This is a genomic window from Tenacibaculum agarivorans (assembly GCF_001936575.1).
Classification (GTDB): domain Bacteria; phylum Bacteroidota; class Bacteroidia; order Flavobacteriales; family Flavobacteriaceae; genus Polaribacter; species Polaribacter agarivorans.
On record NZ_MSMP01000010.1, the window covers coordinates 115,343 to 199,682 of the forward strand.

Sequence of the window (84,340 nt, forward strand, 5' to 3'; positions counted from 1 at the left end):
AACCTTTCCAGCATCTTTTCCGTATCTAGGAATAAGAAATAAACCATTATTTTTAAATGGCATGTATGGTTTGTCCTCTTTATTCATTGAACTTCCTGACATGTCAGTTGTCATCCATAAGTTTCCAGATAAATCAAATGCCAAGTTATCAGGACATGAGAAACCATTTTCTTCTCCACCTGCAATATATGTAGATGCTTTAAAAGTTAAGGCATCGAAAGCACCATTACTTTCTTCTATTTTCATGATGGAACCGTGAAAGTCATTTTTTTCTTTATTATTTGTAAGAGTAACAAGAATATTACCTGTTACAGGGTCTATTTCAATGTCTTCTGGCCTGTTTAATTCAGTAGCTCCTAATAATTTTGAAACTTCTCTAGCTCGAATTAAGACTTCAGTTTGATCTTTAAATTTTTCTTTTAGAATAGGTTGGTTTTCCCAATCTAGTGGCAACCATTTACCGTTGATAGTGTCTGCAACATAAAGAGTTCCTTCTTTTAAAGAACCTGGTTTAGATGAAATAAATTTATATAAGTGTTCATTATTTTTATCATCCCCTGTATAGGCTACAACACGTTTGTCTTTAAGTTCAAATAAAGTACAACATTCATGTGCAAATCTTCCTAGTGCAATATGTTTTTGAGCAGCCCCCGTTTTAGGATCTATTTCTACTACCCAGCCATAATGTTCAGGAGGATAATTGTAGAACTGTTCCCAACCATACCAGCCTGTTCTATGTTTTTCTTTATTATTTTCCTCATATTCAATTTCTCCAAAAAAACCGTCATAATTTTCCTCACAAGTGATGAAGGTATTCCAAGGAGTAATTCCACCAGAACAGTTGGCTAATGTACCTTTTACTGTTGTAGCTCCTTTGATAGGAGAATCCCAGTTTAACTGTATTGGTGTTTGAGCGGTGATACGTCTATTTAATGGATCATTTTTTACAATTTCCCATTTCCCATTTGTTTCTTTTATTCTAACTATAGTTCCTCCAACGGCATACATTTCTTTATCTACTTGCTCTACAGTTCTATGCTTCGACGGATTTTCATAAGCTCTATAGTCAAAATCAGATACAAAAAGTGGATTTATATATTCATGATTAACCCATAGTAAACCATCTTTAGGATTATTTTTATCTAATGGAATAAAACACGTAAAATCATTATTAAAACCAAAAGTATCTGAATTAGAAATAGGATCTCCCCATTTAATTATTGTATGATACTCTAAACCTTCGGTTAATAGTAAATCATCTTTATCAGATGGGGCTAAATTTTTTAAAACAACTTCTTTAAGTTTAGTAAGATAAACTTCTGCAAGTGCTTCAGGTTTAGAAGGTGTTGTTGTATTACCACAACTTGATAAAAGGGGAGGAGCGACTACTACCCCTATTCCTGCTTTGCCTAAAAATGAAATAAATTTTCTTCTATCGTATCCCAAAATGAAACTGTTTTAATATGGTTGATTTTTTAACTAATGAACTTACTTAAGTTAATGATTAAAAAATCGTCTTAAATTAATCTTTAATTACCACGCAAATGTATGGATAATACTTTTATTGCAACTAAGTTGCGATTTAGTTTAACAAAATTTAAGGTTCAGTAAAACTAGAGGAATTAATTGAAAAAATAAATACTCCTAATATTAAAAATAATAAAGGAGTATTTATATAAAGTTAGTTGATTTATGGTGTGGAAATTCTGTACTATATTTTATTGTAAAGCTCCAATAAATATTGTTGCAGCGATTCCAAAACCAGCTCCAGAAACAAAAATGTTCCATGTTGAGTGGTTTCCTTTTAGAATTTTTGAATATACAAATAATAATGCAGTAAAAATTGCAACAATAAATAGTTGACCTACTTCTATACCTAAATTAAAAGCAAATAAAGGTTTAATTATATTACTATTAAACATCATTACTTTAAAATTTGAAGCAAACGCTAATCCATGTATTAAACCAAAAACTAAAGCAATTAAATATTTCACATTTTTATTAGAAAATCTTCCTTCTTTTTGATAGTTCTTTATATTACTAATAGCAGTAATCATGATGGTAAAAGGAATAAGAAGGTCTATGATCTTTGGATTATCTGGGATAAACCCTAATGCACTAATTACTAATGTTACACTGTGTCCTATAGTAAAAGCTGTAATGATTATAAGAATCTGTTTCCATTGATTAAGTTTAAAAGCAGCACATAGTGTCATTACAAACAATAAATGATCATAAGCATTAATATCTACAATATGATGCCAACCATTAGTAAAGAAAGTAGTAAAATTATCCATAGTAATAAATATTAAAAAGTATATGAGAAAGAATTATCAACTTTAGTGCTTTCAACATATTTTGAAGCAAAGAATGGCTTAAAGCGTAACTCGATTCTATTAGATTGTAAGTAACCAAAAGCACTAAAAAGCAGCGTATTCTTTATGTTTATTTTATCTCCTTTTTTAAGTACTAAATCACTTTTGGAAAATTTTATGGTCAATACATTATAGGATTCTTGAACTTCAGAGGTTTCGTAATTAAAAGGTATTTTTCTATTATTAACTTTAATTTCATAAAACTCTTTAAAATAGTTTTCAATTACAGATTTATCTTTTTGAGTTAAATTAGACACGTTCATATCTCTACCAATATCAATTAGAAAATCATCGATAAACACTTTACATTCTACCCTGATATTTTTTTCTTTAGAGTTATACTCTATAAGAGAAGCGGTAACCTTTAAAGGATGTGTAAATGATGAAAAGCTTAAGAATAGTATAGATAGTAAGCAAAATGTATAAAGTTTGCGTTTCAATTGAATTACTTGCATGGTATATTTTGCGCTAATTTTGTTACTTTATTTTTTAGAATCTTAGAGTTTGTGTCTTCTGGATTATAAGCAATAGAAACTTCTTTAGAATTTAGGTTGAGTATAGTTTGTTTAACACCTTTTACTTTGGCTAATCCACCTTCAATTACTTTTTGACAGTTTTTACAGCCGGCTTTTGGTATACTCATTACGAACACAGAATCTTTTTCAGAAACATTTAAAACTCTCTTTTCAGGCCCGATTCTGTTACAAGAAGCTATTATTAATATGATTGAAGTTATAACTAGTATTTTTTCCATGATTTTATATCATTACAATTACTAAACAATTATTTAAATTCGGTTTTACTAAACTGCGTTTTGATGCAGTTTAGATTATATTATGGGGCATTACTGCGATTTAAATACTCTTACTATTAATTTCCCTTCTCTATTAAAGCCCCAATATGTAAAAACAATAGATTGTCCATCTGATCTTTTAACCTCGAATCTATCTCCCTCTTTTAATTTCCCATTAAGTACATCAAATTCAAATTCATCTTTAACTTCTGGTGGTAATTTAGCACCTTGAATATCTTCTCCTTCGTATTCGTAAATTAATTGAATAGGTGTAGGATGTTTAGCCCGAGATGAAGCCATTGTTTTAAATCGGGTTGATTGATCATCTGTTAATCCAGCTTTGGTTTCAGGACTCATCTGTAGTCTGGGATCAAATGGAACCAAAGCAATACCTACTTCCCTCAATTTTTTAAATGCAGTATCAAATTCTTCTCCACCATATGGATTCGCATAGTTGATTCTCATAAATGGATATTTAGTCTTAAGCTCTAACATCAATGGCACACATCGCTCAAGACAAGGGAAATTGTTGATAGTAAGTATTAATGTGTCTTCGTTTACATCAATTCTTCCTTCACTAGCTAATTTTTCAAGTAGAGGTTTCAATTGCTCTTCAGCGTGTCCCTTCTCTGGATTAGATTCTCGTTCATATGCTTGTCCTCCTATTGTGGCTACTGCCCTTGTGTGAGAGGGAAACCCAAAATCTCTTTGACTAGAAGGTTTTGTAGGCAAGGTTACTCCGGTTAATCCAAATCCAGCATCATTGTAGGGTAATCCAAATTGTTTGGCTCTAAAATTGACTTGTTCGAACACACGAGCAATAGTCCAACTTCCATGATCATTTGCATACTGTACCACTTCTCTAATTATTGGTTTAAAACCTTCTCCATAATTATTAAACATATTTTCTAAAGTACGGACAAATCCATCTACATTTTTTTCTGGTTCAGCTAATGAAAATCTTAATGAAGTTGAATTCCAGTCAATTTTTTTTTGAATTACTTGATTTTGAGTAACTGGCGAGGAGTTATTAATACCGTTTGAAAGGAGGGGACTACTTCTGTAAATCTCTTGCAGTTTCCTTTGAGAAACAGCTTCAGATCGATTATCCACTAACTGAAAGGTAGGAACACCTCCATTCAAATTCTGAGAGTTAGTAGCAGAAACTGATTGATTTTTAGTCTCTTGCGTCATGTTAGCGTGAGTATTCATAAAATTTCTTTTGTGTTTTATTTTATTGCCCATAACAAATATATAAAAAACAATGTTAACGCTACTATGTTGCGTTAACATGAAAAGTAAGTATGAAAGGGCATTTATATAAAGGGAATTAAAATCTTTTGCTTTAAATTAAAAAGGTCGGAATACTACATCCCGACCTTTTTAAAATTAAATTATCTTTTTAGAGATCAAAACGATCTAAATTCATCACTTTAGTCCAAGCTTTTACAAAATCATTTACAAATTTTTCTTGTCCATCATCAGCACCATATACTTCACAAATAGCTCTTAATTCTGTATTAGATCCGAAGATTAGGTCAGCTCTAGTTCCTGTAAATTTTTGAACTCCAGTAGCACGATCAGTACCTATAAATTCTTTATCGTCGCTTGAAGTAGCTTTCCAAGTAGTAGAAAAATCTAAGATATTAGTAAAAAAATCATTAGTTAAGCTTCCAATATTTTCAGTGAATACACCATGGTGAGATCCATTGAAATTGCCACCTAATACACGTAATCCACCCACTAAAACAGTCATTTCAGGAATAGACAATGTTAATAGGTTTGCTCTATCAACTAATACATCTTCATCAGCAACATTTTTAAGCTTAGGACTTATATAATTTCTAAATCCATCTGCTAAAGGTTCTAAATGGCTAAATGATTCTATATCTGTCTGTTCTTGAGTAGCATCACCTCTTCCTTGAGAAAAAGGAACTGAAATATCATAGCCCGCATTTTTTGCTGCAGTTTCTATCCCAATATTACCCGCTAATACAATTAAATCAGCCATAGAGATAGTACCATTGAATTCTTTTTGAATACCTTCTAGTGTATTTAAAACTTTGTGTAATTCAGTTGGGTTATTTACTTCCCAATTTCTTTGAGGCTCTAAACGAATTCTTGCCCCATTAGCACCACCGCGCTTATCTGAACCTCTGTATGTAGAAGCAGAAGCCCATGCTGTTTTTACCAATTCAGAAACAGATAAACCTGAAGCTAAAATTAATTTCTTTAAGTTGTCTATATCATCACCGCTCAATGTATAGTTTACTTTTGGTATTGGGTCTTGCCAAATTAATTCTTCAGAAGGAACTTCAGGACCTAAATAACGATCTATTGGCCCCATATCTCTGTGTGTTAGTTTAAACCAAGCACGAGCAAAAGCATCTTCAAAAGCTGCGTGATCTTTATGAAAACGTTCAGAAATTTCTCTGTAAACAGGATCTATTTTTAGAGCCATATCAGCAGTGGTCATCATTAAAGCTTGTTTTCCGTTAGGATCTCCTGCTTTAGGAGCCATTCTTGCATTAGAAGCTGCTGTAGGTGTCCACTGATGAGCGCCAGCAGGACTCTTAGTTAATTCCCATTCATAATTTAATAAAACATCAAAGTAGTCATGGTCCCACTGTGTTGGATTTGGCGTCCATGCGCCTTCAATACCACTTGTAATAGCATCATCTAACACTCCAGTTCCATAACTGTTTTTCCATCCCAAGCTCATTTGTTCTATTGGAGCACCATGTGGTTCTGCACCGACATATTTATCAGGATCAGCAGCACCATGCGCTTTTCCAAAAGTATGTCCACCAGCAACTAAGGAAACTGTTTCTTCATCATTCATTGCCATACGGGCAAAGGTGATTTTTATGTCATGTGCAGATTTTAGCGGATCAGGATTACCGTTAGGTCCTTCAGGATTTACATAAATTAATCCCATATGTACAGCACCTAAATGTCCTTCTAATTCTCCATCGCTAGTATCATAGCGTTCATCATTACCTAGCCATTGGTTTTCACTTCCCCAGTAAATATCTTGTTCTGGCTCCCAAACATCTTCTCTTCCTCCGGCAAATCCAAAAGTTTTGAAACCCATAGATTCTAATGCACAGTTCCCTGCTAATATCATTAAATCAGCCCATGAAATTTTGTTGCCATATTTCTTTTTTACAGGCCATAGTAACAAACGAGCCTTATCTAAATTTCCATTATCGGGCCAACTGTTTAAAGGTGCAAAACGATGTGTTCCAGATCCAGCACCACCTCTTCCATCACCAACACGATAAGTTCCAGCACTATGCCAAGCCATACGAATCATAAATCCTCCATAGTGTCCATAATCAGCAGGCCACCAGTCTTGTGAATCTGTCATTAAATCAATTACATCTTGTTTTAAAGCAGCAAAATCTAAACTATTAAAAGCTTCAGCATAATTAAAATCATTACCCATAGGGTCATTCTTTACTGCATTTTGACGTAATATGTTTAGTTTTAATTCATTTGGCCACCAATCTCTATTGGTAGTTCCGCCACCAGCTGGTTTTTGTTGTGCACTGTGAAAAGGACATTTAGTAATATCTCCTGTGTGTTTGTTACTTTCGTTCATTATGATAGAATTTTAAGTTTGTTCTTGCTCAAAACTACGACAAAACCTTGGATTGTTTTTATCTATATATTTTATATTTAAATAGTTTTTAATTATTTGATTGATTTATTTGTTTGTTTTGTAGTGTTTTATAAAGATACGATAAAAGCGTTTTGGTTAGTATTGAAATTTCTTATGATGAGATAGGATTTTCTTGTAGAATTTCATTTGTTCTGGGGAGATTACACAGTACTTTTGCATTTGTTTTTGAAAAACAATGTAAATATTAATTCAATTTAAAAAATTAAAAAATGGCGACATTAGTTGGAAAAAAATTCCCAGACTTAAACGTTGATGCAATGAACGAAATGGGAGACACGTTCAAATTAAACGTTTTAGAAGAGGCAGTAAACAATAAGAAGAAGGTAGTTTTATTTTGGTACCCAAAAGACTTTACTTTCGTATGTCCAACAGAATTACACGCTTTTCAAGCTGCATTACCTGAGTTTGAAAAAAGAAATACAATTGTAATTGGAGCTTCTTGTGATACTCCTGAAGTACACTTTGCTTGGTTAAACCAATCTAAAGATAATGGAGGTATTGAAGGTGTTACTTATCCGTTATTAGCTGACAGTAACCGTAATTTATCTTCTATATTAGGTATTTTAGATATTACTAATGAAGTATATGATGAAGCTACAGGTACTGTACAAGTAGAAGGAGATAACGTAACCTATAGAGCTACTTATATTATTGATGAAGAAGGTACAGTAGTACACGAAGGTGTAAACCATATGCCAATTGGTAGAAATGTAAATGAATATTTACGTTTGATTGATGCGTATACTCACGTACAAGAAAAAGGTGAAGTTTGTCCGGCTAACTGGGAAGAAGGAAAAGCAGCTATGCAACCAAATGCAAAAGCTACTGCTGAATACTTAGCTGTAAACTAATATTATAACAATATATCAAAGGAGAGTTTCAGATTTCCTGAACTCTCTTTTTTTAAAGAATACAAAAATGGTACAAGAATTAAATAGCGATAATTTAACGAATATCGTTTCAGAAAATAAAACTGTAGTAGTACAATACTCTGCAACTTGGTGTGGTAATTGTAGAATTATGAAACCAAAATTTAAAAAATTAGCAAACGAGAATGAAAATGTTTCTTTTGTAATTGCTGATGCTGAGAAATTTCCTGAAAGTAGACAATTAGCTACAGTTGATAACTTACCTACATTTGCAACTTTTGTTGACGGTAAATTCGTAAATCAAGTTCAAACAAATAAGTTTGAGGTGTTGAAAGAATTAGTAGAAGAAGTAATATAATTATGAAGTTACCAGTAATTAAACATTTGACTTCGTTTATCGAAGAAAATGATCAGGATTATGTTATTGAAACAATTGAAACTTTAGAAGCCCTAACTGAAGTTCCATCATTAAAAGATGAAGAATTAGATGTAATTGGAGAGTTAATCTCTAACATGTATGGAGCTTTAGAGGTGGATAAAATGCTAAAGGAAGGAACTCCAAAAAAAGAAGCCTTAAATAACTTTATGCAACGAGTTTTAGGCTCTATAGATAAATAAAAATCCTAAGTTTTAGCTTAGGATTTTTTTTGATTAATATCTTACAGTTCTATTTGTAATATTTTCGTCATATTTTTTGGCAAACTTTTTCAGTTTTTCTGTGTCAATATTTCCGTCTAAATCAAGAACTTTATTTTTTAATAAGGTTTTGATTACATATTTCCAACCTCTGGCTCTTAATCTACTAGACTCAATTTTAATTTCATCTCTAGAGAAAAATAACTTTTTAAAGTCGTCTTCAATATAACTGTTAGTTCCATTCCTGTCATGAATGAAATCAGCAATTTCCTCTTCATCTTCAAGAGAATATAAGGTGATTTCACTTCCTAAAGATCGTTTTTCATACTTTAGTATTTCTTTTCCATCAACTAAAACTTTTCCTTTTTTAAGTTTCACTTTTTGAGAATATCCATAAGAGGATATAACAATTGCAATAACTAATAATAGTAGATTCTTGTTCATAAATATAATTTTTAAAAGCTACTAATATAGTTTTTTTATGAGAAAAAAATGTATTTTCAAAAAATGAAAATAAAATGTATGAAAACGACTATTCTTAACCTCACGCTATTTTTTACAACTTTACTTATTTATGCGCAAAGACCAGTAGCGGTGAGATCTATTCCTCAAGCCTTGGAAGAGATAGAAAAAGGAAATAAAATTTCATTATCCTTACTGGATGATAAAGCAACTCAATTTCCAGAAGATTTTTTTAAAATCCCTAAAGAAAACATAGTAGCACTAATTATAGATGGTTGTGGTTATACTTCAATTCCAGACAAATTAGCTGACTACAATGAAATAAGTTATTTCAGATATTCTTGGTTTCGCTTCACAGAAGCACCAATTTCTACGATTCCTAAAGTTGTGTTTAAACTAAAAAAATTACAGGCATTAGTATTTGAATCAAAAATAGAAGGAGAGATTTCAGAAGAAATAGGAGAACTTAAAGATTTAAAATTACTGGAATTATATCGAACAAAATTAAAAGAGTTTCCTAAAGCAATTTTAAGGTTAGAAAACCTAAAAGTACTAAACCTTTCTTGTGCAGAGTTTGATGAAATTCCAGAGGAAATATATAAATTGAAAGGATTAACAAAGTTAACATTTGATGGTGGTGCTTGTGGAGCAACTCCTATCAATAAAATTCCAGAATCTATAGGAAAGTTATCTGAACTCAAATCGATTAATTTTGGATATGTAAAAGGAGGATTAGGTTATTTACCAAAATCATTTTTTAATCTTAAAAAGCTAGAATATTTTGGATGTTATGGTTGTGGATTAAAAGCGTTTCCACCACAATTAGGACAGCTGAAAGCACTGAAAAGTATACAATTGACCAATATGGATAGCTTTGGTTTGCTACCAGAAAATTTGTTTACTTTACCAAAAATGAAAAGTTTTACGCTTTTAATTTCTGGAGGAAAAGCAAGTAAAGCTTTAGTAGATCAAAAGAAAAAATTAAATACTTGGGGAACAAAACTAGATAAATACGAAATTGAAATTGAACACTGGGAGTACTAGTATTCTATTATTTTCTTATGCAGTATAATAGAATAACAACCATCTCATAGTTTAACTTAAGATGGTTGTTTTTTATAAGTATTAATATTTTTCAAGAACGATTAGGTTTGAATCATAATGTAAATAAAGTTTTCCATTCTTAATATTATATTTATCTACTTTATAAATTTGAAATAACAATCCCCATTCAGGTTCAGCTATTAAAGTAGTTGTAATGTAGAAAGTAATGGTATTATTGTCACCTAAAGTATAATTACCACCTAAAGAATTAGTGACTGATTTTCCTGACACTTCTCCCTTACCATCCTCATCAGGTAATGTAAGTTTAATATTAATATCACCATTATTGATATTCGACCAAGTATTTTCTTCAGTTTTAGTTATTTTTTTGCCATCAATAATATAGTGGATTACTTTCCAATTGCCTTCAAGGTCTGAACTGTCTGAGAGACCATTATCTTCATTGTTAGAACAACTAGTTATTCCTGTGAAAAAAAGGCATAAGATTAAAAACGTAGTTAGCTTTATAAGCTTTTTCATAATTTTAAATTTAATTTATATTCTATAAGATGCTTAAGTATAAAATTGGTTGCATAATTTTTAGGGATTTTCCTACTGATAAAAATTGTTATAAGTATTTCATTAAATAACTAGGATATACCATCTACTTGTAGAATTAGTTTTTTTCTAGAACTATTGAAGTGGTATCGTAATATAAATAAAGCTTTTCTTCTTTTATTTCATAACGATTTATTTTATATGTTTTAAATAAATCAGTCCATTCTGGTTCTGTTATTTCTGTTGTGAAAATAGAGAAAGCTATCGTATTGTTTTTCCCTAAAGTGTAATCTCCAGTTAAAGAATTAGTAACTGATTTCCCTACAACTTTTCCTTTATGATGTCCATTTATAGGTGCAAGTTCTAGAGTAATATCTCCATTATTGTAATCTGGCCAAGTAGGTTTATCATTTTTAGTAATTGTATTACCGTCAACAATATAATGAACGACTGTCCATTTACCTTCAAGTTTTGAACTGTCTGAAATAATATTGTCTTTATCATCAGAACAACTCATCATTCCTGTTAAAAAAAGGCACAAGGTTAAAAACATAGTTAGCTTGATAAGCTTTTTCATAATTTTTAGATTTAATGTATATTACATAGATGGTGATATTTAAAAAAGGTTGCGTTATTAGTGTTATAGTTTGCAAGTTTTTTTTAGTGCAGAAAGTTGATTGAGTCCCATAAACAAAACAATTAAAGCTATAAATCCTATAAGACGATTACCAATTGTTGAAATTTGAAAAGGGGTGAAAATTAGAATAATACCACTTCCTAAAACCCAAAGAAAGTCTTGTAGTATAATCCATTGAACTGCAATTTTTCTTTGTTTTTTAATTTCATAGACAATTGTTCCTGTGAAATAAAGTAAAACAACGCCGATAACCCAAAATACAGTAGTGTTTTTTAGATTGAATAATGTAGCTATTTTAACATGAGCAACTGTTAAAATAATTCCTGACAAACCAGAGAAAATAGCATTTGCCAAAAGAGATTTTTGAAGAGTATTCATGATGTAAAATTTTGATTTACACAAAATTTGTTCATTTACCTCATTTTTCTCTTAACAAATGGTAAGAAATGAATTAACTTATATTTTTTCGAAGTCTACTTAAGGATTCAGGAGTTACTCCAATCATTGAAGCAATATAATGAAGAGGGACATTTTTGAATAAATCAGGAGATTCTTTTAGTAATATTTCATAACGTTCTAAGGCTGTTGTATGCAATTGAGCAAACATACTTTTTTCTAATAAAGCAAAAGAGTGTGCTAGTAATAGATTATCAAACTCTAACCATTTGATTTCTTGTTTACACAATGCAAAGTGTCTGTCTCTTGATATAGTTTGCAGTGTGCAGTCTGTAATAGCTTGTATATTCCAAAAGTTACTAGTTTGAAAAACAAAGCTAGCTACCGAAGTAATAAATTTTCCTGAAGCCCCAATCCAAAGTGTAATTTCTTTACCATCAACTATATTATACATTCGTAAATAGCCCGATTCAATAAAAGCCATTTTTTTACATATTGAATCTGATTTTAAAAAATATTCTCCTTTCTTTAAAGTGGTAGGCTCAAATTCATTTGTAATTTTATCCAGTACTTCATTGGTTACACTAATAGTAGTTGTAATACAATCCTTAAGTGATTTCATTATATGTTTTATTAGCCAGGTAAATCAATTCGATAAAGATTTTTACCATGTAATTCAATAATTTTATTTTCTATGTATTGAAGTATATCTGGGCAATCATGTTTATAATCTTCACAAGAAATTACTTTTTGTTTATCATTTAATTTGATAGTAATTTTTAAATTACTGGTACATGAATTTTCGCAAGCGTAATTTTCTTTTAAGTGCCATATATTACTTTGTTCTAATTTCAGTATAAATTCCTTTAATTGATATTGTGAGATTTGTTGTTCGGACTTTTTATGATATTTGAGTAAAGTCCTATCATTTTCTTTATAGGGAGTGTTAGATTTTTCTGGTAAGAAATATACCGTAGTGTCTTTCAATATAAAGGAGTCATAGTGAAATGCTCCACGTTCTACAGTAATTTCAAGAAACTTTTGTTGTTTTACCGCTTTATCATTTTTTGGTAAGCAACTTATATAACTACAAGAAACTACTATTAAAAACAGAAGCATCTTTTTCATTGTTAGTGATGTGTAAGTTGGGTAATAATTTCTTTATGTTGTGGAAATACTTCAATTAGTTCTTTACGTGTTGGTAAAACAAAATCACTAAAATCAAAACCAGGAGCTACTGTACAACCTGTAAATGCAAAAGAGTCTTTTTGTATTACTTCAGCTGCAAACCAATATTGTGCTGGAACTACAAACTGAGGAACTTCATCATTTAAAATATCATTTCCAATGCGTATGAAACTGTATTCTCCTTCAGGAGAAATCATGTGTAATTTCAGTGTTGTACCTAAATAAAAATGCCAAGTTTCATCTTGATTGATCTTATGAAAAGCAGAAAAACTTTCTGAGGTTAACAAAAAATAAATGCTGGTAGAGTAATTTCTATCTCCAGTAAAATAATTAGGTAAATTTTTATTTTCAATTTTACCTTCACTTCTATAAGTTTCTTTAAAATATCCTCCCTCAGGGTGTTTTTGTAAATCGAATTTTTCAATTAATTGTTGAAGATCCATATGTAATTTAGAACAATTTAGATAGATAATACTAAGATTGTATTAGTATTTGTTTTGCTTTTAATTTATAGTCTAAATATAGTGCTTTATTTATTGCTGACATGTCAATGAAATTACCAACATATATCATTTCTAAAACAGTAATGTTACAGGTTTGCATTCTAGGATATTCTTCACCTTTATCAATACAGTTTACTTCAAAATTTCCTTTAGCGTGCAATACCATTTCTCCATCTATTACGTTTTGATAAATAAAATTAAAGTTCAATATAGCACTGTTATCATCTAATAATTTCACAGACATTTCAAAAGGTCTGTCAGATACTTTGTACTTGTCATTACTTATCGTGTAGAAATGTTGTTCAAAAGCATGAACTCCTATGAGTTGAATACGAGGACTTAACCATTCAAATTTATCTTCACATAATAATTCTCTAACTAATGAAAAATCGGTGTTCTGACTTTCAAATAAGTAGAAGAATCTATGAATCATAGCCTTGATTCTATATATTCTAGCTTGTTGCTCACGTATCATTTTTAAGAGGGTATTTTCACTATGTTTATTAACGTATGTTAATATGTCCAATATAGTAAAAATAAAAATGTTGTAGCGTGAAAAATAGAATTTTGTTTGTTTATTGTTTCATTTCTTTGATTGCTAATAACCCAATAAAAGTGAGTAGACCATTAAGAATAAGAATAAAAAAACCAAAATCAAAACCTAATTCTGTTTTACTATAGTCACTAATAAAATAGGTAAGTACTGGGGCTAGAATACACACCAATGGAACTAATTTATCTTTAATTTTTAATTTGGTAAATAGGCCAAAAGCATAAAGTCCTAATAACGGGCCATATGTATACCCCGCAAATTTAAATATTTTGGAAATTACACTTTCGTCAGCAATAAAATATTTAAAAATAAGAATAGTAAGGACTAATATAACAGAGAAAGTAATATGAATTTTTTTTCTGATTTTTTCTTGCTCTTGTTCGTCTTTCTTCTTGTCAATTTCTAAAATATCAATACTAAAAGATGTAGTTAAAGAGGTTAGTGCACTATCAGCACTAGAGTAAGCAGCAGCAATTAAACCTAATAGAAAGAATAGGGAAGTGGCTAAACCTAATTCGCCGCTCATAGCCAGTGTAGGAAAAAGTTGATCTTTGTGTGCATCAATTCCATTTTGATGTGCGAAATCAGTTAATAAAACACCTAATGCTAAAAAGAAGAAATTTACAATAACCAAAACAATAGTAAACCAAAACATATTCTTTTGTGCGTCCTTTAAACTTCTGCATGTAAGATTCTTTTGCATCATATCTTGATCTAATCCTGTCATAACTATAGCTATAAACGCTCCAGAAAAAAATTGTTTCCAAAAGTAATTTCCAGTTTTAATATCGTCAAAGAAAAAAGTTTTAGCTAATTTGTTTTCCGAAATATAGCTAAGTAAACTATCAATTTGCAAAGCATCTTTAATGGAAATGATACAAACTCCAACAGCAATTAACATAAATAAAGTTTGCAATGTGTCTGTCCAAACAATAGTTTTTATCCCCCCTTTAAATGTATATAACCAAATCAGTAGAATAGTAATGGTAACGGTAATCCAAAAAGGAATTCCATAAGCATCAAATAATATTAACTGTAATACATTAGCAACTAAAAATAAGCGAAAAGAAGCTCCAATAGTCCTAGATAATAAAAAGAAAGAAGCTCCTGTTTTATATGAACGTCGACCAAAACGATCATCTAAATAGGTGTAAATTGAAGTCAGATTTAACTTGTAATATAGAGGGAGTAAAATCAAACCAATTACAGCATAACCAATTACATATCCTAAAACCATTTGCATGTAAGACATTTGCTGATTTTCCACCCAACCAGGCACAGAAATAAAAGTGACACCTGATAGTGATGCGCCTATCATACCAAAAGCGACTAAATACCAAGGAGATGAATTATTCGCTTTAAAAAAGGTTTGATTGTTAGCAGATTTTCCTGTGATATAGGCTATACAAACAAGAGTAGCAAAGTAAGCAATAATTAAAATGGCTATATGTAAAGGCTGCATTAATTTTATTTTATATGAATTGCTAATATAGGAATAAAAGAAAAGTGCCGATAGTCATATAGCTACCGACACTTCACATAAAATAATCCCCAATTAAATTTGTTAATCTATATGTAATACTGTTTTATTTGTTTGCTTACGAACTTTCTTTAAATTTTTCATAAAGTCGTCTTCAGCTCTAAATCCTATGGGCATGACCAAAACAGACCTTAAGTTTTTAGCATGTAGATCTAAAAGTTCATCATATTGTTCAGGAATAAAACCTTCCATAGGGCAAGCATCTATTTTTTCGACAGCACAAACCGTCAGTAAATTTCCTAAAGCAATGTATGCCTGATTTTTATTCCATTGGAATAATTCTTCCTGAGTTTTCTGTTCAAAACTTCCCATAAGCATATTTTTAAAAGGCTCTAATATCTCATCAGGTGTGTTTCTAATATCTTTTACTAAACGAAAATAATTTTCAACATCTTTTACTGTATGTTCTTTAGGAACACATATAACCAATACATGAGAGGCTTGTGCTACTTGTTGTTGATTCCATGAATGTTCAACAAGTTTTTTTTGTAATTCTTTATTTTTGATTACTACAAGAGAAACAGGTTGTAACCCATATGATGTAGCGGTTAAGTTAAAAGCTTCAGTAACAACTTTAATCTGTTCTTCTGATAGCTGTTTGTTTTCATCAAATTTTTTTACAGCATAACGCCATTGTAAACTTTCTAGAGTAGTACTCATTTATTTTTAGATTTAAGTTGTTAAGCAAAATTAATACTAAGTTTCCCAGGTAAACAAGAAGTTACCATCGAAAAAAATTATATCAATTATGGAAATAATTATGATATATGTTCATCAATGATTTTTAAGAATGTAGCAGGTTCTGGTCGTACTCTATAATTATCAGTTAAATCTGCATAGATAATTTTGTTTGTTTTGTCCGTAATAATTACCGTTGGTAAAACTACATCAGATTCGTAACCCAAAACTTGAAATCCCATAGGCAAACCATTCTTGTGTAAAAGTTGGAGCTTATCTGCATTTTTATTTTCAATATCTACTAAAAAATGAAACGGAACGTTGTGTTTTTTTGCCAAACTCTCTGTAAAATGATGAGGTTGAGAGCTTATTAAAAAAACTTCAGTATTTCTTTTGGTCAGTTCTTTGTATTCATTGGCAATTTCTTTAATCTGAGCCATACATAATGGACACCAATTACCTCTATAAAATAATAGAACTTTAAAATCACTTTGATAATCAGTTATAGATGTTTCTTCTTTATCTGAAGTGTCAAAAATTAATTCTGGAAGAGTTTTTCCAACTTGTATGATGTGAGTGTTTCTTTTTTCAAATTTGGAATACCAAAATAAGTACGTTAACCAACCTAAAACTAAAATAGCAGAAGCGATAATAGTTGTAATATCTTTAGTGTACAACGCAAAAAAGAACCCTATAAACATAGGTGTAGTGTACCCTATTAAATTAGGACTAGTTCTAGCTACAGGTTTAATAAAAAGCAAACTGAAAAATAAAACAATAGGAATAGAAGAAAGTAGTAAGCTAATAGTTTTATTATTCAACTGAAATAAAATTAAAGTTCTAATTAAAATAATTAAAGCAACGGTAGGTAATAACGTTACAAAAGTAGATTTCAACAAATTTTTCATACTATTTTTGGTCGATAAAAAGAAAGAACATTACAAAAAGTATTTTTTATATTTTTACAATCTAGAAAAAGAAAATAACGTTATGAAAGAGCAACTACTGCATTATGTATGGCAATACAAACTATTTAATACAACTAAATTAACTACTGTTTCAGGAGAACGAATTAGAATTTTACAATCAGGTGTATATAATAGAAATTCGGGGCCAGATTTTTTGAATGCTAAAATAGAACTAGAAAATTTATTATGGTTTGGACATGTAGAAATCCATATTAAATCGTCTGATTGGTATGCACATCATCATGAAAACGATACAAATTATGATGCTGTCGTTTTACACGTTGTTTATGAGCATGATGTAGAAGTGTTTACTTCTGGAAATAGAAAACATTATACTGTAGCATTAAAAGAACTTATTGATCAGGATATTCTAATTGGTTACGAGAAATTATTTGCAAAAGAGAAGCAATGGATACCTTGTGAAAGAGAAATGTTAAGTGTTGGTAATTTTACGCTGAAAAATTGGTTAGAACGCTTATATTTTGAAAGACTAGAACATAAATCCAAATTTATTACTGATCTTTTAAAGACTTCAAATTTTGATTTTGAAGCTGTTCTTTTTAAGCTACTGGCTAAAAATTTTGGATTAAAAGTTAATGGAGAAGCGTTTTTAAAGTTAGCTGAATCCATAGATTTTTCAATATTAAGAAAAGTAAGATTTGATGCACATAGTTTAGCTGCATTATTATTTGGTCAAGCAGGTTTTTTAGATGAAGATTTAGAAGAAAACTATTATTTAAAATTAAGAGATGAATACAAGTATATAAAGCATAAGTATCAACTAAAGACGTTACCGAAACAACAGTTTCAATTTTTTAGAATGCGGCCTAATAATTTTCCGACCATACGGCTAGCACAATTAGTAGCGTTGTATCATAAAACTAGTAGTTTGTTTTCAGAACTTATGCATATTGGGAAATTGGAGGATTATTACAAGATTTTTTCTATCGAAGTTAATAATTTTTGGAAAAAGCATTACACTTTTGATAAAGTCTCTAAACAAACATCAAAGCAACTAACTAAACCATTTATAGATTTACTATTAATTAACACAATTATTCCGTTAAAATTTGTGTATATGAAACAAATAAATCAATACGATGAAGAGGAATTATTAAGCTTAATTCGAAGTATTAATGCAGAGAAGAATACTATTATATCTAAATTTATGGATATGGGTATAGCTGTAAATAGTGCGTTAGAAAGTCAATCATTATTACAATTGCACAATAATTACTGTATAACTAAGAGTTGTTTATCATGTGCTATTGGCAATTTCTTGATAAGAGGTAAAGAATAATTTACAATTACTTAAAAATCATTATTTTATTATATGTTACATTTATAAAATGTTTTAATTCTAAATACAAGTTGTAAATACAATTAAATTGAGCTTAAATACTAAAGAATACTACAATAGAGATTTATCGTGGTTGAGATTTAACCATAGGGTACTTCAAGAAGCAAAAGATTCAAGAAATCCATTATATGAAAGAATAAAATTCTTAGCTATTTTCTCTTCTAATTTAGATGAGTTTTTTAAGGTTAGAGTATCGGACATTAGACAAATTAAAGAGATAGATAAATCACTTAGAAAGAGATTGATATCTAAGCCTAATAAGCTTTTAAAGCAAATAAAAAAAGAAGTTGATATACAACAGGGAGAATTTGGAGATATATTTAGAAATCAAATCATTCCTGAATTAAAAGAAAATAATATTATTCTTATTGATGATAAAAACCTTACTCAAAGTCAACAAGAATATTGTGTAACATTTTATGAAGAGCTGATAGCTAATAAACAAATAGAAGTTAAAGAAGAACTTTTTGTAGAAAATGAGAAGCTATATCTGTATGCATTAAAAGATAAACGTAGTCTATGGGTTAAGATAAATAGAATACCTCGATTTGTTGTGCTACCTAAAGAAAAAGAACAATCTCATATCATTTTTATTGATGACATCATAAGATTTAATCTGTTGAAAAACTTTAATGTCGATTTTTATGCGGTTAAAGTATCTAGAGATGCAGAGTTGTACATAGAAAATGAATTCTCAGGAAATTTATTAGAAAAAATAAAGGAAGCATTACCTAATAGAAATACTGGGCAAGTGACTCGAATTCTGGTTAATGAAAGTATTCCTAATTCATACTTAAAACAATTAAAAGTTGATTTAGATGTAAATGAAACAGACATTATAAAAGGAGGGAAGTATCATAATTTTAAAGACTTTTTTGCATTTCCAAATCCAACGTCTAATGAAGCGTTAAGTTTTACAAATTTACCACCTTTAAAAATTACAGAATTAGAAAGCTATAATTCTTTATTTGATGCTGTTTTAGAAAAAGATCGATTGTTTTCTTACCCTTATGAATCATTTGATAGCTTTTTGAGATTTATTGAAGAAGCTTCAGAAGATCAATTTGTAACTACCATTAAAATGACATTATATAGAATGTCAAGCGATTCAAAAGTAGCAGAAGCATTAATAAAAGCTGTTGAAAAGAATATAGATGTAACCATATTTATTGAAACAAAAGCTCGATTTGATGAGGAGAATAATATAAAATGGGGACAAATTTTACAAGAAAAAGGAGTAAAAGTGCATTACAGTTATCCTGGAATAAAGGTGCATTCTAAAATTTTATACGTAAAACGTGTAAAAAATAATCAAGAGCAAGAGTTTAGTTATATAGGTACAGGTAATTTCAATGAAAAAACAGCTAAAATTTATACGGATTTTGGCTTGTTAACTTCAAAAAAGAAAATTACAAATGATATATCAAATGTGTTTGCTGTATTAGAAGGAAATTTAATAATTCCAAAAACAAAAAAGTTATTAGTTTCTCCATTTAATACGAGAAGTGGCTTTACAGAGCTAATTCAAAATGAAATTGATGCAGCAGAAGAAGGAAAAGAAGCAAATATTATTCTGAAGATGAATAGCTTGCAAGATGAGAAACTTATCAAACTTCTATATAAAGCAAGTAACAAAGGGGTGAAAATAAAAATTATCTGTAGAGGTATTTGTTGTTTAGTACCTGGGATAAAATTACAAAGTGAAAATATTGAAGTTATTAGTATTGTAGATCGATTTTTAGAGCATGCTAGAGTATTTATTTTTTCTAATAAAGAGAAAGAAAAAGTGTTTATAGGATCTGCAGATTTTATGACTAGAAATTTAGATCATAGAATTGAAGTGGTTACTCCAATAACTGATGTAGATATAAAGTTAAAAATTAAAGAAATTATTAATCTACAATGGTCTGATCAAACTAAAGCAAGAATTATAGATCAAGATCAAAATAATATTTATGTTAGAACTGAAGAAAATTACGAAAATAGTTCACAGCATAAAATTTATGAGTTTTTAAAAGCATATAATAATTGATCAATGTTAACTTTTCTAATATTTATTCTAAGTTAATAACCGTTCTAAATCCTTTATGATTAGAAGATGAATCTAAACTATTTCCCATTCTTGAAGAAATTCGATAGCTAGCACAATAACTCACATTACATAAAAAAGAGCCCCCTTTAATAACTTTCTCATTTCTTGTATTTATGGGATTATTAGGTCCCATTGGATTTATTATATTTTTATCTTTAATTTTTTGATAATACTTTGGATCATACCAATCTGATGTCCACTCCCATACATTACCACTGGTATCGTATAAACCATTACTGTTAGGTGGATAACTAGCCACTGGAGAAGTATATACGTAACCATCTGATTTATTGTTTTTTTGAGGGAAAACACCAGTGTAAGTGTTTGCAAAATTAGCAACATTTATGATGTCATTTCCCCAATAGCATATAGAGGTTGTATTTCCTCTTGCTGCATATTCCCATTGTGCTTCTGTAGGTAAGTCCCTTTTAGCCCATTTACAATAAGCTATGGCATCTTCATAAGCAATATGTACAACAGGATGATTTTCTTTGCCAATTATATCACTTTTAGGACCATTAGGGTGTTTCCAGTTAGCTCCTTTTTTCCATAACCACCATTGAGAGAAGTCGTATAAATTCTTCACACCATTTGGACGCTCTTTAAAGACTAAGGAACCTGGTTGGAGTAAGGAATCATGAGGTTTTTGAGTCCCAGGAGGTAATTGTTTTTTAATTTCTTCCCAGTCTACTGGTCGCTCAGCAAGAGTAATATACCCTGTTTCATTTATGAATTTTTGGAATTGCTTATTAGTAACTTCCGTAATATCTATTAAAAAACTTTTTAGAGTTACTGTGTGACGCGGTTTTTCATGGTGCATAGCTGCATCATCTTCATCTAAAGCTCCTTGTTGAAATTTGCCTCCTTTAATAAGTACCATACCTTCTGGAATTTTAAGAACAGTCTTATTTTCTATATCGTTTTGTTGAGATTTGGTGTTTTTTTTACAACTAAAAATACCCAATATAAAAAGTGAAAGTATAAATGAATAGAAATGTTTTCTCATAATTTTATGTGATGGTAAGTAATATCTTAAAAGATAAAAGTAGTAAATAGGTCGTTTAAAAAAGCATTCTAAAGCTTTTTTAAACGACCGTATCTAAATTTTTTCGATTAAGAATTTGAAAGTTATTTTTTTAATAATTGTTTTATCGTTCTTTTACCATCTGTAATAATCTCTGCAAAATATTTTCCTTTGTCAAGTTGTAAATCATAAATATTAACGTTATCACTTTCTTTAAAAGTATTAGAGTATACCTTTTGACCTAAAATATTGTATAAGGTTATGTTTATAATTTTATACGTATTTTGAAACTTAAATTCTATGGTATTTTCAAATGGATTTGGAAAAATAGTAATTAAATTATTCTGTATTGTTTCAATATCAGTGACAATACTTTCTTCAGTGCTATTTTCTACTATTGATCTAGAAGAGATATTTTCACAAGCAGTGATAACTACATCATCTAAATACACTCGATCTCCATTCCCAGAAGCATCAGCTCTAAAACGAATTCTGGTGTCAGAAGAAAAAGGACCTGTAACAGTTACTTGATCATTGTAACGCGTGTCATTGTCAAATTCATCTGTAAAATTCCACTCTTCTACAGTAGTAAAACTAGCACCACCGTCTGTAGAAATTTGTAACCAAAAATCCTCATTGGCATTATCCATACTCACACAGTAATAAGAAAAAGCAACAGTAATAGATTCATAGTTACTGGCATTAATAGCATTTGTTGTAGTTACAGAAGTATCTGTATTGTCTCGTAATCGAATGCAGTAATTTCCTGAGTTTGCATAAGGAGCGTCACTAATATTTCTACGTGAATCGGATCCACCATTATTCCAAATTCCCCATCCGGTTTCAAAGTCTTCTGAATTGACAGTCAAAGTAGTACAATTATTATTTCCACCACCACTACTATCTGTTTCAATAATTTCAGGTAAGTCAACAGTTTGTCCGTTGCTTCTAAAAGTAGGCAAAGGAGCAGATATATCTATTAGATAGTTACGAAGATCTGTACTTAAATCATTAGCAACAGTAAGTATACTATTATCGGGAGATCCTTCTAATAAATTCGTATTTTCAGAAATATCATTATCTAAATCATACAGTTCATATGATTCATTTTCATAGAAATACGTAAGTTTATACTGACCTTTACGTATTATAGAAGCAGGTCTTTGCTCTCTTTGAGCATTTATAGCATATCCAGGAAAATGCCAGAAAATACTCTCTCTGTTTAAACTTGTGTCAGTTCCATTTAGTATAGGCCATAAACTTTCGCCATCAATATCGTAGTTTGAAGGTAAGGTAGCTCCTGCCATATCTGCAAAAGTGGGGTACATATCAAAAGCTTGGATAGGTGTGTTATTTACTGCTCCCATGTTGGCAAGTAATCCTTGGGACCAAAGAAAACAGGTAGCTCTTATTCCTCCTTCTTTATACTCTCCTTTCATTCCAGTCAATGGTTGGTTATCTTCAGGACCATTAGCCCCACCATTATCTGATGTAAAGTAAACTAAGGTATTAGCAGATAGCATATGACCAGGATTCCTTGGATCTGGTGTAGTATTTAAATAGTTTATAATTCTACCAATTGCTTGATCCATTCCTTCTAAAATTGCTGCTTGTCCTACATTATCATGTCCCATTTGACTAGTGGGTTTAGCAGCGTACTTGGCATATAAATCGGCTCGAGCATTAGCTTGTCCCCATGGGCTATGAATAGCATAGTTACTAAAATGCATAAAGAAAGGACTATTACTATTAGTATTCATAAAATCAAAAGCAGCCTCAACCATAGCGTCTGTAACATGTTTAGGGGTACCGTCTAAAGAAGTATCTCCTGCTAATTCTAAAGATTCATTAGCTGTGTAAGGATCTGCATATGCGTCAAGTTCTATACCAATTCTTGCGCCGAATCTCCAAATACCATTATTTCTTTGAACAGCGAAATAACTACCAGGTGTTCCGGAAAAATTACCACCATAATTATAGTCAAAACCTTGATCAGTAGGATCATTTCCAGTAATACTTCCACCAACATGATATTTTCCAAAATGTGCAGTTGTGTAACCAGCTGTTTTTAAAGTTTCAGCGATGGTTATAGAATTGCTGGGAATTTCATCTTCTCCATTGGTAAGTATGCCTTGATTTGGAGCTACTAACAAAGTAGTATCACCGCCTCCATTTAAATCTCCAACAGCGAAAACATTATTAGTTGTCCGAGAGGCCCATTGCCCACTTAGTATAGCGGCTCTAGTGGGAGCACAATTAGCACCATTTACATAAGCATTAGGGAAAGCAATTCCTTCATTAGCTAATAACGCAATATTAGGCGTTTCATAAAAATCACTAGGATTATTCATAGAAGTCTCGTTAGATGACGTTTGAGACCATCCCATATCATCTGCAATAATAAAAATGATATTAGGAGACGGAGTTTGTTGTGAATAAATTTTAGTTAAACAAGTGATTGCGAAAATGTATAGTATCAATTTCTTCATAAGATATAGTTTTAATAATTTTAAACATGAAGAAAACTCAAATAAACCAAGGTGTTTATATAATAAAAAATGAAAGTATAGCAAAACGGATTATTTGCTATTCTAGTGTAGGGATAAATTAAAGCTATAAAAAAAAATAGGTATCAGATTTTTAGATCGATTAATGGTTTTGATATTATGTTAAATGATAATTATAGTTTCGATAAATAGTTTGTTTTTAAAAGATGAATTTACAGACGGTTTAATAGTGGTTGCGAATTAATTTAATTGTATTTAACATTAAAAATTAAGTAGCCATGAAAAACTATATTTAGTTATACTATTTCTTGTCTTACACTTTATAAATTTCAATGATCAATTAAAAAAAGATCGTAAATTTTAACTTACAATTACCTGATCATACTAAGGCTAGATTTATAGATCAAGATCAAAATAATATTTATGTTGGGGCAGAAGAAAATTATGAAATTAGTTCACAGTATAAAATTTGTGAGTATTTAAAAAGTAGAAACTAAAATAGTTTCATTACTAGCGAAAATAGATTAAATAATATTTTTACAATAACTTAAAAAAGATAATATTAGTTATAATTATATATTTGTAATTAAAATCAAATAAAATGAGAAAAATATTTATTGCTGTTGTTTCAATTTCTTTGTTAGTAATTGGATGTAAAACTGAGAATGGAACTTCAAAAAATACTACAGTTGAAACAAATAATGATACTGAAACACAAAACACTTCATCTGATACTGATGATAATAGTGGGGATGCTATTTGTTTATTAGACAAGCTTTCTGTTAGAGAAACACCATCATCAAAAGGAACTTGGGTAACTTCTATGAGTTTAGGAGAAAAAGTATACTGCACAGGCGAAGTTCATGTAGATTCTGTTTCTAAAAAAGAGTATTACAAAGTAAAGTTAATAGATGGAAAAGAAGGTTGGTCTAGATCTCCATTTTTAGCTGTAAATGGTAAAGTAGGAGTAATTACCAAAGATGCTAGTATTTATAAAAGACCTGATTTATTAACTAAAACAGATAATAAATATAGTCCTATGGATATTATTGCAGTAATGTCAACTCAAGATGACTGGGTACAAGTAAAAGGAAAAAGAGCAACAGGGAAGTATATTGAAGAGGTTTGGATAAAGTCTAATAATATCTCAGATAAATCTGTAGATATTGCAACAGCAAAGTTTGCTAGTATTGCTATGACTAAAGGATCTATGACGGATAGAATTAAAGAACTACAAGAAATTGTAGGTAATCAAGACTTTTCAGAATCTAGTTTCATTGATTTAATCAAAGATAAAATTAGAGACTATGAGGCAAAGAATGTTCCAGTAGATGTACAAGATGTAAAAGTTGATGAATAGATAGAAATAATCTAATTTATACAACTTTATAAATAAATAAAAATCCCAATGAGAAATCATCGGGATTTTTTATCTTATTAAGATCACACTTTTTTTAGTATAAACTTTTATATTTTACAGGATTAGATTCGTGCATAATATCATAAATCTTTTCAAAAATATCTTCTGCAGAAGGTTTAGAGAAATAATCTCCATCAGTACCATAAGCAGGTCTATGCGCTTTAGAAGTTAATGTGTGTGGTTTGCTGTCTAAATGTACATACGCATTTTGCTTCTCAACAATTTCTTGTAGTAAATAAGCAGAAGCACCTCCAGGTACATCTTCATCAACAATTAACAAACGATTAGTTTTTGCAACAGATTTTATAGTATCTTGATTTAAATCAAATGGTAGTAAACTTTGTACATCAACAATTTCTACACTAATATTTACTTGAGCTAAATCACTTGCTGCTTCTTCAACTAATCTTAAAGTAGAACCATAAGAAACAACAGTAATATCTGTACCTTCTCTTATAACTTCTATTTCCCCAATAGGAGTTTTAAAATCTCCTAAGTTGTTAGGGCGCTCTTCTTTTAGTCTATAACCGTTTAAACATTCAATTACTAAAGCAGGATCATCACCTTCTAATAAAGTATTATAAAAACCTGCAGCTTTGGTCATATTTCTAGGTACCAATACATGTATACCTCTTATGTTATTAATAATTCCTCCCATAGGAGAACCAGCATGCCAAATACCTTCTAATCGATGTCCTCTGGTACGAATAATTAAAGGAGCAATTTGTTTACCAAAAGTTCTATAACGTACTGTTGCTAAATCATCACTCATAATTTGTAATGCATACAATAAATAATCTAAATATTGTATTTCAGCAATAGGACGTAAACCTCTTAGAGCTAAACCAATTCCTTGTCCTAAAATAGTAGCTTCTCTAATACCAGTATCAGAAACACGAAGCTCACCAAATTTTTCTTGAAGTCCTTCTAACCCTTGATTTACATCACCAATATATCCTGAATCTTCACCAAAAACTAAAACTTCAGGGTGTTTTTGTAAAATAGCTTCAAAATTATCACGCATTATAATACGTGCATCCACTATATTTTTTTCACTATCGTAACTAGGTTTTACTTCTTTTACTTTTACAGCTGCTTTATCTGTTTCACTTAATAGATGTGTAGAGTATTTTTCATAAGCATCACCTATACGTTCTTTAATGAAATTTTGCAGTGCTATTTTTTCAGGGGAATTTTCATCACGAAGTAATCGCAAACTTTTTCGACAAGCAACTAAAATATCTTTACGGATAGGTTCTACTATGCTTGTAAGATCATTTTTGTATTTCGTTATGAATGTACCATTTTGGCTTTTAGCAGCTACTTGATCTAAAATTGTTGCTGCTGCATTTAGCTCTGATTTTATTTCATTAAGAAAATTATTCCAAGCATTACGTTTAGCGGTACTAACTTCCTTTTTAATTTGCTTATCTATAACTTTTAACTCTTCCTCACTTTCAACAAAACGTAATACATTTCCTGTTTCGTCATTTAATTCGAACTCAAGTATCCATTGTCTCATTTTAGTGATACAATCAAAGTCTTGTTCCCATTGTAATCTTTCTTTAGACTTATATCTTTCGTGAGATCCAGAAGTAGAATGTCCTTGAGGTTGCGTTAATTCTTTTACATGTATTAATACAGGGATGTGTTGTTCTCTTGCAATTTGAGAAGCTTTATTGTATACATCAACAAGCTGAACATAATCCCATCCATTAACAACAAAGATTTCATAACCATTAGCTTCATTATCTCTTTGAAATCCTTTTAAAATTTCTGAGATACTTTCTTTGGTCGTTTGATGTTTTGCATGTACTGAAATACCATATTCATCATCCCAAACACTCATTACCATAGGTACTTGAAGTACACCAGCAGCATTTATGGTCTCAAAGAATATTCCCTCACTTGTACTAGCATTACCAATAGTTCCCCAAGCAACTTCATTCCCTTTATTTGAAAAATTTGTGAAATGATCTAAATTTTCATTGTTTCTGTAAATTTTAGAAGCTTGAGCTAATCCTAATAAACGAGGCATTTGTCCTGCAGTAGGAGAAATATCAGATGAAGAATTTTTTTGTGCTGTTAAGTTTTTCCAATTCCCATTTTCATCAATAGAGTGTGTTGCGAAGTGTCCACCCATTTGTCTTCCTGCAGACATTGGTTCTTGTACAATATCAGTATGCGCATATAAACCTGCAAAAAATTGTTGGGCAGTTAACTCTCCAATAGCCATCATAAAAGTTTGGTCTCTGTAGTATCCAGATCTAAAATCTCCATTTTTAAAGGCTTTAGCCATAGCTAACTGAGGAACCTCTTTACCATCACCAAAAATTCCAAATTTTGCTTTCCCAGTTAGAACTTCTCGCCTTCCAAGTAAACTACATTCTCGACTTAATTTTGCTATTTTGTAATCGTTTAAAACTTCTTCTTTAAAATCTTTGAATGATATTTCCTTTGAATTTGAAATTTCTACTTTAACGCTCATATATAATTAGTTGGAATTACTGCAAAGATAGTTTTTTAAAATGAAATTAAAAAATCGGCTTTTTTTTGAGTTAAATTATGAAAAATTCAAAATAATAGATGTTTTAGTGATATATCTATAATATTCCTCTGCGCAAAAAATTATAAATTCTATCCAAACTTGTAGTTACAATAAAACGAATTTTGTTTGGATATGCAGGTTTAGTGATTTCAAAACCTTGATTTGTATATATAGGGAAGTATAATTCAAAAATATTAGGGACAAAGTTTAAACGAATACCATTTTCATAGAAAAATCGGGGGTATTGATTTTTACTTTTTAACATAGCAGCATCATTATATATTTCAACCCATTTCCACATACTGATACTTGTGTTGGCTGCTAAAATTGCTTGATTTGCAAAAGGAGATTCATTAGGGAAGAATGATTTAAAACCTGCATCTGAAATAATAAATTGTTGGCTAAATAATCCTGAGTTTTCTGATCTACCAAACAAGTTTTGTTCAAATAAATAATCTGGACTTCTATTTAAACCAAAGCTGAAAAAATCACCTTCTGAATTATTCCAGAGAAAGAATCCTCCGAATAAACGAAGGTTAAAACTACGTTGTTGGTCAAAGAATTTTAAGTAACGAATATCAGTAGAGAACTTACTAAAATTGTCTCCAAATTCTGCATTTATTGCATATTGAAATCTTCTAATTACATCTGGTTTACTAAAAATATATCTGAAGTTTAACACACTATATCTATCGTCTTCTACTTCAATATCTTCAGGATTAATCTCTCTATCTACATAAATAACTCTTGTAGTCAATGATTTGGTACCTACATCTCTTAACGTATTTCTTCTGAACTGAATATTTACAAAAGGGACAAATGTATTATAGCTTAACTCTGGAGCATAATGGAAGTTACTTCCACTAACTCCGTAGCGTATTTTATAAATTTTAGACTTCTCGAAAAAATGATCATACCCAAAAGAAAAAGATCCTGTTAAATTTTCACTTCTAAAAGCATAGTTTGGAGTTAAGCTAAAATCAAAATTATGACGAATAACTGCTCTATTGTTAAAATTGACTCCTAAGATCATACCATCGTAAAGATTAAACCTTACATTCGGATTAAAGAATACTTGATTGTAATTGGGATCTTCAATATCGGTTAGAAAACGAAACTGAATAGGTTTACTTACAATAGCATTACTAGGTTTCTTATAATTATTTAGAGAGTTGTATTCAGGATAAATTTGTTCATAGTTTAAAGCTAATTTATCATATTCGCCATTTTTAATGGCTATAGTTTTAATGCTATCAACTCCAGTTACCCATTTTTTTAATTGTATTCTTTTATTATTTATTGCATATAGTGAAACAGGAGCAGCAATTTTTCTTTTATTTTTTATGGTAACTAATAGTGAGTCTTTTGTTTTATTAGGTTTTACTTTTTTGATTTTGTAGTCAATTTTTTCAGTTGTATTGATATAATCTCCAAAAAACCAACTTAAATCTTTAACCGTATTATGTTCAATAATCTTCTTAAATACATCAGAATTGGTGATTTTTAATCTATGGTTTTTATAGTAATCTTGGAATGATTTTTTTAGTACATCTTCACCAATGAAATCTTTTAAATATTTAAAACCTAGCCCAGCTTTATAAGGACTAACTACTTTTCTATTGAAATTTGATAAAGAATCTGCTCTTGTCGTTAAGGCTTGGTCAAAAAATCTACGAGCACTAAATTGATAGAAAAAGGCATATTTATCGTTTTGCTTCAGTTTAGCAAAATTATAATCCTTAAATCCCCAAATTTTAGAGAATCGTCCAAATACAGTGATGTCAGGATAGTAAGTATTGATATACTCCATCATCAAAAAAGTTTGGATACCATCACATAACCAGTAATCTTTACGTTTGTTTAGTAATAATACATCATCAATATATTTTTCGGTTAATGCTTTAAAAAAACGAACTTCCCACTTGAAGTTTTCAGGATAAGGCCTTAACCAATTTGGAATACCATAAATGTCTCGTAATGAGTTTTTATTTACAGTATTTCCATCAACTAAAATTTCAGTATGTGGGTGTGAGCCTGTAAAATTTTCTATAAAATCAATTTGTTTATTTACAATTGAATTTGCAGTTTTTAATTCTATTCTTTTGTCAAAAAGATCTGTTTTTATTTGGGAGTTTTTAGTTTTAAATATGGTGAATTTTTCTCTTTTGCTAATGCTTAGAATAATATCTTTTTTTCTTTTTCCAACTAAGTAATAACTTTTGTAATCTTCTTTTTGTGTTTGATATTGATATAAATTACTTTCTAAATATAGTTTTTCGGGAATAGTAATTTCTAGTACATAATTAGCAATGTTTTCATAAAGATCATCCATGTTTAAGTTACTCATAAGTTGCCATTCTGTATTAAAAACAGCAGGAGTGAGGTACCAAAAACGTAAATGATATCCATCTTTGGTTCTTCCATATCCAGTATATCTAGCTTTAGGAATTTTTACGGTGTAGCTCGCTTTTATTTCTATACTATCTTTAGGAAGTAAAGCTTTGTTTAATTGAATTTCAATAATATCATCATGATTTTTTACTTCTTGGTAATCAACTTCTTTGTTATTGGTTAGAAGTGAAGTTATTTTTGAGAATCCTCTATCACTTTTTTTAGAAAAGTAAAAATCTTTTTTATAATCTTTAATCAATCTTTTACCTAAAGGAGTTTCTTTGTCTTTAAAACTATTACCCCAATTGTGAAGATATATTTCTTGTAGTGTTTTTTGAGAGGTATTATGATATATTATACTTTGCTCAATATGAATTGTATGTGAAATAGTATCTAAACTTGCTTTTATTTTTATAGCGTTTTCTTGTGCTAATATTACATAAGAAACTAGTAAAATGAATAGGTATGTGGACTTTTTTAAAATCAAATAATAAGGGATAAAAAATAAAAACTCGCTGTTTAAACAACGAGTTCAATATAGAGTTTATTTTGTTAAAGCAAAGCCCAAAAAGTGTTAATTACACATTATAATTAGAAGTTTGGTTTTAACTGATATTTAGCATAGAATTTATTAAAGTGTTCAACTGCCTCTTCAGCTGTATCAACTACTCTAAATAATTTTAAATCACCAGGACTGATATTACCTTCTTCAAGAAGCGTGTTTTGAATCCAGTCTAATAATCCACTCCAGAATTTTTTTCCAACTAAAACAATAGGAAAGCGTCCAATTTTATGTGTTTGGATTAAAGTAATGGCTTCAAAAAGTTCATCCATAGTACCAAAACCTCCAGGCATCACTACAAAACCTTGAGAATATTTTACAAACATTACCTTACGAACAAAAAAGTAATCAAAGTCTAAACTTTTTCCAGGATCAATCCATGGGTTATCATGTTGTTCAAAAGGAAGTTCAATATTTAAACCTACAGAAGTTCCTTTCCCTCTATTTGCTCCTTTATTACCAGCTTCCATAATTCCAGGTCCACCACCAGTAATTACTCCGAACCCACTTTGTGTAAGTTGAAAAGCTACTTCCTCAGCTAATTTGTAGTATTTATGATCGGGTTTAGTTCTTGCTGATCCAAATATAGATACACAAGGTCCTATACGGCTTAATCTTTCATAACCATCTACAAACTCAGACATAATTTTAAATATAGCCCAAGAATCATTGGTTTTTATTTCATTCCATGTTTTTTGTTGTAGTTTTTCACGGATTTTTCTATCGTCGTTTGTCATTTTTCTTCTTTTTTTAGGACTTGCTAATTTAGTGCTTTTTTTAGATTAAAAGTTATTATAGAAACAAATAAAGAAGAAACCGCAGTTTCTTCTTTATGTTTAAAAGAAAAATTTTCCCCTTCATATTTTACTTTTCATATTAATTTCCCCGAAAAACGAAATAAAGAATCTAACTTTATGTTCATACTTTTGTAATTTGTTACCTTATTAATTGAAGAAAAATAAAAAATCGCCTAAAAATTACTTTCTAGGCGATCCCATAAATATTATCTAAATATAGATATAAAAAGTTTACTTAATTTATTAATAATAGCATTCTTTAATCTTTCCATATTTACCAGTATCCTCATCCCATCCATAACGATAGAAACAATTACATCCAGGATGTGTGTTAGTGTCACATTCACGAGTGAATTCCGCAGGTAAACTTCCTCCAAAAACGTTTTGTTGTTCATTTTTGTTTAATGTTTTTCCTAAACTTAAAATTGATTTTTTCATAATAATCTGAAATTTTAAAATAATTAATTAGCTCCTTGAACATTTTAAGACACTCATAGTTTATGTCTATTTTTAGCTAAAAATTATAGTGTAATTACTTTATAGTGCAGAAAATGAACAGTTGTTACCCTCTTTTCTTATAAAAAAATAATGTAATTAGAAATAAGCTTATAAAAGCTACTAAATAGGGTAAATATTTTGTGTTAGAAAAAGTAGGAGAGGTGTCTCCAATTAGAATGAAAGAAGCCCAGTAATAAGGTGATTTTTCAGATAAGGAATGTGTTTTTAAGTATTCACGTTTTGCAATACTTATAGCTTCGGTTTTAGATACTCCTTTATTTAAGTATTTATAAAATTCCTGCATTAAATAAGTTGTAGAGCTATCATTTACATTCCATAAAGAAGAGATAACTGAGTTCGCACCAGAGTAGAAAAAACCTCTAGCCATATTTAAAATCCCTTCTCCTTTTTTAAGTTCTCCTAAATTAGTTTCACAAGCACTTAATACCACCAAGTCAGCATTTGTTTTATGGGTATATAATTCATGAAGCTTCAATGTGTCTTTAGCAAAATAAACTTCAGGTGTATTCGAAGATTTAGCATGAGTAGCTAAGTGGATAATTTTATAATTGTTACTATGGTTTAAAAAGTTGTATTTGGTAGCGTTTTTATTTGTAAAAAGATCAGCTTTTAAGTTAGAATTTATTTGATTTAGTTCTTGTTCTGAAGAAGTTAAAGACTGTAAGTTCTTATTAGAAAAGTGTATTGGAGCAAAAGCGATAAGTTCTTTAGAAATTTTTCGCTTAATATTTTGATTAAAATTAAGAAACGAAGCTGAGTATGCATAACTAATGTTATGATCTTCTACCAAATATCCTAAACTATCAGATTTAATATTGAGAGATTCAAAAGGAATGTTTTGTAAAATGCCCTCAGTAATAATTATCAAATCTTTGTTTTTGATGAGAGTTCTAATCTCATCAGTCGGAAATAAATAATGATATAATTTATTAGAGGTTTTAGAAAACTGTTGTAATTCCTTTTTTTGTGTTAAAGGTTTGCTGATAAGTTTTTTATAATTATTTAAGGTTTTAGTAAACTCAGGAGTTAAATCTATTTTAAAAGAATAACTATTTTGATTGGAAATTAATAAACCAATAAGAGTATTTGTGTGTTCAACATCCATATGATATGATGTAATAATGGCGTGTTGATCCAATTCTTTTTTGGTTTCTTGGAGTGTTATAGCCTCAATATTATTTTTCTTTAAAAAAGAATTAGGGTATAATTTTTTTATAGAATCTTGGAATTTCTCATAGGAAACTTTTAGTGAAAATAGTTCGTTTTTAAGTTTATTAGAGTTGATGTTTGTTTTGTTCTCTAGTTCATGAATTTTTTTTCTGAAGTCAATATCATTTTTAACAATATGCTTAGGAAGGTTTAGAGTTTCGTTGTTTTTTTTAATGCTTTGTGTTAGTAAAAAAGCTTTATTATTTTCAGAATATCTAAAGATAGCATCATCATCATTTAAGTAATAAGCTGCTAAAATTCCTACACTAAAAATCTCAGAGATTTCTTCTCTCCATAAAAATTGAGTGTTGATTTCTATATTTGATTTTAATACTACAGAAATATATCTATTAGCAAAATCAATGTTTTTTAGAATTTCTTGTAAAAAATCAATGTTTTTTGTTTGGTTGTATGCATTCAATAAAATTCTACTTTTTAATTGTAAAGCGCTAATTGTAGATCGTTTATCCCTTGAATTTATAATTTGATATTCATCAAGATCTTGTAAAGTTTGATTTTTGTGTAATTTTAAATTTAAAGCTATTGATTTGTCTACATGTTCTAATGCCTTTTCAAATTTCTTTTTAACATTAAAATAGCGAGCAATATTTCTGTGTGTCTCTTTTTGGTTGATTTTGTTTATAGAATCATAAGAGAGACTTTGTCTTAAAAAATAGAGACAACTATCATTTTTTTTATTTAAATACAACTCACCGATATTTAGAAAAGTATAACTTAATGTAATTGAGTCATTTTTGGCTAATGCTTTTTTGAGGTTCTTTTTATAATAATATCTAGCTTTATTAAAGTTGTATTGATGTTTTAGTGCGTATAGATTAGCTAGTCCGTTATTAACAGCGTATACAAATGAACTATGAATCTTTTCAGGATTTTGTTTAATTATACTATCTCCCTTTTTTAAGTATTTTAAACCAAGGGTTGTTGCATAGTCAGAATCCATTTTATTACAATTATCGGATAGTCTACAATATTGAGCAACAATAGCAACTTTAGGTGCAACTTTCTCAAGAATAGGTAACCCTTTTAGGTAGTAATCTATGGATTTGTAAAAATCTCCTTTTCTGAAATAACATTCACCTGTTTGACAATACGATTGTGCAATTTTTAAAGGAAATACATTTGTATTTATTGCTTTTTCATAATAGGCGATAGAGGTGTTATAATCTCCGTTTTCGTAATAAAAACGTCCTAAATTGTATAAAGCATTGGTGTATTTATTATTAAATATTTCTAGATTATTAAGTATGTTAACTTCCTGTATTCCGTATTTGATTGCTAAATCATATCTTTTTTTATGTTTATATAAGTAGAAAGAAAAATTATGCGCAACTTCAGCATATATTGAATCTTTTTTAGGAAATAGAGAAAGTATACTGTCAATTTTTTGCTCGTTGAAATTGATAGTTTTTCCAGATGCAACAATTTGTTTATAAGAATATTGAGAACTAGCTCCCATAGAATAGAGAGCTAGTATAAAAATAGTGAATCGTTTTAAAATTTTAGTCTCTAATATCTCCAAGGTACATTAAATCTCTTATAGTTTCACAGTTTTGAACACTTGATGCAGCTAATAAACCTGAGGCTCTAGCAAAGTCATCTAATTGATCATCATAAACTACTACTAATCCAGGTTTACCTTCTACAGGGTCATTAATTCCAGCCCCATCGGTTCGTGGAATCACTATTAGATTTCTAAACTCAACTGTTTCAGCATCTACATTTGAATTACAAGCTTCAATTGAACCAATTGTTACACCAAGTATGGATGCTACTGTATTTCTTCTACTTCGTTTTTCTGCAGACGTTAAACCTTGAGGGTATAGTAGTACTACATAAGAAGAAGTGTAATAATTAATCTTAGTCTTTGTTTTTGTTTTTTGGTTTAAAATTTTAGAAGATTTATCTGTTTCAACTATTAGTTCTTCTTCTACAATTTCTTCATTTTTTTCACAACTAATTGTACACGTAAATACAAGTAGCATTATCAAAAAAAGTTTTTTCATTTATTAAATAATTTAAAGTTTTTTTAGATACTTATTGATATACTAGGTTTTTTAATCATAGGTATCTTTGAATAAAACACAATTGTTTAAATATTAAAAATTAGCTCCCATATAAAAGAGAGCTAATATAAAAATCGGTTAAGAATTAGTTTCTAATATCTCCAAGATACATTAAAGCTCTTATAGTTTCACAAGTTTGAACATTAGAAGCAGCTAATAATCCAGATGATCTTGCAAGACTATCTAAATCTTCTAAATTTATAGTTACTACATAAGGAGGAACGTCACCTTCTACAGGATCATTAACTCCAGCACCATCAGTTCGATTAAATACGATTAGATTTCTAAATTCTACAGTCTCAGCATCAACATTTGCATGACAAAACTCTATTGAAGTAATAGTTACGCCTAATCGACTAGCTAATAAGTTTCTTCTATTTTGTCTTTCAATAGCTGTTAAACCCTCAGGATATAATAAAACTACATGAGTAGAATACTCATTGTTGGTAGTTCTTTTTGTTTTTTGTTTAAGATTTAAGAGTTTAGGTGTCTCTTTAGCTTCAATTTTTATTTCTTCTTCAATTACAACTTCTTCATTTTTTTCGCAACCAATTGTGAATACTAGTGCTAATAACACTAGTAAAAATAATTTTTTCATTTTGTATAATTTTATGTTCCCCTATTAAGTATGTAAAACTTAAAAATGTTACCCACGCAAAAGTATAAAAATTTTATTTTTGCTTAAGAATTAGATAAAATGGATAGTAGCTTTTACTTAAATGCTCTTGAAAAAGGAGATTCTAAAGTAATTTCAAGAATTTACAAAATTAATTTTTCTCAAGTCAAACGATTTATTCTTCAGAATAAAGGAGGGATGGAAGATGCAGAAGATATTTTTCAAAAAGCATTGCTTCAAATAGCTGTTCGTCATAGAAAAGAAGGAATTGTAATTAAGAGTAGTTTTGACGCCTATTTATTTACAGTTTGTAAAAATTTATGGAGAAGAGAATTAAATAATCGTAAAACAAGGGTAACAAATAACGAAATAGTAGAACAGGTAAGTGAAGCTAGAGATAATGCTAGTGCAATTATAGAACAAAAAAGACACGAATTGTTTTTAGAAAAACTGAATGAAATATCAGATAATTGTAAAAATATCTTATCAATGTTTTTTGCTAAAATTTCTTATGCAGAAATAGTTGAGAGTACAGAATATAATTCTGAAACAGTTGTAAGGCAACGTGTTTTTAAATGTAAGAAGAAGCTTACAGAGCTTATAAAAAAAGATGAAAGATATAATTCATTACGAGAATTATGAATATAGAAGACGATATTTTAATTGAACAATTTTTGAGAGATCAACTTTCTGAAGAAGAAAAACAGTTTTTTTTAGAGAGGATTGATACAGATGATAATTTCAAAAAGCATTTTATATTTGAAAAGCAACTTTTTGAGTCTTTAAACGAAGATTCGTGGAGTACAGTTGAGAATACTAATGCATCAGAAATTGAAGAATACAAAACAATTTTTGAGAGTGAAGAAATCAAAGCGTTGAAAGAAGTAATAAAACAAGCTTCTAAGAAGAAAGATAAAACGAGTAAAATAAGGATTATTACGTTAATTTCAGGATTGGCTGCTGCTGTACTAATACTAATAACATTAAACGTTTTTCAAAATTCACCAGTAGATGTAGATACCATATACAATAATAACATTGAATTACAGAAACTACCTTCATTTATTACTAGGGGAGGAGAAACAGACACCTTACTAATTAAAGCAGAAAATTTATTTAAAGAGAAAAAATATAAAGAAGTTATTACTCTTTTAGATGAAGTTCTTAGTAAAGAAAAAGAGAACAGTAATGTATATTTATATAAGGCTATTGCTCACATTGAACTAAACGAGTTTGATGCAGCTGAATCTGTATTAGATACCTTAATAAAAAGTGAATTAATAGATGCAGAAAAAGGATATTGGTATAAAAGTTTACTATACCTAAAATCTAAGAAAATAAAAGAAGCAAAAGAGGAATTAAAAAAAACTGTAGATAATACTTTCTATAATCATAAAAAGGCAAAAAAAATATTAAAAGAATTATAGGTTAATGTGTTAATAATAGTGGTGGAATAAAAAACGCCATCTGAAATACAAACGACGTAAAAATTAATAGAAGTCATAGTGCTAAGCTAACTTAGGTAAGACTTATGGAAATTTATAATTTTTACAATAGGTTATAACTCCTTTTTTAAAAACTTAGCAGTATAACTTGATTTATGTTTCGCAACTTTTTCAGGAGTTCCAGTAACTAAAATTTGTCCACCTCCTTTACCACCTTCCATTCCTACATCTATTATGTGGTCGGCAAGTTTTATAACATCAAGGTTATGTTCAATAATTAATACTGTATTCCCTTTATCAGCTAACTTGTTTAAAACCTCCATTAATACTCTAATATCTTCAAAATGTAATCCTGTTGTAGGTTCATCTAGAATATAAAAAGTGTTTCCTGTATCTCTTTTGGAAAGCTCAGAAGCTAATTTAATGCGTTGGGCTTCACCTCCAGACAGGGTTGTGGATTGTTGTCCAAGTGTAATATATCCTAGTCCAACATCTTGTATTGTTTTAAGCTTTCTATATATTTTAGGAATGTGCTCAAAGAAATCTACCGCTTGATTAATGGTCATTTCTAAAACATCAGAAATTGATTTTCCTTTATAACGGATTTCTAAAGTTTCTCTATTGAATCTCTTTCCCTGACAGGTTTCACACTCTACATGTACATCAGGTAAAAAGTTCATTTCAATTACTCTAACACCACCACCTTGACAAGTTTCACAGCGTCCCCCTTTTACATTAAAACTAAAACGTCCGGGTTTATAACCACGTATAGATGCTTCAGGAGTTTTAGAAAATAAACTTCTAATTTCTCCAAAAACACCTGTATATGTAGCAGGGTTAGAACGTGGAGTTCTACCAATTGGAGATTGATCTATATCAATTACCTTATCAATGTGTTCTAAGCCCTTAATACTTTTATATGGCATAGGTTCTTTTACACCACGATAAATATGAGCATTTAAAATGGGGTACAAGGTTTCATTGATTAGAGTAGATTTTCCACTACCAGAAACACCAGTAACACAAATCATTTTTCCTAAAGGAAATTCAACAGTAACATTTTTCAAATTATTACCTGTTGCCCCAGATAATTTTATAGAGTTACCATTTCCCTTTCTTCTCTGTTTTGGAACTTCAATGGTTTTTCTTTTGGATAAATAATCCGCTGTAAGAGTAGCGTGTTGTTTTAAATCGTCAAAAGTTCCTCGACTTACAATTTCACCACCATGTCTTCCAGCACCTGGACCAATATCTAAAACATAATCTGCATTTTTAATCATATCCTCATCGTGTTCAACAACAAGAACAGAGTTCCCAACATCTCTTAGTTTTAATAAAGAATCTATCAACTTTTGATTATCTCTTTGATGCAAACCAATACTAGGTTCGTCTAAAATGTACAAAACACCAACTAACTGAGAACCAATTTGAGTAGCTAAGCGTATACGTTGCGCTTCACCTCCAGATAATGATTTAGAAGTTCTGTCTAAGGTTAAATAATCCAATCCAACATCTAATAAAAACTGAATTCTAGTTCTAATTTCTTTGATGATCTCAGAAGCAATTTGAAGCTGTTTTGTATTTAATTTACTTTCAATATCTGAAAACCAAGAAGCCAATTCTTTTACATCCATTTGTGCAAGATCACTAATGTTCTTGTCTGCAACTTTAAAATGTAAAGCTTCTTTCTTAAGTCGTTTACCTTCACAATGAGAGCATTTGATTTCATCCATGAAACCTTTAGCCCATCTTTTAATCGAAGTACTATCAGAATTTTTATATTGATTAGTAATAAATGAAATAATACCTTCAAAATCAATTTCATAATTTCTGGTAACACCAGCAGTTTTAGATTGAATTTTAAAAGTCTCTTTACCTCCATTTAAAATTACATCAAGAGCTTCTTTAGGAATGGAGTCAATAGGATCAGTTAATTTAAACTTATAGCGTTCTGCTATGGTCTGTAATTGTTTAAAAATCCAACTATTTTTTTGTTCTCCCAGTGGTATAATTCCTCCATTTTTTATAGATACTTTTCCGTCTGGAATTACTTTTTTTAAGTTAACTTCATTAGTAATACCTAAACCGTTACAATGTTCACAAGCTCCTTTAGGAGAATTAAAAGAAAAAGTATTTGGTTCAGGGTTTGGATAGGCTATTCCTGTTGTAGGGCACATCAGTTCTCTACTAAAATACCTTGGTTTTACATCATCAACATCAATAACCATTAAAATATTATCACCAGTATATAAAGCCGTTTTTATCGTTTCTTCTAAGCGTTTTTCAGCTTCAGAATTTACAACTAATCGATCAATAACTACTTCAATATCGTGCGTTTTATATCGATCTAGTTTCATGCCTTTTTCAATTTCCCTAATTTCACCATCAACACGAACTCTAACAAATCCTTGTTTAGATATTTGTTCAAATAATTCTCGATAGTGACCTTTTCTAGATTTAATTAAGGGAGCAAGAATAGCTACTCGTTTATCAGAAAAATCTTTTAAAATAAGTTCCTTTATTTGCTCATCTGAATAGCTAATCATTTTCTCACCAGTATTGTAAGAATAGGCATCAGATGCTCTGGAAAATAAAAGGCGTAAGAAATCATAAATTTCAGTAATTGTTCCTACAGTTGAGCGTGGACTTTTGTTGGTCGTTTTTTGCTCTATGGAAATAACAGGAGATAAACCATCAATTTTATCAACATCTGGTCGTTCTAATCCTCCTAAGAATTGTCGTGCATATGCAGAAAACGTTTCAATATATCTACGTTGTCCTTCCGCATAAATAGTATCAAAAGCTAATGAAGATTTACCACTTCCACTTAGTCCAGTAATGACTACTAGTTTTTCGCGAGGAATTTTTACATCTATATTTTTAAGATTATGAGCTCTAGCTCCATAAACTTCAATGAATTCTTGTTCTTTCAAAGTATCTATTTTGCAAAAGAACAAAATTATTAAATAGAATCCATTAATCAACATCTATAATGAATTTGTATTTTAGCTAAAAAGTAATTATGAAAATAATTATAATTTTAAGTCTACTAATAACTTTTAATTTTTATGCACAAATACCAGCTCATATCAAAAGTGAACTTACTTCTGAGCATGTACCTGTTTTAGCAACAAAATTTAGTATGATTCCTCCTAAAGGATTTCAAATGGAGCCCTTAGTTTCTGGGTTCGTAAAAGAAAGTAGAGATGTAGCTTATATAGAAATGCTAACAGTTCATAATTCGTTTAAAAAAAGAATTTCAGTTAAAAATTTTGAGCAATTTGGAGAGAATGTAAAAATAGATCGTTTTAAATTCAATACAAAAGATGCGATATGGGTTAGTTATGAAAGTGAAGAATATCCTGGCATTAAAAAACAAAAGAAAATTTTATATGTAGATTTTGATGAAAAGACGCTTTTAACTATTGTTGGAGATTATAGGATCTCAATAAAAGATGAAGTTGAGAAAGAGATCCAAAAAAGTATGTTATCAGTTGTATTTACACCTCAAAAGAAAATTGTTTTTTCTGATAGAGTAGGAGGAAACGTTGATGTGGAGAAGTTTGGTTTAAAGAGGTCAGGATATTGGGCGAATAAACTAACATATAAAGGAGATGGTAAAGAGAAAAAATTATCTTCTACTAAGATTCATGTAACAATTAAGCATGATTATATTGATAGTAGTAATCTAACTCAATATAAAAAAATAGATAAAAGAGTTTTTAGTTTATCTTATAGTAATAGTAAAGTAAAATCAGATACTCCTGTTGATATTAATCCTATACAGATTGATGGTTTAGAAGGGTATGAGTTGGAATATTATAAGAGAGATAAAAAAGGGAATATCATCCAAGTTTGTAGTACCGCAATAGTTTTTAGAGGGGATACTTATTATGCTTTACAAGCTAACTACAGATCTGATATTTTAACTAAGAAAGAAGTACAATATTATAAAAATACGTTTAAGGAATTATTTAATACTTTTAAGCGCAAATAATAAATTCAAAATAGAAATGGTAAAATCAATCAGGCATTTTTTTGAGCGTTATGGTTTTGATGTATCCTCTAGGTTCGCAGACCGATTAGGAATGAGAGTGGTAAATGTTCGATTATTTTTCATTTACTTTTCGTTTGTCACTGTTGGTTTATCATTTGGTTTATACTTAGTTTTTGCTTTTTTGTTGAAATTAAAAGATAAAATTTATACCAAAAGAACTTCAGTTTTTGACTTATGATAAAGTTGATTTTTAGATCACGTTTACATAAAGCACTCTTCTTAACAACACTAATTTTTTTATTAGGTTTGTTAGGATACTTATTACTATTTGATTACTCGTTTATAGATGCGTTATATATGACAGTAATCACGATAGCTACTGTTGGTTTTGGAGAAGTGCATCCTTTTTCATCAGAAGAAAAAGTATTTACAATCTTTTTAATTATTTCTAGTTTATTTACTTTCGGATACGCGGTATCTTCTTTTTCAGAATATTTGATAAGTGGTGAGTTATTTGAACAACTTAAAATTAAAAAAGTGCAAAAAAAAATAGAACAATTACAAGGACATACTATTGTTTGTGGTTACGGAAGAAATGGAAAACAAGCATTAACAAAACTCACAGATTTTAGAAGAGATGTGGTAATTATAGAAAAAGATAAAGAGCTAATTCAACATTTAGACGGGAATAGAATTTTAAATATCGAAGGAGATGCTACAACAGATGAAATACTGTTAAAGGCAGGAATACAAAAAGCAGAAAACTTAATTACAGCTTTACCTTCAGATGCAGATAATTTGTTTGTAGTGTTAACTGCCCGTCAATTAAATAAAGAGTGCAGAATTATTAGTAGAGCTTCACAAGAGAGTTCTTATAGTAAATTAAAAATTGCTGGAGCAGATAATGTAATTATGCCAGATAAATTAGGAGGTGCACATATGGCTTCTTTAGTGGTAACACCTGATGTGATAGAGTTTGTAGACCGATTAACTATAGAAGGAGATACAACTGCTAATTTAGAAGAAGTAGCTATTGATAGTTTACCTGAAGAGTATATTAACAAAACTATTTTAGATCTTGATCTCAGAAAAAAAACAGGTTGTACAGTAATTGGTTTTAAAACAAATGAAAAAGAATATATTATAAATCCTGAAGCTTCTTTACAACTTACCGCAGGTGGTAATTTAATAGTATTAGGAAGACCTGAACAAATAATGAAATTAAGGGAATTGTTTTAAACTATTTTATAAGAAAAATACAAAAAAAGATATGCAAATAATTAAGAGAAAACTAACTTTAAAAATAGTTTTAACTCGAAAAACTTGTTAAAATTTTAGTTTTTTATGATATTGCGCCCCACTAATTCAACTAAATTATTATATATACATGATGAATAAAAGACTACTAGCGTTACTATTTACTATAGTACCAATGCTAACTTTTGCCCAAGAAAAAGGTTTGGATCAAAAGATAGATGAAGCCTTCAAACCAATTTCTGATTTTTTTAATGCTGTAATTTTCTTTTCTCCAATAGGTGACACACCTTTTGTTTTAATATTATTAGTATTCAGTGCCGCATTTTTTACTATTTATTTCGGATTTCCAAATATTAGACATTTCTTAACTGCAATTAATGTAGTTAGAGGGAAATACGATGATGTTGATAAAGCAGTAGTGGAAGAAGCATATGGAGATGTTACTCCAGGTGGAGATGCTATTGAAACAATTAGAGATGAAAGTAAAGAAGGAGAGGTAACTCACTTCCAAGCATTAGCAACAGCGGTATCAGGTACTGTAGGTAACGGAAATATAGCAGGAGTTGCCTTAGCAATTGCTTTAGGAGGTCCAGGTGCAACATTTTGGATGATTGTTTGTGGTCTTTTAGGAATGTCTACAAAGTTTGTTGAATGTACACTAGGAGTACAATATCGTGATGTAGATGAAGAAGGGACTGTATATGGAGGACCAATGTATTACCTATCTAAAGGTTTAAAAGACAAAGGTTTTGAAATGTTAGGTAAAATAACAGCAGTGTTGTTTGCTATATTCTGTATTGGAGGATCTTTTGGTGGAGGAAATGCAGCACAATCAAACCAAGCAACTATAGTAATTAAAGAATTATTAGGATTAGATAGCACAGGAGCTGGGGCGATTATAGGAGTTGTATTAGCTGTTTTAGTAGGTATAATAATTATTGGAGGGATTAAGCGTATAGCAACTGTAACAGAGAAGGTAGTGCCATTTATGGCAGTACTTTATATCTTAGCATGTCTCTATATTATTCTTAGTAACGTTTCTTTAGTTGATGACGCATTTGGACTTATTTTTAGTCAAGCTTTTAATCCAAAAGCCATTGGTGTTGGTGGAGTAATAGGTGTCTTATTGGTAGGATTCCAAAGAGCAGCGTTTTCAAACGAAGCAGGAGCTGGTTCGGCTTCAATAGCACACTCAGCTGTAAAAACTAAGTATTCTGCATCTGAAGGTTTAGTAGCTTTATTAGAGCCGTTTATTGATACAGTTGTGATCTGTACTATGACTGCTTTAGTAATAATTATTTTTAACACTGGAGGTGTTTTTCAATATGGTGGAGACGGAACAGGGGCTGTTTTAATTGATGGAGTAGCTTATGAAGGAGCTGGAATCACAGCTAGAGCTTTTGCACAATATATTCCTTATTCAAATGTATTCTTAACTATTGCAGTAGTATTATTCGCTGTTTCTACAATGATTTCTTGGTCTTACTATGGATTACAATCATGGAAATTCTTATTTGGTAGAGGTAAAAAAGCAGATTTAACGTATAAATTGTTATTCTTAACATTTGTAATTATTGGAGCAGCTGCTAGTATGGGATCTATTTGGGCATTTTCAGATGCAATGATTTTTGCAATGGTATTCCCTAATATGGTAGGTTTGTATTTCTTAATGCCTGTAGTTAAGAAGCAGTTGAAAAGATATTTAGATGCTATTAAAGGGTAATTCCTAGATTAATAATAAAAAATGAAATATTTCAAATCCCATTTCTGGTATACAAAAAGCCAACGAAATGGGATTTTTGTTTTAATAGCTGTCATTATAATTCTACAAGTTATTTATTACTATATAAATACTAGGCCTAATATAGAACTTGATTTAGAAACCAAAGAGGTAATAGCATTTCAGTCAGAGATAGATAGCTTAAAATCGCTAGAAAAAACAAAGAAAACAAAATTGTTTCCTTTTAACCCTAATTTTATCACAGACTATAAAGGATATAAACTAGGATTATCAACAGAAGAAATTGATAGATTACATAAATTTAGAAGTCATAATAAGTATGTGAATTCTGCTAAGGAGTTTCAAAAAGTCACTAAGGTATCAGATAGTCTATTAAAAATTATTTCACCATATTTTAAGTTTCCTGATTGGGTTAAAAAGAAAAAGCAAATAAAATCTGCTAATTTTGATAGTGTTTTTTCATTAAAATCTGAAAAAAGAGAGGCATCAACCACAGATATTAATATGGCTACCCGAGAAGATTTTATGGTAGTAAATGGTGTTGGAGAAGTAATTTCTAATAGAATTATTAAGTACCGTTCTAAATTAAAAGGATTTACATTTGAGAATCAACTTCAAGAGGTGTGGGGGATAGATGAAGTAATGGTTGAAAACATTCTAGAAATCTTTTCAATTCAAAGTAAACCTAAAATAGATAAAATTAACGTTAATACCGCAAATTTTAAGCAAATACTACACCTTCCTTATATTGATTATGAGCTTTGTAAGAAAATTTTTGATTACAGAGATGAAGTTGCTGAGCTTCAAAGTATAAAAGAATTAAGAAATATTAAAGAATTCCCTCAAAACAAATACGATAGAATAATCTTATATTTGAAGGCAGAATAAACAAACAAAACAAACAACTTAAATTAAAACAAAATTACAGTATGTATTTTACTGAAGAACACGAATCATTTCGTAAAAGTTTTAGAGACTTTTTACAAAAAGAAGTAGTTCCTTATATTGAGAAATGGGAGGAAACCGGTACAATTGATCGATTTATTTGGGAAAAGTTTGGAGAGATGGGATATTTTGGTCTATACCAACCAGAAGAATATGGCGGATTAGATTTAGATTTATTTTACACCGTAATTTTTCTTGAAGAGCTACAAAGAATAAATTCTGGAGGTTTTGCTGCTGCAATGTGGGCACATGCATATCTAGCTATGACTCACTTAAAAAAAGAAGGTGATCATAGAATAAAAACAGAATATTTAACACCAAGTATAGAAGGTAAAAAGATAGGATGTCTATGTATTACGGAACCTTTTGGAGGAAGCGACGTTGCAGGTATGAGAACCACTGCAGTTAAAGATGGAGATAACTATGTGTTAAATGGGTCAAAAACATTTATTACAAATGGAGTGTATTCTGATTATTTAATAGTAGCAGCTAAAACAAATCCTGAAGATAAATATAACGGAATGAGCATTTTTGTTGTAGACAGAGATGTTAAAGGAGTTTCTGCAACAAAATTAAATAAGTTAGGATGGAGAGCCTCTGATACTGGAGAAATAGCTTTTGATAATGTGATAATTCCTAAAGAAAACTTAATGGGAGAAGAGGGAAAAGGTTTCTCTTACATCATGCAACATTTTGCTTTAGAAAGATTAATCATGGGAGTTAATGCGCATGCAAGAGCAGAATATGCCCAGGAATATGTTGTTGATTATATGAAAGAAAGAGATGCTTTCGGGAAAAAGATAAGTGAATTCCAGGCATTAAGGCACAAAGTTGCTGAAATCGCTTCTAAAGTGGATATGTGTAAAGAATATAACTATTCAATTACTAATAAATTGAACAATGGAACATATGCTGTTAAAGAAGCTAGTATGAGTAAATTATTATCAACTAAAATAGCTGATGAAGTAATTTATGATGCTTTACAATTGTTAGGAGGATATGGTTATATGGAAGATTATCCTTTAGCCAGAATGTTTAGAGATAGTAGATTAGGTCCGATAGGAGGTGGTACCTCTGAAATCTTAAAAGAGATTATCGCAAAAATGGTTATCGATAAAAAAGAATATAAGCCAGCTACGTAAATACCATTTTGCGAAAATGCGTTTTTCGCATCGCCAAAATGGTTATCGATAAAAAAGCACAAAATAATATTAATCTACTATTTAGATAATATAATTGAAAAGAGGATACTTTTAAGTATTCTCTTTTTTTTTGCTTCTAATTTTGAGTTTAACTCTTTTTGAGGTATGAAATTATAGGAATAGTTTAATTTATTAACACGAAATCGATTTCGTTTCTATATCGATTTCGTTATGTGGATTTCATTAAATAAATTGAAAAAAACAAATAAACCAAATCAAAATGAAAACCCTTTTTAAATTTTTGATAATCATATTGTTTATCAATTATTCTTGCTCAGATACAGAAGCAAGAGTAAATTCAAATGAAGCCCAAACTTCAATATTAAATGAAGATGATCAAAAACTTGTTGTAGCAAGGCAAGGTTTAAAACCAATAGGAACAGGTGTAATGATGCAAGCCTTTTATTGGGATGTTCCAGCAGGAGGAACCTGGTGGGGAAAAGTAGAAAGTAAAGTACAAAGTTGGAGTAATGCAGGAATAGATGCTATTTGGCTACCTCCAGTGTCAAAAGCGCAGAACGGAGCCTTCTCAATGGGATACGACCCTTTTGATTATTATGATTTTGGGCAATACGATCAAATGGGGAGTGTAGAAACTCGTTTTGGATCAAAAACGGAGCTTCAAAGCTTGATTAGTGAAGCGCACAATGCTAGATTAAGTATAATAGCAGATATTGTAATTAATCATAATAGTGGAGGAGAGTTAGAAGATAATCCCTATACAGGAACACCTTATTACACAGATTTTAATCCTAAATCAGGGAAGTTTTTTAGAAGTAATAGCGATTTCCATCCAAATGCTAATTGCAATAGCGATTCAGGTGTTTTTGGAGGATTTCCAGATTTGAGCCATTGTCAGCCTTATGTTCAAGATTGGTTATGGAAAAGAGAAGAATCTGTGGCTAAATATTATAAAAATGTAATGGGATTCGATGGTTGGAGATTCGATTATGTAAAAGGATTTGAACCTTGGGTAGTTAGAGCATGGAAAAACGCTGTAGGAGGGTTTTCAGTAGGAGAATATTGGGATGGAAATGCAGGAACATTAGATTGGTGGTCTGGAGCTGCTGAGGTATCAGCTTTTGATTTTGCTTGTTATTACAGAATGAGAGACGCCTTTGAAGGGAATAATTTAAATAGGTTAAATGATGATATGCTTTGGAAGAGAAATTCTACTAAAGCTGTAACATTTGTAGCAAACCATGATACAGACGAAATAATCAACAATAAAATGTTAGCTTATGCTTACATATTGACTCATGAAGGTTACCCAACAATTTTTTATAGAGATTATGAAGAATGGCTTAGTAAAGAAAGGTTAAATAATTTAATTTGGATCCATAATAATCTAGCAGGAGGAAGTACATCTATTTTATATACAGATACTGATGAATACGTAGCAAGAAGAAATGGATATGGTAACGTAGGGTTAATCGTGTATATAAATAATTCTAATTCATGGAAAGAGCGATGGATTGAAACAAATTGGTCAAATACTAGAATAAAAGATTACACAGGACATTCTAATTGGCAACCTGTAACTCAAGGAGGGAAATGGGTAAAAATCCAAGTTCCACCTAAAAGTTATTCTGTTTGGGCACCAAAATAAATAACTGATTAGTTGTTATATGTAATTAAATATGTATCTTTGCAATCCTTAAAAATAAGAATTTAAATTTAGAGTCAGTTAATTAACTGATTATTAATATAAAATATTAAGATACGTATGAGAGGAGGTGCAAAAACATGTTAATTATTCCAGTTAAAGAAGGTGAAAATATAGATAGAGCTTTAAAACGTTATAAGCGTAAATTTGATCGTACTAAAACAATGAGAACTTTACGTGCACGTAAGCAATATACTAAACCATCTGTAGCAAAAAGAGCACAGAAAATAAAAGCATCTTACATCCAAAGATTAAGAACGCAAGAAGAAGTAGGTTAAGCCAAACTTTTCTTAGTGAAATATTAAAGAGCCCATACAAATTTTGTATGGGTTTTTTATTTTTCTATATTAGATTTTGATTAATGAAGAATTGACTATATGTATATTAAACACTTCCTGGATTATCTTTCGTTAGAGAAAAAATATTCAAAGCATACAGTATTGGCCTATAAAACAGATTTAATAGCTTTTAAAGACTTTTGTGCTGTTGAGTTTGATCAAGAAGAAATTGAGAATATACATTATAATCAAATTAGATCTTGGATCGTATGTTTAGTAAATCAAAATATCTCTAATCGATCAATAAATAGAAAAATTAGTAGTCTAAAAACATTCTATAAATATCTACAAAAAATAGATGTAATTAAAATTAACCCACTTTCAAAACATAAATCCCTTAAAACTCAAAAAAAGATAGAAGTTCCTTTTTCTTCTGATGAAGTAGAAGAGGTTTTAAATAAAATATCAGATAATGATTTTCTATCTGTGAGAAATAAGTTGGTTGTGGAGTTGTTTTATTCTACAGGTATGAGAAGGGCAGAATTGATTAATATCAAATTATTAGATGTAAATATTGAGACAAAGGCAATTAAAGTTTTAGGGAAAAGAAATAAAGAAAGATTAGTTCCTTTATTACCTTCAGTTGTTAAAACAATCCAAGTGTACTTATCGATAAGAGAAACGATAAATAGTTCAAATGATTACCTTTTTATAACAGAAAAGGGAAATAAAATTTATGAAACACTTGTGTATAGAGTAATAAATCGTTATTTTAGTGAAGTCTCGACAAAAATAAAAAAGAGTCCGCATATTCTAAGGCATACTTTTGCTACACAATTGCTTAATCAAGGAGCGGACTTAAATTCGGTTAAAGAATTACTAGGACATTCAAGTTTAGCCTCAACCCAAGTTTATACTCACAATAACTTGGAACAATTAAAACAAGTGTTTAACAAAGCTCATCCTAGGAGCAAATAAAAACATTGAAAATTATGAAGGTATTCACACAATCTGTAAATTTTAAAGTAGACGGAGATTTAGTCAAGTACATTGAAAAAAAAGTAGGTGGATTAGATAAATTCCATGACAGAATTGTAGATGCAGAAGTTTTTCTGAAGGTTCAAAAAACGAGTGATAAGGAGAATAAAATCACCGAAATAAAAATTAATATACCAGGTAACGAGTTAATTGTCAAAAAGATGACAAAGACTTTTGAAGAAGGGGTAAGTGTAGGGGTAGAATCGTTAAAAAGGCAATTAAAGAAATCTAAAGAGAAAACAAGAACATCATTAGTTTCATAATAATGTAAAAAAAACCTAAAAAGTTTTATAAATTCAAAATTAGTTTTTACATTTGCAGTCCGTTAGAAATAACGGATTGTTTTTTTATAACAAAAGCCGATATAGCTCAGCTGGCTAGAGCAGCTGATTTGTAATCAGCAGGTCGTGGGTTCGAGTCCCTCTATCGGCTCAAAAGAAACAAAAGTTCATTAAAATATTTTTAAGATTTAAAGGGGAGATTCCAGAGCGGCCAAATGGGACGGACTGTAACTCCGTTGTCTTTCGACTTCGCAGGTTCGAATCCTGCTCTCCCCACAAAATCTTAATCAATATTGCGGGAGTAGCTCAGTTGGTAGAGCGTCAGCCTTCCAAGCTGAATGTCGCCGGTTCGAACCCGGTCTCCCGCTCTAAAAACCATTTACGAGTTACAAAGAAAAAGAGTATCGTAAATCTTAATCGGCAATCGTAAATGAAAAGCCGGTGTAGCTCAGCTGGTAGAGCGCATCCTTGGTAGGGATGAGGTCACGGGTTCAAGTCCCGTCATTGGCTCAAAAATAAATAATAGAGATTACGATAACACTAAATATATTTAACTAAGAATTAAAATTAATAATCATGGCAAAAGGAACTTACGATCGTTCGAAACCGCACTTAAACGTAGGTACAATCGGTCACGTAGATCACGGTAAAACTACATTAACTGCTGCTATTACTAAAGTATTAGCTGATGCAGGATTTTCTGAACAAAGAGCTTTTGATCAAATCGATAATGCTCCAGAAGAGAAAGAAAGAGGTATTACAATTAACTCTTCTCACGTAGAATATGCAACAGCAAACCGTCACTATGCACACGTTGACTGTCCAGGTCACGCCGATTATGTAAAGAACATGGTAACTGGTGCTGCTCAAATGGATGGTGCTATCTTAGTAGTTGCTGCTACTGATGGTCCAATGCCTCAAACTCGTGAGCACATCTTATTAGGACGTCAGGTAGGTATTCCAAGAATTGTAGTATTCATGAATAAAGTGGATATGGTTGATGATGAGGAATTGCTAGAATTAGTAGAAATGGAAGTAAGAGAATTATTATCTTTCTATGAGTATGATGGAGATAATGGTCCTGTTGTTATGGGTTCTGCTTTAGGAGCTTTAAATGGAGAGCAAAAGTGGGTTGATACAGTTTTAGAATTAATGGAAGCTGTTGATACTTGGATTGAAGAGCCACCAAGAGATACTGAAAAAGATTTCTTAATGCCTATTGAAGATGTATTCTCAATTACAGGTCGTGGTACTGTTGCAACTGGTCGTATCGAAACTGGTATCATCAACTCTGGAGATCCTGTAGATATTATTGGTATGGGTGCTGAGAAGTTAGCTTCTACAGTAACTGGTATCGAAATGTTCCGTCAAATTTTAGATAGAGGAGAAGCAGGAGATAACGCTGGTATCTTATTAAGAGGTATTGCAAAAGAAGATATTAAAAGAGGAATGGTAATCTGTAAGCCAGGTTCTGTAACTCCACACGCTAAGTTTAAAGCTGAGGTATATATCTTAAAGAAAGAAGAAGGTGGTCGTCACACTCCTTTCCACAATAACTACCGTCCACAATTCTACGTGCGTACAACTGACGTAACTGGTAATATTAACTTACCTGATGGAGTAGAAATGGTAATGCCAGGTGATAACTTAACTATTACAGTTGATTTAATTCAGCCTATCGCATTAAATACAGGTCTTCAGTTCGCTATCCGTGAAGGAGGTAGAACAGTTGGAGCTGGTCAGGTAACTGAAATTTTAGACTAATAAGAAGTTAGTATATAAAAACAATAAAGGTGTCCCAAACCTTGGGATACCTTTATAAATAAACGGGTTTAGCTCAGTTGGTAGAGCACTGGTCTCCAAAACCAGGTGTCGGGAGTTCGAGCCTCTCAACCCGTGCAAATTTTACAAGTAATGAATAACTTTATACAATACATTAAAGACTCTTTTGAAGAATTGAGTACTAATATGACTTGGATTTCTCGTGAAGAAGCTCAAAAGTCAACTGTTGTAGTAGCGGTTTTTACAATCGTTTTTGCTATTGCAGTTGCTGCTATAGATAAAGTTTTTCAAACAAGTTTAGATAAATTTTTCAATTTATTTTAGAAGATGGCTGACTCAGTAATGAAATGGTATGTCGTGAGAGCGATAGGAGGTCAAGAGAATAAAGTAAAGTCTTATATTGAAACTGAGATCGCCAGACACGGTTTATCTGATTATGTAAGTCAAGTAATTGTACCTACTGAGAAAGTTGTTCAGATAAGAAACGGTAAGAAAATAAATAGAGAAAGAGTTTATTTTCCAGGTTACATAATGGTCGAAGCTAATTTAGCTGGTGAGGTTCCTCACGTAATAAAAGCAGTTACTGGTGTAATTGGTTTTTTAGGTGAAACAAAAGGAGGTGATCCAGTTCCTATGCGTAAATCAGAGGTTAATAGAATGTTAGGTAAAGTTGATGAACTATCTGTTAATGAAGAAAACGTAGCTATACCTTATGTAGTAGGAGAAACTGTAAAAGTAGTAGATGGACCTTTTAATGGATTTGATGGAATAGTAGAGAAGGTTAATGAAGAGAAACGTAAGCTTGAAGTAATGGTGAAAATTTTCGGAAGGAAAACTCCATTAGAATTAAGCTACATGCAAGTAGAGAAAATATAACTGTTACACATATATTTTGGATGTATTAGAGCTTCCACAATAATACATTATTAAATCTTAAACAATGGCAAAAGAAGTAAGTAAATTAGTTAAACTACAAGTTAGGGGAGGTGCTGCGAATCCATCGCCACCAGTTGGACCCGCTTTAGGTGCTGCCGGAGTTAACATCATGGAGTTCTGTAAGCAATTTAATGCTCGTACACAGGACAAACAAGGTAAAGTTTTACCTGTAGTGATTACAGTATATACTGATAAATCATTTGAATTTGTTGTTAAAACTCCACCAGCTGCAGTACAATTACTAGAAGCGGCCAAAATTAAGAAAGGTTCAGGAGAGCCTAATAGAAACAAAGTAGCAAAAGTATCTTGGGATCAAATTAGAACTATTGCAGAAGACAAGATGGTTGATATGAATGCCTTCAAAGTTGAGTCTGCAATGAGAATGATCGCTGGTACTGCACGCTCTATGGGATTAACAGTAACAGGTGATGCACCTGAATAAACTTTAAAAAGATATTTAGAAATGGCAATTACTAGAAAGCAAAAAGAAGCTCGTGCTAAGATAGATAGCTCTAAAGTTTATGACTTAAAGGATGCATCAGCATTAGTAAAAGAGATCACAAACGTAAAGTTTGACGCATCTGTTGATCTAGCGGTACGCTTAGGAGTAGATCCTCGTAAAGCTAATCAAATGGTACGTGGAGTTGTAACTTTACCTCACGGGACAGGAAAAGATGTAAAAGTATTAGCGTTAGTTACTCCAGATAAAGAGGCTGAAGCAAAAGAAGCTGGAGCAGATTATGTAGGTTTAGATGAATACTTACAGAAAATTAAAGGAGGATGGACAGACGTTGATGTTATTATAACTATGCCTAGTGTTATGGGTAAATTAGGGCCTTTAGGGCGTATTTTAGGACCTAGAGGGTTAATGCCTAACCCAAAGACTGGTACAGTTACTATGGATGTTGCAAAAGCAGTAAAAGAAGTAAAAGCTGGTAAGATTGACTTTAAAGTTGATAAAACTGGTATTGTGCATGCTGCTATCGGAAAAGTATCATTTGATGCTGATAAAATTTTCGAAAATGCAAATGAACTAGTTCAAACACTTATTAAATTAAAGCCAACAGCAGCAAAAGGAACTTATATTAAGAGTATTTTTATGTCTTCAACTATGAGTCCTAGTGTTCCTGTAGATGTAAAGTCTGTATCGTAGGCAGTTAAAATGTATCAATTATGACTAGAGAGGAAAAATCACAAGTAATACAAGATTTAACAGCGCAATTAGCAGATACTAACACTATTTATCTTGCAGATATTTCAGGTTTAGACGCAATAACTACATCTAACCTACGTAGGGCTTGTTTTAAAGCTGACGTTAAATTGGCTGTTGTGAAGAACACATTGTTAGAGAAAGCAATGGAAGCTTCAGATAAAGACTTTGGTGAGTTACCAGAAGTTTTAAAAGGTAATACTTCATTAATGATTGCAGAAGCTAGTAATGCACCTGCAAAAGTAATTAAGGAGTTTAGAAAGAAGTCGGATAAGCCTCTTCTTAAAGGAGCTTATGTTGAAGAAGCAATTTATGTTGGAGATGATCAACTAGATGCTCTTGTTAACATCAAGTCTCGTGAAGAACTTATTGGAGACATCATTACATTATTACAATCGCCTGCTAAGAATGTTGTTTCAGCATTACAATCAGGAGGTAGTAAGTTATCTGGTATCTTAAAGACGTTATCAGAGAAATAATTAAGCGCACTAATAAACAATAATAAAGAATTAAAACAATTAAAATGGCAGATTTAAAAGAATTCGCAGAACAATTAGTTAACTTGACTGTAAAAGAAGTTAATGAATTAGCAGATATTTTAAAAGAAGAATATGGTATAGAGCCTGCAGCAGCAGCTGTAGCAGTAGCAGGACCAGCTGGAGGAGCTGGAGGAGATGCTGGTGAAGAGAAAACTGAGTTTGACGTTATCTTAAAAGCAGCAGGAGGTTCTAAATTAGCTGTAGTTAAATTAGTTAAAGAATTAACTGGTTTAGGATTAAAAGAAGCTAAAGGTATCGTAGATAGCGCTCCAGCACCAGTTAAAGAAGGTGTATCTAAAGATGAGGCTGAAGGTCTTAAGAAGTCTTTAGAAGAAGCAGGAGCTGAAGTAGAGTTAAAGTAAGCTTACTCCCCACAATAAAGTGGGATAACAAAATTCAGGTTTAGGTGCTAGGACATTAAGTTCTAGCCCTAAACCATTTTGTGTATATATTTGTTCTTTTACATCACAACTTAATAACTTGTGTTTATTTTTTGACTTTTTTCTATTGATTATTAAATAGTTATTTTTTAAATTAAGTCAGAAAACTAGAAAAAAAACTTTATTAGTTTTAATAAGATATTTTTAATTCAAAAATAGTTACTCTTTTGGCAACGACAAAAACTACTAAAAGAATCAACTTCGCATCATCTAAAATAGGAACTGACTATCCAGATTTCTTAGATATTCAGATAAAATCTTTTCAAGATTTTTTCCAATTACAAACGAAAGCAGAAGAGCGAGGTGAAGAAGGTTTATATAAAACCTTCATGGATAACTTCCCAATCACAGATACAAGAAATCAATTCGTATTAGAATTTTTAGATTACTTTGTTGACCCTCCAAGATATAGCATTCAAGAATGTATTGAAAGAGGATTAACATACAGTGTTCCCCTAAAAGCAAGGTTAAAGTTATACTGTACAGACCCTGAACATGAAGATTTTGAAACCATTGTTCAAGATGTGTACTTAGGAACTATTCCTTACATGAGTGGATCGGGAACATTTATTATTAATGGAGCAGAGAGAGTTGTTGTATCTCAATTACACCGTTCACCTGGTGTTTTCTTCGGTCAGTCTTTCCATGCCAATGGTACAAAGTTATATTCAGCAAGAGTAATTCCTTTTAAAGGATCTTGGATAGAGTTTGCTACTGATATTAATCAGGTAATGTATGCCTATATTGATAGAAAGAAAAAGTTACCTGTTACAACTTTATTTAGAGCAATCGGTTACGAAAGAGATAAAGATATTCTTGAAATTTTCGATTTAGCTGAGGAAATAAAAGTATCTAAAGCAGGACTAAAAAAGGTATTAGGAAGAAAATTAGCTGCAAGGGTATTAAAAACATGGCATGAAGATTTCGTAGATGAAGATACTGGAGAAGTAGTATCTATAGAGCGTAACGAAATTATTTTTGATCGTGATACAATCTTAGAGAAAGAACACGTAGATGAAATTATAGAGGCAGGTGCTAAAACTATCTTACTGCATAAGGAAGATAACCACATGGCCGATTACGCTATAATTCATAATACATTACAAAAAGATCCAACTAACTCAGAAAAAGAGGCAGTTGAACATATATATCGTCAATTACGTAATGCTGAACCGCCAGATGAGGAAACAGCAAGAGGTATAATTGATAAGTTATTCTTTTCTGAACAAAGATATAATTTAGGAGAAGTAGGTCGTTTTAGAATGAACACTAAACTTCAATTAAATGAGGATATAGATCAGAAAGTATTAACAAAGAATGATATCATTACTATTGTTAAGTATTTAATTGAGTTAATCAATTCAAAAGCTGAAGTAGATGATATTGATCACTTATCTAACCGTCGTGTACGTACAGTAGGTGAGCAATTAGCAGGACAGTTTGGTGTCGGTTTAGCACGTATGGCACGTACTATTCGTGAGCGTATGAACGTTCGTGATAATGAAGTGTTTACTCCGATAGACTTAATTAATGCGAAGACATTATCTTCGGTAATTAATTCTTTCTTTGGAACCAATCAGTTATCTCAATTTATGGATCAAACTAATCCATTAGCAGAGATTACACACAAGCGTCGTTTATCTGCTTTAGGTCCTGGAGGTTTATCTAGAGAAAGAGCTGGTTTCGAGGTTCGTGACGTTCACTATACACACTATGGTCGTTTATGTCCTATTGAAACACCAGAAGGTCCAAACATTGGTCTTATTTCTTCTTTGGCAGTATATGCTAAAGTAAACCCAATGGGATTCATTGAAACTCCATATAAGAAAGTAACAGAAGGTAAAGTCTTAGCAGAAGATCCAATTTATTTGAGCGCAGAAGAAGAAGAAGGAATGAAGTTCGCTCAATCAAATATAGAGGTTAGAGAAGATGGTGCCATAGATAGAGATAAAGTAATTGCAAGAGAAGAGGGAGATTTCCCAGTAGTAACTCCTGAAGTTGTAAACTACATGGACGTTGCTCCTAACCAGATTGCTTCTATTTCTGCATCATTAATTCCTTTCTTGGAGCATGATGATGCAAACCGTGCTTTAATGGGATCAAACATGATGCGTCAGGCAGTACCATTATTAAGACCTGATTCACCTATTGTTGGAACTGGTTTAGAGCGTAGAGTAGCAAAAGATTCTAGAATATTAATCAATGCTGAAGGAGCTGGTGTAGTTGAGTATGTAGATGCAAACACAATTACCATAAAGTATGACAGAACTGATGATGAAAGATTGGTAAGTTTTGATACTGACGAAAAATCGTATGATTTAATTAAGTTTAGAAAAACAAACCAAGGAACAAATATCAACCTTAAGCCAATTGTTAGAAGAGGAGACAGGGTAGAAGAAGGACAAGTTCTTTGTGAAGGTTATGCAACTCAACAAGGTGAGTTAGCTTTAGGTAGAAATATGAAAGTAGCCTTCATGCCTTGGAAAGGATATAACTTTGAGGATGCGATTGTGATATCTGAAAAAGTAGTTCGTGAAGATATCTTTACATCAATTCATATTGATGAATATTCTCTAGATGTTCGTGATACAAAATTAGGAGCAGAAGAGCTAACAAATGACATTCCTAACGTTTCTGAAGAGGCAACTAAAGACCTTGACGAAAACGGAATGATTCGTATTGGAGCAGAAGTTAAGCCTGGTGATATTTTAATAGGAAAGATTACACCAAAAGGAGAATCTGATCCAACACCTGAAGAAAAATTATTAAGAGCAATCTTTGGAGATAAAGCAGGTGATGTAAAAGATGCATCATTAAAAGCTTCACCATCTTTAAAAGGTGTAGTTATTGATAAAAAACTATTCAAGAGAGCTGTTAAAGATAAGAACAAGAGAGCTAGAGATAAAGAAGCTGTAGCTACTTTAGAAGCATCTTTTGTTTCAAAATTTGAAGATTTAAAAGATCGTTTAATTGAAAAATTATTCAATCTAATAAGCGGAAAAACTTCTCAAGGAATTTATAATGATTTAGGAGAAGAAGTTTTACCAAAAGGTAAGAAGTTTACTCAAAAAATGTTAAACTCAGTAGATGATTTTACACATTTAAATGGAACTTGGACAACAGACAAAGACCTTAATCAGTTAGTTGGTGAATTAATTCACAATTACAAAATTAAAGTAAACGATTTACAAGGAGTTTTAAGACGTGAGAAGTTTACAATTTCTGTAGGAGATGAGTTACCAGCAGGTATTTTAAAATTAGCTAAAATTTACATTGCAAAGAAACGTAAATTGAAAGTTGGAGATAAAATGGCAGGACGTCACGGTAATAAAGGTATTGTTGCTAGAATTGTACGTCAAGAGGATATGCCATTCTTAGAAGATGGAACACCTGTAGATATTGTATTAAATCCATTAGGGGTACCATCTCGTATGAATATTGGTCAGATTTATGAGACTGTTCTTGGATGGGCAGGTCTAAAATTAGGCCAAAAATTTGCAACACCTATTTTTGATGGAGCGTCTTTAAATGAGATTAATGCACTTACAGATGAAGCTGGAATACCTAGATTTGGTCATACTTATCTATATGATGGTGGAACAGGTGAGCGTTTTGATCAACCAGCTACTGTTGGAGTAATTTATATGATTAAGTTAGGACACATGATTGAAGATAAAATGCATGCCCGTTCTATTGGACCTTACTCATTAATTACTCAGCAACCATTAGGAGGTAAAGCTCAGTTTGGAGGTCAGCGTTTTGGAGAAATGGAGGTTTGGGCTCTTGAGGCGTATGGAGCATCTAGTATTTTACGTGAGATACTTACAGTAAAATCTGATGATGTATTAGGTAGAGCTAAAGCTTATGAGAGTATAGTTAAAGGTGAAACTATGCCAGAACCTGGATTACCAGAATCATTTAACGTATTAATGCACGAACTTAAAGGTTTAGGATTAGACGTTAAATTAGAAGAATAATAATTAATCAAACTTGTTATTTCTTAATAGAGTAACAAGTTTGATTCAGTGTTTACATTTATATTTTTTAATAGCGCTTAGCTATTAGCTTTAAGCAGTAAAGCAAATAGCCAAAAGCTTAAAGCATTTTGCAAAGCAAAATAATATTATGGCAAGAAAAAACGAAAAATACACTGTTAAGAAATTTAACAAAATTTCAATTGGTTTAGCATCTCCTGAGTCTATTTTAGAAGCATCTAAAGGAGAAGTTTTAAAACCAGAAACAATAAACTACCGTACGCATAAACCCGAAAGAGATGGGCTTTTCTGTGAAAGAATCTTTGGTCCTGTAAAAGATTATGAATGTGCTTGTGGTAAATATAAAAGAATCCGATATAAAGGGATTGTTTGTGATCGATGTGGTGTTGAGGTAACTGAAAAGAAAGTTCGTAGAGATAGAGTAGGTCACATTAATTTAGTAGTACCAGTAGCTCATATTTGGTACTTCAGATCTTTACCTAACAAGATGGGATATTTATTAGGATTACCATCTAAGAAGTTAGATATGATCATATACTATGAGCGTTATGTAGTAATCCAACCTGGTATTGCTAAAAATGCTGAAGGTGAACCATTACAAAAATTAGATTTCTTAACAGAGGAAGAATATTTAGATATTGCAGATTCTTTACCTCAAGACAATCAATATTTAGAAGATTCAGATCCTAATAAGTTTATCGCTAAAATGGGGGCTGAGTGTTTAATTGAATTATTAGCTCGTATCGATTTAGATGAGTTATCTTACCAATTAAGACATAAAGCTAATACTGAAACTTCAAAGCAACGTAAAAATGAAGCATTAAAGCGTTTAAATGTTGTAGAAGCATTCAGAGAGTCTCAAAAGAATAGAGAGAACAAACCAGAGTGGATGATCATGAAAGTGGTTCCAGTAATTCCACCAGAATTACGTCCACTAGTTCCATTAGATGGAGGTCGTTTTGCAACATCTGATTTAAATGATTTATATCGTCGTGTAATTATCCGTAACAACCGTTTAAAAAGATTAATGGAGATCAAAGCTCCTGAAGTAATCTTACGTAATGAGAAACGTATGTTACAAGAATCAGTAGATTCATTATTCGATAATACACGTAAAGCTTCAGCGGTAAAAACAGAATCTAACAGACCATTAAAGTCTTTATCTGATAGTTTAAAAGGTAAACAAGGACGTTTCCGTCAAAACTTATTAGGTAAGCGTGTTGATTATTCTGCACGTTCTGTAATTGTTGTTGGACCTGAATTAAAATTATATGAATGTGGATTGCCAAAAGATATGGCGGCTGAGTTATACAAACCTTTTGTAATTCGTAAACTAATCGAAAGAGGTATTGTAAAAACAGTAAAATCTGCAAAGAAAATTATAGATAGAAAAGAGCCTGTGGTTTGGGATATTCTTGAAAATGTAATTAAAGGACATCCAGTATTACTAAACCGTGCTCCTACGTTACACCGTCTAGGAATTCAAGCATTCCAACCTAAATTAATTGAAGGTAAAGCGATTCGTTTACACCCATTAGTATGTACGGCATTTAACGCCGATTTTGATGGAGATCAAATGGCGGTTCATTTACCTTTAGGACCAGAAGCTATCTTAGAAGCGCAATTATTAATGTTAGCTTCTCATAATATTTTAAACCCTGCAAATGGTGCACCAATTACAGTACCATCTCAGGATATGGTATTAGGATTATACTACATGACTAAAGAGCGTAAGTCTACTCCAGAATTAGAAATAAAAGGAGAAGGATTAACTTTCTATTCTCCGGAAGAAGTTACTATCGCTTACAATGAGAAGAAAGTAGACTTAAATGCTGGAATCAAAGTACGTACTAAAGATTTTAATGAAGAAGGTGAACTAACTACTCAAATTATAGAAACTACTGTAGGTAGAGTCTTATTTAATGAAGTAGTTCCTGAAGCAGCAGGTTATATCAATGAGGTATTAACTAAAAAATCGTTAAGAGGAATTATTGGAGGTATCTTAAAAGTAACAAGTATTCCTGCTGTTGGTGAATTCCTTGATCAGATTAAGAATATGGGATATAAATTTGCCTTCCAAGGTGGTTTATCATTCTCATTAGGAGATATTATTATTCCTGAAGAAAAGCACACCATGATTGCTGAAGCTAACAAAGAAGTGGATGGAATCATCATGAACTATAACATGGGTATGCTTACTCAAAAGGAACGTTATAACCAGGTAATTGATATTTGGGGTAGAACCAACAATCAATTAACTGAATTATCGATGAAGCGTTTACGTGAAGATCAACAAGGATTTAACTCAGTATTTATGATGTTAGATTCTGGAGCTCGTGGATCTAAAGAGCAGATTCGTCAGCTAACAGGTATGCGTGGATTAATGGCAAAACCTAAAAAATCTACAGCAGGTGGTGGAGAGATTATTGAAAACCCAATCTTATCTAACTTTAAGGAAGGACTTTCAATTTTAGAATACTTCATCTCTACGCACGGTGCTCGTAAAGGATTAGCAGATACGGCCTTAAAAACTGCCGATGCAGGTTACTTAACTCGTCGTTTAGTTGATGTATCACAAGACGTAATTGTTAACGAAGAAGACTGTGGAACATTAAGAGGTTTAGAAATTACTCCATTAAAGAAGAATGATGAGATTGTTGAATCTTTAGCAGATAGAATTGAAGGTAGAGTTTCTTTACATGAAGTATATCATCCAGTAACTGATGAAGTACTTTTACAGGCAGGTGAATTAATCACTGAAAAGTCAGCTAAAAATGTTCAATCAGCAGGAATAGATAGAGTAGAAGTTCGTTCTCCATTAACATGTGAATCTAAACAAGGTATTTGTGCACAATGTTATGGTAAGAGTTTATCTACTGCTAAGAAAGTTCAAAAAGGAGAAGCGGTTGGTGTAATAGCAGCGCAATCTATTGGAGAACCAGGTACACAGTTAACGTTACGTACATTCCACGTTGGAGGGGTAGCAGGAAACATTTCTGAAGATAATAAGCTAATCGCTAAATTTGAAGGTAATGTTAAAATAGAAGACTTACGTACTGTTAAAGGTAAAGATAATGCTGGAGAAGAAATTGATATTGTAATTTCTCGTACAGCTGAAATCAAAATTTTAGATAAAAAGACAGGAATTACGTTAAGTACAAATAATATTCCTTACGGTTCTATCATCTTTGATAAAGATAGAAAAGCAATCAAAAAAGGAGAAGCTGTATGTCAATGGGATCCATTTAATGGAGTTATTGTTTCTGAATTTGGAGGAAAAGTGAAGTTTGATAACTTAGAGCAAGGTATTAACTACTCTGTAGAAGTTGACGAACAAACAGGATTCCAAGAAAAGGTAATTACTGATTCTAAGAACAAAAAGATTATTCCTTCATTGATCATCGAGGATGCTGATGGAAATGCTTTACGTTCATACAGTTTACCAGTAGGTGCACACTTAATGGTTGAGAATGGAGAAATAGTAGAAGAAGGTAAAACATTAGTTAAAATACCTCGTAAATCAGGTAAAGCTGGAGATATCACAGGAGGTCTTCCTCGTGTAACAGAATTATTTGAAGCACGTAATCCTTCAAATCCTGCTGTTGTAGCTGAAATTGATGGAGTTGTAGCCTTTGGTAAAATTAAGCGTGGTAACCGTGAAATTATTGTAGAATCTAAAACTGGTGAGATTAAGAAATACTTAGTGAAGTTATCGAACCAAATTTTAGTTCAAGAAAATGATTTCATTAAAGCAGGAATGCCATTATCAGATGGTGCTACTACACCAGCAGATATTTTAAGAATTAAAGGCCCTTCAGCAGTACAAGAATATCTTGTAAATGAAATCCAAGATGTATACCGTTTACAAGGGGTGAAAATTAACGATAAGCACTTTGAGGTTGTAGTACGTCAAATGATGCGTAAAGTTAGAATTATTGATTCTGGAGATACATTATTCTTAGAAAATCAGTTAATACACAAAAACGACTTTATACAAGATAATGATAAGATTTATGGAATGAAGGTTGTTGAAGATGCTGGAGACTCAGATAATCTAAAACCAGGACAATTAGTAACTGCTAGAGATTTAAGAGATGAAAATTCAATTTTACGTAGAGCAGATAAAAATTTAGTAGTAGCAAGAGATGCACAACCTGCTACAGGGGAGCAAGTATTACAAGGTATTACTAGAGCGTCGTTACAAACTAAATCATTTATCTCTGCAGCTTCGTTCCAGGAAACAACCAAAGTGTTAAATGAAGCAGCTGTAAGTGGTAAAATAGATAATCTAGAAGGTCTAAAAGAAAATGTAATTGTTGGTAAACGTATACCTGCCGGTACAGGTATTAGAAGTTATGAACAAATCATTGTTGGACCTAAGGATGAAATCCAAAAAAGTTTATAATTAATAGCATAAAAAAGACCTCTCAATTAAGAGGTCTTTTTTTAAATAATAGGATATGGAAGAAAAAAATAATGATCCGCAAATAAACATTGAATTAGATCAAGATATAGCTGAAGGAACATATAGTAATCTAGCTATTATTAATCATTCAGTATCAGAGTTCATTGTAGACTTTATTAATATTATGCCAGGAGTGCCTAAAGCAAAGGTGAAATCAAGAATAATTTTGACACCGCAACATGCAAAAAGGTTAACTAAAGCATTGTTAGAAAATGTTAGAAAGTTTGAGCAAGCGCATGGTGAAATAAAAGAATATGAACACCCACCAATACCCATGAATTTTGGAGGTACCACGGGAGAAGCATAACAAATAGTAAATCGAGATTTTAAAAAAAGTCTCGATTTTTTCATTTTATTCAATATTATAATCTAAAAGTATATTTTTTTTTAAATTATGATTTAAAAAATTATATTTGCACCTAATGATTGAATAAATTACATTTATTTTATCCATTCCAGGCTAATAGTTATTACAACTATACTACTACGTGTAAAATAATTTGATTATTGAGTCCGTATCCCCAAACAAAGGAGATCAATAAAATTTATGTAAAAATAGTATAATGAATACTTTTTTATGAGTGGTAATTCCTTAGTAACTGTAGAAGAATACCTTAGTAAGGTATATATAGTTGTAATGTTTATATGCTTAAGTGTACAAGCCTTTATTTTCTTAAAAAGAAATGGTCTGGTAATTGCTACTAAACTACATAAATCAAAATTATTTTTTTATAAATTAAATAGTATTACTTTTATTAAAAATACTATTACAAATAGTACATTGTGTTATATACTAGCACAACTAAATTTAAACTTGCTGCTTTTTTTAGCAAATGAGACAAGTCTTAAAGAGCGTAGGTTTAAGGAATTTATTTTAGTATAATGAAAAGAATAATGAAAGATAAAATAATAGTATTTCTTGTATTGATATTTACAGTAGTTGTGCATTCGCAACAAGATCCTCAATATACCCAATACATGTATAATACCATGAGTGTTAATCCAGCTTACGCAGGGTCTAATGGACACACAGTTATTACAGCATTAGGAAGAACTCAATGGGTTGGTTTACGAGGAGCACCAGATTCTCAAACTTTAAGTTATGATACACCATTGGGATATTCTGGAGTAGGTTTAGGAATTAATTTAACAAATGACCGTATAGGTCCATCTAATGAAATATACTTAGATGCAAATGTTTCTTATACAATTCGAACGAGTGATGAAGGAAACTTAGCTTTTGGTTTAAAGCTAGGAGGGCGTCATTTAGCGATAGATTGGAGTAAAGGAACCGCACAACAACAAGAAAGAATTTTCGAAGGTAATATAAGTAGGTTTTTGCCTACTATTGGAGCAGGAGTATATTTTTATAAATCCAACTGGTATGCTGGTATAGCAATACCAAACTTTTTAAGAACATCACATTACGATGATACCATTTCCACATCTAGCTTTGGAGATGGAGATGTAGCCAATGAACGTTTACACCTTTTTGGTATTCTTGGTTATGTTTTTGATTTAAGCGAAACATTAAAGTTCAAACCTGCTGGTTTAGTTAAAGTGGTAAATGGTGCACCACTATCTATTGATGTTTCTGCCAATTTTCTCTTTTATGAAAAATTTGCTGTAGGAGCAGCTTGGCGTTGGGATGATTCTGTTAGTGCTTTATTAGGCTTTCAAGCATCTAGAACATTAAACATTGGTTTTGCTTACGATTTAACAACTTCAAATTACAGTAACTACAATTCGGGGACATATGAATTAATGTTACGTTGGGACATATTCAGGGAGCAAATTATGAAATCTCCCAGATTCTTTTAATCTAATCTATTTCAATGAAGAGAGTATTAATTTTAATTTTATTATTTACATCAAGCCTGTCCTGTTATTCACAGCGTAGGTATGCAGCAGATCGTTACTTTAAAGAGTTTGCATATAAAAAATCTGCTGAGTTGTATAAAATTTTATACGAAAAGGGGGACGATTCTCAATTAGTCATAAGTAGACTTGGTGATTCCTACTATTATAATACTAAATCTGAAGAAGCAGAAAAATGGTACAAATTATTATTCGAAAAATATACAGAAGTACCACAAGAGTATATATTCCGTTATGCACAAACTTTAAAAAGTAACGGTAAAGTACAAGAATCAGATCAGTGGTTAGAAAAACTTCGACAACTAGATAAAGGAGATTCAAGAGCACAAGCTTTAATAAATAACCGTGATTATTTTGTGGAGTATTCCAATACACAAAAAACCTTTGTAAATATTAAAAACTTATCCATCAATACGAAGTATTCCGATTTTGGTGGTTTCATTTATGGAGATAAACTATTCTTTGCCTCTACTAAACCAGGAGACACAAAATACAGTAAAAGAATTTATAAATGGAATAACCAACCCTTTCTAAATATTTATTCTGCTGAGGAGCGTTTTAGTGATGTAAGCGAAGGTTTAGAATTAGATAATGTAATTAAGTTTCCAGACATCAATACACGTTATCATGAATCGAATGCTATTTTTACTAAGGATGGGAAAACAGTCTACTTCACTAGAGATAATTTTGACGGGCAAAAATTAAGAGGGGATAAGAAGCAAGTAACTCATTTAAAAATTTACAAAGCAAGTTTAGTTGAGGGGGTATGGGGAGAACTAAAAGAACTACCTTTCAATAGTGATTTATATTCTTGTGGTCATCCAGCATTAAGTGCAGATGAAAAAACATTATATTTTGTATCTGATATGCCGAACGGATTTGGAGCTACAGATATTTATAAAGTAGCAATACAAGATGATGGTAATTATGGAAAAGCTGAAAACCTCGGAAAAAACATAAATACAGAAGGAAGGGAAATGTTTCCTTTTGTTGATGATGAAAATACCATGTATTTTGCTTCTGATGGACATCTAGGTTTAGGAGCATTAGATATCTTCGAATCTAAAATTTCTCAAAATGAATTTACAAAACCGGTAAATGTTGGAGCACCCTTAAATGGACCATTAGATGATTTTGCCTTTGTGATCAGTGAAGATAAATCGTACGGCTATTTTTCTTCGAATAGAAAAGGAGGAAAAGGAGATGATGATATTTATAGTTTTGTGATCTATCAATGTAAAGAAGATATTACAGGTTTGGTTACAGATGCTAAAACTGGAAAGCCAATAGAAGGTGCTACAGTTCGTTTAATTGATGAAAAAGGAGAACCTATTAAACAGCAAGTAACAAAAATAGATGGTCGTTACCTTTTTGAAGACATCGATTGTGAAAACAAGTTTACTGTAGCTGCGACTAAAGAAGATTATAGAAACGATCAAAAAGCTACAGAAACACAAGATGAAGATAAAAAATCAATTGTTGCTGATCTAACCCTAGAATCTTTAATCGTAGAAAAACCTAAAGAGCAAGCTCAAATTGTAATTAATCCGATATACTTTGATTTTGATCTCTATAATATAAGAGAAGATGCGGAGTATGAACTAGAACACATAGTAACTGTTATGGAGAATCATCCTGATATGGTTATTAAGATAGAATCGCATACAGATAGTAGAGGAACAAAAGCCTATAATAGAACGCTATCAACTAACCGAGCAAAATCAACAAGAGATTATTTAGTATCAAGAGGGATAGCAGCAAATAGAATTGAAAGTGCTATCGGATACGGTGAAGATCAATTATTGAACGATTGTGATGATACCAATCGAAAAAAATGTTCAGAAGAAGAACATCAAAAAAACAGACGTTCTTATTTTTATATTGTTAAAGGTGGAAAAAGCATTTCATCAAACAATAATTAGAAAAATATAAATAACAAGAGGATTTTTCCTTAAATGTTAAAATTTAGAAAAACATTAACATATGTTAATGTTTTTTTTTATATTAGCAATGTTAGTCCTCACCAAAATCAATTCAATAAATCTATTTGATGGTAATCTTTCTTAACTATATGATAATTAAGAAGAATGCAAAAAAAACTCTAAAATATTTTAATCTGTTAAAATTTGTTAAATGAGTTTTTTATATTATATTAGTATCGAAATAAAGAATTAGATAACACTTAAAACACCCCGAACTCTATGCGTAAAAAATACTTTACAAACTGACTTCAATTCATGCTCTTTTAATAGATAAATCAATTTATATTTTTTAAGAGAATAATAGCTTAAACTAAATACCAAACTAATCTACTATCTTATTATAAATAGTATCTCAGTATTATTTATAACAAGTAATAGATATGCACATACATATACATGTAAGTTTTTAACAATAGAATTAACGTAGAAATATAAACCCCGCAATTGTAACACTTTGGCGAGCAGAAACAAAAGCAGGGCAGGAAATAATAATCAATATAATACTGACCATTATGTTTAAATGTATTAATGTCATATTATCAAGGAGTTGTAAATCCAAATTCCTTGAAAAAATGATAGTATTACTTAAATTATTTTATAAGCAATCACTATCCGATAAAAAAATAGCTCACAAATATACGAAAATTAAGGCATTTTGTGGCTTTTTAACTACTGTTTTTAAAATAATTTATCAGTTTCTTGTAAAGGAAATTAAAGAATTGCAATCCAGTTTTGTGTTAAAAACATATTTGCTTAGTTTCTTTAATAGTTGGTTTACTCATAATAGATTAAGTGTTAATAGATTGATGCTGATGATACTTATATCATTAGGGCCAATTTTTTCTCATGGTCAGGCCACAACACCTTTTAGCTGTCCAAGTGATTTTTATCAGGTTATAAATGGAGAGTTAAGGCCTTACAATCCAGCAAATGGTACTTATGGTACTGCTATAAGTATATTAGAAGTATATAATGCTGGTGGATATAATACAACAGACGATTATTTATATGCTATTATAGAAGTTGGACAACCTTTAGCAGGGCATTTAATACGTATAGATAGTAATGGTGATTTTGACGATCTAGGGGTATTAGATACAGTAGGTAGTGGTAGTTATATTGCGGGTGACGTAGATGATAGCGATAACTTATACCTACGTGACGGTCGCGGATTACGAATGATAGAAGATATTTCTACACTTCCAGTTGCTCCTTTAGCAACTGTTCCAACAGTCTTTTTAGGAAATGCATCATGGACATCCAACCCAGGGCAAATGAATCCATTAGACATCGTATTTATTAACGATGTGTTTTATGGAGTTGATGAATCTAATTTGTATAAATGGGATGTTGGACCTTTACCAGCTGCAGATGGAGTTAGAGATATTGTTTCCATTACAAATTTACCGACAACAGGTAGTCAAAATTATGGAGCAGTATATACAGATAATCAAGATAGATTATATGTCTCTAATAATGACGGAGGTCTATATCTTATAGAGAACTACACAGGACCTTCACCCAATGCAGTTTTATTATCAAGTACAGATAACGTAACTCGTAATGATGGTTTTGCTTGTGCATCAGGATCTTCTGCAATAGATCAAGATGGAGATAATGGCTTAGATCCTTTCGATTTAGATCTAGATGGAGATGGATTACGAAATATTGATGAAGCACCTTCTGATCCTTTTGAGGATTTAGATGGTGATTCTGTTTTTGCATATTTAGATGATGATGATTCTGTAGCCACTGGTGGTTCGGTTGGAAATGCTAACGGAATAGTAGAGCCATCTTTCGATACTGATGGTGATGGAATTCCCGATTTTTTTGATTTAGATAGTGATAACGATGGTATTTATGATGTTGTAGAAGCAGGTCATAATTTACCACATACTAATGGTAGAATTACAGGTCAAGAAAGTGGCTCAGGAGCTAATGGTCTTTTTGATGGTGTGGAAACTGCTCCCGAGTCAGGAATGTTAGATTATACTATAGTAAATACAACAGCAGGAACACCAGATTTCCAATCAACAGATTCAGATAATGATGGTTGTGCTGATGCTATTGAAGGTGCAGGAAGTTTTACGGATAGTGATATTACAGCGGGTCGTTTAAATGGAGGTGTAAATGGGGACGGAGTCCCTACAATAGCAGGAAGTCCTCAAAATACAGCTGCAGTAGTTACCAATTCAAGTGATAATAGTGCTTGTACTGTAGCAGATGATGGAGATGGTATTCCAGCGAGCGTAGAAGATGCAGGTCCAAACGGAGGAGACGGAAATGGAGATGGAATATTAGATTCAACTCAAGCAAATGTAACTTCAATTCCAGATGCAACAGGAACAACATATGTAACTTTAGAAGTACAAATAGCAACCACTGGTGATTGTACAGACATTAGCTCTGTAGAAATTGTTAGCGAAGCAAGTTTAGATCCGTTAGGAGATCCATCATTTAATTATCCTTTAGGGTTAGTACGATTCACGTTAACCTGTGATAATACTAATGATGATGCTGATGTCAAATTCTTTTGGCATGGATTAGATGCGGTTGCAGATGTAGATGCATATAGAAAATACGGACCAACAACACCTACTGCTGGGGATGATGCATTTGGAGTGAACACAATTAGTTTTACTCAATCTTCACAAAGCGTAGGAGCAGATTTAAATGTTTTTACTGCAGATTACAGAATACAAGATAATCAACCAGGCGATAGTTCAAATAGTGGAGGTTCTATTATTGATCCGACAGGACCAGCCATAGCTGCCAGTACAACCGGCCCAACAATCGATTTAGACGGAATTAGAGCAGGAAATAATTATGAAACTAACATACAACCTGTATACTTTAGTATATATAGTACGTCAATACAGCCTACTTTAACTACAGTTGGAAATGAAATAGTTTCCGCAACCATAGACTTTACAGGGAATGTAGATCAGTTTGAACTTATATATTTAGCCAGTCCGCAGTTTACAGATGGTGTCCCTGGAGCAGATCAAGAATATAGATTTTCTGCTCCCGCTGAAACCCATACACATACCTATAGCGGTTTCCAAATTACGGTTAGTAGAACAGGAGCAAGCTTTACCATAACAAGTACAGCAGGAGGGAACATTCCTAATGCAATATTTGAAGAATTTTTACAAGATTTTCAATATGGTAATGATAATGATGGAGTAAATAATTTTCCAACATATACAGATGGTGTACGTACCATGACGGTAACTATTACCGATACCAATACAGCTACAGCATCTGCACAAACAACATTAAGGATTTTTACTACAGGGCCAACTGTAGTAGATGAAGGAGGCACTATTGCAGGAAATAGTACAGGAACAATTACAGGAAATGTATTAACAAATGATAGTGGAACTTCTGCTATCACCGTTTCAGAAGTAGATGTATATCCAGCAGCTGTAGGAAATACGTATACTACATTATATGGTACAGTAACCATACAATCTAATGGTAGTTATGTTTATGATGTAGATGAAAACAATACTTCTGTAACTGGATTACGAGGAGGAGAAAGTTTACAAGACATCATCTCTTATACAGTAGAAGACGCTATTGGAATTACAGATTACGGAATACTAACCATAACTATTGATGGAGTAGATGAGGCTCCAGATGCAGTAGATAATGAAGATTCACTCACTGCATTTGTAGATTTTAGTGCCGAAGGAAATATAATTACAGATATAGGAACCAATGGGGTAGATGCTATCGATAGAGGGCTATCTACACTAGTTTGGGAAAATGAGTTTGTCCAAGGAGCTTTCTTTACAGGTCTTTCTAATCCAATTGGAGGCTCAAGTGTAGTAGTAGATGGTGTAACATTAAACTTTACCTCAACAGATCCGAGCGGGTTTGGATTTCCAAATGAAAATCAAACAGTTAATCTTACTGCAACAAATGGAGGACATACAGGATATTTAGGGTATGCAATTGATGGAGTTACAAACCCGTCTGATGATACAGTTTTAGTCATAGATTTTAGTGAGCCTGTATATAATTTAGGGTTTTTAGTTGTTGATATCGATTTCTCACAAGGAACGTCATGGCAAGATTTAATCCGAATAGAAGGGAACTTGAATGGAACAGATTCTAACTATAAATACGTAACTACAGGAGGAGTAGTAGATGCAGGAAACAATACGTTCTATGGAATAGGAAGTGCAGTACCTAGTGATGCTACTGGAAATGTAAATGTATTTTTTGAAGAACCAATAAATCAATTACGATTAAGTTATAATTATGGTCCTAATGCAACAGATGCAGATCAAGGAGGGCAGATTGCAGGAATTTCAGACATCTACTGGCAAGGTGGTTCAAGTAGCATTACCATTACAGAAATAGACAGTTCACCTGTAGCCGCTACCGGAAGTGCATTTACAGGTATGTATGGAACTATAACAGTATTTCCAGACGGAACTTATATATACTTACCAGATACAGCAAATCCTGTAGTACAAACATTATTAGTAGGACAAACATTAACAGATACCTTTAACTATACCCTCTCAGATGGGGTGAGTACAGATAACGCAGATCTTATTATTACTATTAACGGTTCAGATATTGATTCTGATGGAGATGGTCAATCCGATCGTGCAGATTTAGATGATGATAATGATGGAATTTTAGATGAAGTAGAATGTGGAGATCTAAATGTAACAGGGCCTATACCTATTGATATTTCTAAAATAGCAGTAATTAGTGGTAGCGCTTCTTTTGATCCAACTAATGATGATACCATAGAATTAACACCTGATGGAAATAGTCAGGCAGGAACGGCAATGTCTACGTTTCAACTAGATATGCGGGAAAGCTTTACACTAACCTACAGCTTAAACTTTGGAACTAATAATGACTCTAATTTAGGAGATGGAGATCCATTTGGAGGATCAGGATATAATGTAGGAGGGGCAGACGGTATCGCATTTGTATTGCATAACGATCCAAATGGAAGTGCTACAGTAGGACAAGCAGGTGCCGGTATTGGAGCATCAAATATTGTTAATGGATTAGCTATTGAATTTGATACCTTTGATAATGGACCTTTTGGAGCAGATGAAGGTCCAGTAGCAGGGTTACCAATGCAAGCGGGAGCTACTAGAAAATTTGATCATACCTCAATTTGGGATACAGATGCAGGAACAAATCCTTTTGGAGGCTCACCAGGAAACCCATTTGATCACATCGGAGATTTACCAGTAACACAAGTAGGTCCTGGTGGAGAAGTAGAAGATGGAGCATTTCATAAAATTGTAGTGCATTGGGATGCAACCAATCAAGTACTATCATGGGCGGTAGACGATGTATTTGTAGGTAGATTTACAGATGATATTATAACGAATAGACTAGGTGGAGGTAATTTTGCCTATGTTGGAGTTTCAGCTTCAACAGGAGGATTAAGAAATAGACACCAAATTACGGTAGATAGTTTTGTAGGAGAATTAAACTATTGCGATACAGATATGGATGGAACTCCAGATTACTTAGATCTGGATTCTGATAATGATGGCTGTCCAGATTATGTAGAAGGAGGAGGAACCTTTACGGTTGCTGCTGATGGACAAACTGCAGGAGGAACACTAACCGATGGTAATGGAGGTACAGTAACTACCAATTTAGGAAATACCATAGGGTCAGATCCAGCTACTGATTTAGGAGTGCCTACAGTAGCAGGTACCGGACAAACTGTTGGGATAGCACAAGACGGTACATTAGAATTATGTACAGATTCAGATGGAGATACAGTTCCAGATGCTGTAGATTTAGATGATGATAATGATGGTATATTAGATACAGATGAATGCAATTTTGTGACAGGAGATGAGTGGTTTGATTTTGTGATTTCATATAATCCTATAGGTTCAAACCCTGTAGCAGTAAGTGATCCAACTCAAGCTCTTGGCCCTCCAAATTATGATGGAGATGCTACAGATAATCCAGAACAATTTGTAGCACTTGGAGATGTAGGTAGTGAACTATCTATCGGGTATAGTGGTGCAGTACTAACAAATACAGGTGATGCTAGTGGAGATTTTCAGGTTACAGAACTTGGTGCAGCTGAAACATCAGAAGTACGTTTAAGACCTACAGCAGCAACTGCTGCGTTATTGACAGCATTTACTCCAGATGGAGATGGTTATTATTCTGTAGGTAACTTTACAGGTACCACTCCATTAGATATCGATGCTGTTTTCACAGGATTTGCAGCAGGTCAATTAGAATTTGATGCAATTCGATTTATAGCGATCAATAATGCTGGAGCGCCTAATATCGGACCAGATATTGATGCTGTAGAAGCTTTATCTTATAGGGTTTTAGCTCCTGTGTGTGCAGATACAGATGGAGATGGCTTAATCAATAGTTTAGATTTAGATAGTGATGGCGATGGCTGTCCAGATGCGCAAGAAGGAGATGGAGGATTTACTTCAGCAGATTTAGTAGCAGCTGGAGGAACTTTGCAGGGAGGAAACTCTGGAGGTAGTTATACAGGTCCCTCTAGTACACCAGTTACAGATAATTTAGGAAATACTGTAGGTACCACAGCTGGTGTAGACCTAGGTGTGCCAACTATAGCAACTACAGGACAAGGAGCAGGAACAAGTCAAGATGGGATACAAGAAAACTGTACAGATTCTGATGGAGATTTAGTTCCAGATATAACAGATTTAGATGATGATAATGATGGTATCTTAGATACTGATGAGTTATGTCAATACGGGCCAGATGATCTAGTAGTAGACCTTAATGTTATTTTAAATAGAAACATCGCTTTAAGTGGTGGAGGTGTTGGAACATTTGGGGTAACATCAATAACAGGCGGTTTAGAAGGATATACATTTGATGATAATTTAGGAGGCGTTACCTATTATAATATAACAGAATGGACAGGTGATCTTTCAGCATCGATTGGAAGCTTTTTCCGTTTCGGAATGGCAGCGAATGATTTAGGATTAACTTTTTATCAAGATACACAAGACGTTCGTATTGTAGGAAATGGAATGACATTATCTTATGATTTCAATAGCGGATCATTTTTTGATGCCTATCCAAATCCTGCTGATTGGAATGAAGTATTTGATTTTGATGTACAATTAACGGCAGCAAACTTTGGAACTGATGATGCTACCTTTAATAGTGTAATGAGTAATCTAACTATGATTCAAGTTAGAGCTGAAATCTGGACAGGTATCACGGCAGTAGAAACAGCACTTGTAGGGGCAGATTCAACATATTCAGGAGGAAGTCCAGTACGTTGTGATTCAAGTACAGATGATTTTGATAATGATGGCATACCTAATAATTTAGATTTAGATAGTGATGGTGATGGTTGTTCAGATGCTTTAGAAGGAGGAAGTTTAACCATTATGCCTACAGATTTAGCCACGGCTGGTGGAACCTTACAAGGAGGAAACTCAGGTGGAAGTTATACAGGAACTTCTCCTGATCCAATTACAGACAATTTAGGAAATACAGTAGGTACCACAGCAGGAGTAGACTTAGGAGTACCAACCATAGCAGGAACAGGACAAACTATTGGATTTACCTTGGATCCAACCGATTTTACTTCTTGTGGAGATGATGATAATGTAGACTCAGATATAGAAGATGCAGGACCAAATGGAGGAGATGGAAATGGGGATGGAACACCAGATAGTTCACAAACACACGTAGCGTCTATTCCAGACGGTTCAGGTAACGGTAGCTATGTAACTATTGAGGTTACAGGAGATTGTGATCAATTCTCTAGAGTAGTCATAGAGCAAGAATCAGAACAATCAATGGAAGATCTTCAATACGATTACCCATTTGGTTTGGTAGATTTTACCTTACAATGTGGTGCCGTAGGACAAGAAGCAACCATAAAATATTATTGGCACGGAATTAATTCTCTGGCTAATATAGATGCAGTTAGAAAGTTTGGTCCAAGTACATTTGGTAGTCCAATATTTGCATATACGAGTACTATTGCAGGTAGAACAGAAGCCGTAGAAACAATTAACGGAAATCCTGTATATACGACAACATATACAATAAGAGATAACGCATTAGGAGACGAGTCGACAACAGATGCAGAAATTGTAGATCCAGTAGGACCTGCTTTCTCAGTAGATAGTGATTCTGATGGTATTCCAGATACCGTAGATTTAGATGATGATAATGATGGTATTTTAGATACAGATGAAGCAGATTGTGGTACTGCAGGTAATTTATTAATTATCTATGATCATAATAATGGTACTGGAGCAACTAACGATACAAATGCTACAGTTACAGCTTCTTCTTTTGTAGCTAGTGGTAGCCAAGAAACAGTAGGAGCTGGGCTTACTTTAGAGCCAAGACAATCAGGGCAAACTTTCTTACAACTTATAGGAGTAGATCAAACTACATTTGCTGGTGCTGTTACAAATGCTGATTATGTACAATTTGATTTTACAACTAGCACAACTTCGCCAGGTGGAATCCTTAATAATTTTACACATAATATTTTAACACCGCCTATTGTACCAGCGCAACAATTTGAACACAAATTGGCAATAGTTATAGCAACACAATCAGATTTCTCAGATCGTGTTACATTAAAAGAAGACTTTATACCAGGTACTACACCTACCTTTATAATAGAACCTCTAACAAGATATATCTTAGAACCATCTACACAATATTTTGTAAGGGTGTACTTGTATGATGCACCTGTATCAGCTAGTAATACAGCATCATTTGATGATTTCGGTTTCCAAATAGACACCTGTTCTATTGCTATAGATGCAGATGGAGATGGAATACCAAATATGTTTGATTTAGATTCTGATAATGATGGTTGTCCTGATGCTTTAGAAGGAGATGGAGGATTAACATATACAAGTTTAAATTCAGATGGATCTATAAACACAGCAACAAATCCTGTAAACAACAATGGTATTCCAGTAGGACCAGGAACAGCAGGAAATGGAACAACAGGTCAAAATAGTGTAAGTGCTACAGATAATGCAGTAACAGCTGCAATTTGTGATCCATGTAATCCTGCAAATCCAGACTTTACTGATGCGGATAGTGATGGTATTGCAGATTTATGTGATGAAGATGATGATAACGACGGTATTCTAGATACTGATGAATGTGTAATTAATTTTATTACTATTCGTCCATTTGATGATTTAGGTATTCCAGATACTAGTCTTAATAATACAATAACAGATGTAGATGTGAGTACGAGATTAGGCTTACCAGCAGGTAGTGTTTTAATTTCTGCTACAGGATTAAATAGACCAGATGCCAATCCTAATTTATTTGTAGGAGATACTTTTGCAGGAACTCCATCAACATTTACAATAACAGGAACAGCAGCCTCTAGAGTTCGTGCTAGATTAGAACACGGAGGAGTAATTCAAACTGGAGGCAGAACTGATGTAGTTGAAAGTTTAGATGGAACACCATATGAATTTACAACAACATTAACAGGAGACTTTACAAACATAAGCCTACCTCCTAGATATGAAATTTTAAATATTACAGCAACCAATAGTAATAATGGTAGCAGATTCACTTGGGAATCAACAAGAGCAGGAGTAACAAACTTTAGCTTTAGTTCTAATGATACAGGAGACGATAGTGCTATCTTCCTTGCCTTATCTGTAGATCCAGATTTTGACGGTGATGGATTAGCAGATTGTTTCGATTTAGATTCTGATAATGATGGTATCTATGATGTAGTAGAAGCAAACGGAGCAGATGCAAATAATGATGGTATTGCTGATGGAATTGTAGATTCAGTAACAGGTATACCAAGTTCAGCAGGTAGCGGATTAAGCATACCAGATACAGATGCAACAGACAGAGGAAATCCATACGATTTAGATTCAGATGATGATGGATGTTCAGATTCAAATGAATATTATAATAGCGCTACTGCAGATGGTGGCGGAGGTCAGTTCGGTAATGGAACAACAGACCCAGCACCTATTAATGCTAATGGTACTGTAATTGCAGCAGTGTACTCAGGTACGGCTGCAGATACAGATAGTAACAGTGTAGCAGATTACGTGGAAGGTTCAGCAGGAGCACCATTGCCAAATCCTGATGGAGATGCTTTAGCAAACGCTTGTGATGATGATGATGATAATGATGGTAATGTAGATACTACAGACACAACAAATCCAATTACACCTCAAGCTGTAGACGATACAGGTTCAGCAACGGCAGGAGCAGTAGCTACCATTCCAATTTTAACGAATGATGATTTTACAGATAATACAGACGGTAATGGAGATCCTGATAATGGAAATCCAGCAAGTATAACAACACTTACTACAGTTCCAGGAGCTAATACTACTGCAGGTGGTATCATTGAATATGATCCTGCTACAGGAGAGTTAGATTATATTCCATTGGCAAGTGAAGGTGGAACAACAGTTACTATAGAATATGAAGTTTGTAATGATATTACAGGAGACGGTGCTACAGCCGATGATATTTGTAGCAGAGCAATAGTAAGTATCACAGTTGCTTTTGGAGATACCGATGGTGACGGAGTTTTAGATAATGCTGATATTTGTCCAGGTAGTGATGATACCTTAGATTCAGATAGTGATGGTATTCCAAATGGTTGCGATGATGATGATGATAATGATGGAATAGTAGATACAGATGAAATAGCTTGTAATACAGTTACCAGTTCAACCTTTACTTTAGGTTGGGATCCAAACCTTATTTCAGGAGCTGGAGGATCTAGTAATAGTGGTAATACTGGAGTAGAAAAAATAAACCGTTACGAAGCAAACTTAGTTGATGCTACACGTTATCAATTAAATACTTTACCAGCAACAATAGGTTCAGGATTTACAGATGAGTCAGACATTACGAACGTAGCTAATTTTGTAGACGGTCATGGATATTTCTTTGTAAGTGGAGCAGATGCTCCAGATGCTGCAACAGCAGCTACAAATGGAGATTATATAGAATTTAGTTTTACATCACTAGATAACCAAGCGAATATAATTACCGCGATCAGTTTCCATGATGTAACTACTTTTATCAATGGTACATATAGTGCTACACGAGGAGTAAATATATCTACTGATGCTATACGTCCTATTTATGCAGATTATAGTTATCAAGTGATTATTAGTGATGATAATTTTGTGACTTCTGATGTCTTAGTACCTACTACAGTTACCACAAGACAAACGAGTGGTAATTTTACCAATACAGGTCCATTTGATGCGCAACATGATGAATTTGTACCGTTACCAACAAATTATCAATTAGCACCAAGTACTAATTACAAGATAAGGTTATTATTATTTGCATCGGAAGACACTACCTCAGGAAACAGTTTCGTGACTTTAGATAATTTTGTAGTCTTCTCAGGATTGTGTTCTGATTTAGATTCAGATGGAGATAGTATTCCAAATAATTTAGATCTAGATTCAGATAATGATGGTATCTATGATGTAGTAGAAGCTAATGGAGCAGATGTAAATAATGATGGTATTGCAGATGGAGTACCAAATATAACTACAGGTATTCCAAGTTCAGCAACTACAGGTTTAACAGTTCCTAACACAGATGCAGCTTCAGATGGAGCTAACCCATATGATTTAGATTCAGATGATGACGGATGTTCAGATTCGAATGAATATTATAATGATACTAATGCTGATGGTGGTGGAGGTCAATACGGTAACGGAACAACAGATCCAGCACCAGCAAATGCAAATGGAACAGTTGTAGCGGCAACGTATCCAGCAACGGCAGCAGATACGGATAGTAATAGTATTGCAGATTATGTTGAAGGTACTGCAGGAGCACCATTACCAAATCCAGATGGAGATACCTTAGCCAATGCTTGTGATGAAGATGATGACAATGATGGTAATCCAGATACTACGGATACAACAACACCTAATTCACCAACAGCTACAGATGATTCGGCTTCTGCTACAGCAGGAGTGTCAACCATCATTCCAATTTTAACGAATGATGACTTTACAGATAATACAGATGGTAATACAGACCCTGATAATATTAATCCTGCAAGTGTAACAACTATAACTACAGTTGCTGGAGCAAATACTACAGCTGGAGGGTTAATTACATACGATCCAGCTACAGGAGAATTAGATTATACCCCTTTAGCAAGTGAAGGAGGAACAACAGTTACTATAGAATATGAAGTTTGTAATGACATCACAGGAGATGGGGCTACAGCAGATGATGTATGTAGCACAGCTATTGTAACAATAACAGTTGCAATAGGCGATTCAGATGGAGATGGAGTATTAGATAATGTAGATATCTGTCCAGGAGGAAATGACGCTGCGGATAATGATGCAGATGGTATTCCAGATTTTTGTGATTTAGATGATGATAATGATGGTATTGCAGATTTAGATGAATGTCCTTTAAATTATATAAATATTAATGCTACGCTATTAGGAATAGGAGGAGCTCCTTTTACCAATGCATCAGTTACAAATGTTGATGTAAGTGATTCATTCGGGTTCCCAGCAAATAGTGGAGCAGTTATAATTTCTGCAACTGGTTTAAACAGTGACAACGGAAGTAGATTAGTAGTAGGAGCAGGGTATGCACCGAATGATATAAGTACATTTACCATTACAGGTTCAGCTGTTCCTCGAATTAGATCAGAGGTAGAGCATGGAAGAACTTTAGGAGTTGATCAATTTGATGGACTAGAAAGTTTAGATGGAACATTATATAATCTTATAAGTACTTTAGATGCAAACTTCAGAGAGGCGAATTTCCCTCCAGTATACCAAGTCCAAAATACAACAGGAACAGCGAACACTGTTAGTTTTGTTTGGACATCAGCATCAGCAGGAGTTTCTAATCTTAGTTTATATTCAACAAACTCTGGAACGAGTAGTGTAATTAGACTTAGATTGTCATTAGACTCAGACTTTGATGGTGACGGTTTAGCGGATTGTATAGATCTAGATTCAGATAATGATGGAATTTATGATGTAGTAGAAGCGAATGGAGCAGATGTAAATAACGATGGTATAGCAGATGGAGTTGTTGCAGCAAATGGTATACCAGGTTCAGCAGGAACTGGATTAACTATACCTGACACTGATGGAACAGATAGAGGAAACCCATATGATTTAGATTCAGATGATGATGGATGTTCAGATTCAAATGAATATTATAATGATACAAATGCAGATGGTGGCGGAGGTCAATATGCTAGCGGAACCACAGATCCGGCTCCAATTAATGCTAATGGTACTGTAATAGCAGCAACATACCCAGCTACGGCATCAGATACAGATAGTAATAGTGTAGCAGATTATGTAGAAGGTACGGCAGGAGCACCATTACCAAATCCAGATGGAGATACCTTAGCGAATGCTTGTGATGAAGATGATGATAACGATGGTAATCCAGATACCACAGATACTACAAACCCAATTACACCAGTTGCGGTTGATGATACAGCTTCAGCTACAGCTGAGGTATTAACTACCATTCCGATTTTAACGAATGATGATTTTACAGATAATACAGATGGTAATACAGATCCAGATAATGTAAATCCTGCGAGTGTAACTACTATTACTACAGTAGCAGGAGCAAATACAACAGCTCAAGGTTCGATTTTATATAATGCTGATACGGGTGAATTAAATTACATACCGTTATCAAGTGAAGGTGGAACAACAGTTACTATAGAATATGAAGTTTGTAACGATATTACAGGTGATGGGGCTACAGCGGATGATGTATGTAGTACAGCAATCGTAACAATTACAGTAGCAGTTGGAGATTATGATGGAGACGGAGTATTAGATAATGTAGATATTTGTCCAGGGGGAGATGATAGTGCAGATGTGGATGGTGATGGAATACCAGATTTTTGTGATCAAGATGATGACAACGATGGTATTTTAGATACAGTTGAAGATACTTGTGATACTTTAGAGGCTTTATTACCAGCCCCAAGTAATAATATTGCGGTTTGGGAGCATCAGAATGACCCAGTAGATTATGCGGTTCCAGTAAATATTGGTACTGCCTATGTAAGTTCTGCAGGTTCACAAATATTAGGTTCTGGTTTAACAGATATTGTAACTGCAGCAGAAAGAGGTTTTGGTTACATCACATTTAGTGGAGTAGATCAACCAGATTTAGCATCTGCAAAGACAGATAATGATTATTTAGAATATAGTTTTGTTGGAGGTTCTGATAGATGGGTGCTTAGTAGATTATTTGCATTCGATACACCTACAGTGCCAGTTACCAATGGTGAACCAGCGTTTAATGGTTATGATATCACAGTTGAGGTATCAACAGATAATTTTGCGACTTCAACAGAAATCTTTACAGATACAGACAACCCTAGAGATGGAACAGTAGGGCACGCAGGAGCAAATTATTTTAGTGCATCATTAAATACAATACCAAACCCGGTATTTGTAGAGCCAGGCGTTTTCTATAAAGTACGTGTGTATTTCTATGCTAACGATGCTTTAAATTCAGGACAAGCAACTTGGGATAACTTTACTTTAGCAGGTCGTTTATGCTTAGACGATAATGATTTTGATAATGATGGTATAGTAAACAGTCTAGATTTAGATTCTGATAATGATGGTATTTATGATGTTGTTGAAGCAGATGGTACAGATGTAAACAATGATGGTATAGCTGATGGAGTACCGAATACAACAACTGGTATTCCAGGTTCAGCAGTTGCAGGATTGACGGTGCCTAATACTGATGGGGCTACTGATGGAGGAAACCCATACGATTTGGATTCAGATGATGACGGTTGTTCAGATTCAAATGAATACTACAATGATACAAATGCAGATGGTGGCGGTGGTCAGTATGGTAATGGAACTACAGATCCAGCACCAACGAATACAAACGGAACAGTAATCGCAGCACCATACTCGGCTACAGCAGCTGATACTGATAGTAACAATGTTGCAGATTATGTTGAAGGTACAGCAGGAGCTCCATTACCAAACCCAGATGGAGATACCTTAGCTAACGCTTGTGATGAAGATGATGATAACGATGGTAATCCAGATACCACAGATACTACTAATCCAACAACACCAGTTGCTGTAGATGATTCAGCTTCTGCAACTGCGGGAGTATTAGCTACAGTTCCAATTTTAACAAATGATGATTTTACAGATAATACGGATGGTAATAGCGATCCAGATAATATAGATCCTGCAAGTGTTACTACAATTACCACAGTATTAGGAGCAAATACAACAGCAGGAGGAACAATTACTTACGACCCAAGTACGGGTGAATTGAACTATGTACCACTACTAAGTGAAGGAGGAACTACTGTAACTATAGAATATGAAGTTTGTAATGATATTACAGGTAATGGTGCTACAGCTGATGATGTATGTGATACAGCAATTGCAACTATCACAGTAGCATTTGGTGATTCTGATGGAGATGGAGTTCTAGATAATGTAGATATCTGTCCAGAAGGAGATGATAATGCAGATGCAGATGGTGATGGTGTACCAGACTTTTGTGATCAAGATGATGATAATGATGGTATAGCTGATAGTGAAGAATGTCCAACAGAATATGTAGATACTTCAGGAACAGGAGCATTAATGCCAGGTAGTGCTGATGTTACTTTTAATAGTTATATAGGAGGTGTGGCATTAGATTCTGATGTTACGTTAACAAACTTTACTTATGTCGGAGGAGCTACTGATACGGAGATATTTGGACAAACTAACGGTTATTTACGTTTCCAAAATCCAAGTGGTTTCAATATTGGAGAAGGAATTTCAGTGGATGCGAATTTATCGAGTCCAGAAATTGTTACCCTAGAAGCTAATACAGCAAATATAGATCCTACAGCGATTAACCAGAGTGATACGTTTACATTTGAAGCCATTGGAGCTTCAGGTGCATTTGCTTGGGTAATAGAAAACAATTCAAATGGAATTATTACTACCAGTGGTAGTACAATTACTATTACAGGAGCTGCTTCATCTGGTATTGGTGGATTGACACCATTTGTGGATTTTAGAATTACTACAAATGAGCCAGTCTCAAGTATAAGAATGACACATGTTTCGAATACGAGTAATGTAACAAGTGTAAATACCAGTAGAGTAGCAATATTTGTATGTAGAGATACAGACAATGATGGTATAGCGAATAGTTTAGATATAGATTCTGATAATGATGGTATCTATGATGTTGTTGAAGCAAACGGAACAGATGTTAATAATGATGGTATTGCTGATGGAGTACCTAATAGTATTACAGGTATCCCAAGTTCAGCAGGAACTGGATTGACAGTACCGAATACTGATGGAACTGCGGATGGAGGTAATCCATACGATTTGGATTCAGATGATGACGGTTGTTCAGATTCAAACGAATATTATGATGATGCTAATGCTGATGGTGGTGGAGGTCAGTATGGTAATGGAACTACAGATCCAGCACCTACGAATACAAACGGAACAGTAATTGCTGCACCATACTCGGCTACAGCAGCTGATACTGATAGTAACAGTGTTGCAGATTATGTTGAAGGGACAGCAGGAGCTCCATTACCAAATCCTGATGGAGATACCTTAGCAAATGCTTGTGATGAAGATGATGATAATGATGGTAATCCTGACACAACGGATACTACAAATCCAACAACGCCAGTAGCAGTTGATGATACAATTCCAGGAACACAACCTGTAGGTACACCTGTCACATTTAATGTTTTAGCTAATGATGACTTCACTGATAATACAGATGGTAATGGAGACCCTGATAATGTAGATCCAGCTAGTGTTACTACAATTACTACAGTAGTTGGAGCCAATACTACAGCAACAGGTACAATAAATTATAACCCAGCAACAGGAGAAATAGAGTATACACCTGCACCACTTGAAGATGGTGTAGTGACCATAGAGTATGAAGTATGTAATGATATTACAGGAGATGGAGCTACTGCAGATGATGTTTGTGCAACAGCTATAGTTACATTAACAGTAGAAGGTACAGATACCGATGATGACGGTATTCCAGATGTAACAGATGTTGATGACGATAACGATGGTATCGCAGATGTAGATGAGAACAGCTTATTAGATGGTGGAGGAAACCCAGTAGATCCAAGTGCAGATGCAGACGGTGATGGTATTCCAAACTATTTAGATACTGATGCACCAGATGGAAGTGGAACGTTACCAGATGGAAACAGTGAT

The 84,340-nt window shown here is 32.3% G+C and carries 59 protein-coding genes and 5 tRNA genes (1 of these 64 only partly in view); 37 read left to right on the forward strand and 27 right to left on the reverse strand.

The window, feature by feature from the left end; genetic code table 11:
• The 6 genes from BVC87_RS09540 to katG form a co-directional block, all read right to left on the reverse strand.
• Positions 1-1,446 carry the 5' portion of a PhoX family protein gene (locus tag BVC87_RS09540; RefSeq protein WP_075342144.1) on the reverse strand. 234 nt of this gene lie to the left of the window's left edge, so the window shows 1,446 of its 1,680 coding nt (coding positions 1-1,446); it begins with the start codon at positions 1,444-1,446; its stop codon lies beyond the left edge, outside the window.
• Between the two features lie 272 nt (positions 1,447-1,718).
• Positions 1,719-2,297, reverse strand: a complete 579-nt coding sequence (locus BVC87_RS09545) for a HupE/UreJ family protein (protein ID WP_075342145.1) — start codon at positions 2,295-2,297, stop codon at positions 1,719-1,721.
• Between the two features lie 11 nt (positions 2,298-2,308).
• On the reverse strand, positions 2,309-2,830 hold the full coding sequence (locus BVC87_RS09550; protein ID WP_075342146.1) for a DUF6702 family protein: 522 nt from the start codon (positions 2,828-2,830) through the stop codon (positions 2,309-2,311).
• Positions 2,821-3,129, reverse strand: coding sequence for a cation transporter (locus BVC87_RS09555; protein WP_075342147.1), 309 nt, complete (start codon positions 3,127-3,129; stop codon positions 2,821-2,823). The genes BVC87_RS09550 and BVC87_RS09555 overlap by 10 nt, the downstream gene beginning before the upstream one ends.
• A gap of 90 nt (positions 3,130-3,219) precedes the next feature.
• On the reverse strand, positions 3,220-4,380 hold the full coding sequence (locus BVC87_RS09560) for a hypothetical protein (RefSeq protein ID WP_075342148.1): 1,161 nt from the start codon (positions 4,378-4,380) through the stop codon (positions 3,220-3,222).
• Between the two features lie 190 nt (positions 4,381-4,570).
• Positions 4,571-6,772 carry a catalase/peroxidase HPI gene (katG, locus tag BVC87_RS09565; protein WP_075342149.1) on the reverse strand — a complete coding sequence of 734 codons (2,202 nt, stop codon included), beginning with the start codon at positions 6,770-6,772 and terminating at the stop codon, positions 4,571-4,573.
• A gap of 290 nt (positions 6,773-7,062) precedes the next feature.
• Between katG and BVC87_RS09570 the strand changes: the two genes are divergently transcribed.
• From BVC87_RS09570 to BVC87_RS09580, 3 genes are all read left to right on the forward strand, one after another.
• On the forward strand, positions 7,063-7,704 hold the full coding sequence (locus BVC87_RS09570) for a peroxiredoxin (RefSeq protein WP_075342150.1): 642 nt from the start codon (positions 7,063-7,065) through the stop codon (positions 7,702-7,704).
• 67 nt (positions 7,705-7,771) lie between these two features.
• On the forward strand, positions 7,772-8,080 hold the full coding sequence (locus tag BVC87_RS09575) for a thioredoxin family protein (RefSeq protein ID WP_075342151.1): 309 nt from the start codon (positions 7,772-7,774) through the stop codon (positions 8,078-8,080).
• Between the two features lie 2 nt (positions 8,081-8,082).
• A complete protein-coding gene (locus BVC87_RS09580; RefSeq protein ID WP_075342152.1) occupies positions 8,083-8,340 on the forward strand; it encodes a DUF6952 family protein in 258 nt (85 codons plus the stop codon).
• 33 nt (positions 8,341-8,373) lie between these two features.
• Here BVC87_RS09580 and BVC87_RS09585 read toward each other — a convergent pair whose 3' ends face one another.
• The gene (locus BVC87_RS09585) at positions 8,374-8,802 is read right to left on the reverse strand and encodes a hypothetical protein (protein ID WP_075342153.1); all 429 of its coding nucleotides are present in this window, start codon (positions 8,800-8,802) and stop codon (positions 8,374-8,376) included.
• A gap of 78 nt (positions 8,803-8,880) precedes the next feature.
• Between BVC87_RS09585 and BVC87_RS09590 the strand changes: the two genes are divergently transcribed.
• Positions 8,881-9,864 (forward strand): leucine-rich repeat domain-containing protein, encoded by a 984-nt coding sequence (locus tag BVC87_RS09590; protein ID WP_075342154.1) that lies wholly within the window; start codon positions 8,881-8,883, stop codon positions 9,862-9,864.
• A gap of 81 nt (positions 9,865-9,945) precedes the next feature.
• Here the strand turns inward: BVC87_RS09590 and BVC87_RS09595 are convergent, their stop codons facing one another.
• From BVC87_RS09595 to BVC87_RS09640, 10 genes are all read right to left on the reverse strand, one after another.
• Positions 9,946-10,404: an META domain-containing protein gene (locus BVC87_RS09595; protein ID WP_075342155.1), complete on the reverse strand. Its 459-nt coding sequence runs from the start codon at positions 10,402-10,404 to the stop codon at positions 9,946-9,948.
• A gap of 136 nt (positions 10,405-10,540) precedes the next feature.
• Entirely contained in the window at positions 10,541-10,999 is a 459-nt protein-coding gene (locus BVC87_RS09600; RefSeq protein ID WP_143569752.1) for an META domain-containing protein, read from the reverse strand.
• A gap of 63 nt (positions 11,000-11,062) precedes the next feature.
• Positions 11,063-11,437, reverse strand: a complete 375-nt coding sequence (locus BVC87_RS09605) for a hypothetical protein (RefSeq protein WP_075342157.1) — start codon at positions 11,435-11,437, stop codon at positions 11,063-11,065.
• A 73-nt stretch (positions 11,438-11,510) separates the two neighbouring features.
• On the reverse strand, positions 11,511-12,077 hold the full coding sequence (locus BVC87_RS09610; protein WP_075342158.1) for a Crp/Fnr family transcriptional regulator: 567 nt from the start codon (positions 12,075-12,077) through the stop codon (positions 11,511-11,513).
• A gap of 11 nt (positions 12,078-12,088) precedes the next feature.
• On the reverse strand, positions 12,089-12,583 hold the full coding sequence (locus BVC87_RS09615) for a DUF6438 domain-containing protein (protein ID WP_075342159.1): 495 nt from the start codon (positions 12,581-12,583) through the stop codon (positions 12,089-12,091).
• A gap of 2 nt (positions 12,584-12,585) precedes the next feature.
• Positions 12,586-13,086 carry a cupin domain-containing protein gene (locus tag BVC87_RS09620; protein WP_075342160.1) on the reverse strand — a complete coding sequence of 167 codons (501 nt, stop codon included), beginning with the start codon at positions 13,084-13,086 and terminating at the stop codon, positions 12,586-12,588.
• Positions 13,087-13,117: 31 nt separating this feature from the next.
• Positions 13,118-13,621 (reverse strand): hypothetical protein, encoded by a 504-nt coding sequence (locus BVC87_RS09625; RefSeq protein ID WP_075342161.1) that lies wholly within the window; start codon positions 13,619-13,621, stop codon positions 13,118-13,120.
• 100 nt (positions 13,622-13,721) lie between these two features.
• On the reverse strand, positions 13,722-15,161 hold the full coding sequence (locus BVC87_RS09630) for a sodium:solute symporter (protein ID WP_075342162.1): 1,440 nt from the start codon (positions 15,159-15,161) through the stop codon (positions 13,722-13,724).
• 102 nt (positions 15,162-15,263) lie between these two features.
• On the reverse strand, positions 15,264-15,899 hold the full coding sequence (locus BVC87_RS09635) for an NAD(P)H-dependent oxidoreductase (RefSeq protein WP_075342163.1): 636 nt from the start codon (positions 15,897-15,899) through the stop codon (positions 15,264-15,266).
• 98 nt (positions 15,900-15,997) lie between these two features.
• On the reverse strand, positions 15,998-16,825 hold the full coding sequence (locus tag BVC87_RS09640; protein ID WP_075342164.1) for a redoxin domain-containing protein: 828 nt from the start codon (positions 16,823-16,825) through the stop codon (positions 15,998-16,000).
• Between the two features lie 82 nt (positions 16,826-16,907).
• Here BVC87_RS09640 and BVC87_RS09645 point away from each other — a divergent pair, with 82 nt between their 5' ends.
• Both BVC87_RS09645 and ppk1 read left to right on the forward strand, forming a co-directional pair.
• Positions 16,908-18,185 carry a DUF2851 family protein gene (locus tag BVC87_RS09645; protein WP_075342205.1) on the forward strand — a complete coding sequence of 426 codons (1,278 nt, stop codon included), beginning with the start codon at positions 16,908-16,910 and terminating at the stop codon, positions 18,183-18,185.
• Positions 18,186-18,273: 88 nt separating this feature from the next.
• Complete coding sequence (gene ppk1 / locus BVC87_RS09650; RefSeq protein ID WP_075342165.1) at positions 18,274-20,277, forward strand: polyphosphate kinase 1; 2,004 nt, start codon at positions 18,274-18,276, stop codon at positions 20,275-20,277.
• Positions 20,278-20,299: 22 nt separating this feature from the next.
• Here the strand turns inward: ppk1 and BVC87_RS09655 are convergent, their stop codons facing one another.
• Positions 20,300-21,343 (reverse strand): formylglycine-generating enzyme family protein, encoded by a 1,044-nt coding sequence (locus BVC87_RS09655; protein WP_075342166.1) that lies wholly within the window; start codon positions 21,341-21,343, stop codon positions 20,300-20,302.
• A gap of 122 nt (positions 21,344-21,465) precedes the next feature.
• Positions 21,466-23,850, reverse strand: a complete 2,385-nt coding sequence (locus tag BVC87_RS09660) for a sulfatase-like hydrolase/transferase (RefSeq protein ID WP_075342167.1) — start codon at positions 23,848-23,850, stop codon at positions 21,466-21,468.
• Between the two features lie 619 nt (positions 23,851-24,469).
• On the opposite strand from BVC87_RS09660, the gene BVC87_RS09665 reads away from it, so the two are divergent.
• Entirely contained in the window at positions 24,470-25,228 is a 759-nt protein-coding gene (locus BVC87_RS09665) for an SH3 domain-containing protein (protein ID WP_075342168.1), read from the forward strand.
• 94 nt (positions 25,229-25,322) lie between these two features.
• Here the strand turns inward: BVC87_RS09665 and BVC87_RS09670 are convergent, their stop codons facing one another.
• From BVC87_RS09670 to BVC87_RS09700, 7 genes are all read right to left on the reverse strand, one after another.
• Positions 25,323-27,776, reverse strand: a complete 2,454-nt coding sequence (locus BVC87_RS09670) for an alpha-ketoacid dehydrogenase subunit alpha/beta (RefSeq protein WP_075342169.1) — start codon at positions 27,774-27,776, stop codon at positions 25,323-25,325.
• A 115-nt stretch (positions 27,777-27,891) separates the two neighbouring features.
• Positions 27,892-30,714: a gluzincin family metallopeptidase gene (locus tag BVC87_RS09675; protein WP_083629377.1), complete on the reverse strand. Its 2,823-nt coding sequence runs from the start codon at positions 30,712-30,714 to the stop codon at positions 27,892-27,894.
• Between the two features lie 104 nt (positions 30,715-30,818).
• Complete coding sequence (locus BVC87_RS09680; protein WP_075342170.1) at positions 30,819-31,526, reverse strand: LOG family protein; 708 nt, start codon at positions 31,524-31,526, stop codon at positions 30,819-30,821.
• 303 nt (positions 31,527-31,829) lie between these two features.
• Entirely contained in the window at positions 31,830-32,024 is a 195-nt protein-coding gene (locus BVC87_RS09685) for a hypothetical protein (RefSeq protein WP_075342171.1), read from the reverse strand.
• Positions 32,025-32,148: 124 nt separating this feature from the next.
• A complete protein-coding gene (locus BVC87_RS09690) occupies positions 32,149-34,791 on the reverse strand; it encodes a CHAT domain-containing protein (RefSeq protein ID WP_075342172.1) in 2,643 nt (880 codons plus the stop codon).
• A gap of 43 nt (positions 34,792-34,834) precedes the next feature.
• The gene (locus BVC87_RS09695) at positions 34,835-35,338 is read right to left on the reverse strand and encodes a hypothetical protein (RefSeq protein WP_143569753.1); all 504 of its coding nucleotides are present in this window, start codon (positions 35,336-35,338) and stop codon (positions 34,835-34,837) included.
• Positions 35,339-35,483: 145 nt separating this feature from the next.
• Positions 35,484-35,996: a hypothetical protein gene (locus BVC87_RS09700; protein WP_075342174.1), complete on the reverse strand. Its 513-nt coding sequence runs from the start codon at positions 35,994-35,996 to the stop codon at positions 35,484-35,486.
• Positions 35,997-36,095: 99 nt separating this feature from the next.
• On the opposite strand from BVC87_RS09700, the gene BVC87_RS09705 reads away from it, so the two are divergent.
• The gene (locus tag BVC87_RS09705; RefSeq protein ID WP_075342175.1) at positions 36,096-36,656 is read left to right on the forward strand and encodes an RNA polymerase sigma factor; all 561 of its coding nucleotides are present in this window, start codon (positions 36,096-36,098) and stop codon (positions 36,654-36,656) included.
• Complete coding sequence (locus tag BVC87_RS09710) at positions 36,653-37,441, forward strand: tetratricopeptide repeat protein (protein WP_075342176.1); 789 nt, start codon at positions 36,653-36,655, stop codon at positions 37,439-37,441. The genes BVC87_RS09705 and BVC87_RS09710 overlap by 4 nt, the downstream gene beginning before the upstream one ends.
• A gap of 131 nt (positions 37,442-37,572) precedes the next feature.
• On the opposite strand, the gene uvrA is transcribed toward BVC87_RS09710, so the two are convergent.
• Complete coding sequence (uvrA, locus tag BVC87_RS09715; RefSeq protein WP_075342207.1) at positions 37,573-40,392, reverse strand: excinuclease ABC subunit UvrA; 2,820 nt, start codon at positions 40,390-40,392, stop codon at positions 37,573-37,575.
• Between the two features lie 89 nt (positions 40,393-40,481).
• Between uvrA and BVC87_RS09720 the strand changes: the two genes are divergently transcribed.
• The 28 genes from BVC87_RS09720 to BVC87_RS09860 form a co-directional block, all read left to right on the forward strand.
• Entirely contained in the window at positions 40,482-41,456 is a 975-nt protein-coding gene (locus BVC87_RS09720; protein ID WP_075342177.1) for a hypothetical protein, read from the forward strand.
• Positions 41,457-41,472: 16 nt separating this feature from the next.
• On the forward strand, positions 41,473-41,694 hold the full coding sequence (locus BVC87_RS09725) for a PspC family transcriptional regulator (protein WP_075342178.1): 222 nt from the start codon (positions 41,473-41,475) through the stop codon (positions 41,692-41,694).
• Complete coding sequence (locus BVC87_RS09730) at positions 41,691-42,695, forward strand: potassium channel family protein (protein WP_075342179.1); 1,005 nt, start codon at positions 41,691-41,693, stop codon at positions 42,693-42,695. The genes BVC87_RS09725 and BVC87_RS09730 overlap by 4 nt, the downstream gene beginning before the upstream one ends.
• 151 nt (positions 42,696-42,846) lie before the next feature.
• Entirely contained in the window at positions 42,847-44,436 is a 1,590-nt protein-coding gene (locus tag BVC87_RS09735; RefSeq protein ID WP_075342208.1) for an alanine/glycine:cation symporter family protein, read from the forward strand.
• A 21-nt stretch (positions 44,437-44,457) separates the two neighbouring features.
• A complete protein-coding gene (locus BVC87_RS09740) occupies positions 44,458-45,342 on the forward strand; it encodes a ComEA family DNA-binding protein (RefSeq protein WP_075342180.1) in 885 nt (294 codons plus the stop codon).
• A 41-nt stretch (positions 45,343-45,383) separates the two neighbouring features.
• On the forward strand, positions 45,384-46,541 hold the full coding sequence (locus BVC87_RS09745) for an acyl-CoA dehydrogenase family protein (RefSeq protein WP_075342181.1): 1,158 nt from the start codon (positions 45,384-45,386) through the stop codon (positions 46,539-46,541).
• A 280-nt stretch (positions 46,542-46,821) separates the two neighbouring features.
• Complete coding sequence (locus tag BVC87_RS09750; RefSeq protein WP_075342182.1) at positions 46,822-48,210, forward strand: alpha-amylase; 1,389 nt, start codon at positions 46,822-46,824, stop codon at positions 48,208-48,210.
• Between the two features lie 137 nt (positions 48,211-48,347).
• Positions 48,348-48,545 carry a 30S ribosomal protein S21 gene (rpsU, locus tag BVC87_RS09755; RefSeq protein ID WP_075342183.1) on the forward strand — a complete coding sequence of 66 codons (198 nt, stop codon included), beginning with the start codon at positions 48,348-48,350 and terminating at the stop codon, positions 48,543-48,545.
• Positions 48,546-48,644: 99 nt separating this feature from the next.
• Positions 48,645-49,523 carry a tyrosine-type recombinase/integrase gene (locus BVC87_RS09760; RefSeq protein WP_075342184.1) on the forward strand — a complete coding sequence of 293 codons (879 nt, stop codon included), beginning with the start codon at positions 48,645-48,647 and terminating at the stop codon, positions 49,521-49,523.
• Positions 49,524-49,537: 14 nt separating this feature from the next.
• Positions 49,538-49,846, forward strand: coding sequence for an HPF/RaiA family ribosome-associated protein (locus BVC87_RS09765; RefSeq protein WP_075342185.1), 309 nt, complete (start codon positions 49,538-49,540; stop codon positions 49,844-49,846).
• A 95-nt stretch (positions 49,847-49,941) separates the two neighbouring features.
• Positions 49,942-50,015: transfer RNA gene (locus BVC87_RS09770), tRNA-Thr, on the forward strand.
• A 42-nt stretch (positions 50,016-50,057) separates the two neighbouring features.
• A tRNA-Tyr gene (locus BVC87_RS09775) sits at positions 50,058-50,140 on the forward strand.
• Positions 50,141-50,159: 19 nt separating this feature from the next.
• Positions 50,160-50,232 (forward strand) — tRNA-Gly (locus tag BVC87_RS09780).
• Between the two features lie 69 nt (positions 50,233-50,301).
• Positions 50,302-50,374, forward strand: a tRNA-Thr gene (locus BVC87_RS09785).
• 66 nt (positions 50,375-50,440) lie between these two features.
• Entirely contained in the window at positions 50,441-51,628 is a 1,188-nt protein-coding gene (gene tuf / locus BVC87_RS09790; protein ID WP_075342186.1) for an elongation factor Tu, read from the forward strand.
• Between the two features lie 62 nt (positions 51,629-51,690).
• Positions 51,691-51,763: transfer RNA gene (locus BVC87_RS09795), tRNA-Trp, on the forward strand.
• A gap of 15 nt (positions 51,764-51,778) precedes the next feature.
• On the forward strand, positions 51,779-51,970 hold the full coding sequence (secE, locus tag BVC87_RS09800) for a preprotein translocase subunit SecE (protein WP_075342187.1): 192 nt from the start codon (positions 51,779-51,781) through the stop codon (positions 51,968-51,970).
• 3 nt (positions 51,971-51,973) lie between these two features.
• A complete protein-coding gene (gene nusG / locus BVC87_RS09805) occupies positions 51,974-52,522 on the forward strand; it encodes a transcription termination/antitermination protein NusG (protein WP_075342188.1) in 549 nt (182 codons plus the stop codon).
• Positions 52,523-52,586: 64 nt separating this feature from the next.
• Positions 52,587-53,024 (forward strand): 50S ribosomal protein L11, encoded by a 438-nt coding sequence (gene rplK / locus BVC87_RS09810; protein WP_075342189.1) that lies wholly within the window; start codon positions 52,587-52,589, stop codon positions 53,022-53,024.
• Between the two features lie 21 nt (positions 53,025-53,045).
• Positions 53,046-53,735, forward strand: a complete 690-nt coding sequence (rplA, locus tag BVC87_RS09815) for a 50S ribosomal protein L1 (protein WP_075342190.1) — start codon at positions 53,046-53,048, stop codon at positions 53,733-53,735.
• Positions 53,736-53,755: 20 nt separating this feature from the next.
• The gene (rplJ, locus tag BVC87_RS09820; RefSeq protein ID WP_075342191.1) at positions 53,756-54,271 is read left to right on the forward strand and encodes a 50S ribosomal protein L10; all 516 of its coding nucleotides are present in this window, start codon (positions 53,756-53,758) and stop codon (positions 54,269-54,271) included.
• 44 nt (positions 54,272-54,315) lie between these two features.
• Positions 54,316-54,693: a 50S ribosomal protein L7/L12 gene (rplL, locus tag BVC87_RS09825; protein WP_075342192.1), complete on the forward strand. Its 378-nt coding sequence runs from the start codon at positions 54,316-54,318 to the stop codon at positions 54,691-54,693.
• A 245-nt stretch (positions 54,694-54,938) separates the two neighbouring features.
• On the forward strand, positions 54,939-58,748 hold the full coding sequence (rpoB, locus tag BVC87_RS09830; RefSeq protein ID WP_075342193.1) for a DNA-directed RNA polymerase subunit beta: 3,810 nt from the start codon (positions 54,939-54,941) through the stop codon (positions 58,746-58,748).
• 148 nt (positions 58,749-58,896) lie between these two features.
• Positions 58,897-63,171 carry a DNA-directed RNA polymerase subunit beta' gene (rpoC, locus tag BVC87_RS09835; protein ID WP_075342194.1) on the forward strand — a complete coding sequence of 1,425 codons (4,275 nt, stop codon included), beginning with the start codon at positions 58,897-58,899 and terminating at the stop codon, positions 63,169-63,171.
• 55 nt (positions 63,172-63,226) lie between these two features.
• A complete protein-coding gene (locus BVC87_RS09840) occupies positions 63,227-63,538 on the forward strand; it encodes a DUF3467 domain-containing protein (RefSeq protein WP_075342195.1) in 312 nt (103 codons plus the stop codon).
• Positions 63,539-64,125: 587 nt separating this feature from the next.
• A complete protein-coding gene (locus tag BVC87_RS09850; RefSeq protein ID WP_234974654.1) occupies positions 64,126-65,052 on the forward strand; it encodes a PorP/SprF family type IX secretion system membrane protein in 927 nt (308 codons plus the stop codon).
• A gap of 14 nt (positions 65,053-65,066) precedes the next feature.
• Complete coding sequence (locus tag BVC87_RS09855) at positions 65,067-67,031, forward strand: OmpA family protein (protein ID WP_075342198.1); 1,965 nt, start codon at positions 65,067-65,069, stop codon at positions 67,029-67,031.
• A gap of 872 nt (positions 67,032-67,903) precedes the next feature.
• A partial coding sequence (locus BVC87_RS09860; protein WP_159439339.1) for a lectin-like domain-containing protein occupies positions 67,904-84,340 on the forward strand: 16,437 nt, incomplete at its 3' end.

What these genes read in the sequence shown, in the direction of transcription:
- BVC87_RS09545 (WP_075342145.1), bottom strand. Translation starts at nt 2,297, where the DNA reads ATGGATAATTTTACTACTTTCTTTACTAATGGTTGGCATCATATTGTA.
- BVC87_RS09550 (WP_075342146.1), bottom strand. Translation starts at nt 2,830, where the DNA reads ATGCAAGTAATTCAATTGAAACGCAAACTTTATACATTTTGCTTACTA.
- BVC87_RS09555 (WP_075342147.1), bottom strand. Translation starts at nt 3,129, where the DNA reads ATGGAAAAAATACTAGTTATAACTTCAATCATATTAATAATAGCTTCT.
- BVC87_RS09560 (WP_075342148.1), bottom strand. Translation starts at nt 4,380, where the DNA reads ATGAATACTCACGCTAACATGACGCAAGAGACTAAAAATCAATCAGTT.
- katG (WP_075342149.1), bottom strand. Translation starts at nt 6,772, where the DNA reads ATGAACGAAAGTAACAAACACACAGGAGATATTACTAAATGTCCTTTT.
- BVC87_RS09570 (WP_075342150.1), top strand. Translation starts at nt 7,063, where the DNA reads ATGGCGACATTAGTTGGAAAAAAATTCCCAGACTTAAACGTTGATGCA.
- BVC87_RS09575 (WP_075342151.1), top strand. Translation starts at nt 7,772, where the DNA reads ATGGTACAAGAATTAAATAGCGATAATTTAACGAATATCGTTTCAGAA.
- BVC87_RS09580 (WP_075342152.1), top strand. Translation starts at nt 8,083, where the DNA reads ATGAAGTTACCAGTAATTAAACATTTGACTTCGTTTATCGAAGAAAAT.
- BVC87_RS09585 (WP_075342153.1), bottom strand. Translation starts at nt 8,802, where the DNA reads ATGAACAAGAATCTACTATTATTAGTTATTGCAATTGTTATATCCTCT.
- BVC87_RS09590 (WP_075342154.1), top strand. Translation starts at nt 8,881, where the DNA reads ATGAAAACGACTATTCTTAACCTCACGCTATTTTTTACAACTTTACTT.
- BVC87_RS09595 (WP_075342155.1), bottom strand. Translation starts at nt 10,404, where the DNA reads ATGAAAAAGCTTATAAAGCTAACTACGTTTTTAATCTTATGCCTTTTT.
- BVC87_RS09600 (WP_143569752.1), bottom strand. Translation starts at nt 10,999, where the DNA reads ATGAAAAAGCTTATCAAGCTAACTATGTTTTTAACCTTGTGCCTTTTT.
- BVC87_RS09605 (WP_075342157.1), bottom strand. Translation starts at nt 11,437, where the DNA reads ATGAATACTCTTCAAAAATCTCTTTTGGCAAATGCTATTTTCTCTGGT.
- BVC87_RS09610 (WP_075342158.1), bottom strand. Translation starts at nt 12,077, where the DNA reads ATGAAATCACTTAAGGATTGTATTACAACTACTATTAGTGTAACCAAT.
- BVC87_RS09615 (WP_075342159.1), bottom strand. Translation starts at nt 12,583, where the DNA reads ATGAAAAAGATGCTTCTGTTTTTAATAGTAGTTTCTTGTAGTTATATA.
- BVC87_RS09620 (WP_075342160.1), bottom strand. Translation starts at nt 13,086, where the DNA reads ATGGATCTTCAACAATTAATTGAAAAATTCGATTTACAAAAACACCCT.
- BVC87_RS09625 (WP_075342161.1), bottom strand. Translation starts at nt 13,621, where the DNA reads ATGATACGTGAGCAACAAGCTAGAATATATAGAATCAAGGCTATGATT.
- BVC87_RS09630 (WP_075342162.1), bottom strand. Translation starts at nt 15,161, where the DNA reads ATGCAGCCTTTACATATAGCCATTTTAATTATTGCTTACTTTGCTACT.
- BVC87_RS09635 (WP_075342163.1), bottom strand. Translation starts at nt 15,899, where the DNA reads ATGAGTACTACTCTAGAAAGTTTACAATGGCGTTATGCTGTAAAAAAA.
- BVC87_RS09640 (WP_075342164.1), bottom strand. Translation starts at nt 16,825, where the DNA reads ATGAAAAATTTGTTGAAATCTACTTTTGTAACGTTATTACCTACCGTT.
- BVC87_RS09645 (WP_075342205.1), top strand. Translation starts at nt 16,908, where the DNA reads ATGAAAGAGCAACTACTGCATTATGTATGGCAATACAAACTATTTAAT.
- BVC87_RS09655 (WP_075342166.1), bottom strand. Translation starts at nt 21,343, where the DNA reads ATGAGAAAACATTTCTATTCATTTATACTTTCACTTTTTATATTGGGT.
- BVC87_RS09660 (WP_075342167.1), bottom strand. Translation starts at nt 23,850, where the DNA reads ATGAAGAAATTGATACTATACATTTTCGCAATCACTTGTTTAACTAAA.
- BVC87_RS09665 (WP_075342168.1), top strand. Translation starts at nt 24,470, where the DNA reads ATGAGAAAAATATTTATTGCTGTTGTTTCAATTTCTTTGTTAGTAATT.
- BVC87_RS09670 (WP_075342169.1), bottom strand. Translation starts at nt 27,776, where the DNA reads ATGAGCGTTAAAGTAGAAATTTCAAATTCAAAGGAAATATCATTCAAA.
- BVC87_RS09680 (WP_075342170.1), bottom strand. Translation starts at nt 31,526, where the DNA reads ATGACAAACGACGATAGAAAAATCCGTGAAAAACTACAACAAAAAACA.
- BVC87_RS09685 (WP_075342171.1), bottom strand. Translation starts at nt 32,024, where the DNA reads ATGAAAAAATCAATTTTAAGTTTAGGAAAAACATTAAACAAAAATGAA.
- BVC87_RS09690 (WP_075342172.1), bottom strand. Translation starts at nt 34,791, where the DNA reads ATGGGAGCTAGTTCTCAATATTCTTATAAACAAATTGTTGCATCTGGA.
- BVC87_RS09695 (WP_143569753.1), bottom strand. Translation starts at nt 35,338, where the DNA reads ATGAAAAAACTTTTTTTGATAATGCTACTTGTATTTACGTGTACAATT.
- BVC87_RS09700 (WP_075342174.1), bottom strand. Translation starts at nt 35,996, where the DNA reads ATGAAAAAATTATTTTTACTAGTGTTATTAGCACTAGTATTCACAATT.
- BVC87_RS09705 (WP_075342175.1), top strand. Translation starts at nt 36,096, where the DNA reads ATGGATAGTAGCTTTTACTTAAATGCTCTTGAAAAAGGAGATTCTAAA.
- BVC87_RS09710 (WP_075342176.1), top strand. Translation starts at nt 36,653, where the DNA reads ATGAATATAGAAGACGATATTTTAATTGAACAATTTTTGAGAGATCAA.
- BVC87_RS09720 (WP_075342177.1), top strand. Translation starts at nt 40,482, where the DNA reads ATGAAAATAATTATAATTTTAAGTCTACTAATAACTTTTAATTTTTAT.
- BVC87_RS09725 (WP_075342178.1), top strand. Translation starts at nt 41,473, where the DNA reads ATGGTAAAATCAATCAGGCATTTTTTTGAGCGTTATGGTTTTGATGTA.
- BVC87_RS09730 (WP_075342179.1), top strand. Translation starts at nt 41,691, where the DNA reads ATGATAAAGTTGATTTTTAGATCACGTTTACATAAAGCACTCTTCTTA.
- BVC87_RS09735 (WP_075342208.1), top strand. Translation starts at nt 42,847, where the DNA reads ATGAATAAAAGACTACTAGCGTTACTATTTACTATAGTACCAATGCTA.
- BVC87_RS09740 (WP_075342180.1), top strand. Translation starts at nt 44,458, where the DNA reads ATGAAATATTTCAAATCCCATTTCTGGTATACAAAAAGCCAACGAAAT.
- BVC87_RS09745 (WP_075342181.1), top strand. Translation starts at nt 45,384, where the DNA reads ATGTATTTTACTGAAGAACACGAATCATTTCGTAAAAGTTTTAGAGAC.
- BVC87_RS09750 (WP_075342182.1), top strand. Translation starts at nt 46,822, where the DNA reads ATGAAAACCCTTTTTAAATTTTTGATAATCATATTGTTTATCAATTAT.
- rpsU (WP_075342183.1), top strand. Translation starts at nt 48,348, where the DNA reads ATGTTAATTATTCCAGTTAAAGAAGGTGAAAATATAGATAGAGCTTTA.
- BVC87_RS09760 (WP_075342184.1), top strand. Translation starts at nt 48,645, where the DNA reads ATGTATATTAAACACTTCCTGGATTATCTTTCGTTAGAGAAAAAATAT.
- BVC87_RS09765 (WP_075342185.1), top strand. Translation starts at nt 49,538, where the DNA reads ATGAAGGTATTCACACAATCTGTAAATTTTAAAGTAGACGGAGATTTA.
- tuf (WP_075342186.1), top strand. Translation starts at nt 50,441, where the DNA reads ATGGCAAAAGGAACTTACGATCGTTCGAAACCGCACTTAAACGTAGGT.
- secE (WP_075342187.1), top strand. Translation starts at nt 51,779, where the DNA reads ATGAATAACTTTATACAATACATTAAAGACTCTTTTGAAGAATTGAGT.
- nusG (WP_075342188.1), top strand. Translation starts at nt 51,974, where the DNA reads ATGGCTGACTCAGTAATGAAATGGTATGTCGTGAGAGCGATAGGAGGT.
- rplK (WP_075342189.1), top strand. Translation starts at nt 52,587, where the DNA reads ATGGCAAAAGAAGTAAGTAAATTAGTTAAACTACAAGTTAGGGGAGGT.
- rplA (WP_075342190.1), top strand. Translation starts at nt 53,046, where the DNA reads ATGGCAATTACTAGAAAGCAAAAAGAAGCTCGTGCTAAGATAGATAGC.
- rplJ (WP_075342191.1), top strand. Translation starts at nt 53,756, where the DNA reads ATGACTAGAGAGGAAAAATCACAAGTAATACAAGATTTAACAGCGCAA.
- rplL (WP_075342192.1), top strand. Translation starts at nt 54,316, where the DNA reads ATGGCAGATTTAAAAGAATTCGCAGAACAATTAGTTAACTTGACTGTA.
- rpoC (WP_075342194.1), top strand. Translation starts at nt 58,897, where the DNA reads ATGGCAAGAAAAAACGAAAAATACACTGTTAAGAAATTTAACAAAATT.
- BVC87_RS09840 (WP_075342195.1), top strand. Translation starts at nt 63,227, where the DNA reads ATGGAAGAAAAAAATAATGATCCGCAAATAAACATTGAATTAGATCAA.
- BVC87_RS09850 (WP_234974654.1), top strand. Translation starts at nt 64,126, where the DNA reads ATGAAAGATAAAATAATAGTATTTCTTGTATTGATATTTACAGTAGTT.
- BVC87_RS09855 (WP_075342198.1), top strand. Translation starts at nt 65,067, where the DNA reads ATGAAGAGAGTATTAATTTTAATTTTATTATTTACATCAAGCCTGTCC.